This is a genomic window from Pseudomonas hamedanensis, from assembly GCF_014268595.2.
In the GTDB taxonomy this organism is placed as follows: Bacteria; Pseudomonadota; Gammaproteobacteria; order Pseudomonadales; family Pseudomonadaceae; genus Aquipseudomonas; species Aquipseudomonas hamedanensis.
The window spans coordinates 3,364,084-3,479,426 of sequence record NZ_CP077091.1 but is presented as its reverse complement, the minus strand read 5'-3'; the positions used below and the strand labels follow the sequence as shown (position 1 = coordinate 3,479,426).

The window sequence follows — 115,343 nt, the reverse complement described above, 5'->3', positions numbered from 1 at the left end:
AATCAAAATCTTCCTCCCCCCCGGCATTTTGCGCAGCCTCCAGCGAACGATAAGCAAACTGATTGAAACTGTGCGTACTCGCCACCCGCCGATCCAGTCCGGCGCGGTGTTCTTCGCCTTGTGTGTTGATGACCACCTTGTTGCCCTCCTGAAACGGCAGGCGCGGCGCGAGCACCGTCGCCGGCACATCGATCGCGCTGATTTCCGGCAGCAATAAACCGCGCAAGTACTGACTGTGATCGTCCTTCGTACGCACCAGTTGCAGTCCACAGGGTTGGGCGTGTGGCGCAACCAGTTCAATGCCCATCTGCGTACCGCTGCCGCGCACCTGACGAATCCAGCGAATCACCGCAATGCTCCAGCCCTTGCTCTCGCTGTCCTGAATGCCGAGCATTTCCCCGGCCTGCAATTCGGCCGGCACCTCGCTTGGCCAGGCCAGGCAATAACCGCCGGGGCTGTGGTTGATTACGGGCAAGGCGTAGGTTGGATAGTTCGGGGCATGGCCTGGGCTTTCGTCTTCGGCCAATTGGTCGTATTGGATTTCCTCGTACGGCAGCAGCTCGTCGTTGCCTTGCGGTGCCGCGTCGAACGCTTGGCTCCAGCTGTCCTTTCCACCCTTGGCTACCACGCTGCTGAAATTCGCCGCACGGGCGCCGGGGTGTTTGAGCAGTTCGCTGAAGGTACGCTCGCCAGCGAGATAGAAATGCAACGCACTCATGCCGACGCACACTGTCAAGTCGCCTTGACCGGCAATGCGCTGAAAGCTGCGTTCGGTAGTCTGTCCCCAGGTGGCGTGCAGATGTTGCAGGGTGTCGACGCTCAGGCCGGCGGAGATGGGCAAGGGCGGCGAGGTCGGCTGGTGCAGCAAGTGCGTTTCGAGCTGCTGGACCAGCGGTTGCGGGTCGAAGCCCAGCAATGCGCTCTGTTGTTCGCTGCGAAACATCTTCCGGTAGCGCGGACCGACGTCGAGGTCCGGGCTGATCGCAAACAAACCGCCGTCGGCGCGGCCCGGATGCAGCTTGAGCAGGGCGCTCCATGGCTCGATTACCTCGGCAAGCCGGGCAATCTGGCTCTGACGCAGCTGGTTGCAGCGGGCGCTGCCCAGCAGCAGGGCGGCGACGTAGGTCTGTTCGACGCTCAGTTCGCTGGTCAGAAAGGCCAGGTCATCGCGCACCGGGCGCTGTTGCAACTGCAATTCAGTGGCGCTGCGATACAGCTGATGCAGTTCGAACCACACCTGTTCAGGCGGTGAGCTGTACAACTGCGTGGCGCGCACCAATTGTCCCTTGAGCGCATGAGCGGCGCGTTGCAGCGCGGTGCTGACCAGTGCCGCGCGGTCCTTGCTGTACTTGGGCGCGATGCGCAGGACGATCTGTTTGTAGCCGATCGCCAGATGGCCTTGCAGTGCCTGACACAGGTTGCTGACCTTGCGCGAGCGCTCATCGAGCATGATCGCCTGGTGCAGAAAGTGCCGTTCCAGATGCTGGCAGACGAAATACACCTCGGGCCGCAACAGCTCCAGCAGTTGCAGACGATTATCGCTGGGCGTTAGCAAAACGTTGAGTTCGCCCAGGCCTTGATAGAGCAGGCGGGCGGTTTCGCCGATGTTGGCCTTGGGCAGGCCGGCGATCCAGCGCTTGAGGTCGCGCGGGCTGGCGTCGCAAAACGACAGACGCGATTGGGTAGGAGTAGGAGCACGCAACTGGGGGGAGGATATGGTCTGGCTCATGCCAAAAACCATAGCAGCAAATACAGCACTTTGCGGAAGCAGCGCTGGCTGCTTCCGCAAAGGTTGTCACACTTTTGGCAGTGCCAGACCCTGGCCCATCTGCACCGGCGAACCAGCCACCAGCCCTTCAGCCCACTGCACCTGATCCGGGCCGAACAGTACGATCGCCGTCGAACCCAGCTTGAAGCGCCCCAGTTCAGCACCTTTTTCCAGATGAATCGGTGCGCGGGCGGCTTCGTCGTAGCGGAAGGTTTTCAGTTCGCGCTTGGGTGGCGTGACCAGACCGGCCCATACGGTTTCGATCGAAGCGACGATCATCGCGCCGACCAGCACCACAGCCATCGGCCCGCGCTCGGTGTCGAAGATGCACGCCACACGCTCGTTGCGGGCGAACAGTTCCGGGACGTTTTCGGCGGTGGTCTGGTTGACCGAGAAAATCCGCCCCGGGATGTAGACCATTTCGCGCAAGGTGCCGGCCAGCGGCATGTGCACGCGGTGGTAATCCTTCGGCGACAGGTAAATGGTGGCGAAGTCGCCGCCCATGAACGGCGCGGCGTTGGCCGCATCACCACCGAGCAGCTCCAGCACGCTGAAGCTGTGGCCCTTGGCCTGGAATACGCGACCGTGTTCGATCGGACCGAGCTGGCTGACCGCACCGTCGGCCGGGCTGAGAATCGCGCCTGGGGTTTCGTCCAGTGGACGCGCGCCGTCTTTCAACGCGCGGGTGAAGAAGGCGTTGAAGTGCTCGTAGGCGGTCAGGTCTTCGACCAGCGCCTGGGACATGTCCACCTGATAGCGCTTGGCGAACCATTGGGTGAAGGCATTTTTGAACCAGCGCACGCGGCACTCGGCAATGCAGCCGGCCAGACGCGACAGCAGGTGGTGCGGCAGCAGGTACTGGCTGAGGATAAACAGACGCTCTTTCATTAGTTGTCCTTGGAAGCTTGAATCTCGACAGGCGTGTCGGGGTGGTTGCCCCATTCGCCCCATGAACCGGCGTAGCCCTTGACCCGCGGATACCCGAGGGATTTGGCCACCAGATAAGTGAAGCCCGACCGGTGATGGGTCTGGCAGTGGGTAATGATTTCCTTGTCCTTGGTGATCCCGAGCTGTTCGAGGATCTGTGGCATGTCCTTGCGAATGCGTAGCTGATGGGTCTGGTCCATCCCAGCAGTCCATTCGAAATTGACCGCGCCGGGGATATGTCCGCCCTTGGCAGCGAGGACCTTCTCACCGGAATATTCCAGCGGCCCGCGCGCGTCCCAGATCGCCAGATCGGCGGCGCCGAGACGGCTTTGCAAGTATTCGCGGGTGGCGGTCGGCTCATCGTGCAGCGTCAGCGATACCGGGCCGCCAACGGCCGCCGGCACCTGGATCGACATCGGCATGCCTGCGGCCAGCCATGCCGGCAGGCCACCGTCCAGATAGTGGTAGTTGTCGTGACCGATCACGTCGAGCAGCCAGATAAAGCGTCCGGCCCAGCCGCCGCCCTCGTCGTCATACACCACGTAGACCGCGTCCTGGCGATGGCCCAGCTCGCCGAACAGCGCTTCCAGATCGGCTTTGGCCGGCAGCAGCCCCGGCGCCGGCGGCTGGCCGAGCTGGGTACGTTTCGGGTCGACAAAGCGTGCGCCGGGCAAATGACCTTCGCTATAGCGGGCTGCGCTGGTCAGGTCCACCAGAATCAGGTCGTCAGACTCGAGACGCGGGAGCAGGTCGCTCGGCTCGATGACGAGCGGCAAGCCAGAGAAGTCAGACATGTGAGGTCTCCAGAGCACAAAGGGGAGGATTGTAGCGCAGCCTCATCGGCCACGGCTGCTAAAGCTGTGCAGGGCTTTTTCGATGCACTGCGCGGTTTTGCCGAAGGCTTGCACGGTGATCTCGGCGAACGGCCCGCCATCCTGATCGGCGACAACGATCAGGATCACCCGACCGTTGTTGACCAGCGAACGCAGAAACAGATGCTCGCCACGAAACAGCGTGCGCAGGCTCGGCGGCAGCAGCGCGGAAAACTGCGCGTTGTTCTCAGGGGTGATCCGCACTTGCGCCTGCTGGGCGAGCAGGCGTTGCAGGACCTTGCTTTGGCTGACGATAAAACTCAGCGCCGCGGCTTCTTTTGGCAGGCCGGCGGCCTGCTGCACGCGCAGCGTCGAATGGGTGCGATCAGCCATCAGCACCATCACCCGGCGCATGCCGCTGGCCACCAGTGCGTCACGTGCGGCGACGGTCAGGCTCATGGCGTTGGTGAAACGGCTGGGTTCGGCCAGCAGTTCGGCGCATTGCCGACGCCACTGGCCCAAGTCTTCGGCGTTCGGCGCTGCCGCCGGTAACATTCCGGCGGGCAAGCGCCGGGTGCCCCACGGCCACAGCAGCGCTACCGCTGGATGCCAGAGATCGGGCATGGCGTGATGACGGGCACTGTTCGCGGCCTGCTGGTGCAGTTGTTGCTGCACCTCGTCCATCGGCATCTGCAAATAAAGGCTGGTCAGGTATTGCCAGCGCGCGCTGTGCGGACAGTCCCAGGCCTGTTGCGCCGACAGTGCCAGGCCGTTTGCCAGCAGCACGGTATTGGCCGGCTGATTGAGCCAGCGACGCAGGGTCGGGTCTTCGTCGAGGCGATTTTGCTGGCGCAGCGGATGCTCGCTGTCGCGGGCAATGCGCAGCACTTTGACCAGCTCGCGCTGCTCACCAAGCAGCAATTTGTAGCCTTGCTGAACCCAGATCGGCAGGTGCCAAGCTTCCACCAGCGCCGCCGCGATGCTCAGCAGGCGCACGCCGAACAGTTGCTTCTCGACGGCCTGTGCCGGTTCACCCTTGTGGATAACCCGCAGTTCCCATTCTTCGAGCAGCCGGGGAAAGGTCAGCGCCAGCGGCCACAACGGCGAAAGAAACAGCAGGCTGCCCCAATGGATGTCCTGCCACAGCCGCGCCAGGCGACTGGCGAAAAAACCGTTGGCCTGTTGCGTCGCGTGCTGGCTGATCATTTGCAGCTGGCGCAGGGCCTTGGGGATCTGCATGTGCGGTGCGGCGGGCAGGCGCGCCAGCAGTTCTTCGGTGCGGGCCAGGCCCAGGCGATTGATCGCGACCTCAAGGTTTTCCGCCGGCGCAGCCATGGCGCCGTGGGTGTGACGATTCGCCTCACGGATGATGCTCAAGGCCAGCGCGGGGCTGTCCTGCATCAGGTCGGCGATGTCGCGCAGCGAGCTGCGATTGTCACGGATCGCCCGGCAGACTTTGTCGTGTGCCTCTTGCGGCACGGGCAGGGGGACGCTGTCGAGCAGCTTGACCCAGCCGGCGATGGTGGTCGGAATTGCGGATGGGACGTTCGTTTCATTAGCCATGTCTGGACGAGATCTTCACTGACTGTAGACGCGCCCGGCATGGGCTAAATTGGCTTTTCGCCTGAACTGGCTATAGTCTGGCGCAGTTTTGCCGATAAGTAGAAGAAGAGATTTTTTAACTTCCGAATATGACCTTGAACCCGACTTAAGTAAGTACCTTCTACCTATGGCTAAAATTATCGGCATCATCGTCGTATTCGCGAGCGTGCTCGGCGGATACGTGCTCTCCCACGGCAAGATTGCCGCCCTGATCCAGCCCTTCGAGGTGTTGATCATCGGCGGTGCGGCCCTTGGCGCGTTCCTCCAGGCCAACCCTGGTTATATGACGATGCACGTGCTCAAGAAATCCCTGAGCATGTTCAGCTCGCGCTTCAGCCACACCTTCTACCTGGAAGTGCTCGGCCTGATCTACGAGATCCTCAACAAGAGCCGCCGCGAAGGCATGATGGCTATCGAAGGCGACATCGAAGATGCCGCCGCGAGCCCGATCTTCGCCAAGTACCCGGCGGTGCTCAAGGATGAACGCATGACCGCGTTCGTCTGCGATTACCTGCGCATCATGTCCTCCGGCAACATGGCTCCGCACGAACTCGAAGGCCTGTTCGACATGGAGTTGTACAGCCTGAAGGAAGACCTCGAACACCCATCGCACGCGGTCAACGGTATCGCTGACGGCATGCCCGGTTTCGGTATCGTCGCGGCGGTACTCGGTATCGTGGTGACCATGGCATCGCTGGGCGAAGGTGACCAAGCGTCGATTGGTCTGCACGTCGGTGCGGCACTGGTCGGTACGTTCTTCGGTATTCTCGCGGCGTACGGTTTCTTCGGCCCGCTGGCGCACTCCCTGGCCCACGATGCCAAGGAAGAACTCAACGTCTACGAAGCCATCAAGGCCTCGCTGGTGGCTTCGGCGTCCGGCATGCCGCCGTCGCTGGCGGTCGAGTTCGGGCGCAAGGTTCTGTATCCGGCCCACCGTCCGAGCTTCGCCGAGCTGGAACAAGCGGTTCGCGGTCGTTAAGACATGGAAAATAATCAGCCGATCATAGTCAAGCGCGTCAAGCGCATTGCCGGCGGGCACCACGGCGGAGCCTGGAAAATCGCCTTCGCCGACTTTGCGACGGCGATGATGGCGTTCTTTCTGGTGTTGTGGCTGCTCTCCACCGCGACGCCGGAGCAGAAGATCGCCATCGCCGGTTACTTCAAGGACCCGGTCGGTTTCTCCGAAAGCGGCACGCCGTATATCATCGACCTGGGCGGTACGCCAACCCTGGCCCCGGAAAACACCCTCAACCCGGAAGTGAAGTCGCAGCCGCAACCGGACAAGGTCACGGTCGATACCGAACAGGTTGAAGGCATGGCCGAGCAGGTTGAGAAGGAGCGGCTGGAGTTGTTGCTGCAAGAACTGCAGAACAAGGTCGACGAGAACCCGCAGTTGCAGAAGTTCAAGGATCAGATCCTCTTCGAAATCACGCCGAACGGCTTGCGCATCCAGATCATGGATGCCGAAAACCGGCCGATGTTCGACTCCGGCTCCGCACGCCTGAAACCGTACTTCGAAGACATTCTGCTGGCCATGGCCGACACCATCAAAGCGGTGCCGAACAAGATCAGCATCAGCGGCCACACCGACGCCAAGCCGTACATTGGCACGGGCGATTACGGCAACTGGGAACTGTCGGCCAACCGCGCCAACGCCGCTCGGCGTGCCTTGGTCGCCGGCAGTTATCCCGATGCGCAGGTGGCGCGAGTGGTCGGTTACGCCTCGTCGGCATTGTTCGACCGGGACAACCCGTTCAACCCGGTCAACCGCCGTATCGACATCGTCGTGCTGACCAAGAAAGCCCAGGCGGCCATCGAAGGTGCGCAAGGTGCTGACGCGGCGAAGCCTGCCGATCAGAGTCAGAACGGCGCTGCTCCGGCAGCTCCGGTCGACCCGAACGCGCTGCCGGCGGACAAGCAGCCAGTGCCGGCTCACGAGTTGCGTGAACGCTTGAATCTGTTCGATGACGCCGCGCCTAAACCTGCTGACCCGGGCGCGGCGGCGCCAGCGCCGAAGCAGTGATCAAAAAAAACCGACAGCGATGTCGGTTTTTTTTTGCCTGATCAGCGGGCACCCCTCACGGGGCTTTTCAAAAGTGAGGAGATTCTAGAACCCGCGGCGAATCCGGTTTTTCAGCTGTTCATGAAACATCTCCGCGTTGCGCTTGTAAGCTCCCTTCACCGACTCGCTGATTGAATCCAGGGCCATCGACCGCTTGTTCGACACCTCCTCGCGATACGCCTCGATAAAGAAATTCAGATCGCTGGCCGTGCTCAGCTTTGGCCACTTGTCCAGATAGATCGGCAGTTCAGCCGGCCCGGTTTTGAACGTACAGATCCGTCGGTTGCTAATGGTCGCCTCACCAATTTCAAACGGCACCCACCACGACAACGCCGTTTTCTCTGAAACCACTGCCAGCAAATGCGTGCATTCGGTGATGTTGCGGGTGATCACCCCGGTGATGTCGTCGGTGGTCTGCGATTCCGGATCCAGCACGTCGAGGTACGTCTTGATGTTGGCTTGGGTCAGGCGCGTATTGATGTTGATCGCATGGGCGCGATCCATGTGGCGGTAGCTGATAAATACGGGCATCAGAAGTGTCCTTTCAGAGCGAGTTCGCGGTAATAGGCGCCGAGGGCGGTGAGACGGCAGCCGGTGGCGTTGAGCGCGGCGTAGTACATGTGCTCGGCGTCGACCGGTTCGATCAGGCTGTGGCGGTTGCATTTCTGCAACTGAGCGAAAATTTCGCCGTGCGCCGGGTCGAAGGTCGCTTCGGTAGGTTCATAGCTTCGGTCCAGCGCGAAGACTGACTCGGCCTCGGCGAACCAGTCGGGCAGTTTGCGCAGGATTTCCTTGGGGATCAGCGGCGAGACTTCACGCAGGGAAATGAACTGCGAAACGTTGGTCTTGAACACCGGGCGCTGTTCCCAGGCGTCGAGGGCGTTATCGACGAAGGAGTACAGGCTGCCGGGAGTGATCTTGCCGAGGATGTTCGCGGCGCCGCCGTGCAACGCCTGCAAAAGCAGGCCGGTAAACACGCCGTGCTGCGCGCCCTCCAGCGCCGGCTGCTCTTTCTTGCAGGCGGTCAGAATCGTCATGCCTTCGCAGACCGTGCTGCTTTCACTGCGCAAGGCGCGCACCTCGCCGGCCGAGCCGCTTTGGCAGCAGTCGAGAATGATCACTTTGTTTTTGATGCGCGTGGCTTTGCTGGCCCAATTGAGGACGTCGCTGATACGGACGCCGTCCTTGGCGCTGCGGTAGTCCTGTGGGATCAGCATGCCTTCATCGGTGTCGGCATCGAAGCCGCCGTGTCCGGCGAAATACAGCAGTGCGACGTTGCAGTCGCCGGAAAACAGCTCGCGAATCTGGTCCTCCAGTTTCTCTCGACTCAGATAATCTTCAGCGGACGTCAGCACGATGTTCTTGAAGTTGGGGTCGCCATTGGCGTCGGTCTTCAGCACCGAGGCCATGGCCATGGCGTCGTTGCAGCAGCCGCTCAGCGCAGAAATGTTCGAGTAATCGTTGATGCCGATAAACAGTCCCTTGCGCATGGTTACACCGCCGTGTGCAGGCGGATCGCGCTGACGATACTGTTGGTGTTCCACGCGCACTCGGCATGAGCCGCATTGCGCACGACCGTGGAAATACGTTCGGCACCAAAGGGCTTGATCGCGATGATCACCTTGCCCATGCGTTTGGCGATCTCGATTTCCTTGTTGATCCATTTGCTGTAGGTCGAATACATGCCGGCCATGATCAGCACTGCCGAGCAGGGGCGAATCTTGTTTTCGATGGCTTCTTCAAGTTGCTTGTCCGTGCGCGCGCCGACGATAGGGTTGTGCGGCGGCACGGAAAAATTCTTGTAGGTGAACGTCGGATGGGCGTTGAGCAGACGGACCAGATTGTCGTGGCTGTCTGAGTAGTTCCACGAATGGCTGATGAACAAATGGTAGGTTTGCATAGGGTCCTCGGAAGTCGCGAAAGTGCGAAGGAGGACCCGAATGTAGGCTTCTGGAGCGCGCTCACAAGATCCGCGCGGCGAAACAGAAAAGCCCTGCAAGCGAACGAGTGCAGGTCTTTCGGAAAGATCTGACGTTTAAGTTTGGCAGGGTTTTGTCAGGTGTGATCCGACAACCGGCAGCCCGTTGGAAGGGGCCGCCGGTGCGCCTGTTTAATGGTTGTTTTCGGGCAGGCTGGCGATGATCGAGCGGTAGCTGTTCATTCGCTGCTGTTGCACGCGGCCGTCTTCCAGCGCCTTGAGCAGCGCGCAACCCGGCTCGCGGTCGTGCTTGCAGTCGCGGAAACGGCAGGTGCCGAGCAGGTCGTCAAACTCGATGAAGCCGGCTTCGACGTCGGCGCGGCTGACGTGGCCCAGGCCGAATTCGCGGATGCCCGGGGAGTCGATCAGCTCACCGCCGCCGGGGAAGTGAAACAGGCGTGCGGTGGTCGTGGTGTGCGTGCCCTGACCGGACAGTTCGGACAACGGTCCGACGCGGGTCTCAACGTCCGGCAGCAGGCTGTTGACCAGCGACGACTTGCCGACGCCGGACTGGCCGACGAATACGCTGATGCGTCCGTCGAGCTGCTGTTGCAGCTGTTCCATGCCATTGCCGTGATGCGCCGAGACTTCCAACACCGGATAACCCAGTGTGCGATACACCGCCAGCAGCGCGTTGAGGGCCGGGGCGTTGTGTTCGTCGATCAGATCGAATTTGTTCAGCAGCAGCAACGGACGAATGCCGGCGTGTTCGGCAGCGACCAGGTAGCGATCGATCAGATTGGCGTGGGGCTCGGGCAGCGGCGCAAAAACGATGACGATCATGTCAACGTTGGCCGCGACCGGCTTGAGCTGGCCCCGGCTGTCCGGGCGGCAGAGTTCGGTACTGCGCGGCAGTTGTGCGACGATCACACCGATGCCCTGGTTGCCGGCACGCCAGACGACTTTGTCGCCCGTCACCAGCGCCGGCAGGTTGGCGCGCAAATGGCAGCGGAACACTTGTCCGGCGAGTTCGCCGTCGGTGGCCTCGACCTCAACCTGCACGCCGAAGTGGGCGATCACCAGACCGTGCTGTTCCGGGCCCAGGTCGCCGCCCTCGAGGGCTTCGACCGCCGAGGACTCGCGTTTGGCAGCGCGTGCGGCGCGCTCGCCTTGAATCTTTTCGATGCGCCAGTTTTGGCGACGATTGAGTTGGCGTTTGGCCATGGGTGTTCCGTCTGAAGAATGCAGCGATTAGGTAAAACGGCCGCGAGTTTAGCACGCCCGGCCACCGGCCTAGGCTAAACTGCGCAGCATTGCCTAGGAGCCCGAATATGCAAAACCCGCAGAACCTGATCTGGATCGACCTGGAAATGACCGGTCTGGACCCGGACAACGACGTGATCATCGAAATGGCCACCATCGTTACCGATAGCGACCTCAACACGTTGGCCGAAGGTCCGGTGATCGCCATTCACCACAGCGACGAAGTGCTCGCGCGCATGGATGAATGGAACACTCGCACCCATGGCAACTCCGGCCTGACCCAGCGTGTACGTGACAGCCGTATCAGCATGGCCGAAGCCGAAGCCCAGACCATCGCCTTTCTGGAACAGTGGGTGCCGAAGGGCAAGTCACCGATCTGCGGCAACAGCATCTGCCAGGATCGGCGCTTCCTTTATACCCACATGAAAGCGCTTGAAAGCTATTTCCATTACCGCAACCTCGATGTCTCGACGCTCAAGGAACTGGCCGCGCGCTGGGCACCTGACGTGCGCGACAGCTTCAAGAAGGGCAGCACGCACCTGGCGCTCGACGACATTCGCGAATCGATCGCCGAGTTGCAGCACTATCGCAAGCATTTCATCAAGTTCTGATGCGCTTGATGGTTTTTTGTGGCGAGGGAGCTTGCTCCCGCCCGGCTGCGTAGCAGTCGTAAATCTGCACATCCGTCATGGCTGAAAAATGTAGGGGAGTGCTTCGCCCTCCAGCGGGAGCAAGCTCCCTCGCCACAAAAGGGCAATGCGCCTCTGCCCTCTTCTGGTGCGGTGATGAAATGGCTAGACTGCGCGCCTTCCTGTCTGGACCGCCATCATGCTGCTGATGCTCTATCTGATCGCCATTACCGCCGAAGCCATGACTGGCGCGTTGTCTGCCGGCCGCCGCGGCATGGACTGGTTTGGCGTGGTGCTGATCGCCTGTATTACGGCGCTGGGCGGCGGTTCGGTGCGTGACGTGTTGCTGGGGCATTACCCGCTGACCTGGGTCAAACACCCGGAGTACCTGGTGCTGACGTCGGTCGCGGCGATGTTTACCGTATTCACTGCGCGCTGGATGCGTCACCTGCGTTCGCTGTTTCTGGTACTCGATGCGGTCGGTCTGGTGGCGTTCACCCTGATCGGTTGCATGACCGCGCTGGAAATGGGCCACGGCATGCTGGTGGCGTCGGTCAGCGGCGTGATCACCGGGGTATTCGGGGGCATCCTGCGTGACATCTTCTGCAATGACATTCCTCTTATCTTTCGACGTGAGCTTTATGCGAGCGTTTCCTTCGCCGCAGCGTGGTGCTACATGCTGTGTCTGTACTTGAATGTGCCAGGCGAGCAAGCGATTCTGATCACTCTGTTTGGCGGATTTCTGTTACGTCTTTTGGCCATTCGTTTTCATTGGGAAATGCCTAAGTTCGTTTATAACGACGAACACTGATTCCGATTGGGGCAAGCAGGTTTTTTTCCTGTAATCGTGCCTGCGTAAATGCATGTTTCTTACAGTTTTGCTTTTCGCTTTCTTTGCGCTGAATGTTATTAATTCAGGGGCGTCAACTCTGATGCCGATTTTCTGAAATCATACGAAAGCAAAGGAAGTGCAAACATGGGTGAAGTCACGGAAGAAACACAGGTTCAGCCAGCCATGGTCGGGGCTTTTGAAAGCCTTACATTGCTGAAAGTTAAATTCGATGCGGCAGAAAGCACGCGCAGCAAAGAACTCTTCGGCAATGGCCGCATGCAAGTCAAAGTGCAAGTACTTGTAGCGGGTGCCGATGCCGATGGCAATGCGGTTCATGTGCCGGCCGAAGTGATGGACACCATCAGCCTCATTCATTACAGCAACGGCCAACCGCTGAGCAATGGCTGGAAGGCCAGCGATGAGCAAGGTAGATTCACCCTGGAGTCGCACTACAGCGCCAATACTGTGCCCGATGAGGATGACTCCGTGCATCCGCAGGTACGGACCTTCTGGGTCTCTTCGGCCGGTGCCGGAGAAACCCAGGTTGCCGCACGGGTGACGGTGAACCAGCAGGTCATTCGCAGTAACGGCACGACGCTTTCCAGTGTCCACGACAGCAGCGTGAGCCTGATTGCGAAGGAACCCGTTGCCTATTCCATCGACAGTTTCCGCTGGTACTCGGTCCGGCGCGGGAACGAAGAACCGGGCAATCGCATCTGGAACTATTATCTGGGGCTGTATCCGCAAGGCGGGCAGCAAATCAAACTGGTGGACTGGCTTTCGGAAGGCGGCCGGGGCAGCCGTTTGTTTGCCAAAGGTAACAAGCTGCGCGAGCCATCAACCAATCATCTTCAAGGCATCTTTGTTCTGCCTGAACAGAAAACGCAGGAAGTATGGTTGCCGTTCGACGGCCACCCGCTCTCCGACATACTCAGTTTCGGCGCGCAGGGCTGGTTATATGTATCAACCAAGAAGAAACGCTATTCGGTCAAGGTCAGTGACAGAGAGGGGGAGTTGACCGTGGTGCAGGCGCTCTCCGGGTATTCCACTATTGAGCCAGCAAGCAGCGACGCTGAAGTATTTCACTTTCAGGCCATCGATCAGTATGGTACTGAGCATAAACTTGCCCTTCGTACGGATTTTGCAGCGCGCCAATTTTATTTGGAACGCGGATAACTTCAGCGCGACGAACTTGAGCTGTTACAAGCGGTAGATATATATGCCGCTGCAGAGGGTGCAAGTCTGTAAGCTGGAACTTCGACAATCCCATGATTGATTGCAGTTTCGATACTTTACAGACAAACGTTTGTTGGCTCCGCGGTGCTGCGGAGCCAGCACATCACCACTCAAGGATGAGCATTAATGGTTGGCAAACCACCCCGTAACCCTGCAACCGGCCTTTCGAAAAAACCGGATCTCGACGCTGACGGCTCGCGCCGGCCGCTGAACAGCGAAACAGTCCTTTCACCACTGCCGCACCTTACCGAGCCTCGACTTGCGGAGATCAGGCCGAAACCTGCGATTGTGGATTCGGTTAATCCCGAGCAGGCGATCAGCGTCAGTCTGATGAATCCCGTCGCAGATGAATTGATTCATGCCACAGCGGGGGAGGCGCTGGCGGGTTTCCGGGTGCTGGCGCCCACGAATTTGATGAAGGTCGGCTCTCGGGGCGTCTGGATATTCAAGGGGCGCGAATATGTCGCGATTGCCGATGGCCAGTTTGTTCAGGTCGTCACCGATCCAGGCAGCGGCCTGTTCAGGGCAACAAACTCCCGCGAACTCGAACCCTCCGGTCCATGGCTGATACCGGGCGATGAGGGGCAGTTGTGGCGCCCGCTCAATAGCGAGAGCGTCATTTTTATCGATTCGATATCAGCGCAAACCGCACAGCTTTTTCGCCAGATGGACCGTTCCGTAGCGCAGTTCAGCGACGCGACGGTCGGACGCATGTTAGCCGTGAGCGGGGTCACTGAATCGTTACTGCGCGATGTGCTCGTCAATGAACGTCCCGCACCTTTTTTGCTGAAGGACACCATCAGGCGATTCGAACTTGATCACCTGATTCAGGCAGAGGGGCACCCGATACCCTCTGAGCGGTTCGGCCGGTTCAAAAACCTGGAAGAAGCGTTCGAGGCCGACTGTGATGAAAACACTCTTCGCATGCGCCGGGTATTTCCGGGTCTGCCGAAAACCGCCGCACAAGCGATATGGCGCACCACCAGCGCCAGCGAGCGTTTGCATATGCACAATCAACCGGGAATGCCACAGCGAGTTGCGCAAGAGATCCTGGTAGCCCTGCGGGAAATTCGTCTGGCCAGGGCCGGGGAAGGCCTTTATTTAGAGGCAGTATCGAACCCGGACAGTGATCGATTGATGCTGCATATGCTCGGCAACCTTGCCAATTGGCCGCAGCAAATGCGTATCGAGATTCGCCGGGGGACGACGGAGTCAGACGTTCTGAGCGCTATAGGCGATGCCCGTTCGCCGTTTCGTCACGTACTGATTCGCCAGAATGATGGTTATGCCATTCACCGTGGCGATGGCTCTTCACCTCAGGGATCGAAAGATCTGTGTTCGGTACTCTTTTTGCTGTTGCTGCCCGAACAACGCCAGCTACTCGGTGTGACAAAAGACGGTGGTGCAGCGCTGCGACAATTGATCCGTGCCCAGCCGCTGCCGACGCGCGCAGCCGTGAGCAAATTGCTCGGGCTCGCACCGCTACCCCACGTCGACCTTGGCACCGTGCAATTCGGGCAAAGGGGTCAGTTGCATGGGGGGGGAGACAGCCAACCGGCATCGACAAAGTCCGTCGTGGAGCGGGTACATGATCTTTATCCGCAGCTTTCGCACGAGGAGGCGGCAAAGTTCATCAACGAACGTTTGAAGAATGATCCGGCCGGTGTATTGATTCGTCTGGAAAAAGAGTTTGCGACGTTGTGCGATGAACTGGCGATATGGAATGCCGATGGGCCGCCACCTCATACCCTGGTATCGGAACCAGAGGGCGCTACCACACAGGCGGAGCGACGCCAGGCTCGCGAGCGATTCAGCGCAAAGCTGCGAGATATCTGGCAGCGCAAGTCGGTGTCAAAATGGGGGGAGGGAGACTATCATTTTTCTTACTATGTCGATTTTTCGGGTGAGTTACCAAGGCTTTCCACCAGATTTGAATATGTAACAGAGTTGATCCTGACCGTAGAAAAACCGGGCGCACGGATGGGTGCGTTTCTTGACAGCTTTCCCAATGTTCAATCATTAGGGATTTTTGGCATTGAAATCGAGGAATTTCCATCAGGAATATTTCAAATGCGCCAGTTAAGCGAGCTAACACTGGACGGGTGCTCGCTAACACTATCCGAGGTCACAGTTGAGGGATTGTCCAGAATCGAAACGCTTACCCGATTGAATCTGGCGAACAACCCTCTGACAGTTGCTCCGCAGGTAGGCTACATGGCAGGTTTAACCGGATTGATGCTGAGCAACGCAAATCTTTCCAACGTACCTTCAGGCATAGATGCGCCAAGGAAACTGGGTGTCGTGGCGTTGCATGATAATAATATTTCCGACGTGGGACATGAGTTGTTTGAGATACCGGATACTCAGGACCTATTCGTTGGTTTGGCGAATAACCCGCTGAGTGAAGCGTCAAGGCAACGGATTAGTCAGTATTTAGAAAACTCCAGTATGGATCGGAAGGTGGAAATCCAGGTGGAGGATGTAGTTTCAGAATCTGACTCCGATAGTGAATCTTCAGAAAGCGGTATTTCGACAGGGTCGGACAGTGACTGAAATGTTTTTGAAAGTGACGGGTTCTTTATTTTCATAACATATACTGACAAGGGTGGCTGTTCGGTGACTTCCCCTTCTGATTCTGTGTAGCTTAAGTCGGAAGGGGAGAAAAGTCCCAGCGTGCTGGAATCAGAGGTTCAGGAACGAGGTTGTTAAAGTTTGCGTCGTGATATTTGCAACTTTTGAGTATATGAGCATTTGTGTAAGTTGATGATGGAGGTGTTAAATTATTACCTTCTCATGATTTGTCGAATGTCTCGGCTGTTTTAATTGAAGTTGAGCCTCAATACTTTGCTGAGTCCTCAAAGGGCGAAATCTATCAACCAGCAAGGTATCGTAAAATGACTGATGAACAAGTTGGTATCTCCCGTATCGAGGTGAAACTCGACGCCGCAATTTCTGGCCAGCACAAAGTGCTCTATGCCAACGGCCGCATGCAGGTACGTGTCTTGGTGCTTCTGCACGGCATCGATAACAATGGCGACGGCGCATCACTGTATGGACATCCGGCGTTGCAGTCGCTGCGATTGATCGCCTATAACGGCTCTCGGCCTCTGGAGGGGGACTGGAGCGTATCGCTTCAGGAAAACCGTTATGCTCACGAAATGACGGGTGGTGCAACTCGGCTGACTGAAGTCCCGCGCGTCGCGCATAACCGGATAAGCGACGACTCTGACCCGGTACAGATTTTTCAGTTCTGGGTTTCGGCTTCCAGGCCTGGAATCATGGAAGTGGCTGCCGAAGTTCTGCTGGATGGTGTGTTATTGCGAAGTAACGGAGTTGACTTTGACAGCAGTGTTACGCTGGAGGCAGTTCCGCCGAAAGAGTATTCGCTGAGGACCTTGATGTTCAACAAATATGGTGAGAAACAGCAGAAGGCGCAATATGACTCGGTGCAAATTCATCACGTCGGACTGCAAGCGGAGGGCAGGCAGATTCACCTGCTTGACTGGTACAGCAGTGAAGTGAAACTTCATCCTTATGATTCCGAAGACGCAGTTCAGGTCTATGCCTCTGGAAACATTCGGGGTGCCAATGACGGACGCAGAAACTTTTACGGTTACATGGCGCCCATCTATGGGCGCATAGCAACTTTTAGTAGTCCGCTCGGCACTATGACCGTGCCGATCAACAACGTGCCCGGACAGCTGACGTTCATTCAATATACTTCCGCTGACCTGCAAGTGGGGCGGGAGCGCGACGGTTCATTCGAGTTTGCAGTGATTGATGAGTTTGGTTCGGAACATAGACTTTGTATCGAAGGTGATAAAGATCAGCGTGCTTTTATTCTGGGAGATTCCAAGCGGCCAATGAGACAGTCTGTCTGATTTCATGATGTGGCCAGCGAATTTTTGCTGGCCGACTTGGCCGTTTTGTAACTATCTGGAACAAGGATTTTTTCTATGGAGAGTAATTTGTCCTCCGCTGTTCATTCAAACGCTTTCAACTTCGGTGAATTTGTTTCCGGCGGTGTTGATCCCCGCACGGGTATGTACACCTGCGCTTTTTCGTTGGGAAAGCTGCGCTCGGCGGATCTCAATGGCCCTGAACTTGCGTTTTCAGTGGCTTTCAATCCGCTCAACCAGACAGATGTCGGTTTCGGCATTGGCTGGTCTTTGACCCTTACAAATTACGACTTGCGCAGCAAAGTCATGACATTGTCCAACGGTGAGCGCTACAAGGCTGTCGAGACGTCTGCCGGTCTGAAGTTCAAGGAAATGAAACTGCAGACGGCAAAGGTGTTGGTGACCGGGGCAGGGCGCTATGAAGTTCGATACAAGGATGGTCGGCGTGAGTTGCTGAAAGTCCTGGTGGGCAGTCATTTCGCCGTAGCAGAAAAAATAATTGCGGCGAACGGCGTCAGCGTTGCGCTGAAGCATGAGTTGTTCAACGGGTTTCCCAGGTTGGCTGAAATTAACGATACCAAGCGCTGCCTGTTGAGGGTCACACGCAAGGCAGGCCAAGTGGTATTGACGCGGCATCCCGACACTGCTTCCAGTTCCGACTACAAAATGACATTGAAAAACGCTCGGATCACGGCGATCGAGCTACCGGTCGGTAGAGGTTGGGATCTGGAATATGAAGTCATAGATGGGGCCAGCTATTTACACCGCGTCGTCAATCCATTGCGCGGCGTAGAAATCATTCGCTACAAGCGCCAAGGTCATCATTTCGTAAATGGCGTTGACCGGACACTGCCGTTTGTCATCGCTCACGATATTTACCCAGGGCGCGGCCAACCCAAGCTCTGCAAGACGTACGAGTACTCTGACCATAACTTTCTTGGCCAGGGGCTGTCGCCGGCCAGAGACAGCGACGGCGATCCTCTCTATCAGGCACCCGGCTACTACGTATATACCTCGGATGAGAAGTGGGTGGTAAAAGGAAAAGTTCACACCCGCATCAAACGCACCTACAACAAGTTTCATCTCCTGATCGCAGAGACGACCACCTGTGGCGACGCGCAGATCGAAACCGCCACCCAATATCACTGCTCCGTCACCAAGCCATTCAATGATCAAGTGGCTCAGTTCCGCATGCCGAAGGTGCATACGGTGACGTACCTTGATCGACGCACCCAGCAAAAGCGTGTCGAAACCACCGTCACCGAGTTCGATCAGGAAGGCAACTTGCTCAGGCAGGTTGAGCCAAGCGGGGTCACGACTTCGACGGAATTTTATCCGGCAAGTGGTGGCGATAATTGCCCAGAGGATCCGCTGGGTTTCTCCAGGTTCCCGAGAAAGAGGACGGTCACTGCTGCCTCGTTGGAGGGTGCTTCGACTGTCACGTGCTATGACTATGCGCTGCATGCTGCGCTGGACGATGCGGAACTGGCATCCGTGTTGCCGATCAAGGAGCGTTTTTTCGAAGTTGTGGAAGGTGTTGAGATATTGCGTTCGAAAACCGCACGCAGTTATCTGAACTTGCCCGAGGATCCACTCAAGCACGGGGCTACGAAAGAGCAAACGTTCACCCTGAATGATAAAGAAACCGCTACCGAATTTTCCTATGAACTTGAGGATGACAGGCTGCGGATCAAGTCCAGCACACGCGGATTTGACGGCGCGTTGCAGACCAGTGAGAAAGTACTTTCGACGCTAACCGGATTACTGGTGTCGGAAACAGGTGTCGATGGCGAGCACATCGAACATCAATATGACGCCATCGGACGGGCAGTGTGCAAAACGGTCGCCTCTGGCACCGATTACGCGGCCGCAACTCGGTGGGCCTATCTGGCCGCCAGCAAGGAGCAGCCCGCGACAGTAGTAACCACGGACCCCGCCGGGGGCCAGCAAAGAGTGGCCTACGATGGCCTGGAGCGGGTGACCACCGTTGAGGAAAAGGACTGCGACCACCCCGACAAGGACGGTCTCATCCAGGTTCGCACGCTGTATTCTGCCCTGCATGATCCGGTCGGTCACAAGGTGGAAGTGACGCTGACCGATTGGCGTGATGGCAAGCCTTATCCGATTAGCACCCGCTACGAATTCGATTCCTGGGGCCAGGTCAGCAAGACGCTGCATGCCGATGGGCGTATCGAACACAGCGAGGCGGATCCGGTGCTTCGCCAGCAGGCCGATTGGCTCCAGGGGATGGGCAAGACAATTACCCTCGTCAATGACTTCGGTAAGCCGCTGAGTGTCGAGCGCTTCAATCTGAAGAACAAGAGTCTCGGCAAAACCGTTTACACCTATGACGGGTACGGACGAACAACCAGTCAGACAGACCCTGTCGGCAATACAACTCGATATGAGTACGACGTTTTTGACCGGATAATCCGCAGTGTTCTGCCCGACGCCAGTGCGGTCGTGACCGACTATGCCGAGCATAGCGACGAGGGGCTACCGACCGGCATCAAGGTCGATGACATAGTGTTGGGGCAGCAAACTTATGACGGTTTGAGTCGATTAATACAAAGTACCGTGGGCGGACGAAAGTCCGAGGCTGGCTATGAAGCGGGCTTCACTCAGCCACAGTGGTACAAGAGTGCTGATGGCAAAAAAACCGAATTCACCTATTTGCGCGATCTGGGCGGTTTACTGACGGAGCGCAAGGCAGGGAATCTGGTCACGAAACTGACTTACGACCCCGTCAGTGGCAATCCCTCGACCTGTACCGAAAGCGGCAGGATACGCAGCTTTACCTATTACCCTTCCGGACGCCTCAAATCCGAAACGACGACCTTGGGCGCTATCAGTAAAACAACGTCGAGTACCTATACCCTGCAGGGGCGACCGATCACCCACGTCGATGTACTCGGAACCGAAAGCAGATCCGAATACGATGAGTTCGGCCGCCTTCTATCCGCCTCGCAGGGCGCGCTGAAAACCGAGTTTCACTACAACAGCGGGACGGGGATGCTGGACTGGACGAAAACCGAAGAGACGTCAATCAAGCGTCAAATGATCACCCGGTTCGCTTATGACGATATCGGTCGCGAAACCCGGCGTACATTCGAGATTCAGGGCCAGCCTGAGCAGACGCTGGAATCGACTTATACGCTTGCTGGCAAACTGGCGCAAAAAGTCTCCAGGCGTGGCACGCAGATTTTGCGTGATGAGCAATTCACCTACGATGCGCGCGGGCGTCTGATCCAGTACGACTGTGCTGGCACCCAAAAGCCCCGCGATCCATATGGCAAGGAAATTGTCCGGCAGACGTTCACCTTCGATGCGCTGGACAACATTCTTACCGTGCGGACGAAGTTCCCGCTGGGCGTCAATCTGACCACCTTCAGTTATGACAACCCTGATCCTGCACAGCTCAGCGCAGTCAAACTTTCCCATGCCGATAATTCATCAACGGTGACGCTGGAATACGACGCCAACGGCAGGATGATCAAGGACGACCAAGCGCGAACCCTGGCCTATGACGCTTTTGGACGTCTCGAACAATTGTCCGGCGCAGGCGGTTCAGTCATTCGTGGCTACCATTACGACGGTTTCGATGATCTGGTTGAGCTGTCGCAACCCGACCACGTTACTACGCAGCGTTACTACTACGCAGGCCGGGTCGCCAATGAGGTGAGTGGGGAAAATTCATCCAGTATTGTGCGTCACGGTGGCGCGCTTGTGGGGCAACGGCAACTCGGTTTGAACGCCGGCGCGCAGCTGTTTGGCACCGATCAGCAGCAAAGCGTGCTGGCAACGCTGGGCAAGGAACAGCTCACCGATTGCGCCTACAGCCCTTACGGTCACCGTCCTGCCGAAGGCGGATTGTTCAGCCTGGCGGGGTTCAACGGCGAGCAGCTGGATCCGGTTACCGGGTTGTATCTGTTGGGCAATGGTTATAGGGCCTATAGCCCGACACTGATGCGTTTTCTTGCCCCCGATAGCATGAGCCCGTTCGGCGCGGGCGGATTGAATGCCTACAGTTATTGCCTGGGCGACCCTGTCAATCGGGTTGACCCTACCGGGCATATCTCCTGGCAGTCAGTCCTGGGTATCGGGCTCAGTATTCTCGGAATTGTTGCCAGCGTGGTGACGATGGGCGCGGCGACACCATGGGCAGCGGCGGCATTGGGACTGGCGGTCGCTTCAGGCTTGGCGGGTATTGCCAGCGAGGTGGTCAATGGGCTGGACCCGGGTTCTCAAGCAGGCGAGATATTGGGCTGGGTCAGCTTTGGTCTGGGGCTGGCTTCGCTCGGTGCAGGTATGGCGGCGGGTGCAAAAGCTGCTGTGAATGCTGGCAGGAAGATGGCTTCAGCCTTTAGCAAAGGTCTCAGTCCTAAAAGGGAGGACGCAGCCAGAGCGGCACGACGTCTTAAGGGGAATGCGAAAAAAGCCAAGGCGCCCGTGGAGGACGTGGCAGATCAGCCTTGGCAATTAGTCAGACCCGAGGCAGAAGACTACCTCTTTGCCGCTCATAAGACGATGGCCGACGAATTCTTCGTGCTCGTGGAAAGCGATATGTCCCCCCTCCTGGCGGCCAGGAGGTCCAGGATGTATTACGAGGAATTCGGCGCTGCCGGTGATGGTAGAAAAGTAACGCATGTTTTTTTCGCGGCCTCGAAAGGACGGGGAGAGCGTATTTATCTTCTGGAGGACAGTAAACAGAGAGTTTGCAAAGTCCTGCAGGCGGGCGGCCATTGGTCCGACGGGGAGACCAACGCAATAATGAGATCGGCCAGAAATCTGGTTACAAAGCGCATATGAGCAATCTGAATACTGTGCTTGCCCTTTTATGGGGGGTAAGGTCTGGAGTGCTGTTCAAGTGCCCACTCCACATGTTCTTTAACCAACTCTGACGGATAATCACGTCGCGCCTTCAACGCTTCCAGCACCGGAATCGTTGAAGGCGCATTGCCCAGCCCCACCGCCAGATTGCGTAACCAGCGCTCATAGCCCGCCCGCCGCAACGGCGAACCTTCAGTGCTGCTCAAGAACTTCTCTTCATCCCACATGAACAGCTCAGCCAACTCAACGTTATCCAGATTGTGCCGTGGCTTGAAATCGCTTTCTCCAGTAGGCCGGGCGAAACGGTTCCATGGGCAGACGATCTGGCAATCATCACAGCCAAACACGCGATTGCCGATCAGTGGGCGCAGCTCTTCGGGGATGGCGGTTTTCAGCTCGATGGTCAGGTAGGAAATGCAACGCCGGGCGTCCAGCACATACGGACCGACGAAGGCGTTGGTCGGGCAGATATCGAGGCACGCGGTGCAGCGCCCACAATGTTCGGTGCTGTGCGGCTCATCTACCGGCAACGGTAGATCGACGAACAATTCGCTGAGAAAGAAATAACTGCCGGCCTTGCGGTTGAGCACCAGAGTGTTTTTGCCGATCCAACCCAGCCCGGCCTGCTCGGCGATGGCTTTTTCCAGCACCGGAGCACTGTCAACAAAGGCGCGAAAACCGAACGGGCCGATCTGCGCCTGAATCCTGTCGGCCAGTTGTTGAACGCGTTTACGGATCAATTTGTGGTAATCGCGGCCCAAGGCATAACGCGACACGTAGGCTTTTTCCGGTTGCGCCAGCATTTGCGCCATTTGCGTATCGCCGGGCAGGTAGTCCATGCGCAGCGAGATCACGCGCAAAGTGCCCGGCACCAGTTCCTCGGGGTGCGAGCGTTTGCTGCCATGGGCGCCCATGTAATCCATGTCGCCGTGATAGCCGGCCTCGAGCCACCGTTGCAGATGCTGCTCGTGCTCGGCCAGGTCCAGGCCACTGATGCCGACTTGCTGGAAGCCCAGCTCACGGCCCCAGTCCTTGATCGATTGGGCGAGGGCGGGCAGGTCTGTGGTGATGGCGGACATGAGGCGAGAGAAACCGGAGCTGAGGTGCGTATAATTCTGCCAGACATCGGAGCCCGAAGACGCATGCCGCAGACGAAAGATGAATTACCCGACGCGCTGTACCGCGCCGCACAGGTGCGCGAACTCGACGCACGGCTGATTGCCGCCGGCACGCCGGGTTTCGAACTGATGCAGCGTGCCGCCCGGGCAACGTGGCGCGCGCTGGTGCGCCAGTGGCCGGCAGCGAACGCGCTGACGGTGCTCGCCGGCCACGGCAACAATGCCGGCGACGGTTATCTGGTGGCCCTGCTTGCGCAACGTGCCGGGTGGTCGGTGCAGGTGTTGGCGGTCGGCGATCCGCAGCGTTTGCAGGGCGACGCGGCCTCGGCCCATGCCGAGGCACTTGCCGAAGGCGTTGCGGTGCAACGCTGGCAGGTGCAAAGCCAATTGCGCGGCGTTGTCCTCGATGCGTTGCTTGGCACCGGGTTGAGTGGCGAGGTACGTGAACCCTATGCGGCTGCCATTGCTGCGATCAACGCCAGCGGTTTGCCGGTGGCGGCCGTCGATATCCCTTCGGGACTGTGCGCCGACACCGGTCGGGAACTGGGCGTTGCGGTGCGCGCCGAGCTTACAGTGACGTTCATTGGCCTGAAGATCGGGTTGTTGACCGGCGACGCAGCCGATCACGTCGGCGAGTTGGTATTTAATGACTTGCATGCCACTGCCGAAACCTTCCGTGACATTCCCGTCAGCGCGCGACGGCTGAACGCCGCTAACCTTCCAACACTTGCCGCGCGCGCGCCGACTTCACACAAGGGGCGTTTCGGCCATGTGCTGCTGATTGGCGGCGATCACGGTTTTGGCGGTGCGATTCTGCTCAGCACGCAAATGGCCTTGCGCAGCGGCGCGGGCATGGTGTCGCTGGCGACTCGTCCCGAGCATGTGCCGGCAGCGCTGACCCGTGTACCAGAAGCCATGGCGCTTGGCGCCTCGTCAGCCAATCAACTGATGGGCCTGCTGGAAAAGGTCTCGGTGCTGGTCGTCGGGCCGGGCCTTGGTCAGGCGAGTTGGGGCCGCGCCTTGTTATCAGCAGCCGCCAACGCCGCGTTGCCGCAGGTGTGGGATGCCGATGCGCTGAACCTGCTGGCCAGGGAGTTTGTCCAGCTGCCCAAGGATTGCGTGATTACTCCGCATCCGGGCGAGGCGGCGCGTCTGCTGCAAATCGGTACCGCCGAGGTCCAGGCTGATCGCCCGGCGGCGGCGCTGGCCTTGAGCAAACAATATTCGGCGGTTGTCGTGCTCAAAGGCTCCGGCAGTCTGATTGCTCACCCGGACGGCCGTCTGGCACTGTGTCATCAAGGGCATCCGGCCATGGCCACGGCCGGGCTCGGTGATGTGCTGGCCGGTCTGATCGGCGCGTTGCTGGCGCAAGGCATGGACGCATTCGATGCCGCATGTCTCGCGGTTTGGCTGCACGCCAATGCCGGTCTGCAGCAAGGGAAATTCGGCCGTGGGCTGGCGGCCAGTGATCTGATTCCAGCCATTCGTCAGTTGTTGGAGGAGCAAGCACCGTGTCTGAAGTAACCCTGTACCTGGCCGATGAACAGGCCATGAGCGACTTTGGCGCACGGATCGCCCGCGTGACCCAGGGCCATGGTCTGATTTTTCTCGAGGGCAACCTGGGCATGGGCAAAACCACGCTGTCGCGGGGCATCATCCGAGGGCTGGGGCATGTCGGGGCAGTCAAGAGCCCGACCTTCACGTTGGTCGAGCCCTACGAGATTGGCGACATTCGCGCCTTTCACTTCGACCTGTATCGCCTGGTCGATCCGGAAGAACTGGAGTTTCTCGGCATCCGCGACTACTTCGAAGACGATGCCCTGTGCCTGATCGAGTGGCCCGATAAAGGTGCAGGCTTTTTGCCAAAGCCTGACCTGACCATTACCATTAGCCCGCAAGACAGCGGGCGTTCGCTGAAAATTTTAGCCCAGGGCTCGCGTGGCGAGGCCTGGTGTGCCGCTTTGGCATCGGAATTCAATTAAATGATGGGGTTTGGTATGCGCTTTCGCGCGTTGGTGGCTGCCGCTGGACTGATATTGATGGCAGTAACCGTCAACGCTGTGGCCGATTCAAAGGTCAACAGCGTGCGCCTGTGGCGGGCGCCGGACAACACGCGACTGGTATTTGACCTGAGCGGCCCGGTGCAACACAGCGTTTTCACCCTCACCGCACCGGATCGACTGGTGATCGACATCAACGGCGCCACCCTCGGCGCGCCGTTGAATGTACAGACGGCGAATACGCCGATCACTGCGATGCGCTCGGCCCAGCGCACGCCGACTGACCTGCGGGTGGTCATCGACCTGAAAAAAGCTGTCACGCCGAAAAGCTTCTCGCTGGCGCCCAACGCGCAGTACGGCAACCGGCTGGTGGTCGATCTGTTCGACAACCCGGCCGACGCCGCACCGCCGCCGGCCCCGACGCCATCGGTAGCGACTGTGCCGGCAGTGCCGGTGACCCCGACCGAACCGGCAATCAAGTTGCCGCCCGCCCCGGCCGGCAAGCGTGACATTATTGTGGTGATCGATGCCGGCCACGGTGGCGAAGACCCGGGCGCGTCCGGATCGCGCGGCCAGCGTGAAAAAGACGTGGTGCTGCAGATCGCCCGCGAGCTTCAGCGTCAGGTCAACGGCATGAAAGGCTTCCGCGCCGAACTGACCCGTACTGGTGATTACTTCATTCCGTTGCGCGGGCGTACCGAAATTGCCCGCAAGAAGGGCGCCGACCTGTTCGTCTCGATTCACGCCGACGCCGCACCGTCAGCGGCCGCGTTCGGTGCGTCGGTGTTCGCTCTGTCTGATCGTGGCGCTACCTCCGAGACCGCCCGTTGGCTGGCCGACAGTGAAAACCGCTCCGACCTGATCGGTGGTGCCGGCAACGTCAGCCTCGACGACAAGGACCGCATGCTCGCCGGCGTGCTGCTCGACTTGTCGATGACCGCATCGCTGACCTCCAGTCTCAATGTCGGCCAGAAAGTCCTGACCAACATCGGCCGGGTCACGCCGCTGCACAAACAGCGCGTGGAACAGGCCGGCTTCATGGTGCTGAAGTCCCCGGATATCCCGTCGATCCTGGTCGAAACCGGCTTCATCTCCAATGCCAACGAAGCGAACAAGCTTTCGGCGGCGAGCCACCAGCAGGCGCTGGCACGCTCGATCAGCAGCGGCGTGCGCCAGTTCTTCCAGCAGAATCCGCCACCGGGCACTTACATCGCCTGGCTGCGTGACTCCGGCAAGATCGCCCAGGGCCCGCGCGACCACCGCGTCGGTCCGGGTGAAACGCTGGCGATGATCGGCGTGCGCTATCAAGTCTCGCCAGCCACTTTGCGCGCCGCCAATAATCTGAAAAGCGACGAGCTGAAAGTCGGTCAGCACTTGACCATTCCCGGCACCGAACTGGCATCCAAAGAATGAACCAGGTCCTGAATACTGCGCGCATCGAGCTGCTCAGCCCACGGCTGGCGAACCAGATCGCCGCCGGTGAGGTGGTCGAGCGTCCAGCCTCGGTGATCAAGGAGCTGCTGGAAAACAGCCTTGACTCAGGCGCCAGGCGCATTGATGTCGACGTCGAGCAGGGTGGCGTCAAGCTGCTGCGCGTGCGCGACGACGGCAGTGGTATTTCTGCCGATGACCTGCCACTGGCCCTGGCCCGTCACGCCACCAGCAAAATCCGCAATCTCGAAGACCTGGAGCAGGTAATGAGCCTGGGCTTCCGTGGCGAAGCGCTGGCGTCGATCAGCTCGGTGGCGCGCCTGACCCTGACCTCACGCACCCGCGATGCCGATCAGGCCTGGCAGGTGGAAACCGAGGGTCGCGATATGGCGCCCCGGGTGCAACCGGCGGCACATCCGGTCGGCACCTCGGTGGAAGTGCGTGACCTGTTCTTCAACACCCCGGCGCGGCGCAAGTTCCTCAAGACCGAAAAAACCGAATTCGATCACCTGCAAGAAGTGATCAAACGCCTGGCGCTGGCGCGTTTCGATGTGGCTTTCCATCTGCGCCACAACGGCAAGACCATCCTCAGTCTGCACGAGGCCCATGACGACGCGGCCCGCGCCCGGCGTGTCGCGGCAATCTGCGGCTCGGGCTTTCTCGAGCAGGCATTGCCGATCGAGATCGAGCGCAACGGCCTGCACTTGTGGGGCTGGGTGGGCTTACCGACGTTCAACCGTAGCCAGGCGGACTTGCAGTATTTCTTCGTGAATGGCCGGGCGGTGCGCGACAAGCTAGTGGCTCATGCCGTGCGCCAAGCGTATCGCGATGTGCTGTTCAATGGCCGGCATCCGACGTTTGCGCTGTTTTTCGAGGTCGATCCGGCAGCGGTCGACGTCAACGTGCACCCAACCAAGCACGAAGTGCGCTTCCGTGACGGGCGCATGGTCCATGATTTCCTCTACGGCACACTGCACCGCGCGTTGGGCGATGTGCGCCCGGAAGATCAACTGGCCGGCTCCGTCACCACGACGATCGTTCGACCGAGCGGAATCGAGGCGGGCGAATTCGGCCCACAGGGCGAGATGCGTCTGGCCGCGAATGCGTTGCTTGAACAACCGCAGGCGCAACCGGCGTTCAACACGTCCTCCGGCGCCAGCGCTGGCGGCGCTTATCAGTATCAATACACGCCGCGTCCGCAATCGGCCGTGCCCGCGGCCGAGGCTCAGGCCGCTTACAAAGAGTTTTTCGCACCGTTGCCGCAAGCCAACGCCGACGCATTGCCCACCGGTCAGGAAGACATCCCGCCGCTCGGTTACGCACTGGCGCAGCTCAAGGGCATCTACATTCTTTCCGAAAACGCTCATGGGCTGGTGCTGGTGGACATGCACGCCGCTCACGAGCGAATCATGTACGAACGGCTGAAAATCGCCATGGCCAGCGAAGGCCTCAGTGGTCAGCCGCTGCTTGTGCCAGAGTCATTGGCGGTCAGTCAGCGCGAAGCTGATTGCGCTGAAGAACATGCGGCGTGGTTTCAGCGTCTGGGCTTTGAATTGCAACGCCTTGGCCCGGAAACCCTGGCGATCCGGCAGATTCCGGCGTTACTCAAGCAGGCCGAAGCCAACCGGCTGGTCGGCGACGTGCTGTCGGACCTGATGGAGTACGGCACCAGCGACCGGATCCAGGCGCATCTGAACGAACTGCTCGGCACCATGGCCTGCCACGGCGCGATCCGCGCCAACCGGCGCCTGGCCCTGGCGGAAATGAACGGTCTGCTGCGCGACATGGAAAACACCGAGCGCAGCGGTCAATGCAACCATGGCCGACCGACCTGGACCCAACTGGGCCTGGACGATCTGGACAAACTGTTCCTGCGCGGTCGTTGATGAGCCAGCTTCCTCCAGCGATTTTCCTGATGGGCCCGACCGCTGCGGGCAAGACCGATCTGGCCATCGAGTTGACCAAGGTGCTGCCCTGCGAGTTGATCAGCGTCGATTCGGCGCTGGTCTATCGCGACATGGACATCGGCACGGCCAAGCCGTCGAAGGCGTTACTGGCCGAATACCCGCATCGTTTGATAGATATACTCGATCCGGCCGAGACTTATTCGGCTGCCGATTTTCGCCGCGATGCGCTGCTGGCTATGGCTGATATCACCGCGCGCGGAAAAATTCCGCTGCTGGTGGGCGGCACGATGCTTTATTACAAGGCTTTGGTCGAAGGTCTGGCAGACATGCCGGCAGCCGATCCCGAGGTCCGTGCGCAGATTGAAGAAGAGGCCGCGCGCCTTGGCTGGCAAGCCCTGCACGATCAGTTGGCGGTCATCGATCCGGTATCGGCGGCGCGGATTCACCCGAACGATCCGCAACGCTTGAGTCGCGCCCTGGAAGTTTATCGGGTCAGTGGCCAGAGCATGACCGCCCTGCGCGAGCAACAATCTGCGCAAAGTACTGAAGCAGCCGCTTCGGGACTGCAACAATTGCCCTATACTGTCGCGAACCTGGCCATTGCTCCGGCAAATCGCCAGGTACTGCATGAGCGCATTGAACAAAGATTCACAAATATGTTGGAACAGGGGTTTATCGATGAGGTCGTAGCCCTGCGTAAAAGAAGTGACCTGCATTCGGGGTTGCCGTCTATACGTGCGGTAGGCTACCGCCAAGTCTGGGATTACCTGGATGGCAAGCTGACGTTGGCTGAAATGCAGGAGCGCGGCATCATTGCCACGCGGCAATTGGCCAAACGCCAGTTCACCTGGCTGCGCAGCTGGGAAGATATACACTGGCTGGACAGTCTTGATTGCGACAATCTGCCACGCGCCTTGAAATACCTTGGGACCATCTCCATATTGAGCTGAGTCCTTGCAATTGCCGTCTATCCTTGGGGGTGTGACGGCCAAAGCCATCTGAATTACCTATTTTTTATTATTGAATCCTTAAAGGAGTGCGGCACATGTCAAAAGGGCATTCGCTACAAGACCCTTACCTGAATACTTTACGTAAAGAGAAAGTTGGGGTTTCCATCTACCTGGTCAACGGTATCAAACTGCAAGGCACGATCGAGTCGTTCGACCAGTTCGTCATCCTGCTGAAAAACACCGTCAGCCAGATGGTTTACAAACACGCTATCTCGACAGTAGTGCCGGTGCGTCCGATTCGTCTGCCTAGTGCAACCGAAAGCGAACAGGGTGATGCAGACCCAGCGCCGGGTAACGCCTGATAGGAGTCTCCTTTGTTCTTTGAGCGCCACGGTGGTGGTGAACGAGTCATCCTCGTTCACTTGGATGGACAGGACCCTGAGGCGCGCGAAGATCCGCAGGAGTTTCAGGAATTGGCTAATTCGGCTGGCGCCGAGACCGTTGCGTTTTTTAACGTGCCGCGTCATCGGCCAACCGCCAAATACCTGATCGGCAGCGGCAAGGTCGAAGAACTGCGCGACCTGGTCAAGGCTGAAGAAGCCGATCTGGTGATTTTCAATCACATCCTCACGCCCAGTCAGGAACGTAACCTCGAACGGGTTTTCGAGTGTCGCGTGATCGACCGCACGGGTCTGATTCTCGATATTTTCGCCCAGCGCGCCCGTACGCATGAAGGCAAGCTCCAGGTCGAACTGGCCCAGCTTGATCACATGAGCACCCGGCTGGTTCGCGGCTGGACTCACCTTGAACGTCAGGGTGGCGGTATCGGCATGCGCGGCCCGGGTGAAACCCAGCTGGAAACCGACCGCCGTCTGCTGCGGGTGCGCCTGCGCCAGATCAAGGGCCGGCTGGAAAAAGTGCGTAGCCAGCGCGAGCAGTCGCGTCGCGGCCGATCACGTGCGGATATTCCTACCGTGTCTCTGGTGGGCTATACCAACGCCGGCAAATCCACACTCTTCAACAACGTGACGAAGTCCGACGTGTACGCGGCTGACCAGTTGTTCGCCACGCTGGACCCGACGCTGCGCCGTCTGGATCTGGACGACCTCGGTCCGATTGTCCTCGCCGACACGGTGGGCTTCATTCGTCACCTGCCGCACAAGCTGGTCGAAGCATTTCGGTCTACGCTCGAAGAGTCGAGCAACTCCGATTTGCTGTTGCACGTGATCGATGCGGCCGAACCGGATCGCATGTTGCAGATCGAGCAGGTGATGGTGGTGCTGGGCGAGATTGGCGCCCAGGACTTGCCGATCCTCGAGGTCTATAACAAACTCGATTTGCTTGAAGGCGTGGAGCCACAAATCCAGCGCGATGCCGATGGCAAGCCGCAACGGGTCTGGCTCTCGGCGCGTGATGGCAGCGGTCTGGAATTGCTTGAGCAAGCCATTGCCGAGTTGCTGGGCAGTGATTTGTTTGTTGGCACATTGCGCTTGCCGCAACGATTCGCTCGACTGCGTGCGCAGTTCTTCGAACTCGGTGCGGTGCAAAAAGAAGAACACGATGAAGAAGGCGTCAGCCTGCTGACCGTTCGTTTGCCCCGGGTCGAGTTGAATCGACTGGTAAGCCGCGAAGGATTGCAGCCGATGGAATTCATCGAGCAACACACTTTGCAATAAAAGCCTGACAAAGCGGTTGTGCCGCAACGGCAGGCATTCTGTAGCATTGGTCGGCGCGCCGTGGGTGCGTCTTTGCTTTATCAGATGGAGAGCGCTATGGCTTGGAATGAGCCGGGTGGCAACTCGAACAATCAGGATCCCTGGGGTGGCAAGCGCCGCAATAACGGCGACCGCAAGGGGCCACCGGATCTCGACGAGGCCTTCCGAAAGCTGCAGGAAAGCCTGAACGGGTTGTTCGGTGGTGGCAAGAAACGTGGTGATGACGGCGGTGGTTCGGGCAAACGCAGTGGCGGCTTCGGCGGCCTGCTCGGCATCGGCCTGGTCGTGCTGGCGGCTGTCTGGCTGTACAGCGCAGTCTACGTGGTGGACGAGCAGGAGCAGGCCGTAGTGCTGCGCTTCGGCAAGTACTACGAGACCGTCGGCCCGGGCCTGAACATCTATTTCCCGCCGATCGACAAGAAGTACATGGAAAACGTCACGCGTGAACGTGCGTATACCAAGCAGGGCCAGATGCTCACCGAGGACGAGAACATCGTCGAAGTGCCGCTGACCGTGCAGTACAAGATCAGCAACCTGCAGGACTTCGTGCTGAACGTCGATCAGCCGGAAATCAGCCTGCAGCACGCGACTGACAGCGCCTTGCGCCACGTGGTGGGTTCCACCGCCATGGACCAGGTGCTGACCGAAGGTCGTGAGTTGATGGCCAGCGAAATCAAGGAGCGTCTGCAACGCTTCCTGGATACCTATCGCACCGGTATCACGGTCACCCAGGTCAACGTACAGAGCGCAGCGGCACCGCGTGAAGTTCAGGAAGCCTTCGATGACGTGATCCGCGCCCGTGAAGACGAGCAGCGTTCGCGCAACCAGGCTGAAACCTACGCCAACGGCGTCGTGCCGGAAGCCCGTGGTCAGGCCCAGCGCATCATCGAAGATGCCAACGGCTACCGTGACGAAACCGTCTCGCGCGCCAAGGGTGAGGCCGATCGCTTCACCAAGCTGGTCGCCGAGTATCGCAAGGCTCCTGAAGTGACCCGCCAGCGTCTTTACCTGGACACCATGCAGGAAGTCTTCAGCAACACCAGCAAGGTGCTCGTGACCGGCAACAAGAACGGCCAGAGCAACCTGCTTTACCTGCCGTTGGACAAAATGATCCAGAACAGTTCGGGCAGCGCACCGGTCACCGGTTCGGCCGCCGCCAGCAACAACACGGATACCGTGCCGCATGTCACTGACCTGCCGCAGACGCGCACAAGGGAGACCCGCTGATGAGCAATAAATCGCTGATCGCCCTTATTGTTGGCGTCGTCGTGGTACTGGTGGGCTGGAACTGCTTCTACATCGTCGCTCAGACCGAGCGTGCGGTGCTGCTGCAATTCGGTCGTGTGGTTCAGGCTGATGTTCAGCCGGGCCTGCACGTGAAAGTGCCTTACGTCAATCAGGTGCGTAAGTTCGATGCACGCCTGATGACGCTGGACGCACCGACGCAGCGCTTCCTGACCCTGGAAAAGAAAGCGGTGATGGTCGACGCCTACGCCAAGTGGCGCGTGAAAGATGCCGAGCGCTTCTACACCGCGACCTCCGGCCTCAAGCAGATCGCCGACGAGCGTTTGTCCCGTCGTCTGGAATCCGGTCTGCGTGACCAGTTCGGCAAGCGCACCCTGCACGAAGTCGTGTCGGGTGAGCGTGATGCATTGATGGCTGACATCACTGCGTCGCTGAACAAGATGGCGGAAAAAGAGCTGGGTATCGAAGTGGTCGATGTCCGGGTCAAGACCATCGATCTGCCGAAGGAAGTGAACCGCAGCGTGTTCGAGCGTATGAGCACCGAGCGTGAGCGTGAAGCTCGCGAGCACCGCGCCAAGGGTAACGAGCTGGCCGAAGGCATCCGTGCGGACGCCGACCGCCAACGCCGCGTGCTGCTGGCGGAAGCCTATCGTGAATCCGAAGAGGTTCGCGGTGATGGTGATGCCCAGGCCGCTGCGATCTACTCCAAGGCCTACGGTCAGGATCAGGAGTTCTACGCGTTCTACCGTAGCCTGCGTGCCTACCGTGAAAGCTTCGCGAACAAATCCGACGTACTGGTCCTCGACCCAAGCAGCGACTTTTTCCATTACCTGGAAAAGGCCAAGCCTTGATACGACGTTGACCTGAATCGCTCCGCCCGGCGGCTAAAACCTCGGGCGGGGTGATCCTTTGGGAAAACGTGTGTATGATGCGGCAGCCGGGAAATTCCCGGCTTTTTTGCGTCTGCACGTTTGATTGCTGTTTTTGCTGCAGAGCATCGGGTTGAAAGGCTCGAGCGTTTTTCGAGGGAAGTGATTGGCGAAGCCGGTAACAGGCTTTTCGCTGCGTTGTTCATGCGCGGAACAATCGTTTTCTGCTTCAATCAAGGCTCAGCCCTCGGGCTGGCCGCCCGGATCAAAGGGGAATGGCGTAATGGCAACGGTAGACCGCTGGCTGCTGCCAGATGGCATCGAAGAAGTACTGCCACCGGAAGCGGCGCGCATCGAAGTGGCGCGTCGCCAGGTGTTGGATCTGTTCCAGAGCTGGGGTTACGAATTTGTCGTGACTCCCCATATCGAGTACCTGGAATCCCTGCTGACCGGCGCGGGCCAGGACCTGGATCTGCGTACCTTCAAGGTCATCGACCCGCAATCGGGCCGGCAGATGGGTTTCCGCGCCGACATCACGCCGCAAGTCGCGCGCATCGATGCGCATACCCTGCGCCGCGAAGGCCCGAGCCGTCTGTGCTACGCCGGCAGCGTGCTGCACGCCCAGCCGCGTGCGCTGTCGTCCTCGCGCAGCCCGATCCAGCTGGGCGCCGAGTTGTACGGCGACGCCAGCCCGAGCAGTGACGTTGAAGTGATCAGCCTGATGCTGGCCATGCTGCAACTGGCCGACGTACCGGACGTGCACATGGACCTCGGCCATGTCGGCATTTATCGTGGTCTGGCGCGCGCTGCCGGATTGTCCGGTGAAGTCGAGCAGCAGTTGTTCGATGCCCTGCAGCGCAAGGCCATCGATGAAGTCATCATCCTGACCGAAGGCCTGCCGGCCGATCTGTCCGGCATGCTGCGTGCGCTGGTCGATCTGTGCGGCGGCCGTGAAGTATTGGCCGCTGCTCGCGAGCGACTGGCGAATGCGCCGGCGCCAGTGTTGGCGGCGCTGGAAGACCTGCTGGCCATCGCCGAGCGTCTCTCGGTGCGCTTCCCGCAGCTGCCGCTGTATTTCGACCTGGGCGAGTTGCGCGGCTATCACTACCACACCGGTGTGGTATTTGCGGTGTTCGTGCCCGGCGTGGGTCAGTCCATCGCGCAAGGCGGTCGTTATGACGACATCGGCGCCGACTTCGGTCGGGCCCGTCCGGCGACCGGCTTCTCTACCGATTTGAAAACCCTGGTGACCCTGGGGCGTGCTGAGATCGAGTTACCGTCTGGCGGTATCTGGATGCCTGACAGTACGGATGCGGCACTCTGGCAGCAGGTTTGCCAGTTGCGCAGTGAGGGTCAGCGTGTCGTTCAGGCGTTGCCTGGGCAACCTTTGGCCGCCGCCCGTGATGCGGACTGCGACCGGCAATTGATTCAGCAGAACGGGCTTTGGCAAGTATCGCCACTGGCTTCTTGAGTTTTCCTGCCGGCCTTCGCCGGCACCAAGTTTGCGCGAATGAGGACAAGTGTTATGGGTAAGAATGTCGTAGTCCTGGGCACCCAGTGGGGTGATGAGGGCAAAGGCAAGATCGTTGATCTGCTGACCGAACATGCTGCCGCCGTAGTGCGCTACCAGGGTGGCCACAACGCTGGCCACACCCTGGTGATCGACGGCGAAAAAACCGTCTTGCACCTGATCCCCTCGGGCGTGCTGCGCGAAGGCGTGCAGTGCCTGATCGGCAACGGCGTGGTGGTTGCACCTGACGCCCTGCTGCGCGAGATCACCAAGCTGGAAGAGAAAGGCGTACCGGTGCGCGAGCGCCTGCGTATCAGCCCGTCCTGCCCGCTGATCCTGTCCTTCCACGTGGCGCTGGACCAGGCCCGTGAAAAGGCGCGTGGCGAGCTGAAGATCGGCACCACCGGTCGCGGCATCGGCCCGGCCTATGAAGACAAGGTGGCCCGTCGCGGCCTGCGTGTTGGCGATCTGCTCAACATGCCGCGCTTTGAAGACAAGCTGCGTGAGCTGGTGGATTACCACAACTTCATGCTGGTCGGTTACTACAAGGAGCCGGCCATCGAGTTCGAAAAAACTCTGGCCGAGTGCAAGGAATACGCTGAGCTGCTCAAGCCGCTGATGCTCGACGTAACCGCTGAGCTGCATGAGCTGCGTCGTGCCGGCAAAGACATCATGTTCGAAGGTGCTCAGGGTTCGTTGCTCGACATCGACCACGGTACCTACCCGTACGTGACCAGCTCCAACACCACCGCCGGCGGCGTGGCGACCGGTTCGGGCGTTGGCCCGATGTTCCTCGACTACATTCTGGGCATCACCAAGGCTTACACCACTCGCGTCGGTTCGGGTCCGTTCCCGACTGAGCTGTTCGATGACGTGGGTGCGCACCTGGCCAAGCAAGGTCATGAGTTCGGCGCGACCACCGGTCGTGCTCGTCGTTGCGGCTGGTTCGACGCCGTTATCCTGCGTCGCGCTATCGATGTGAACAGCATCTCGGGCATCTGCCTGACCAAGCTGGACGTACTCGACGGTCTGGAAACCATCAACATCTGCATCGGCTACAAAGATGCGCAGGGCAATGCCGTTGCTCCGACCGACGCTGACAGCTACGTAGGCCTGCAACCTGTGTATGAAGAAGTGCCGGGCTGGACCGAATCGACCGTGGGTGCCAAGACCCTGGAAGAGCTGCCGGCCAACGCTCGTGCCTACATCAAACGCGTTGAAGAGTTGATCGGCGCGCCGATCGACATTATTTCGACGGGCCCGGACCGCAACGAAACCATCGTTCTGCGTCATCCGTTTGCTTGATAAGTCGTTGATGTAAAAAACAAAGGCCTCTTAATCGGGGCCTTTGTCGTTTATGCCTGTTGGACGGCATGACCTTTGCTGTGAATCTGTCTACAAGAGTGCCATCAAATTAATGGCGTCAGAAGTAGAGGGATTTAAAGTGTCAGCTGTTCTCTCACTGTTACAAAGCCGTTTGTTGCGGCCGGTGTTCGTTACCTTGGGTATCGCCCTTTTGGTGCAGGTGTTGGTGGCGGTTGCCCTGACGCGGAGCACGGTCACGGCGCTCGAAGCTGATCTGGCTGTGCGCCTTGGGGCCGACAGCCAGAAACTCTCCGGGGAGCTTGAGCAGGCCGGGCGTGAAGTGACGTCGAGCCTCGATGCGCTATCAGCCAGCACGCGTCAGCGGCTGACCGCCGGCCTGTCATCGCGCCTCAAGGAAGAGCAGGCGCAACTGCGGGCAACCCTGGAAAAGGATCTCAAGGATTCGGCCAATGACATGGCGCAGTTGCTGGCGTCCGTCGCGCCTCGCGCCATGTGGGACAGCGATGTGCCGACGTTGTCGGAGTTCGCCCGTCGTGCCCAGCGCAATCCCAACGTGCTGTTCGTGGTCTACGACGATGCCACTGGTCAACACCTGACCCGCTATCTCAATCGCGAAAACCCGATTAACAAGGCCTTGCTGGAAAAAGGCCAGGGCGAGCGCGCGCTGGACAAAGTGTTGGATGCGGCGAAGAACGATCCATCGGTGTATTACCTCGAAGCCTCGATCAACCCTAATGGCGTGGAAATCGGCAAGGTGCTGATGGGCGTGTCCACGGCCTCGGTGGAAACTGATCTGGCTGCACTCGACTCGCGTTTCTTAGCGCTGATTGCCAGCAGCGATCAGTTGGTCGGCGACAGTCTCAAAGGGGCTGCGGCGGACAGCGCCAAGGCCATGCAGGCGCGCCTGCAATCGGCGCAGGCCACGGCTACCGAGATGAAAACCAACACGGCCAATACTGTCCAGGAAGCGGCTGCGACCCTGCGCTGGCGAATAGGCATGGGGCTGGCACTGGTCGGTTGCGGCGTGCTGCTGTTGCTGGCAGTGGTGCTTGGTCATCGCGTGGTCAATCGCCTGAAGATGCTCAACGCGGCGATGGATGACCTGGCCGCGGGCGAGGGCGATCTGACCAAGCGCGTGCAAATCAACAGCAAGGATGAAATCGGCGACATGGCGTCGGCGGTCAATCGCTTTGTGGATAAGTTGCAGCCGATCGTGCGCGAGGCAGGTGATGTCGCTCAGCGCACTGGCGTTGAAATTGGCGCGATGACCTTGCGCAACGCTGGCGCCGATGCGGCTGCCGGGATGCAGCGTGACGAGGTCGCGGAAAGCTTGCGTGCGCTGTCGCAAATGGCTGACGAGGCGCAGTCGGAAAGCCAGGCGATGCAGGCGGCGCTAAAGCAGGTTGTCGATATTCGTCAGGCCACCGATGAAAACACTCGGACTTCGGCCAAGGTCGGTAGCCTGATTGAAGCGCTGGCCGGGCAGGTCGATACCGGGGCGAAGGTCATCGAACGCCTGGCGCAGCAGAGCGAGCAAATCGAAGTGGTGCTGACGGTGATTCACGGCATCGCTGAGCAGACCAACTTGCTGGCGTTGAACGCGGCCATCGAGGCCGCGCGGGCGGGTGAGACCGGTCGCGGTTTCGCGGTGGTCGCCGACGAGGTGCGTGCGTTGGCGAGCAAGACGCAAAGCTCCACAGGCGATATTCAGGCGCACATCGTCGCGCTGCAGCAAGGTGCACGTGAAGCGGTCGAAGCAATCGGTCAGGCCGGGCGTCAGGCCAGCGAAGGCCTGCTGGTGCTGCGAGACAGCGCACGGCTGCAACAGTCGGTGCAGGCCTCGGTGGAACAAGTGCACGCGGCGATCGGTCTGGCGACGCAAGCGGCAGCGCATCAGGCGCAAGGGGCGCAGGCTGTTCGTGGGCGCGTCGAGACCATTCATGCGCAGGCCGAGAAAGCGGCTCAGGCAGTGGTGGAGACCACGGCCAGTGGCAAGGTGCTGGATGGCCTGGCGGCGCAGTTGAAGGCGAGCCTGGGGCAGTTCAGGGCTTGATGCTGGCTGGACTGGCCTATCGCGAGCAGGCTCACTCCTACATTTGGAATGCGTTCCCCTGTAGGAGTGAGCCTGCTCGCGAAAGCGGTATCAGCGACTCAGATACATCCGCGTCGTCAGCAGATAAACCGGCAACCCCGACACCACAATCAACAACGCCGCATAGGGCGCCGCCGCTGCGAACTCAACATTCGCGGTATGCGCCCACACTTCGGTCGCCAGCGTATTAAGCCCGGTCGGGCTTAGCAGCAGCGTCGCCGTCAGTTCCTTCATTGCATCAAGAAATACCAGTGCAAACGCCGCGCCCAATGCCGGGAAGATAATCGGCAACGTCACTCGACAAAAAGCCGTGAACGACGAAGCCCCCAGCGTGCGCGCCGCCTCCTCCAACTGCGGCGCTGCCTTGTTCAGGGCGGTACGAATCGGCGCCTGAGCCAGCGGCAAAAACAGCAGCGCATAGGCGATCAGCAGCAACCCCGAGGTCTGGTACAGCACTGGCACGTAGTGCAGGGCGAAATACACCAGCGTCAATGCAATCACCAAGCCTGGCAGCGCATGCAGCAGATACGGCAGGCGCTCGGCCCAGATCGCCAGTCGGCCTTTGTGACGTACCACCAGCAGCCCGACTGGGACTGCCAGCAGCAGACATAACGCTGCGCCGCCCAACGACAATGCAAGCGACGACAACAGCGCCTCGCCAATCGACGCCGCCGGAAAGGCAGCCGATGAACCGACCGCCAACCAGTACGCCAACATCCCCAGCGGAATCCCGCTGCCGACGATCGCCAGCAACAGGCAATAGAGCTGACCGAGCGCTGCCCACGGGCCGAGGCGAACCTGTTCGGCCTGACGCGCCGCGCCCTGTCCGGTGCGCACATGTCGGCCCTTGCCGCGTACCCGCAGTTCTAGCCATAACAGCAGCAGACACAGCGCCAGCAACACGGCCGACAGCATCGCTGCATTGGCGTTGCTGAATTCCAGCTCGAATTGCTGGTAGATCGCCGTGGTGAAAGTTTGCAGGCCGATGATCGACAGCGCGCCAAACTCCACCAGCATGTGCAAGGCAATCAGCAGCGAACCGGCCAACAGCGATGGCCACAGCAGCGGCAAGGTGACGCGGAAAAATACGCCCCAGCGATTCTGCCCAAGGGTGCGGGCCGATTCTTCAAGGGAGGGATCAAGATTGCGCAGGGTCGCCGCCACCGGCAAAAAGATCAGCGGATACTTCGACAGGCTCATCACCAGGATTGCCCCGCCCAGGCCTTCGAATTGGGCGCTCAGAGAAACCCAGGTGAAACTGCTGACGAACGCCGGTACGGCAAACGGCAGGCACAGAATCACGCCCCACAGGCGCCGCCCCGGCAGATTGCTGCGCTCCAGCAACCACGCCAGCGACAGGCCGACCACGGCGCAAGTGATCGTCACCCCAACCATCAATGCGAGGGTATTGCGCAGTAGCCCGAACACGTACGGGCGCCATAACAAATGCAGCGCTTCGGCCCAGCCGGCCTGCCAGGCTTTAAGCCCGACATATGCCAGCGGCAACAGGCTCAGCACCACTAGCAGCAAGACCGGCAGCACCAGCCAGATCGACGGTCGTTTGCGTCTTGGTACATAACCCCCGCGCGCGGCGGGGGCGGATAACGATGCGGCCATCAGTTCAAGCCAACTTCGCGTTCCAGCTCCAGCGCTTCTTCAGCATTGCCCAGATCGGCGGGGGTGACGTTCGGCGCTTGCAGTTCACTGAACGGCTTGAGTCCGCGGTCCGATTCCATGCCTTTGTGCAGCGGATATTCGGCGGTGGTCTGGGTGATCACGCGCTGGCCTTCTTCGCTGGCCATGTAGGCCAGAAATTGCTGGGCTTCTTTTGGATGTTTGCTGGATTTCAAAACCGCAGCGCTGGACACGGTGATCAAGCCGCCGACATCGCCACCTGTGAAGTAGTGCAGTTTGGAGTCGAGCTGGCCTTTTTCGCGCTGCAGGGCGAACCAGTAGTAGTTGTTCACCAGGACCGTGGCGACTTCGCCGTTTTCCACGGCTTTGAGCGCGACCATGTTATTGCTGTAGGTCTTGCCGAACGCGCGCAGACCGGTCAGCCATTCTTCGGCGGCGTCGCGGCCGTGCAGCTTGATGATCGCGACAGCCTGCTCCTGGAAGGCGCCGCTGGTCGGGACAAAGCCGACCTTGCCTTGCCACTTCGGATCGGAAAACTCCATGACCGATTTCGGCAGGTCTTTTTCATCGATCAGTTTCGGGTTGAAGGCAACCACGCGCACCCGCGCAGTCACGCCGATCCAGGTGCCGTTGCTGGCGACGTACTCTTTTGGCAGAACGGCCAGTGTCGCGTCATCGGTCTTGGCCAGCAGGCCTTGTTCGCCCAGGTTGTTCAGGGGTGGCGACTCTTCCGTGTAGATCAAGTCGGCAGGCGAGCGGTCGCCTTCTTCGATGACCTGACTGGCGAGCTGATTGCTGCTGCCTTTGCGTACGTTGACGTGAATACCGGTCTTGGCTTCGAACGCCTTGGCAATCGCGTCGCCGACTTCCTTGTGCTGGCCGTTGTAAAGAGTCAGGGACACCGCATCGGCTGCCTGGGTGAGGGGAGTGGCGAGTGCCAGGCCGAGGAGGGTGAAGGTCAGGCCTCGGCGCAGGGTATTTCGAAACATCATTCGCAGGGTTCCTCACTGTCGCATTGCAAAAACTTGCAACAATGATAAACGATATTGTTTCTCAAGTGCGCCTTGTAGCGGTCGCACGAATTCAATGGTGGCTGAAAAACATTGTGGCGAGGGAGCTTGCTCCCGCTGGGGTGCGCAGCAGCCCTCTTGTTTGTCTGGTTGCACCGTGCGATTGCGACTGCTGCGCAGCCGGGCGGGAGCAAGCTCCCTCGCCACAGGGTTTTTGCGTTTCTGAAAGCCAGAAACGCAAAAACCCGCTTTCGCGGGTTTTTGTGAAATCCAAGGCCTGAACCTTGAATTTGAATTGGTGCCCAGAAGAAGACTCGAACTTCCACGACCGTAAGGTCACCAGCACCTGAAGCTGGCGTGTCTACCAATTTCACCATCTGGGCATTCATCGCAAGCGTTGCCGCTGTTGATGTGGCGCACTATACGGAGCGCTTTTTGATCTGTAAACCCCTGATTTAATTTTAATAAACCGGTTTTAACAAATCCGTTCCCTGAAATGCAAAAAACCCGCTTTCGCGGGTTTTGTGTGAGTCTTGAAACTGATCTAGTCTCAAACTCGAAATTGGTGCCCAGGAGAAGACTCGAACTTCCACGACCGTAAGGTCACCAGCACCTGAAGCTGGCGTGTCTACCAATTTCACCACCTGGGCATCATCGAAAGCGCTTGTGCGTCGTCGATGGCGCGCACTATACGGAGCAGCTTTTTAACTGTAAACCCCTGCCGCAGAAAAAACTGAATTTTTTTACCAGCGGCGTTCAAATCGGTATCAGAGCGTCGATACAGGGCCCTGTACGGCTCTTATAGAGTCGGAAATTTCCCGTTTCACGGCGCCTATGCCAAACTAACCCGCATATAGACAAGGTGAAAACTCTCTAATGGCCGATTGGCAGTCCCTCGATCCCGAGGCCGCTCGTGAAGCGGAAAAATACGAAAACCCTATTCCCAGCCGCGAACTGATCCTGGCGCACCTCGCCGATCGGGGTTCGCCTGCTGCCCGCGAGCAACTGGTCGAAGAGTTTGGTCTGACCACGGAAGACCAGATCGAAGCCCTGCGCCGCCGCTTGCGCGCCATGGAGCGCGATGCGCAACTGATCTATACCCGCCGCGGCACCTACGCGCCGGTAGACAAGCTCGATCTGATCCTCGGTCGCATCAGCGGTCACCGTGACGGTTTTGGCTTCCTGGTGCCGGACGATGGCAGCGACGATCTGTTCATGAGCCCGGCGCAAATGCGTCTGGTGTTCGACGGCGACCGTGCGCTGGCCCGTGTTTCCGGTCTCGACCGTCGCGGTCGCCGCGAAGGCGTGATCGTCGAAGTGGTATCCCGCGCGCACGAAACCATCGTGGGTCGCTACTTCGAAGAGGGCGGCATCGGCTTCGTCGTTGCGGATAATCCGAAAATCCAACAGGAAGTGCTGGTCACCCCAGGCCGTAACGCCAACGCGCAGATCGGTCAGTTCGTCGAGGTGAAAATCACCCACTGGCCGACGCCGCGCTTTCAGCCGCAAGGCGATGTGGTCGAAGTGGTCGGCAACTACATGGCGCCGGGCATGGAAATCGATGTCGCGCTGCGTACCTACGACATTCCGCACGTCTGGCCTGAAGCGGTTCTGAAAGAAGCGGCGAAGCTCAAGCCGGAAGTTGAAGAAAAAGACAAAGAGAAGCGCATCGACCTGCGCCATCTGCCGTTCGTCACCATCGACGGCGAAGATGCTCGCGACTTCGACGATGCGGTCTATTGCGAAGCCAAACCGGGCAAGCTGCGCCTGTTCTCCGGCGGCTGGAAGTTGTACGTGGCGATTGCCGACGTTTCCAGCTACGTGAAGATCGGCTCGGCGCTGGACAACGAAGCCCAGGTGCGCGGCAACTCGGTGTATTTCCCCGAGCGCGTGATCCCGATGCTGCCCGAGCAGCTGTCCAACGGCCTGTGCTCGCTGAACCCGCAAGTCGATCGTCTGGCCATGGTTTGCGAGATGACCATCTCCAAGTCTGGCGAAATGACCGACTACTGCTTCTACGAAGCGGTGATCCATTCCCACGCCCGTCTGACCTACAACAAGGTCAGTGCGATGCTGGAAACGCCGAAGGCTACCGAGGCGCGCAAATTGCGCGGCGAGTACACCGACGTCGTACCGCACCTCAAGCAGCTCTATGCCCTGTACAAAGTGTTGCTGGCCGCTCGTCACGTGCGTGGCGCGATCGATTTCGAGACGCAGGAAACCCGGATCATCTTCGGTTCCGAGCGCAAGATCGCCGAAATCCGTCCGACCGTCCGCAACGATGCGCACAAGTTGATCGAGGAGTGCATGCTGGCCGCCAACGTGGCCACCGCCGAATTCCTCAAGAAACACGAGATTCCTGCGCTGTACCGCGTTCACGCTGGTCCGCCGCCAGAGCGTCTGGAAAAGCTGCGCGCCTTCCTCGGTGAGCTCGGTTTGTCCCTGCACAAAGGCAAGGACGGTCCGTCGCCGAAGGATTATCAGGCCCTGCTCGCGAGCATCAAGGATCGTCCGGATTTCCACCTGATCCAGACGGTTATGCTGCGTTCGTTGAGTCAGGCGGTGTACAGCGCTGAAAACGATGGTCACTTTGGCCTGAATTACGAAGCCTATACCCACTTCACCTCGCCGATCCGTCGTTATCCGGATCTGCTCACGCACCGCGCGATCCGCAGCGTGATCCATTCGAAACAAGACACCCCGCACGTTCGCCGTGCCGGTGCGATGACCATTCCGAAGGCGCGCATCTATCCGTACGACGAGCCGGCGCTGGAGCAGCTCGGCGAGCAGTGCTCGATGAGCGAGCGCCGCGCCGACGAAGCGACCCGTGACGTAACGAACTGGCTCAAGTGCGAGTTCATGAAGGATCGCGTTGGCGAGTCGTTCCCGGGCGTAATCACCGCCGTGACCGGTTTTGGTCTGTTCGTCGAACTGACCGATATCTACGTCGAAGGCCTGGTGCACGTCACCGCGTTGCCTGGCGATTACTACCACTTCGATCCTGTGCATCACCGCCTGGCGGGCGAGCGCACCGGTCGCAGCTTCCGTCTTGGCGACACCGTTGAAGTACGCGTCATGCGCGTCGACCTCGACGAGCGCAAGATCGACTTCGAGATGGCGGAAAAAACCATCAGCGCGCCGATCGGTCGCAAAAAACGTGGCGCCGAAACCGCCGCGCCTGCTGCCAAGTCTGCGGAGGAAAAGGCTCCAGCGAAAACCGCCAGCCGTCGTCCGGCCAAGGAAAAGGTTGCCGAAGCCTATCGCCCAAGCGATGCCGTGGCGAAAAACGCGGAACTGCGTAAAAGCCGTGAATTGAAAAAGGCCTTGCTGGCCGATGCGAAAAACGGTGGTAAAGCGGCGTCCGGGGGAAAGACCGGGCGGTCGGCGCCTGAGGCGACCGGCGGCAAGCCAGCCAAACCGAGCAAACACCGTAAAGGCCCGCCGAAAGCGGGTTCTGCTCCAGCCAAAAGTGGCGGGGCGCGTAAACCGAAGGCGAAGTCATGAGTCAGTTGGAAAAAATCTACGGCGTTCACGCGGTAGAGGCGTTGCTGCGTCACCACCCTAAACGCGTCAAGCAGATCTGGCTGGCGGAAAGCCGCAACGATCCGCGCGTGCAGACGCTGGTGGAACTGGCCAATCAAAACCGGGTTCAGGTCGGCCAGGCCGAACGCCGTGAAATGGACGCCTGGGTTGAAGGCGTTCATCAGGGCGTGGTGGCGGAAGTCAGCCCGAGTCAGGTCTGGGGCGAGGCGATGCTCGACGAGCTGCTGGATCGCACCGAGGGCGCGCCGCTGTTGCTGGTACTCGATGGCGTAACCGATCCGCACAACCTCGGTGCCTGCCTGCGTTCGGCCGATGCGGCCGGCGCGCTGGCGGTGATCGTGCCGAAAGACAAGTCGGCTACTTTGACGCCGGTGGTTCGTAAGGTGGCCTGCGGCGCGGCGGAAGTGATTCCGCTGGTTGCGGTGACCAATCTGGCGCGTACCCTGGAAAAGCTCCAGCAACGTGGCCTGTGGGTAGTGGGCACGGCCGGTGAAGCTGAAGTCAGCATTTATGACCAGGACCTGACCGGCCCGACCATCCTGATCATGGGCGCTGAAGGCAAAGGTATGCGGCGCCTGACTCGCGAACATTGCGACTACCTCGTCAACCTGCCGATGGCCGGTAGCGTCAGCAGCCTCAATGTCTCGGTCGCAACCGGCGTATGCCTGTTCGAAGCCCAGCGCCAGCGTGGCGCGAAGGCCAAGGCTGCCGCGAAAAAAGCCTGACCTGCTGCAAATCCCTTGTAGGAGTGAGCCTGCTCGCGATAGCGGAGTTACATTCAGCATATTAAGTTGAATGTTGCACCTTCATCGCGAGCACGCTCACTCCTACATTGTTTTGTGGTGTGGCAAGAATTGGTGGTTGTTCAAATAATCACCAATTGCCTTGCGCCCCCGCAGTCCCTTCTCTACAATTGCGCCCCTTGCTGTGACGGCAGGCACGCATGTGCCCCGCGCCAGCAAGTCCATAAGTGTCATTCACTCCTTGTCTGACCGTTTTTGAGCGGCAGGCTACAACCCGTAAGGAGCATTCATGCGTCATTACGAAATCATCTTTCTGGTCCACCCGGATCAGAGCGAGCAAGTCGGCGGCATGGTTGAGCGTTACACCAAGCTGATCGAAGAAGACGGCGGCAAAATCCACCGTCTGGAAGACTGGGGCCGTCGTCAACTGGCCTACGCAATCAACAATGTTCACAAGGCTCACTACGTGATGCTGAACGTTGAGTGCACTGGCAAGGCCCTGGCCGAGCTGGAAGACAACTTCCGCTACAACGATGCAGTGATCCGTAACCTGGTCATCCGTCGCGACGAAGCCGTTACCGGCCAGTCCGAGATGCTCAAGGCTGAAGAAAACCGCAGTGAGCGCCGTGAGCGTCGCGACCGTCCTGAGCACGAAGGCGCCGAAGGCACCGACATTGATGACAGCGACAACAGCGATAACGCTGACGAGTAATCCACGGACCTTATTAAGGAGCCTATCAAATGGCACGTTTCTTCCGTCGTCGTAAATTCTGCCGCTTCACCGCTGAAGACGTGAAAGAGATCGATTACAAAGATCTCAACACTCTGAAAGCTTACGTATCCGAGACCGGCAAAATCGTTCCAAGCCGCATCACCGGTACCAAAGCTCGTTATCAGCGTCAGCTGGCCACCGCTATCAAGCGCGCCCGCTTCCTGGCCCTGCTGGCCTACACCGACAGCCACGGCCGCTGAGACCGGGCAGTCGACAAGTAGCAAAGGATTGAATGCATGCGTGCCTTAGCTGAGTTCATCATGCGCGGCCGCCTGCAGGCCACTCTCGTAGTGGCCGGGTGTGCAACATTGCCGTTGTTGTATTGGTTGGGTGCCGCCGCCGGGAGCCTTGTGCTGCTGCGGCGCGGATTGACGGACGCCCTCGGCGTTCTGTCCCTGGGACTGCTGCCGGCATTGATCTGGTGGCTGTATGCCGATGACCCACGGGCACTTCTGGTGCTGCTGGGTTCTTCGGGGCTTGCGTTGGTTTTGCGCGCAAGCGAATCCTGGGTCCGTACGCTGCTGGTCAGCGTGGCGATCGGGGTGGTGTTTTCAGTGGTGCTCGGCGTCGCGTTTGCGGCCCAGATCGAGATGCTCGCGCAGGCCCTTATAAAGGTCATGCCAGCGCTTCTCGGTGAGACCTACAAGCAATTGTCGGTCGATGAGCAAGCGCGTTTCGCGTCCCTGATTGCACCGGTCCTGACCGGACTGATTGCGGCTTTGTTGCAGATCGTCAGCGTGCTGAGCCTGATTGTCGGGCGGCATTGGCAGGCGTTGTTGTACAACCCGGGTGGTTTTGGTCGCGAATTTCGCGCCATCCGGATCCCGCTGGGGCCGGCGATGTTGCTGCTGGCGTTGATGCTTCTGGGCCCGAATCTCGGTGCACAGATGGCCATGTTGACGCCGTTGTGCAGTGTACCGCTGGTGTTCGCCGGACTCGCCCTGATTCACGGGCTGGTCGGGCAGAAGCGACTGGCCGGTTTCTGGCTGGTGGGGTTGTACGTCACGCTGCTGTTGTTCATGCAGCTGATCTATCCGTTGCTCGTGGTTCTGGCCATTGTCGACAGCCTGATTGATTTTCGCGGTCGTCACGTGTCGAAAGACACCGACAGCGCGAACGGTGAAGGTTAAAAGTTAGAGGATTTTCACATGCAACTGATCCTTCTGGAAAAAATCGCCAACCTGGGCAACCTGGGCGACAAAGTAAACGTTAAGGCCGGTTACGGCCGTAACTACCTGCTGCCTTTCGGCAAGGCTACCGCTGCGACCGCTGCCAACCTGGCTGCGTTCGAAGAGCGTCGCGCCGAGCTGGAAAAAGCTGCCGCAGACCGTAAAGCATCGGCTGAAAGCCGTGCTGCCCAACTGGCCGAGCTGGAAGTGACTATCACTGCCACCGCTGGCGACGAAGGCAAGCTGTTCGGTTCGATCGGTACTCACGACATCGCTGACGCACTGACCGCCTCCGGCGTTGAAGTTGCGAAGAGCGAAGTTCGTCTGCCGAACGGCACCATCCGCAACGTGGGTGAATTCGACGTGGCCGTGCACCTGCACGCCGAAGTTGAAGCCACCGTACGCGTTGTCGTGGTAGCAGCTTAAGCAACACGGATCGGCTGGCGGCTTGCCCGTCAGACGGTTAACATCGGGCACGATCCTGTTTACAGGTCGTGCCCTTTGTCTTTCTGAAACTCCTGCTTTTCACCTAATTCTCAAGTGGCCATGAACGATATCTCCGCTCCCGAGCAATACGATCTGCAAACCGCTGCCCTGAAGGTGCCGCCACATTCCATCGAGGCCGAACAGGCCGTACTCGGTGGTCTGATGCTGGACAACAACGCCTGGGAACGTGTGCTCGATCAAGTCTCCGACGGCGACTTCTACCGGCATGACCACCGTCTGATCTTCCGTGCGATCGCCAAACTGGCCGATCAGAACTCGCCGATCGACGTTGTGACCCTCGCCGAACAACTGGACAAGGAAGGCCAGACCTCGCAAGTCGGCGGTCTCGGTTACCTGGGCGAACTGGCGAAAAACACGCCGTCCGTCGCCAACATCAAGGCCTATGCGCAGATCGTTCGTCAGCGGGCGACCTTGCGTCAGTTGATCGGTATCAGCACCGAGATCGCCGACAGCGCGTTCAACCCTGAAGGCCGCACCGCCGAAGAGATCCTCGACGAAGCCGAACGGCAGATCTTCCAGATCGCCGAAGCGCGACCGAAGACTGGCGGTCCGGTCGGCGTCAACGAGCTGTTGACCAAGGCCATCGATCGCATCGACACCCTGTTCAACACCGACAACGCCATTACCGGCCTGTCCACCGGTTACACCGACCTCGACGAGAAAACCAGCGGCCTGCAACCCTCCGACCTGATCATCGTCGCCGGCCGTCCATCGATGGGCAAAACCACGTTCGCGATGAACCTGGTGGAAAACGCCGTGTTGCGCAGCGAAAAAGCCGTCCTCGTGTACTCCCTCGAGATGCCTGGCGAATCGCTGATCATGCGTATGCTGTCTTCGCTCGGCCGTATCGACCAGACCAAAGTGCGTTCCGGCCAACTGGAAGATGACGATTGGCCACGCCTGACTTCCGCAGTCAATCTGCTCAACGATCGCAAACTGTTCATCGACGACACCGCCGGCATCAGTCCTTCGGAAATGCGTGCGCGTACCCGACGTCTGGTGCGTGAACACGGCGATGTCGGCCTGATCATGATCGACTACCTGCAACTGATGCAGATCCCCGGTTCGAGCGGTGACAACCGGACCAACGAAATTTCCGAGATTTCGCGATCCCTGAAAGCCCTGGCCAAGGAATTCAACTGCCCGGTGGTTGCCCTGTCGCAGCTCAACCGTTCCCTCGAACAGCGCCCGAACAAGCGCCCGGTGAACTCCGACTTGCGTGAATCCGGAGCGATCGAGCAGGACGCCGACGTGATCATGTTCGTCTACCGCGACGAGGTGTATCACCCGGAAACCGAACACAAGGGCATCGCCGAAATCATCATCGGCAAACAGCGGAACGGCCCGATCGGTTTTATTCGCCTGGCATTCATCGGCAAATACACGCGCTTCGAAAACCTCGCCCCGGGCAGCTACAACTTCGACGACGACGAGTGACGGCTGGCCGAAGACATTCGGCCAGCCGTCTCGTTGCCTGATACCGCCGGCTCAGGCAGGCGTCTGAGCCGCCGATTCATCGGCAGGCGATGTCTCGACGGTGGTACGAGGTTGCAGCTCTTGCCGGGTCAGTTCCTGGATCAGCGCCGCTTCGGCAATCGCCAGTTGTGCCTGCCCATCGTTGGTCTGTGCAATGTACTGGGCTTCGGTCAGTTGCTCCTGAGCATACTGGCTGTCCAGTGCGGCTTGCCGGTCCTGAAAGGGCTGCCGACTGGCTTCGAATTGCGTCTGGTATTTGTAAATGACGAAATCCTGCCAGAAGTCCATGGACACCAACGCCTGAAATTCCTCAGGTGAATCATTCAGAACTATCACCTTGTTATAGGCGACCTCAAGCATGCCCGGTGTCACCTCGGCCATCAGGATAAAAGTCAGTGCCTGTGGCTGAAACGGTAATTGCAGCCGGTCCTTCAGGCCGAAGCGATACGCCATGGTCACTTCATGCTGATCGCGTATGCGGCGACGATGAACGTTGCGCTGTGCCTCGGATGTTGCCGGATCGTTGATAATCAACCGGCTGGAGGCGACGTGCGCGGCGGCGATGTCATCCACCTGTTTCAGGCGGAACAACCCTCTGGACAATGTCACCAGTGGCGCTCCGTTCTTATCCTGGCGGGCCTGCATACGTGCCTTGTGGGTTACCGCGAGGATTTGCAAATCGGTAAAGGTCGCTGCCGCGAGGTCGGTACAACCCGCTTCGCAAGCTCGATCAAACAGCTCTCTGCGCAGCGCCCGTGATTGCGCATCGTTGTCGGTCATGACATCGATCACTTCCCAGACCTGACGTCGAAAGTCAGCATGCCCGGAACGGCTTTCGATAATGTTGAAAAAACCGTCAGACCCTTCCAGCTCGCGCAACATCCGCCATTGCGCTCGCCGTGCGGTGACCTCGTCGGCGGAGAGTCCGCTAATCCATTGCTCACGCAGCTCCAGAGGATTGCGATCGGGTTGGCGTGCCACGAGCTGTGAGGACGTGACCAGGTTGGGGCCACGGTTCAATGCCAGCCCTGCGTCTCTGAGCCGTTGAACATAGCCTGCCAGTTGGGCGGCAGTGGTGTCGACGAGCGGGTTATTGGTCACCCGCGTGCTGTTGTTGGCCCGCACCGATTGCGCCAGGCGATCGGCAGGCGGCGCGGTGACGAAGTCCGGAATGGTGGTGATCCGGTTGTGGCTCAGGTTGATGGAGTCCAGCAGTGGCTGGTCGAACAGCCCCCTGGGCCAGCTGGAAATGCCCGTGGTCGACAGATCGATCGAACGCATGTCCGTTATCTGGCTGAAATCCGGCAAGACGCCCAATTGCGGGTTGTTGTTGAGCCAAAGCGCCCTGAGCGTAACCCGCCCGGCGAGGATCGCGGCCGTCTCATCGGTCAGCTGGAGCTGGTTGCCGTGGAGAAACAGGCGCGTCATTGCATGCATTTCCCCAACGGCCGGCGGCAGTTCCCTGAGCCGGTTGTTCGACATGTCCAGCCAGCGCAGATGCCGAAAGCGCGTCAGAAAACCTTCCGGGGATTCAGCCAGGTTCATTCGGGCCAGATTGAGTGAGCCGACGTGGCTGAAGTCGATGCTCAGGTCCGGCAGGGTCGGCAGTATCAGACCGCTGAGGTCCAGCTCCAGGCCAATCGGCGTGCCATCGACGGCGTGCTTTTGCGCGGTTTCCCGGCGCCAGCAGGCGATGATGCGATCCCGTGCCGCTGTACGGTCGTTGCGGGTCTGAGCGTTGATCTGTAACTGATTGGCGCGAACGTAGCGCTGGCGATTGCCGCCTCCGGAAAATACCCAATCATCGAGCTGACTTTTCAACTGGCCGAACTCCTGTTCCAGAGCCTCCAGCCGCCCGTTGACGCTATCCGCTTCCAGATTCCAGAGGAACTCCCGGCAGGCCTTGATGCTTTTAGCCGGGAACAGTTTTTTATAGCGCTGCGCCAGCGAGTTTTCACTGTCGAAGGCATCAGGACGTAGAGGGTCCATCAGCTCCGGATAGGCGTCGCTCAGTTGGCGCCAGTAGGCGTCGAAGTGGCGCCAGTAGTCGGACGGGAAATCGTTGCCCAGCAGCAGTGTCGCGCCGTTTATCCGGGCGATGCCTGGCATTTTTTCAAGCGTCGGCTCAAGCAGATGGCCTGGCACCTCCCGCAAGCGGTTATTGCGCAGGTCCAGGCCCGTCAGGGCAGATTTGTCCTCCAGCCCGGTCGGCCAATGACGGATGCCGGTGTTGTTCATGTTCACCGAAATCAAGCCAGCCATCGCGCTGAAATCCGGACACAGATCGAGTGACGGGTTATGGGACAGATCGATGATCGTCAGACGGCTCAGCGCGCTGAGTGTGGCCGCGCCTGGCTCATCCAGTTCAATGCGGTTGGCGCTCAGGTCCAGGCGGCGCAGAGAGTGCATTCCACCCACCACGGCGGGTAACGTCTTCAGCCCGCACTGGTTGATGGACAGCTGCTCCAGATTGGCAAAGTTGCCGAGAAAAGTGTCGGCGTCATCCGACCAGGTGATGGACAAGAGGTCGAGTCGCTTTACATGGCTGAAGTCCAGCGTCAACGCTGGGAGCGGACCGCTGCCTGCGGTGATCCTCAACGTTTGCACGGAATCGTCGAGCCAGCATGCCTTGATGATCCGGGCGACGCGTCGTGCCGATGTTTCGCCCGGGCTGCCGCTGGCCGTGCCGGTCTCTTGGGCCGCGACATAACCTTGCAACTGAGATTCGAGCAAATCCAGTTGTTCGATCCGTTGCGCCAGGAGCGTATCTGCATCGTCGCCCAAGGCGATTAAGTAGGCTCTGGCCTCTTGCGGGGTTTTATCCGGATACAGCCGTTGCACAATCGCCACTTCGGGAATGTCACTGTCGAGTCTGAACGCGCCCGGCAGGGGGTCGATGCCCGGATGCGACGGGGCGGCTGCCACGCGTTGCCAGAATGCTTCCAGCGTTTTCCAGTAACCGGCAGGAAAATCGTTGCGTTCGATCAGCGTGACGGCGTTGATCCGGTAGATCCGTTCAAACTGATCAGCAGCCGGCGCGACGAGTGCCTCAGGCACCTCGCGCAGAAGATTGTCGCGCAGGTCGAGCCGCTCGAGGCCGCTGTGCTGCGTCAGGCCGATGGGCCATTGCTCCAATTGCGTGCTACGCAGATTCAGTGTCTTGAGTCGCGACATGGCGCTGAAGTCAGGGTGTCTGCCCAACGGGTTAGCGGACAGGTCGATGTGCTCCAGAGTCACCATCGTGCCCAGGGCGGCGGCGGATTGTTCGTCGAGCTCCAGGCGATTGGCATGCAGATCCAGCGTCTGCAGATCGGGCATTCCGGTCATGGCAGCGGGCAGCTTATCCAGTCCGCAATCGGTGATGGACAGGCGTTGCAGGCCGGAAAAACCGTTAAGAAACGTTTCGCCAGTGCCTGACCAAAGGATCCCGTTCAGCTCCAGCGTGCGCACGTGGCTGAAATCTGCTGTCAGTGCCGGCAGCGTCGCGCTGGCGCCAGTCAGCTTCAGGATTGCGCCGGTCTCATGGCGCCAGCAGCGTTTGATCTCCAGCGCAACCCGTTGCGCCCACGCCTTGATGGCCGGCGATTGCGCGTTGGTCCCGGTCCAGTCCTGCAGAGCGTTTTTCAGGGTTTTGTAATCGGCTTCACGCCGCGTCAGTGCACCTGCGACATCGTCCCCCAGCGAACGCACATAGGCAGCGATCTGCTGCTCGTCAAACGTCGGAAACAGCTTTCGCACGCGCGACTCCGGGCTGTGCAGGCGGTTGGCAAGCGTGGCAAACCGGTCCGCCAGTCGTTGCGACAGCGTTCGTTGCGGTTCGCCACGGCGCATGCCGCCAACCCCTGCCACGTTGACGCCGACCCAGCCGTCGCGAGGGTCGCGAACGATCGCTTGCGAGCGACCCGGGCGGGAGGCCACGTACCGGTTGCCTTCGTCATGGGCAACCGGATCTTCAGTGCGCACGATCCGCAGCACCGGTACTGACGGTGATGACGAGTCAGCATCGTGCAGAACCTGATAGGCGTGCTCACCGATGACCACATAGAGCTTGTTATCGTGGTGAAACGTACCGTCGCCGCCAGGTTCGACGCCGGTAAAATCCAGTGCAGTCCGGAACGCTTCCAGCCGACTTGCGGACAGCGGGAAGAGGATCGGCTCCAGGTCGCTGCGCACTTCCCAGCGTCCGCTGATGGCATCGCGCACCAGCTCCGGGCCGGAGGGTAGTCGTTCGTTGGCCAAGGTGGCGCGTACCAGACCCGTTTGCGCGTCCGTCGCGACCTGTACGACCAAGCCGTCGGGCAAGTCGACATAGTGGCGTCCCTTGAATGTCCGCAGGCCTCGTTCGTCGGGAGCTGGAAGCCGTGCGGTGGCAGGTACCCGGTAGTGTTCAAGGGGTTGTGGTGCAGGCGTGGCAGGCGGTTGTGCGGGCGGATCGAATTCGTTGACGGTCACTCGCGGCGCGGGAAGGATGGCATCCAGCTCGGCCTCGTTAGCGGTCCTTGTCGATGTCGGCAGATTCTCGCGTGAAATGGCAAGTGAACCCGTGTCTGTCCGCGCGTGGGGGTCGAATTCCCGCGAATGGGGGATGGGCCGTGTCGTCACCGACGGGCTGACTTCGACTGTGGTGGTCTCTCTGACGGGTGGTTTGTTTTTCACTTTCATGTCCTTGAAAAGATGGTCCCGTCAGTTGCGCGAGTGGCGCACTGAAGGGACATTCGGCGTCATTGCCTGATGTTCGACGTCAGCACTGCAGGGCTGAATCGGCTGGTTACATGCCTGGCGACTTCATGTCGCCAGATCGAATATTTTGCGGGCCGTGCGACCGTCGATCGTTTCGCGCCAGATCGCCACATGGGGCAGACCGGCCTGCTCATCCCGGCGCTGGGAGGATGCGCCCCGTCCGGCCTGTTCAAGCGTTTTGAGGTGCCCGCCCTTGACCGTGAAGTTGAGGGCCAGGCTGTCGTGTTTGTCATAGTGGAAATGCGCTTCCCACAGTGGCGCGTCATCGGCGCGGTCGCTGATGGAATAAACGTCCAGGAACGACTTGTCGCGGCCTTTGCCGATTTGTTTGCGCTCTACGGTGCAGGTCACGCTGAGTGCTGCATGATCGAGTAGATAGTTCAGGCGCATGATGTCCAGCACGTCCCGGTTTTTGTACATGCGCACCAGAACCCGTTGGCCTTCGGCGCTCAGCGAATCGCCTGCGCTGCGCAGACGATCGGTGAGGCTCGTGAGCTCAGCGTCAGCGGCGGCCTCCGGGTGATGGGCTAACTGATGAGCATGCTCACTGAGCCGGTCGGCGGCCTTGCCCAGGTATTCGAGAATGTCCGTGGGATTGTCATGTCGCGATTCCCGAGTCTTGGCCTCGGCAAGGTGGCCGGCGACGTCGCTGAGCAAACGGTGCGCCTGCGCAACAAGCAGGGGCTTGGGCGTTTCGGCAGTCTGCGGACGCACCGGCAGCCATTCGCCCTGACGTTTTTCGTAGCGCTGCGGCTGGCCATCGGGGCGGAACGGATCCGCCACTTTGACGGTGATGTTGCCATCCGCAGCGACTTCCTTTTCACCCACCAGCACTTTGTAAAGACCGTGCTGGCGCGTGCGAAAGACTTTGCGCGCAGGGGCGGGCGTCGCCGTTTCGGTGCTGAGCGTCTGCCTGGGAACAAAGTCGAAGTCGATATCCTGATCGAGGCTGAGTGGCTCGCCACGGCGGCGGAACGTGGCGAAGATATCGCTCAGTTTGCTGTCGATGCGCTGCTCGAAAGGCTCGATAAGACTGATGATCTCTTTGATATACCCCGCGTTCTCAGGGCTGGCGGAGGACAGCAGTGACGCAAAGTGCTGTTTTTCCGCCCTGATCTGACTGTCGGCCAGCATCAGTGCCATTGGCTGTTGCGGTTCGGCAATGTTGTTCAGATCGTTGGCGAACAGGTCAATCGCCAGCAAGGTTTGCATGCCTTTTGCCGGCGGGTTCTCGGGATTGTCCGAGAGTAGACAAAGATAGGCGGTCAGCTTGTTACGGTTGACCAGGTCGAAGCCCGGAACAGCGTTGAAATCTTCGTCGAACTGAAAACTGGTGCGCGGGGCGGCTTTGCTCAACTGATCGATGACCCCTTGGCGGTCTTCGAGCAGCTTCAGCTTCTTGTTCATGTGTGTGATGATTTTCTTGAAGTTGTCAGCGGTCAGTGCCGTGACCGTGGGCCTGATCCTCAAATCCATCACCGCCATCAACCGGTTGAGGTACTCGACTCGCTCCAGCTGGAAGGTGTGCAATTCTTCGTTGTAGAGGGCTCTGGTTTTAACGCGGATCAGGCCGTCCTTGTTGTCGATAAACGACTGTACGAAGGTGGTCTGGAGTTTGACGTGCTTGATCAGCTGTATCTCGACGGCGACCAGCGCGGCGGTCTTCGCGTCACTACCCTCGGCCTGTTGCCGTGACTCGGCGAAAAGCGTGTTGTACCGGGCCGCCGAGTGCTTCAAGTCACCGTGGGCCGCGGCCATGGCCGTGTACATGATTTGCAGCTCGGCGACGCTCACTTGCGGTTGTGGATTACGCCGCATGCCACCGTTGAGTCCGGGGTGGGCAGCGACCCAGATGTGGGCCGGATTGCGCGTAATGGCCAGCGTTTGGCCAATTCGACTGGCGTGATAGACGTTGCTACTGTCGGCCGCGACCGGATCTGGGGACCGGGCGATACGCCAGACTTTTTGCGCCGGCGTGGACGCATCGAGATCCTGCAAGACCTGATAACCGCGGTTGTCGATAACCACGTAAAGCTTGCCGTCATGGTGGAACACGCCGTCGCTGTCGGCAGTGGCAGTGCTGAAGTCCAGGTCCGTGACGAAGGCCTGCAGACGTGTGCCGGTCAATGGTGCGATGGCATCGTTGTCATTCATCGATCTCCAGCGCCTGCTGTCACGATCGCGAATCAGCGTCGGTCCCGAAGGCGTGAGTTCGCTCGGCAGTCTGGCCCGGTACAGCCCCGTGTCCGGGTCTTGTGCTACTTGTACGACACGGCCGTCGTTCAGGTCGACGTAGCGGCGTCCCTTGAAAGTCCTGAAGCCCTCGACATCGGCGCTCGGCAATGCAGCGTTTGCACTGAGTGTGTATTGCTCCAGCGGCGCCGTCGGGGATGTCGGAGGCGTAACGGTCAGGGGCTGCTCGCTGACCGTTACTGCCGGTGCGGGCAGGATGGCATCCAGGTCAGCGGTTCCGGTCGGGCTGTCCGTGCGTGGCGGATTGCGTGTCGTCGTGGTCAGGCCAGGGCCGGTGCGGACCGGCGTGTCGGACAGATGCCCGTCGACCGGGTTCTTCGGTGGCGCGTGGACATCGACCGAGACATTGACTCGGGTGGAGGGCTTTACTGCCATGTGTTGTTCATCCTTGAAACAATGATTGCATCAGCGCCGTTCAATCGGCGACTGGACCGCGTGGGTTGTGTGTCGTTTGCGAAGAAGTGGAGGCTTCACCGGCTCGGGGAGGCACCGCCAGATCGAAAATTCTTTGCGCGGTGCGTCCGTCGAGTTGTTCGCGCCAGATGGGGGTGTGTTTGCGGCCTTCCATTTCTTCTTTGCGTTGTGATAAACGCCCTTTCTGACTCTGCTCAAGGATTTTCAGGTGAGCGCCGCGCACGTTGAAGTCCGACTTTGGGGCATGCTGGGTCGCGTAGTGAAAATGCGCTTGCCAGAGCGCTTTGCCATCGGTGACATCGTGGATTGAGTAGATGTCGAGAAACTCTTTGCTCTGGCCCTTGCCTCGTGGTGACCGGTGGTGGTTTTCAACTACACGAACCTGTCCCTTGTCGATCAGATAAATCAGCCGTTCGGCGCTCAAAAAGTTTTTGTCCTTGTAGATCCGCAGGCGAATGTTTTCGCCTTCCTGGCGCAGGCGCTTACCGTCTCCCTTCAAGCTTCGTATCAGGTCGCCGGCATTAGGGTCGGTCTGCTCAAAAAGCTGAAGCTCCAGGACCAGGTCATCCAGCACATTAGCTTTGCTCTCGAGCATTTCGACGATGTTGTCCGGATTGTTTTTCCGGCGCTCTTCGTTCAGGGCCGCCTGTACATGCGCGTCCGACTGCGCCAGATGCTGGCGGGCTTCCTGGATCAGCGTTGACAGCTCCTTTTGCGTGGGCGTGCGCACCGGTTGCCATTCGCCGGCCCTTCGTTCATAGGTCTGTAAAGGCTGATCGGGGTTAAGAGGATTGCGGACCTCAATAATCTCTTCGCCCTGCGCAGTGTGTCGTGATTCGCCGACATTGATCTTGTAGACGCCGTGCTTTTTGGCTCGAAAAATACGCCTGGGCCGGGGGGCGGTGCCGCTTCTGTCTTGTGGCGGGATGAAGTCGAAATCAATTGGTTGTTCGTGGAAGGGCAGCGCTGGACGCTCAGTCTGTTTCTCGTGATAGCGTTTCAGGCGATGCGCGAGCGTTTCTTCGAACAGCTCCAGTTGCGTGATAATTTCATCGCGTGAGGCGAGTTGTTGCGGGCCAGGTGCCAGGTCCAGTCGTTCGTACCAGTCGCGGATGGCGGCGCATTGCCCCGACAGCTCGCTCAGAACGGCAGGGCGCGAGCCGTCTGGAATCCTGTCGAGTGCGCCATATATAAACGTTGCCTGACCAAACTGCGCCGCCAGCTCAGAAGCCTGCGGGGCGGTACCGGTCGATTGGGGGTTGTCCAGCGTCAGGCTTTTGGCCAGGACCCACGAAGCGACGACGTTATGAGTATCCATGGGTGAAAGGATGTCGCCACTCAAGTCGTCAGGCGAGAGCCGCCATTTTTTAATCAGATTATCGGCAATCCTTTGTCGCGCCTTCATCCGGCTGATTATCCGGGTCAGGAAGTCTATGGTCCCCTGGAGCCTGTCTGGGTGGACGTCGAGCAAAGGGCCCTCGAGTGCCCGGCGCGTCAGGCTGCATTCGACCAGTTGTTGATAGGCGAGCATTTGCCTTTTTTGCAGCGCAATGACGCTCTGGTTGTAGACGGCTTCTGTAATGAGAGCCTTTATGACGGACTTGTTGTCTGTGTAGTAGTTATAGGCCTCATCAAGCCTCGCCAGCTCTTGCTTATTGTGTGATTTGCGCTCACGCAGTGCCTGTTTTTCGTTTTTGACGATGTCGGCTCGATTGCCTTGTGAATCCCTTGCGGTCATCCATGCAGCTATCAGTCGCTGATTTTCATCGTGATCTTTATTGATGGTCTCGGTGAATTGTTCAAGCTTGCTCGCCGCTTCCAGGCGCTGAACTATTAATTGTTCGGGCGCTGCACTGCGCCGCATTCCGGCGGCACCTGGCACAACAATGCCCTGCCAACCGTGGCGAGAGTCGAAAACGACCGGCTCCGAGCTGCCGTCACGTGTTGCGACATACACATTGTGCTCGTGCGTGGCGATCGGGTCTTCCGGGCGGACGATGCGCATCACTGTCGTGTGCGGCGACGACGCGTCAAGATCGTGCAGCATCTGATAGGTGTGGTTCTCGATAACCGCGTAAAGTTTCCCGTTGGTGGAATACAGGCCATGACTGTCCGGTTCCAGGTCGCTGACATCGAGGTCGCTGCGAAATCGTTGCAAGCGTGCCGCAGATAACGGGTAGGTCGCGGGCGACAATTGTTCGACCGGTCGCCAGACTCTGCTTTCGGGATCGGATTGCAGCTTCGGCCCGGAAGGGTTCAGCTCGTTGGGCAGCTTCGCCTGGTAGAGGCCGGAGACAGGGTCCAGAGCCACCTGTACGGCGCCATTTTCTGGCACGTTCACGTAGTGGCGTCCCCTGTAAACCGAAATACCGTCGGCATTCGGGGCCGGCAGCACGATCGAGGGGTGTATCCAGTAATCCTTCAACGGACGTGCAACCATCGCAGGTGCAGGCCCGGGTTCGGTTGTGGCGTTGACCGTGACCCGCGCAGGCGCAGGCGTGATGGCGTCAAGGTCGGTACCCGCGGTTGTCCGGCCGCCTGTCGACGTCCGTGTGGGAATCCAGTGCACCGACCCGCCGCCGTGAGGCGACGGATAATCGGGCCGGATTGTCGGGCTGTCGGGACCGGGCCTGGGCTGGACGTGCACCTCGACAGTGGTTTTGCCCCGAGCGGGCGGTTTCAGTGGCATTGCCTGTCATCCTTTAACGTTCACGCCGTGATATCCGCACAAACGGATATCGACGGGTGGTCGGCTTCCTTGCCGTTCTGTGTGTCGTGCGTTCCGGTAAAACGTGTCATCTTCCGGGCAGTTTGACGTGGCGGGCGGCTTCATCGAGAAACCGACCATTGCCGTCGGAATTGGTCAAAATTTGTGCTATATTCCGCGCCCGCGATTTTTCACTTCAACACCGGTCGTCGACATGCAAGCAGCCAAGCCGTTATTTGACTATCCAAAATATTGGGCCGAATGTTTCGGGCCAGCGCCATTCCTGCCGATGAGCAGGGAGGAGATGGATCAGCTTGGCTGGGATTCGTGTGACATCATCATTGTTACCGGAGATGCCTACGTCGATCATCCGTCGTTCGGCATGGCAATCATCGGCCGGCTGCTGGAGTCGCAAGGCTTCCGCGTCGGGATCATTGCCCAGCCCAACTGGCAGTCCAAAGACGATTTCATGAAGCTCGGCGAGCCGAACCTGTTCTTCGGCGTCGCGGCCGGCAACATGGACTCGATGATCAACCGCTACACCGCGGACAAGAAAATCCGCTCCGACGATGCCTACACCCCGGGTGGCATGGCCGGCAAGCGTCCGGACCGCGCGAGCCTGGTCTACAGCCAGCGCTGCAAAGAAGCGTACAAGCACGTGCCGATCGTGCTTGGCGGCATCGAAGCTTCGCTGCGCCGCATCGCTCACTATGACTATTGGCAGGATCGCGTGCGTAACTCGATCCTGATCGACGCCAGCGCCGACATTCTGCTGTACGGCAACGCCGAGCGGGCCATTGTCGAGGTCGCCCAGCGTCTGTCGTGGGGCCACAAGATCGAAGACATCACCGATGTGCGCGGCACCGCGTTCATCCGTCGTGACACGCCGCAGGGCTGGTACGAAGTCGACTCCACGCGCATCGACCGTCCGGGCAGGGTCGACAAGATCATCAACCCGTACGTCAATACTCAGGACACTCAGGCCTGCGCCATCGAGCAGGAAAAGGGTCCGGTCGAGGATCCGCAGGAAGCCAAGGTCGTGCAGATTCTGGCCAGCCCGCGCATGACTCGCGACAAGACGGTGATCCGCCTGCCGTCGATGGAAAAGGTGCGCAACGACCCGGTTCTTTACGCCCACGCCAACCGCGTGCTGCACCTGGAAACCAACCCGGGCAACGCCCGCGCGCTGGTGCAGAAGCATGGCGAGGTCGATGTCTGGTTCAACCCGCCGCCCATTCCGATGACCACCGAAGAAATGGACTACGTGTTCGGCATGCCTTACGCCCGTGTTCCGCACCCGGCGTACGGCAAGGAGAAGATTCCGGCCTACGACATGATCCGTTTCTCGGTGAACATCATGCGCGGCTGCTTCGGCGGCTGCACTTTCTGCTCGATCACCGAGCATGAGGGCCGGATCATCCAGAACCGTTCCGAAGAGTCGATCATTCGCGAAATCGAAGAGATCCGCGACAAGGTCCCGGGCTTCACCGGTGTGATTTCCGATCTCGGCGGCCCGACCGCGAACATGTACCGCATCGCCTGCAAAAGCCCGGAAATCGAATCCGCGTGCCGCAAGCCGTCCTGCGTGTTCCCGGGGATCTGTCCGAACCTGAACACCGACCACTCGTCGCTGATTCAGCTGTATCGCAGTGCCCGTGCGTTGCCAGGCGTGAAGAAAATCCTCATTGCTTCCGGCCTGCGTTACGACCTCGCGGTCGAGTCGCCGGAATACGTCAAGGAGCTGGTGACCCACCACGTCGGCGGTTACCTGAAGATTGCCCCGGAACACACCGAGGAAGGTCCGCTCAACCAGATGATGAAACCGGGCATCGGCAGCTATGACAAGTTCAAGCGCATGTTCGAGAAGTACACCAAGGAAGCGGGCAAGGAGCAGTACCTGATTCCGTACTTCATCGCCGCTCACCCGGGCACCACCGACGAAGACATGATGAACCTGGCCCTGTGGCTCAAGGGCAACGGCTTTCGTGCCGATCAGGTGCAGGCGTTCTATCCCTCGCCGATGGCCACCGCTACCGCGATGTACCACTCGGGCAAGAACCCGCTGCGCAAGGTGACTTACAAAAGCGACGGCGTGACCATCGTCAAGAGCGAAGAGCAGCGTCGTCTGCACAAGGCGTTCTTGCGGTATCACGATCCGAAAGGCTGGCCGATGCTGCGTGAAGCGCTGGTGCGCATGGGCCGGGCCGATCTGATCGGTTCGGGCAAGGATCAGCTGATCCCGGCGCATCAGCCGGCGACTGACAGCTACCAGAGCGCCCGTCGCAAGAACTCGACCCCGGCCGGCAGCCACAAGGTCGCGAAAGAGAAAACCACCAAGATCCTCACCCAGCACACCGGCCTGCCGCCGCGTGCCAGTGATGGCGGTAACCCCTGGGACAAGCGTGAACAGGCCAAGGCCGCCGCGTTCGCCCGCAATCAGCAGGCGGCCAAGGAGCGCAAGGATGCGGCCAAAGGCAAAGGGCCGAAGCCGACGCGCAAGCCGGTAGTGCCACGCTAAACAGAACGCCAACCTTCGGGTTGGCGTTTTGCTGATCGTCCCCACGCTCTGCGTGGAATGCCTCTTGGGACGCTCCGCGTCCCAGCCTTCACCCGGTGTCAGTTCGAGCGAAGCTATGACGCAGAGCGTCAAGGGCTGCATTCCCGCGCAGAGCGAGGGAACGAGAAGAAAAAGAGGGTTGAAGCCACTGGCCTCTACGCGAGCAGGCTCGCTCCCACAGGGGCTGCATTGCGAATGTGGGAGCGAGCCTGCTCGCGAAGAGGCCTGCTCAGGCAGCCTGCATCCCATGCCTGCCACAAATAGAAGCAAACTCACCAAAGCATTTCCCCGCATCGCCCGGTTTTGGTGCTGTACTGCCTTGAGCATTTCGCGAAATCGCCCGGACCTGTGCATGGCATAAGTCTTGCGCGCTTTCCCATACGCCCAGGCTCGCAGGAGGCACGCCGTGTCGATTCATGTCGCATTGCATCACGTCACGCATTACCGCTACGACCGCGCTGTCGAACTCGGCCCGCAGATCGTACGCCTGCGCCCGGCTGCTCACAGCCGCACGCGGATTCTGTCCTATGCGCTGAAAGTTTCGCCCGAGCAGCACTTCATCAACTGGCAGCAGGACCCTCAGGGCAACTACCTCGCGCGTCTGGTATTCCCCGAGAAAACCAGTGAGCTGCGCATTGAAGTCGACCTGCTGGCCGAGATGGCGGTGTTCAACCCCTTCGACTTTTTCCTCGAACCCTACGCCGAGTACATTCCTTTTACATATGCCACCGACGAGCGCAAGGAACTGGCGCCGTACCTCGAAACCCTGCCGCTGACGCCGGCGTTCAAGGCCTATCTGGACGGTATCGACCGCACGCCGCTGCCGGCAGTGGATTTTCTGGTCGCGCTCAATCAGCGGCTGAGCGAAGACATCGGTTATCTGATTCGCATGGAGCCGGGTGTACAAACCCCGGAGCACACCCTCGAACAGGCCTCTGGCTCTTGCCGCGACTCCGCGTGGCTATTGGTGCAGCTGTTGCGCAATCTTGGGCTGGCCGCACGGTTTGTCTCCGGCTACCTGATTCAACTGACCGCCGATGTGAAGAGCCTCGACGGCCCGTCCGGCACCGACGTCGACTTCACCGACCTGCACGCCTGGTGCGAGGTGTACCTGCCGGGTGCGGGCTGGATCGGCCTTGACGCCACCTCCGGGCTGTTCGCCGGCGAAGGACATATTCCGTTGGCCTGCAGTCCCGATCCGTCCTCGGCGGCGCCGATCAGTGGTCTGGTCGAACCGTGTGAGTGTCAGTTCAGCCACGACATGTCAGTCGAGCGAATCTGGGAGGCGCCCCGCGTCACCAGGCCCTACACCGATGAGCAATGGCTGGCGATCCAGGCATTGGGCAAGCAGATCGACGCCGATCTGCTCGAAGGCGATGTGCGCCTGACCATGGGCGGCGAGCCGACCTTTGTGTCCATCGACGATCCCGACGGCGCCGAGTGGAACACCGCCGCGCTGGGGCCGGACAAGCGCCGGCTATCGGCCGAATTGTTCCAGCGTCTGCGCAGTCACTACGCGCCTGAGGGCTTGGTGCATTTCGGCCAGGGCAAGTGGTATCCCGGTGAGCAATTGCCGCGCTGGTCGCTCAATTGTTATTGGCGCCGCGATGGCGTGCCGATCTGGCAAAACACTGCGCTGATCGCTGACGAGCAGGAGGATTATGGTGCCGATGGCGCTTTGGCCGGACGCTTTCTGGCGAGCGTCGCCGAGCGGCTGAAATTACCCGCACGTTTTGTCTTCCCGGCCTACGAGGACAATTTCTATTACCTCTGGCGCGAAGGCACCTTGCCCGGCAATGTCAGTGCCGAAGATTCGCGTCTGGAGGAGCCGCTGGAGCGCGCCCGGCTGCGCAAAGTCTTCAGTCAGGGCCTGAACAAGGTGATCGGTCAGGTGTTGCCATTGGCGCGCATGGCCAAGGGCGATCAATGGCAGAGCGGGCGTTGGTATCTGCGCGATGAACATTGCCGTCTGGTGCCCGGCGATTCGCCGCTGGGGTATCGCCTGCCGCTGGCGTCGCAGCCTTGGGTGAAAGCGGCGGAATATCCGTTCATCCATCCCAACGATCCGAATCAGGACTTTGCTGAACTGCCGGATCCCGCGCAGCTTGGTGTTCATGGCGAACCTGCTGCGGTGGATGAACGCGTGCCGAAAATCGATGAGTCCGCCGACTGGCTGACCCGCACCGCATTTTGTGCCGAGGCCCGCGAGGGACGGCTCTATCTGTTCATGCCGCCGCTGGAGCGCGTCGAGGATTATCTGGAACTGGTCGCGGCCATCGAAGCTACCGCTGCGGAGCTACGCTGCCCGGTGCTGTTGGAGGGCTACGAGCCGCCGAGCGATCCACGTCTGAACAATTTCCGCATCACTCCGGACCCTGGCGTGATCGAGGTCAATGTGCAGCCGTCGGCGACTTGGGACGAGTTGGTCGAGCGCACTGAATTCCTCTATGAACAAGCGCGACAAACCCGCCTGACCACCGAGAAATTCATGATCGATGGACGCCACACCGGCACCGGTGGCGGCAACCATTTCGTTCTTGGCGGCGCAACACCAGCGGATTCACCCTTTCTGCGTCGGCCGGATCTGCTGCGCAGCCTGATCAGTTACTGGCACAACCATCCATCGCTGTCGTACCTGTTTTCCGGGCTGTTCATCGGCCCGACCTCCCAGGCGCCACGGGTCGATGAGGCGCGTAATGACGCGTTGTACGAACTGGAAATTGCCTTCGCACAAATGCCCGAACCGGGCGCAGAGTGCGCGCCGTGGCTGGTCGATCGACTGTTGCGCCATTTGCTGATCGATGTCACCGGCAATACCCATCGTGCCGAATTCTGCATCGATAAACTTTATTCGCCAGACGGCGCCACCGGGCGTCTCGGCTTGCTGGAACTGCGCGCCTTTGAAATGCCGCCGCATGCGCGCATGAGTCTGGCTCAGCAGTTGTTGCTGCGAGCCTTGGTCGCACGCTTCTGGCGCGAGCCTTACGCACCGCCGAAACTGGCGCGCTGGGGCACCGAGCTGCACGATCGCTTCCTGCTGCCGCACTTTATCGAGCAGGATTTCGCCGACGTCATTGTCGACCTCAACAACGCCGGTTATCCGTTGCGCGCGGAGTGGTTCGCCGCGCATCTGGAATTTCGTTTTCCCAAGGTCGGCGATTACGCCGTCAACGGCATCGAGCTGGAATTGCGGCAAGCTCTTGAACCTTGGCACGTGCTGGGCGAGGAGGGTACGGCGGGCGGCACGGTGCGCTATGTCGATTCGTCGCTGGAGCGTTTGCAGGTCAAACTCAACGGCCTGACGCCGCAGCGGTATCTGCTGACCTGTAATGGTGTCGCGGTACCGTTGCACCCGACCGGTCGTGTCGGCGAGTTCGTCGCCGGGGTGCGTTATCGCGCCTGGCAACCGGCCAACTGCCTGCACCCGACCATCCCGGTGCACGCACCGCTGGTGTTCGACCTGCTCGACACCTGGATGGGCCGTTCGCTGGGCGGTTGCCAATATCATGTTGCCCACCCCGGTGGGCGCAATTACGAGACGTTGCCAGTCAATGCCAATGAAGCAGAGAGTCGGCGCATGGCGCGGTTTTTCCGTCTCGGCCACACGCCAGGGAAACTTCCGATACCGAAAGTGGAAATCAGTGACGAGCTGCCGATGACAATCGATCTGCGCCGTTTCTGAGTCATACATTTCATGCGGATTTTTCAACTATCCGCACGTCATGTGCCTGCGTTAGTCTGACCGTTCCCTGCTGTCTGCCGAGCTTTCCATGCCTGACCTGCTAGACCGCTACCCGCTGAGCGCGGGTACTTATCACGAACTGCTCGACGGCAGCGGCGCGGTGCGCCCGCATTGGCAGCGGCTGTTCGATCAGTTACAGCGCAGCAGTCCCGCGCAACTGGTGCAGCGGCAGGCCTTGCTGACGCGGCAGATTCAGGAAAACGGCGTCACGTACAACGTCTATGCCGATCCGAAAGGGGCTGATCGGCCGTGGGAACTGGATCTGTTGCCCCATGTGATCGCTGCCGATGAATGGCAGCACCTGGCGGCCGGCATCGCGCAACGCGCCCGGCTGCTCAATGCCGTGCTGGCGGATCTGTACGGCCCGCAACGGCTGATCAGCGAAGGCCTGCTGCCGGCAGAACTGGTGTTCGGCCACAACAATTTTCTCTGGCCCTGTCAGGGCATCGCTCCACCGGAGTCGGCCTTCCTGCACCTGTACGCCGTGGATCTGGCGCGCACGCCGGACGGTCGCTGGTGGGTCACCGCCGATCGCACCCAGGCGCCGTCCGGCGCGGGTTATGCGCTGGAAAACCGCACCATCGTTTCACGTGCCTTCCCCGAGCTGTACCGCGATCTGAAGGTTCAGCACCTGGCCGGGTTCTTCCGCACGTTGCAGGAAACCCTGGCGCGACAGGCGCCCGGCGAGGACGACACGCCGCTGGTGGTCCTGCTGACGCCGGGGCGTTTCAACGAAAGCTACTTCGAGCATCTGTACCTCGCCCGCCAGCTTGGTTATCCACTGGTCGAAGGCGGTGATCTGACCGTGCGCAATGCCACGGTGTACCTGAAAACCCTCAGCGGTCTGCGCCGGGTGCACGCGATCATGCGCCGCCTCGACGACGATTTCTGCGATCCGCTGGAACTGCGTACCGATTCGGCGCTGGGCGTCCCCGGTCTGCTCGAGGCGGTGCGTCAGGGGCGGGTGCTGGTCGCCAACGCGCTGGGCAGCGGAGTCCTGGAATCCCCGGGGCTGCTGGGGTTTCTACCGAAGATCAATCAGTACCTGTTCGGCGAGGAACTGATCCTGCCGTCCATTGCGACCTGGTGGTGCGGTGAAGCGCCGGTGCTGGCGCAGGCACTGGAAAAACTCCCGGAGCTGTTGATCAAACCCGCGTTCCCTTCGCAAAGCTTCGCTCCGGTTTTTGGCCGGGACCTTAATGAAACACAGCGCCACGCACTGGCGGAGCGCATGCAGGCGCGGCCCTATGCCTATGTCGCCCAGGAACTGGCGCAGCTCTCGCAGGCGCCGGTCTGGCAAGCTGAAGAAGGCCATGTGCAACCCCGGGCAATCGGCATGCGCATGTACGCAGTGGCCAGTCACGACGGCTACCGCGTGCTGCCCGGCGGGCTGACACGCGTGGCGGCCGACGCCGATGCCGAAGTGGTGTCGATGCAGCGCGGCGGTGCGAGCAAGGACACCTGGGTGCTGGGCGACCGTGCGCCGAGTGGCGAGCAGTGGAAGGCGCAGCGCAATATTGGTGTGCACGATCTGGTGCGGCGCGATCCTTACCTGCCCTCGCGGGTGGTGGAGAACCTGTTCTGGTTCGGCCGTTATTGTGAACGCTGCGATGACAGCGCGCGGCTGCTGCGCATCATGCTGGCGCGCTACGTCGATGGCGATGATCCGCAGGCGTTGCAGGCGGCGGTCGATCTTGGCGAACGGCTGGCGTTGCTGCCGGACGAGGGTGAGCTGCCGGAACGCCTGCTCGCTGCGCTGTTGGGCGAGGACTGGTCGTTCAGCCTGCGCGCCAACCTGCAACGCTTGCAGTGGGCTGCCTCGCAGGTGCGCGGCAAGCTCTCCCGGGAGAACTGGCAAGCGCTGGTTGAATTGCAGCGTGAAGCCATGGAGCTGGACACCGACCAGCCGGATTTTGGCGAACTGCTGGATTTCCTCAACCGTCTGGTGATGTCGCTGGCGGCGCTGTCGGGGTTTGCGCTGGATGACATGACCCGCGACGAAGGCTGGCGCTTTCTGATGATCGGCCGGCGCATCGAGCGCCTGCAGTTTCTCAGCGCCAGTCTGGCCGCGTTTCTGCGCGGCGCGGGTGCGTTCGATCAAGCGGGGCTGGAATGGCTGCTCGAACTGGGTAACAGCAGCATCACCTACCGCTCGCGATATCTGGCGGTGGCGCAATTGATTCCGGTCCTCGATCTGTTGCTGCTGGATGATCAGAACCCGCACGCGGTGTTGTTTCAGTTGAAACTGGTCACCCGCACGTTGAAACGCTTGAACGACGATTTCGGCGCTCCCCGCGAAACCGGTTTGCCGCAGCTGGTCGAGCGCCTGTCGCGGTTTGAGCTGGGTTGCCTGGAAAACCCGTTGTTCGGCAAGTCCAGCGTGCGTGCCGCGCTCGACGGCCTGGCGGATCTGCTGCAAGACATTGCCGAGGCCAGCGGACAAGTCTCGGACCGGTTGGCCCTGCGCCATTTCGCACATGTCGATGATGTCAGCCAGCGCACGGTGTCCGTCTGATGAGCGCCCATTACCAGATCTTTCACGACACCAGCTATCACTACGACAGCCCGGTATCCCTCGCGCAGCAACTGGCGCATCTGTGGCCACGTGAGTGCGACTGGCAGCGCTGCACCGAACAGCAACTGCTGATCAGTCCGGAGCCGACGGTGCGGCGTGATGAGCTGGACGTGTTTGGCAATCCGCTGACCCGGCTGGCGTTCGAGCGACCGCATGATCAGTTGCAGGTCAACGCGCGGCTCACCGTTGAAGTGCTGGCGCGTCCTGCGCTGGATTTCAATCAATCGCCGGCGTGGGAGCAGACCCGTGATGCGCTCACCTACAGTAGCCAGCCGTTATCTGCCGACTTGCTTGAAGCCTGTCGCTACCGGTTCCAGTCGCCCTATGTGCACTTGAAGCGCAGCTTCGTCGAGTTTTCACAAAGCTGTTTCCCGGCTGGACGTCCGCTGCTGCTGGGTGTGCAGGACTTGATGCAGAAGATTTTCAGCGAATTCACCTTCGATGCCGAAGCCACCCAGGTGGCGACGCCGCTGGTAGAAGTGCTGGAGCGTCGGCGTGGTGTGTGCCAAGACTTCGCGCACTTGATGCTGGCTTGCGTGCGCTCGCGCGGGCTGGCGGCGCGTTATGTCAGCGGCTACCTGCTGACCCAGCCACCACCGGGGCAGCCACGCCTGATCGGCGCCGATGCGTCCCATGCCTGGGTTTCGGTGTTTTGCCCGGTGCTCGGGTGGGTGGATTTTGATCCGACCAACAACGTGCAGCCGGCGCTGGAACACATCACCTTGGCCTGGGGCCGTGACTTTTCTGATGTGTCGCCGTTGCGCGGGGTGATTCTTGGTGGGGGTAATCACGACCCGGAAGTGCGGGTTACGGTGATGCCTCAGGAATAACGCAGATCAAACTGTAGGAGTGAGCCTGCTCGCGATAGCGGTGTGTCAGCAGCGAATGTTTTACCTGACACACCGCTATCGCGAGCAGGCTCACTCCTACAAGGGAAATGGGGTGTTTTGAGGAGGGCTGTGAGGGCCGGCAGCAAAACCGCCAGCCCTGTCACAAATCCGCAGGGTCTGATTCGATCATCAAACCCGGTGGGGCTCAGGCGTCGGGCGCCTGCTCTTTCGGTGCATCGGGTGCATCAACATCATCATCCGTCGCCACTTCACCGTCGGGGTTCAGTGCCGCTTCCTCAGCGGTTTGTTTCTTGCGCTGAAGCTTTTCCTCTTTCTTCTGTTCCTTTGCCAGGTCTCGTTGACGTTTGGCGAAGGAGTAATTGGGTTTGGCCATGGGCGATCCTCTAGGTCGAAGGTGAGGTTGAGCGGCGCGTATTCTGCCCTGTATCGGCGTCCGGGGGTTAACCGGGTTTTTGATCGACCCACTTTGGCGTGACGGTCGGCTGCCATTGATCGAGCGCATCAAGCAGGGTATCTGGCGATTCGCTCACTTGCAGCATGTCACGGTGTGGCGCACGAACGAAGCCTTCGCCGACGATATGGTCGAGAAAAGCCGTGAGTTTGCTGTAGAAACCGTTTACTTCCAGCAGACCCAGCGGCTTGCCATGATAGCCGAGCTGACCCCACGTCCAGACTTCGAACAGCTCTTCCAGTGTGCCGAGACCGCCGGGCAGGGCGATAAACGCATCGCTGAGTTCGGCCATCCGCGCCTTGCGCGCGTGCATGCCATCGACCACTTCCAGGCGCGTCAGGCTTTTGTGGCCGATTTCCTTGTCCATCAGGCTCTGCGGGATGATGCCGATCACTTCGCCGCCGGCGGCCAGTGCGGCGTCAGCGACAACGCCCATCAAACCCACGGCGCCACCGCCGTAAACCAGCGTCAACTGACGTTCGGCTAGCACCCGGCCGAGGGCGACAGCCGCTTCGGTGTAAGCCGCAACGCTGCCGGCGTTGGCACCACAAAAAACACACACGGACTTCAAAGACATGCCTTACTCCTGAGTCAATCCGTCACAGGGTAATGGCTGGCGAGCTTCGATCCAAGGGCTAAACTTCGCGTTCGGGCGATTCAAAGCTGCCGCTGGCGCCACAGGCGTAAGCGGCGAGCAAGCTGCACAACAGACCGTTAAAAAACATGACAGGCACTCCGTCTCAATGGATGGGCCGATCATAAGTCTGGCCAAGTCATCTGGCCGTTAGATTGTGTCGATGAGTGTCATAGCCTGAAAGTTGTATACAATCTTTGACACAAGTCATAGGAACTTGCGAAGATTTCAGGCAGTCTTTCCACCACTCGTGTTTTGTTAACCCTGCCTTGGAGATTCACCATGTTTTCCAAAGTTGTTGCGGTATCCCTGCTGGCGCTGGCCAGCAGCCAATTGATGGCTGCCGAATGCAAAACCACCGTTGACTCCACCGATCAGATGTCCTTCAACACCAAGGAAATCGTGATCGACAAGAGCTGCAAGACCTTCACCGTCGAACTGACCCACTCCGGTAGCCTGCCGAAGAATGTCATGGGCCATAACCTGGTGATCAGCAAAGAAGCGGACATGCAGCCGATCGCTACGGACGGCCTGGCAGCCGGTATCGACAAGAATTATCTGAAGGATGGCGACGCGCGCATCATCGCCCACACCAAGATCATCGGTGCCAAGGAAACCGATTCGGTGACCTTCGATGTGTCGAAGCTGAATGCCGCTGAAAAATACGGTTTCTTCTGCTCGTTCCCGGGCCACATTTCGATGATGAAAGGCACTGTCACCCTGAAGTAATTTTGGGGCCAGCGCTTACACCAGACACGCCGCTGCGCGATGACCGCCAGCGGCGTTTTTGCGTCTGGCGTGGTGTGTACGAATCTTTACCGTTCGTCTAAATGGCGCCCATACCTGTTATTTCTAACAGTAGACCGCTCTTTCAAGGGCGCGGTTAGATGAATCCTCGTTCTTGGCGATTACGAAGAGGATTCACCACATGGATGGCAACAGCAGGAAATCGACCTTTGCGGATCTGAAAATCACTAAGGTGATTGCGGGTGGGAAGGAAGTTTTCGATGGCAGCGTGATTTTTTACCCAAGAGCCAACTTCACCATCACCGGGCCGGGGAACGCTATCCTGCAGCTCCTTATCGATGGTGTCGCCAAACATAACAGCCAGACAAACGCGGCTGGCGACGGATTTTTTCTGGTAGATAACCTTCCTGAAGGACTGCACGAGTATCGGCTGGCCCATGAGGAGGATGAGCCCTCCGATCCCTTTGCGTTGACTTCGGTTGTAACGAAACCCTTCATCCAAACGCTGGAAGATTCCAGCGGGCCGGTAGAAAACGGAGGCCAGACTGAAGAGACGGATCTGCTGATCAAAGGCTTCGCGAAGGAAGGGCAGATAAAGATCCTCAATGGTGCTGACGTTGAACCGATCGCTACATTTGAGGTGGAGCGTGACCGCAGTTGGGGCGGCAATCTCAATCTGACAACGGGGCAAGTCTACTCACTCAAAGCAAGGGCGGATGACAGGAAGGACTCCGACATCTACACCGTTACAGTAGGAAAGGTGTCCGAAAACGAGGTCAAGATTACTTCGCTGGAGGATTCGACAGGGGCCATAGCAGACGGTGGAACTACCGCAGACACCAAACTGAAGATCAGCGGTTCGGCAGAGGACGGCGAGATCAAGCTGCTGGAGGGTGCCAACACGGAGCCGGTTGCCACGTTTACGGCGGCGGATGGCGTCTGGGGTGGCGATTTTGAGCTCGCCGCTGGCGAAACTTACGTGCTGAAAGCCCAGGCGGAGGGTGGCGAAGAGTCTGGCACCTACACCGTGACTGTCAGTAAAACGCCCGGAGGCGAAGTCAAGATTATCCGGATTGAAGATTCCGAAGGGACGCTGGTACCGGACAAGGGAACTACCGCAGACACCAAGCTGAAGATTATGGGATCGGCAGAGGACGGCTATATCACGTTGCTGACAGATGGCGACTTGGAACCGATTGACACGTATATGGTGATGGATGGCAGCTGGAGCGGCGAGCTCGAGCTAGCAGATGGCCAGACCTATGCGCTCAAAGCCCAAGCGGATGACGGCCAAGAGTCTGAGGTCTACACCGTGATTATCAGCGAGGCGCCTGGGGATAGGGTTTCTATTACTGCTCTGACAGGCGAATCTGGAAGGGTATTTCACCTGACGGTTACGACGGACACCGAGCTTACGATTACCGGTACAGCTAGCTCAAGCAAGGTAGAGGTGATGGATATAGGTGGAGTGATCAAGACCATTGACGTGCTCAATGGTAACTGGGAAGGCGAGCTCGCTTTCTCAAGTGACACAAGACATATATTGGCTGCCAAGTCACCGACGGGCGTTCCGGGGCAGCACATAGAGTTCTATGTCGGCGAAGCGAAACAGCCTGAAATCACGCGAATTCAGGAAATCGGCGGAGACGGCAAAGATCTGCAGGATGGCGACGAGACTACGGTGACGACTCTTTCGTTCACGGGTAAGGCTGCGGGACATTTCGTAGGAACGTTACGCAATGGTGAGACAACTGTGATGCCATTTTACGTTGACTTGGATAGTAGCTGGCAAGCAACAGCTTCGTTGCTGGAGCCCGGTGTATACGTGTTCAAGGCAGTGGCACGTTTCGGGAGCGAATCTGCACCGATCACGATTACGGTCAAAGCCCCCGAAAATCTTGAAGCACGGCAGGAGCGCTGATCGAAAATCTCCGCGTACCGCGGCCGAAGCTGTCGCAGACAGCGATAATTCGACTTTCATACTCGAAAGCCGGATCGCCGCCTGCGGCAGCTTTTGCCGTTATTTACCTCCTCAAGGAGCAAACGGCATGACCCGCTTGTGGTGGGTCTTGTTGTACGTATCGACAATGATCTTCGCCGCCTCGTCACGCACCGTTTCACCGTGCAGAAACGCATCAATCTCGGTATACGTCACGCCATGCGCCGCTTCGTCCGGTTTGCCCGGTGACAGATCTTCAAGGTCGGCAGTCGGCACTTTCTCGACCAACGACTCCGGCGCACCGAAGCTGCGGGCAATCGCGCGAACCTGATTTTTTACCAGGCCGCTGAGCGGGGCGAGGTCACAGGCGCCGTCGCCGAACTTGGTGAAGAAGCCCATCACCGCTTCCGCCGCATGGTCAGTGCCAATCACCAAGCCGCCAGCCGCGCCGGCAATCGTGTACTGCGCAACCATGCGCATCCGCGCCTTGGTATTGCCGAGCACAAAATCCACCGACGCCGCCGGTTTGCCTTCGAAAGCAGAGACCTGAGCAGCCAGCGCTTTGACCGCCGGGCCGATATTGACTGTGTGGATCTCGTCAGGGCCGATGCAATCGAGCGAAGCCTTGGCGTCGTGCTCGTCGAACTGGGTTTCGTACGGCAGGCGCACGGCGATGAATTTGTAACGGTCATCGCCGGTTTTCTCGCGCAGCTCACGCATTGCGCGTTGGGCCAAAAGGCCTGCGGTCAGCGAATCGACGCCGCCGCTGATGCCCAGCACCAAGGCCTTGAGTCCGGAATTGACCAGGCAATCCTGGATGAAGGTGATGCGCCGGGCCACTTCCGCCTGTAGGGCCTGGTCGTCGGCGAATGGCGCTTGCACCTTGAGCTGCTCAGCAATCTCACGCTGTACGGCTTGCATGAATTCACTCCTTGCTAGATAGACTGGATTCGGCAGGAACCTGGAACACGTGTCGCAAATAGGCGACGAAATTCGGATCTTTGCAGTGGGTCTTGCCTGGCTCGTCGGAGATCTTCGCCACCGGCTGGCCGTTGCAGGCGGTCATTTTAAGCACGATGCTCATCGGTTCGACACCCGGAATGTCGCAGGTCAGGTTGGTACCGATGCCGAAGCTCACATTGATGCGACCGTGCAGCGCGCGGAAAATCTCCAACGATTTCGGCAGGGTCAGACTGTCGGAGAACACCAGGGTCTTGCTCATCGGGTCGATGCCGAGCTTGTGATAGTGCGCGATGCACTTCTCGCCCCAGGCCACCGGGTCCCCGGAGTCATGGCGCAGGCCGTCGAAGAGCTTGGCGAAGAACAAATCGAAATCGCCGAGGAAGGCATCGGTGGTGATGCAGTCGGTGAGGGCGATGCCGAGCAGGCCACGGTACTCGCGAACCCAGCAATCAAGCGCTGCAATCTGGCTGTCGATCAGCCGCGGGCCGAGTTGCTGATGGGCCATGATCCACTCGTGAGCCATGGTGCCCAGCGGTTTCATGTCCAGCTCGCGGGACAGATGTACGTTGCTGGTGCCGACGAAACGCCCCGGGAAATCGTGCTTTAGCACGTTGACCACTTCCGCCTGCACACCAAAGGAAAAGCGCCGACGCGTGCCGAAATCGGCAACTTGCAGTTGCGCCAGTTCATCGGCCGAGGCGTTAGCGGTCAGCCAGTCGAACTTGCGATAAAGCTGTTCGCGTGCCTGCTCCAGAGACGTGTCGCGGTAGCGATAGCGGTTGCGCACTTCGCTGACGATGGCCAGTAGCGGCACTTCGTAGAGAATCACATGCAGCCACGGACCGCGCAGACGGATGAACAGCTCGCCGTTCTCGATACCGGTGTGCAGGTAGCGCAGGTTGAAGCGGAACAGACCGAGAAAACGCAGGAAATCCGGTTTCAGGAAAGTGATGCGCTCGAGAAAACTCAACTGATCGGCACTCAGGCTCAGCTCGGCCAGGCGCTCGATCTGGAAACGGATCTCGGCCAGATACGGGCGCAGGTCCTCGGCGTTGCGGCAGCGAAACTCCCATTCGACTTCGACGTTGGGGTAGTTGTGCAGCACCGCCTGCATCATCGTCAGCTTGTAGAAGTCGGTGTCGAGCAGGTTCTGCACGATGCGATCGGCAAACACACTCTCGCTCATAAACGGGGTCTCCAGTTGCGCCGCGCCTTGCGCGGTCTATATCGATGGCGCTAGTGGCGCATATCAGCGGTGGGGATTGCCAGCATTTTTTCAGAACACCGCCGATCCACTGTGGGAGCGGGCTTGCTCGCGAATGCGGTAAACCAGCCACTCTTGCATCGACTGATACACCGCTTTCGCGAGCAAGCCCGCTCCCACAAAAAGGGCCAGGTCAGTTTCAAGCCGGGCTATCGATTTGCGCCAGCATCCATTTGACGAAGTCGCGCACCTTCGGCACTTCCGCCGCGTGTTCCGGATAGGCCAGGTAATAGGCGTCGCTGCTGGGCATGGCGTGTTGCCAGGGTATGACCAGTTTGCCCTCGGCCAATTCCTCCTCCACCAGAAACCGCGGCAGCAGCGCCACACCACAGCCGACTTGTGCGGCCCGAATGCACATATAAAAGGTCTCGAAACGCGGCCCGTGGTAGCTGTGTTCGGTGTGGTAGCCCTGACTGTCGAACCAGTCGTGCCAAGCCTGAGGGCGCGAAGCATTTTGCAGCAACACCAGATCGGTGAGTTGCGTCGGGTCAGTGAATGGCGTGTCGGGCAGGCTACCGGGTGCACAGACCGGCACCAGTTCTTCGCCGAACAGTTTCAGGCATTCCGTGCCCGGTCGCGATGCCTGGCCGAAATAGAACGCCAGATCGCTACGCCCCTGTAACAGATCATCCGCCTCTTGCTCGTTGCACAAATCCAGATGAATCGACGGGTGGCGCAGGCGCCAGCCTTTCAGGCGCGGCACCAGCCAGCGCGCGCCGAAGGTCGATGGCGTGGAGACACGCAGGACTTCGGTCTCGCCGCCGTAGGAACGCAGGTAATGGGTCGACATTTCCACCTGAGAAAGGATTTTCCTGACTTCCACCAAGTACAAATCCCCGGCCGGCGTCATTTGCAAGCGGCGACGCACGCGGCGGAACAGCAAGTGCTGCAACAATTCTTCAAGCTGAGCGACCTGCTTGCTCACCGCACTCTGGGTCAGGTTCAGCTCTTCGGCGGCGCGGGTGAAACTCAGGTGCCGGGTCACCGCTTCGAAGCACTGCAACGCAGTGATTGAGGGCAAGTGGCGTTTGTTCAGCATGGCCAGTCCTTTTTATTGTCTTTCTACACGCAGCATGAATAAACGGAATGATATCTGGCGTAAAGGTCGTTTGTTGCATTGCCCTGGTGACGCTACAACTAAAGGCCTGCCCGGCCATGGAAAGAATGGCCGCACACCTACTGTTTTTGTGTAAGGAGAGACCCATGGTTGCCGCATTGCTTGATCGTCTGGGGGTAAACCCGGCCCTGTACCAGAACGGCAAAGTGCCGGTGCATTCGCCTGTCGACGGCAGCTGCATTGCCTCGGTGAACTGGGAAGGCGCCGCCGAAGTCGAGCAGCACATCAGTCGCGCCGATCATGCATTCGAGCAGTGGCGCAAGGTACCGGCACCGCGTCGCGGCGAGCTGGTGCGTCAATTCGGTGAAGTGCTGCGCGAATACAAGAACGATCTGGGCGAGCTGGTTTCCTGGGAAGCCGGCAAGATCACCCAGGAAGGTCTGGGTGAAGTGCAGGAGATGATCGACATCTGCGACTTCGCCGTCGGCCTGTCGCGCCAGTTGTACGGTCTGACCATCGCCTCCGAGCGACCGGGCCACCACATGCGTGAGACCTGGCATCCGCTCGGCGTGGTCGGGGTGATCAGCGCGTTCAACTTTCCGGTCGCGGTGTGGGCGTGGAACACCACGCTGGCGCTGGTCTGCGGCAACCCGGTGGTGTGGAAACCCTCAGAGAAAACTCCGCTGACGGCGCTGGCCTGTCAGGCGCTGTTTGATCGCGTAGTGAAGAATTTCAGCGATGCACCGGCGAGCCTTTGCCAAGTAGTGATCGGCGGTCGCGATGCCGGCGAAGCGCTGGTCGATGATCCGCGTGTCGCCCTGATCAGCGCCACCGGCAGCACGCGCATGGGCCGCGAAGTAGCGCCGAAAGTCGCCGCGCGCTTCGCCCGCAGCATTCTCGAACTGGGCGGTAACAACGCGATGATCCTCGCCCCGAGTGCCGATCTGGACATGGCCGTGCGCGCGATTCTGTTCAGCGCCGTCGGCACCGCCGGGCAACGCTGCACGACCTTGCGTCGACTGATCGCTCACGAATCGGTCAAGGAAGAAATCGTCACGCGCCTCAAGGCTGCCTACTCGAAAGTGCGCATCGGCCATCCGCTGGAAGGCAATCTGGTCGGCCCGCTGATCGACAAGCACAGCTTCGAAAACATGCAGGATGCGTTGGAGCAGGCACTGAGCGAAGGCGGGCGTGTGTTCGGCGGCAAGCGTCAACTGCAAGAGCAGTTTCCCAACGCCTATTACGTTTCGCCGGCCATCGTCGAAATGCCCGAGCAGAGCGACGTGGTCTGCAGTGAAACCTTCGCGCCGATTCTTTACGTGGTCGGCTACAGCGATTTTGAAGAAGCGCTGCGCCTGAACAATGCCGTGCCGCAAGGCCTGTCATCGTGCATCTTCACCACCGACGTGCGCGAGGCCGAGCAGTTCATGTCGGCGGTCGGCAGCGACTGTGGGATTGCCAACGTCAACATTGGCCCGAGCGGCGCCGAAATTGGCGGCGCGTTTGGTGGCGAGAAAGAGACTGGCGGCGGTCGCGAATCCGGCTCCGATGCCTGGCGCGCGTACATGCGCCGGCAGACCAACACCGTCAACTATTCGCTGGAATTGCCGTTGGCGCAGGGCATTACCTTCGATTGACAAGGGAAGATCCCCTGTAGGAGTGAGCCTGCTCGCGATAGCAATCTGTCAGTCAGCATTGATGTTGAATGTGCCGACGTCATCGCGAGCAGGCTCACTCCTACATTGATTTGTGTGTTTGTTGGGTTTCTGTTGGAGTCTGGCAATGCCGTTACGCGAAGAATGTCTGTGGGAAAAGCTCACGCCACAACGGCCGGATAATTCGGCGCTCAGGGGCGAGGTCAAGGTCGATGTCTGCGTGATCGGCGCCGGGTTCACCGGGTTGTCGGCGGCGCTGCATCTGTTGGAAAAAGGTAAAAGCGTCTGCGTGCTGGAGGCTCATCGCGCAGGGAACGGCGGCTCCGGGCGCAACGTCGGGCTGGTCAATGCCGGCATGTGGATTCCACCGGACGAGATCGAAGCCGGTTTTGGCGAGGCGATCGGCAGTCAGCTCAACCGCATGCTCGGCGCGGCGCCGGCGCTGGTGTTCAGCCTTGTGGACAAGTACGGCATCGATTGCCAGTTGCGCCGCGAAGGCACCTTGCACATGGCGCACAACGCCAAGGGCGAGGCGGACTTGCGCAGTCGCGAGCAGCAATGGAAACGCCGTGGCGCGCCGGTTGAATTACTCACCGGCAAGGCCTGCGAACAAGCCACCGGCACGCAGAAGATCGCCGCCGCGCTGCTGGATCGCCGCGCCGGCACGCTCAATCCGATGGCGTATGTCACCGGCCTGGCGAACGCGGTCATCGGTCTCGGCGGGCAGATGTTCGACCATTCTGCTGTGACTCGACTCGAACGCGTCGGCCAGCAATGGTCGGTGCAGACCGGGCAGGGTTCGGTGCTCGCCGAACAAGTGGTCATCGCCTCCAATGCCTACACCGAAGGCGACTGGACCGAGCTCAAGCGCAATTTTTTCCCCGGTTATTATTATCAGGTCGCCTCGGTGCCGCTCACCGAGGACGCCGCGCAGGCAATTCTTCCCGGCGGGCAGGGCTCGTGGGATACCCGTCAGGTGCTGAGCAGCATTCGTCGCGACAAGGACGGCCGTCTGTTACTCGGCAGTCTGGGCAATGGCAACCAGAAACCGACCTGGTTTCTCAAGGCCTGGGCCGACCGGGTGCAGCAACATTACTTCCCCAATCTGAAGCCGGTCGAGTGGGAATGCACCTGGACCGGGCGCATCGCATTTACCCCTGATCATCTGATGCGCCTGTTCGAACCGGCGCCTGGGCTGGTGGCCGTTACCGGTTATAACGGTCGTGGCGTGACGACCGGCACCGTGGTTGGCAAGGCCTTCGCCGATTACCTGTGCAATGGCGATCCACAAGCACTGCCGATTCCCTTTGCACCGATGCAGCCCTTGGCGGGCGCTGGCCTGCGCAGTTGCCTGTACGAGGCCGGATTTTCGCTGTACCACGCGGGCCAGTGCCTGCGCATTGTCATTTGAGTGTTGAAATTTGTTGCTGCGAGCGGCGCTTTTGCATCGAGCGACTAGCCTGTAATGGTGCGGGTTGTAGCAGTCTCGCACCAGCAGTGTGCAGTTCGGTGACGCGGGCTGTTACAGGCTGGTTGCACGTCGTTTGCCGCTGCGGTTGCAATGATGGCGTGTGCGGGTTGCGCCTGAAAAAATAAATGGTTTCACCTTCCGCGGTTTAGACGGTTGCACGCCCAATGAAAATGGGAACGAAACAGTCGAAATAACAACAACACAGCGACTTTTTGCCGAATAAAAAACCGATGGCACGGGCCTTGCTCTGAGCTTTGAGTGAAGTGAAGTCGCAGTGCCAACTAAAAAAAACCTTGGAGCACCACCTCATGTCCCAGACGTTTTACAAGAAAGGCTTTCTGGCCCTCGCAGTGGCTACTGCGCTGGGTGTTTCTGCGTTTGCTCAAGCTGATATCAAGATCGGTGTAGCGGGTCCGATGACCGGTGCCAACGCGGCATTTGGCGAGCAGTACATGAAGGGTGCACAGGCGGCGGCCGACGCGGTCAACGCGGCAGGTGGTGTCAACGGGGAAAAAATCGTCCTGGTCAAGGGCGATGACGCCTGCGAACCGAAGCAGGCGGTGACGGTCGCCAAAGACCTCACCAACCAGAAAGTCGCCGGCGTGGTCGGTCACTTCTGCTCCTCCTCGACCATTCCCGCGTCGGAAATCTACGACGAAGCCGGGATCATCGCGATCACCCCGGGCTCGACCAACCCGCAAGTCACCGAGCGTGGCTTGAGTGCCATGTTCCGTATGTGCGGGCGTGACGACCAGCAAGGCATCGTTGCCGGCGACTACATCGTCGACATGCTCAAAGGCAAAAAGGTTGTCGTGCTGCACGACAAGGACACCTACGGCCAAGGCCTGGCGGACGCCACCAAGGCACAGCTGGAAAAACGCGGCGTCAAGCCGGTGCTGTACGAAGGCCTGACCCGTGGCGAGAAAGACTTCAGCACCATCGTCACCAAGATCCGTGGCGCTGGCGCCGATGTCGTCTACTTCGGTGGCCTGCACCCGGAAGCCGGTCCACTGGTTCGTCAACTGCGTGAGCAAGGCCTCAAAGACGTCAAGTTCATGTCCGATGACGGCATCGTTACCGACGAACTCGTCACCACCGCTGGCGGCCCGCAATTCACCGATGGCGTGCTGATGACCTTCGGCGCCGACCCGCGCCTGCTGCCAGACAGCAAAACCGTAGTGGACGCGTTCCGCAAGGCCGGTACCGAGCCTGAGGGCTACACCCTGTATGCCTACGCTTCGGTGCAAACCCTGGCGGCAGCGTTCAACGGTGCCAAGAAGAACGACGGCGAAGCGGCTGCCAAGTGGCTCAAGGCCAACCCGGTGAAAACCGTGATGGGCGAGAAGACCTGGGATGCCAAGGGCGACCTGAAAGTCTCCGACTACGTGGTTTACCAGTGGGACAAGGATGGCAAATATCACCAGCTGGAAAAGCAGAAGTAAGGGCTGAGGCGATCATCTGATCACCACGGTTCCTTTGTAGGAGTGAGCCTGCTCGCGATAGCGGTTGAGCATTCAACACCTGTGTTGCCTGTCAGTCCGCAATCGCGAGCAGGCTCACTCCTACAGGGGACGGTGGCGGCTGATGATCGCTCTCCGACATTGCTCCGACGTACATCTGTATTTTTCCTAGAAGAACCGCGCGCCCCGGTGCGCAGGTTCTCACTGCGTGAGATTGCGTTATGGATGGTATTTTCCTGCAGCAACTGGTCAATGGCCTGACCCTCGGGTCGGTCTATGGCCTGATCGCCATCGGCTACACAATGGTCTACGGCATCATCGGCATGATCAACTTCGCCCACGGCGAGGTTTACATGATTTCCGCTTACCTGGCGGCAATCAGTCTGGCTCTGCTGGCGTACTTCGGTATCGAATCCTTCCCGCTGCTGATGCTCGGCACGTTGATCTTCACCATCGTCGTCACGGCGGTGTATGGCTGGGTCATCGAGCGAGTCGCCTACAAACCCCTGCGCAACTCCACCCGGCTGGCGCCGCTGATCAGCGCCATCGGTATTTCGCTGATTCTGCAGAACTACGCGCAGATCGCCCAAGGCGCCAAACAACAGGGCGTGCCTACGCTGCTGACCGGTGCCTGGCGTGTTGAAGTCGGAACCGGCTTCGTGCAACTGACCTACACCAAAGTCTTCATCCTGATCGCCGCGTTCGTCGGCATGGGTCTGCTGACCTACATCATCAAATACACCAAGCTCGGCCGCATGTGCCGCGCGACCCAGCAAGACCGCAAGATGGCCTCGATCCTGGGGATCAACACCGACCGGGTAATTTCCTATGTGTTCATCATCGGTGCAGCCATGGCGGCACTGGCCGGCGTACTGATCACCATGAACTACGGCACGTTCGACTTCTATGCCGGCTTCATCATCGGCATCAAGGCGTTCACCGCGGCGGTCCTCGGTGGTATCGGTTCACTGCCCGGCGCGATGCTCGGCGGGATCATTCTCGGCATCTCCGAGTCGCTGTTCTCCGGTCTGGTCAACTCCGACTACAAAGACGTGTTCAGCTTCTCGCTGCTCGTCCTCGTACTGGTCTTCCGGCCGCAGGGCCTGTTGGGCCGTCCTCTTGTGTCGAAGGTGTAAGCGATGTCTGCAACCACTGAAAAATCCATCGATATCAAAAAAAGTCTGGTCGAGGCGATTCTGGCTGGCCTGATTGCGCTGATCGTGTTCGGGCCGATTGTCGGTGTCGTACTTGACGGTTACAGCTTCAACCTCGAAGCGACCCGCGTGGCGTGGATCATAGCCATCGTCATGGCCGGTCGCTTTGCCCTCAGCCTGTTCCTGCAAACGCCCAAGGGCCTGAAGATCCTCGACGGATTCGAGAGCAGCGGCTCCGGTGTGCACGTGCTGCCGGCGGATTACAAATCGCGGCTGCGCTGGATCATCCCGCTGATCATTGTGCTGGCGATCATCGTGCCGTTTGTTTCCAACTCCTACCTGCTCGGCGTGGTCATCCTCGGTTTGATCTACGTGCTGCTGGGGCTGGGGCTGAACATTGTGGTCGGTCTGGCCGGCCTGCTCGATCTGGGTTACGTGGCGTTTTACGCCATCGGCGCCTACGGTCTGGCGCTGGGTTACCAGTATCTGGGCCTGGGATTCTGGACGGTGCTGCCATTGGCAGCGATCACGGCGGGCCTGGCCGGTTGCATTCTGGGTTTCCCGGTGTTGCGCCTGCACGGTGACTATCTGGCAATCGTGACCCTGGGCTTCGGTGAAATCATTCGTCTGGTGCTCAACAACTGGCTGTCGCTGACGGGCGGACCGAACGGCATGCCGGCGCCACTGCCGACCTTCTTCGGTCTGGAGTTCGGCAAGCGCGCGAAGGATGGCGGGGTGCCGTTTCACGAGTTCTTCGGCATCGCCTACAACCCCGACGTGAAGTATTACTTCATCTACGCGGTGTTGTTCCTGGTGGTGCTGGCGGTGCTGTACGTCAAGCATCGCCTGGTGAAAATGCCGGTCGGCCGCGCCTGGGAAGCCCTGCGTGAGGACGAGATCGCCTGTCGCTCGATGGGCCTCAACCACGTACTGGTCAAACTCTCGGCGTTTACCATCGGTGCGTCGACGGCGGGTCTGGCCGGGGTGTTCTTCGCCACCTACCAAGGTTTCGTCAACCCGACCTCGTTTACCTTCTTCGAATCGGCGCTGATTCTCGCCATCGTCGTGCTCGGCGGCATGGGCTCGACCATCGGTGTGGTCATCGCCGCATTCGTGCTCACCGTCGCTCCGGAACTGCTGCGCGGCTTCGCTGAATACCGCGTGCTGCTGTTCGGCATTCTGATGGTGTTGATGATGATCTGGCGACCACGCGGGCTGATCCGCATCAGCCGCACCGGGGTCAAACCACGCAAAGGTGCCATTCACTACGAGAGGACTGCGCCATGAGTGAAGTCGTACTCTCTGTTGAAAAACTGATGATGCATTTCGGCGGCATCAAGGCCTTGAGTGATGTCAGCCTGAAGGTCAAACGCAACTCGATCTTCGCCCTGATCGGCCCCAACGGCGCCGGCAAGACCACGGTGTTCAACTGCCTGACCGGATTTTATAAGGCCACGGGCGGCAAGATCGAACTCAACGTGCGCGGGCAGTAGACTAACGTCATCCAGTTGCTGGGCGAGTCGTTCAAACCGACCGACTTCGTCTCGCCGAAATCCTTCCTCAGCCGGCTGTATTACAAAATGTTCGGCGGCACCCATCTGGTCAACCGCGCCGGTCTGGCTCGCACGTTCCAGAACATTCGCCTGTTCAAGGAAATGTCGGTGCTGGAAAACCTGCTGGTGGCGCAGCACATGTGGGTCAACCGCAATATGCTCGCCGGCATCCTCAACACCAAGGGCTACCGCAAGGCCGAAAGCGACGCGCTGGATTGCGCGTTCTACTGGCTGGAAGTGGTCGACCTGGTGGACTGTGCCAACCGCCTGGCCGGTGAGCTGTCCTACGGCCAGCAGCGCCGCCTGGAAATCGCCCGGGCCATGTGCACACGGCCGCAGATCATCTGTCTCGACGAACCGGCCGCCGGCCTCAACCCTCAGGAAACCGAAGCGCTGAGCGCGATGATCCGGCTGCTGCGCGACGAGCACGATCTGACCGTGGTGCTGATCGAACACGACATGGGCATGGTCATGAGCATTTCCGATCACATCGTGGTGCTCGACCACGGCATCGTCATCGCCGAGGGCGGGCCGGAAGCGATCCGCAACGACCCGAAAGTGATTGCGGCCTATCTGGGCGCCGACGAAGAGGAACTGGTATGAGCCAAGCGATCCTCGAACTGAAAAACCTCGATGTGTTCTACGGCCCGATCCAGGCGCTCAAAGGCGTTTCGCTGCAGATCAACGAAGGCGAAACCGTCAGCCTGATCGGCTCCAACGGCGCGGGCAAATCGACGTTGTTGATGTCGATCTTCGGCCAGCCACGGGCGGCGGGCGGGCAGATCCTTTATCAAGGCGTCGACATTACCCACAAGTCCTCGCACTACATCGCTTCCAACGGCATCGCGCAATCGCCGGAAGGGCGGCGGGTGTTCCCTGACATGACCGTCGAGGAAAACCTGTTGATGGGCACCATCCCGATTGGCGACAAGTACGCCAAAGAGGACATGCAGCGCATGTTCGAGCTGTTTCCACGGCTCGAAGAACGGCGTACGCAACGGGCGATGACCATGTCCGGTGGCGAGCAGCAAATGCTCGCCATCGCCCGTGCGTTGATGAGCCGGCCGAAGCTGTTGCTGCTCGATGAGCCGAGCCTGGGGCTGGCACCGATCGTGGTGAAGCAGATCTTTGCGACACTGCGTGAGCTGGCGAAAACCGGCATGACGATCTTTCTGGTCGAGCAGAACGCCAACCATGCGCTGAAGTTGTCGGATCGGGCGTACGTGATGGTCAACGGCGAGATTCGCCTGACGGGTACGGGTAAAGAACTGCTGGTGAACGAGGAAGTGCGTAACGCCTATCTGGGCGGACACTGAATTTTCCCGCTGTATACACAGCCCCGGCGACGAAAAGTCCCGGGGCTTTTTTATCCCCAAGCTCGCCACTACCCCCTGTAGGAGTGAGCCTGCTCGCGATAGCGGTGGGTCAGTCACTTCAGATGTTGGCCAATTTACCGCTATCGCGAGCAGGCTCACTCCTACAGGGGAATTGCGCGAGTTCGGAATTGTGGAAAACAAATTCCCCAAGCTGCCAAAGCGCGACATATAGACGCTGCAAACGGCTGTTTTTCCACAGTTTTGACTTGTCCCCGTTTGCTGTGGAGCTGGCTGTGAATAACGTGGGTGTATGTGGTCGCAGGCCTTATGGCGCAAGGCTTTCAGGGTTGTGGTTGTTTTTTGATCAGGCGATTTCAAGCAAGCGTTAGGCGCTATTGTCAACCTTTTTATAGGGCGGCTGACCGGCCTGCTCACGGGTAGTCGAGCCTGTGGATAAGTCTGTGATTAAACTCTGGAAAGACTGCGCTGAGGGCCGTAATTGCTGGCCTCGCGCGATCACGATGTTGAGCCATCGGTCGTGCAAAATGCCATGTCCCGCACATCCATTGCCTCAGGGTCAAGCAAAAAACTTTGCATTTCGCCCGCAAAGCCTTGTGGGGCGCGGCTTGGCGCCGTTGCACTTGCCCCCGAAAACTGTGGAGCAGACTGTGGATAACATGCGTGCACATGGCTACAGGCCACGGTCGCTATGGCGTTGGCGCGGTTGGTCGTTTTTTGTACAGATTGTAGGTGTTGCCCGTGAATGCGAGGGCGGGCATGCTGCCTGCTGATTTTCTATTCCAAGGGCCGCCGCGGTGGCCGAAGCAAGGAGAACACGATGTCCAACACCCTGTTTATCACCGGTGCGACCTCCGGTTTTGGTGAAGCCTGTGCCCGTCGTTTTGCCGAGGCCGGCTGGAAACTGGTGCTGACCGGTCGTCGTGAGGAACGCCTCAATGCCCTGTGTGCCGAACTGTCGAAGCAGACTGAAGTGCACGGTCTGGTTCTCGACGTACGTGACCGCAAGGCGATGGAGGAGGCGATTGCCAACCTGCCGCCATCGTTCGCCAAACTGCGCGGCCTGATCAACAACGCCGGCCTGGCGCTGGGCGTGGACCCGGCGCCGAAGTGCGATCTGGACGATTGGGACACCATGGTCGATACCAACGTCAAAGGTCTGATGTACGCCACCCGCCTGCTGCTGCCGCGCTTGATTGCTCATGGGCGTGGCGCCGGTATCGTCAACCTCGGCTCCATCGCTGGCAACTATCCGTATCCGGGCAGCCACGTGTATGGCGCGACCAAAGCGTTCGTCAAACAGTTCTCGCTGAACCTGCGTTGCGACCTGCAAGGCACCGGCGTGCGGGTCAGCAACATCGAACCCGGCCTGTGCGAAAGCGAGTTCTCGCTGGTACGGTTTGCCGGTGACCAGGAGCGCTATAACGCGACCTATGCCGGTGCCGAGCCGATCCAGCCGCAGGACATCGCCGAGACGATTTTCTGGGTGATGAACACCCCGGCGCACATCAACATCAACAGCCTGGAGCTGATGCCGGTGAGCCAGACCTGGGCCGGGTTTGCCATCGAACGTAACAAAGCCTGATACCTGATCCTGTGGCCAGAGATTGCTCCCGCTGGGGTGCGAAGCGCCTCTGCTCTTCAACTCAGCAAGAAGCAGGGCCTGCTGCGCAGTCCAGCGGGAGCAAGCTCCCTCGCCACATAATCGGGCGAAAACCGCTGATAAGGTAAACTCCCCTCGCAACAACCCCACCGCACCCTGCGGTGTTTCAGGTTTTTCGAGGAGTCAAAGTGAGTAACCGAGGTGAGCAGGCACTGCTCAAACAATCGACACTGCTGATGTTTGCCGTGGCGATCGCCGGGATCGTCACCGGTTTTGTTTCAGGTTCGCAATCCATCCTGTTCGATGGTTTTTTTTCGCTGATCGCAACCTTCATCAAAGTCCTGATGCTGATCACCGCCAGGTTGATCGCCAAACAAAGCAATCAGCGCTTCCAGTTCGGTTTCTGGCACCTGGAACCGATGGTGCTGCTGATCGAAGGCAGTTTCCTGCTGTTGATCGCCATCTACGCGTTTCTCAACGGCGTGTTCGGCATCATCAACGGAGGGCGTGAGATCGAGTTGGGTCTGGTGATCGTTTATGCCGCGGTGTTTACGGTGGTCGAGTTCGCCTATTTCTTCTACGTGCGCCACCGTAATCGCCAACTCAAATCCAGCCTGATCCAGTTCGACAACATCAGTTGGCTGGTCGACGCGATGCTTTCGGTGGGGTTGTTGATCAGTTTCCTTGCGGCGCTGTTGCTCAGGTCCCAGGGGTACGGCGAGTGGGCGGTGTATGTCGACCCGCTGATCCTGATCGTATTGGCGCTGACCATGTTGCCACCGGCGTTCAAGATCCTCGGCCCGGCGTTACGCGATGTGCTGGGGATTGCCCCGGACGTCCTCGATGATCAGGTGCGTCAGGTCATGGACGCAGCGAAGGTCACGCATGGTTTCGACGATTATGTGTCCTACGTGCAAAAGCACGGACGGGCGCGGTTTATCGAGATTCACGTGGTGTTGCCGGCGGATTATTCGCTGAGCAATGTCGGGCAACTGGATGCGTTGCGCGAGGAGATTTCGGCGCAGTTGGGCAAGCCGGATGCGGCGCGGTGGCTGACCATCAGCTTCACAGGCGACAAGAAGTGGATTGCCTGATCTGACCCGGATTTCGGCTGAGAACACAGTTGTGGCGAGGGGATTTATCCCCGCTGGGGCGCGCAGCGGCCCTGAAGAGAGCGGGGCCGCTGCGCAGCCCAGCGGGGATAAATCCCCTCGCCACAGTAAATCCCTTTTGCCATCAGGTCAGCGCAGATATTCAGCCAGTCCGCTATAGCAAGTCGCCAAGTGATATGGCGTGGTCGAGGGCATGTCCTTGCGACTGACCTCGCCGTTTTCATCCCGGCATTCATGCCACCCGCCAGCATGCAGAAACCGCTGCCGCAACGCCTGCAACTGGCGCAACACCACCGCTTCGCTGCCAGCGCGCAACGTCAGCGCGCGCAGGTATTCGGCTTGGGCCCAGATCCGCTGCGTCGAGTCCCTTGGCCGTCCATCACCTTCCAGATCGAGCATCGCCCGCACCGCGCCGCACGATTGCAGCACGCCGTACTGCTCGGTAAAGGCAAACGCTCGATCCAGCGCGCCATGCAGTTTCGAGCCACGCAACAGCGCCGACGATTGCAGCAGGAAATACCACTCGAACTGATGCCCCGGCTCGTACCAGTTATCCACAGCGCCCAGCGGCTTCTCCATCAGCACGCCATATTGCGGATCGACAAAATGCTTGTGCATGGCTGTGCATAACTCAAGCAGCGCCTTTTGCGTCTGCGGGTCTTCACGCACGGCGAGGGTCGCCAGAAAGGCTTCGGCCAGGTGCATCAACGGGTTTTGCAGCGGGCCGGTCTGCAGGGTGATCCAGTCGCGCTCAAGGCATGCTTCGTACAGGCCATCGCCAGTAGCGAAGCGTCGACCGATGATTTCAAGGGCGGCGTTCAACGTCGACTCGACCAGCGGATCGCCGGACTTCTGCCAGAAGTGCGCGCAGGCAAACAGGATGAAAGCGTGGGTATAGAGATCCTTGCGCACGTCCAGCGGTTTGCCCTGGGCATCGATGCTGTAAAACCAGCCACCGTGCTCGGCATCGTGGAAGTGCCGTTGCAAGGACCGGAACAACGCCGCCGCACGGACGTCTGCGTTATCCACAACCCCGATCAGACTGGAAAACAGATACAACTGCCGCGCACAGGCCATCGCCCGGTAGCGTTGCGCTGGCAATGGCTGGTGCGTGGCGTCCAGTGCCTCGTACGGTAGCGCCATGTCGGCGTTCCAGCCCGGGCCTTGCCACAGCGGCACGATCACGTTGAGGAAGTGCTGTTGCACATCGCCGAACAGGGCGGTCAATTCGGGCTGGGTGGTGGAGCGGCAAGCGTGGGGCATGGGCGGGCGTCGTCACGGGCTGGGGCGATTGCGCGACATGGTAGCAGAGCGGCAGCCTGATGAGACGCGGTGTCTGTCAGACCGCCTTCGCGAGCAGGCTCGCTCCCACATTGGATCTGTGGTGCGCACAAAACCTGTGGGAGCGAGCCTGCTCGCGAAGAGGCCAGTTCAGACAAAAAAATTAGCCTGCGAGCAACCACACCCCAGTCGCCGCCGACGCAGCCCCGGCCAGGCGCACCAGCGGCGCCGCTGCCTGCGGCAACACGCGAACCACGCCATAACCGACCGCATGCAACACCGCCGTCGCCACAACAAACCCGGCCGCATACGCCCACGGATTGCTCATCTGCGGCAACTCCAGCCCGTGCGCCACGCCATGGAACAGTGCAAACAGCGCCGTCGCTGCCACTGCCATCACCAGCGGCGGACGCACCGCCAGTGCCACGGCCAGGCCCAGCGCCAATACCGAAGCGGCGATCCCGCTCTCCAGCGCCGGCAACTCAAGCCCTTCAAAACCGAGCAAACCGCCCAGCAGCATGGTGCCGACAAAAGTGCACGGCAGCGCCCAGCGCGCCGCGCCTTGTTGCTGCGCCGCCCATAAACCGACGGCCAGCATTGCCAGCAAATGGTCGAGCCCGCCGATCGGGTGGCCGATGCCCGCGAGGAGGCCGCTGTCGCCATGCCCCGGATGAGCAAAGGCCAGCGCCGGTGTCAGCAGCAGCGCCGCAGCGCCAAGAAGGTGTTTGAGTGTCATGGCTAAGCTTCCTTGTGATAACTGAAATCAGGCCGCAGTCAGCAGACCCTGGCGTTCGATGAAGGCAATGATCTCGTCCAGGCCCTGACCGGTTTTCTGGTTGCTGAACACGAACGGCTTGCCGTTGCGCATGCGCCGGGTGTCGCTGTCCATCATTTCCAGCGAGGCGCCCACCAGTGGCGCGAGGTCGATCTTGTTGATCACCAGCAAGTCGGATTTGCAGATGCCCGGCCCGCCCTTGCGCGGCAGCTTGTCGCCGGCGGAAACGTCGATCACATAAATGGTCAGGTCGGACAACTCCGGGCTGAAGGTCGCCGAGAGATTGTCACCGCCCGACTCCACCAAAATCAGATCCAGCCCCGGAAAACGCCGGTTCAGTTGATCGACCGCTTCGAGGTTGATCGACGCGTCTTCGCGGATCGCCGTGTGCGGGCAGCCGCCGGTTTCCACGCCGATGATGCGCTCGGGCGCGAGGGCTTCGTTGCGCACCAGAAAGTCGGCGTCCTCGCGGGTGTAGATGTCGTTGGTGACCACGGCAAGGTTGTAGCGCTCGCGCAGTGCCAGGCACAAAGCCAGGGTTAATGCGGTCTTGCCGGAACCGACCGGGCCGCCGATGCCGACGCGCAGAGGTTGGGTGTGCATTTTATTCTCCAAAACAAAGGGCCTAAGAGCGGAAGAGCCGGCTGTACTGGCGCTCATGGGCCATGCACGCCAGCGACAGGCCGAAAGCGGCGCTGCCGATGTGTTCGGGGTCGATTCGGGTGGCGCCCTGCTGTGCCTGTTGCAACAGCGGCAGCAGTTCGCTGGTCAGGCGCTGAGCGGCTTGCTGGCCCAGTGGCAGGGTTTTCATCAGCACGGCGAGCTGGTTTTCCAGCCAGCTCCACAGCCATGCGGCGAGAGCGTCCTGTGGGCTGATACCCCAGGCGCGCGCGGCCAAGGCCCAGCACAGGGCCAGATGCGGTTCGATGATCTGTTCGAGAAAGTCGCGAGCGGGCGCGTCGAGTTCCGGTAGACCGTTGAGTAACTGCTGCAACGAATAGCCCATCTGGCGGCTCTCCAGATGCAATTCGCGAGTTTCGCGGCTGGCACGGTGGCTCTCGCAGAGTTGCCGCAGTTCGGCCCAGTCTTCGTCCGCCGCCGCCTGACAATGCGCCAGCAATAACGGTGCTTCGAAGCGCGCGAGATTCAGCAGCAGTTGGTCGCTGATCCAGCGTCGCGCGCTGTCCGGGTTGTTCACCCGGCCGTTATCCACCGCCATTTCCAGGCCTTGGGAATAGCTGTAGCCGCCAATCGGCAGCTGTGGACTGGCCAGACGCAGCAGCGCCCAGGCCGGATTCACAGGCGCACGCCGAACTGGTGGAGTTTCGGCGCGTAATTGAAATCTTCGTCGCCGTGGCGTGAATGATGATGGCCGCCCCCATAGGCGCCGTGCTCCGGCTGGAAGGGCGCCTCGATGGCTTCGGCCTGTGCGCCGAGTTGTTCGAGCATCGCCTTGAGCACGTAATCGTCGAGCAGCCGCAGCCAGCCGTCACCGACTTGCAGGGCAACGTGACGGTTGCCCAGGTGGTACGCCGCGCGAGTCAGTTCAAACGCGTTGGCGCAGGTCACATGCAGCAGTTGTTCAGGGCGCGCGCAGACGCGGACGATGCGGCCGTCCTCGGCCTGTAGGCACTCGCCGTCATACAGCGGCGGCTGACCGCGCTCCAAAAACAACCCGACGTCTTCGCCCTCGGCACTGAAACAGCGCAAACGGCTTTTGCTGCGCGCGTCGAAGGTCAGGTGCAATTCGGCGGCCCAGACGGGTTGAGGGTCGATTCTGCGGTGAATCACCAGCATCGGGAAGCTTCCGGCAATGGACAATGCTCAGGCTAGAGCAAGGGCCGCGCCAATCCGACGGGACGTAGGAAATGGCTGTCGGCGTGCGCTTGATCTTTCAACAGGCGGGAGAATTCTGGAAGGTTTTGGTGCATGAAGAATATGTCATGCACCAAATCGAGGCCATGCCGCTGCACCCTTGTAGGAGTGAGCCTGCTCGCGATAGCGGTTTATCAGTCAAGTATTCGTGGACTGACCGACCGCTATCGCGAGCAGGCTCACTCCTACAGGGGGGATTTGCGGTGTGTGGTAGAGAAGGGGGTTACTCGGTACTGCCCAGCCCTTGCCAGTGCTTGAGGCCGATAAAGATGAAGCGCAGTTGTTGGGTGATCTTTGCCTGGGGCGTCAGGTGCTCCGGCAGGGCGGCGGCGGGTGGGTCGATGATGTCCGGCAGGGTGGCGAACACCGATTTGACGATCAGGTCGGCCACCACGCTCAGACCGGCGGGGTCCAGGTGCTGGAGCTTGGGCATCAGGGTCAGGTCGGCGGCCAGGTCGGCACTGATGTTTTCGCGCAAGCGCCCGATGGCCTGGCGCACCGGCAGCGAGCCGCCGTACTGCTCACGCGCCAGAAACAGAAATTGCGAGCGGTTGGCGCTGACCACATCAAGAAAAATCCGCACCGAGGCATCGATGATGCCGCCCATGACGAATTCGTTGTGGCGCACCAGGCGGATGGTTTCGCGGAAGGTCTGGCCGACTTCGCTGACCAGCACCAGGCCAAGTTCGTCCATGTCGGTGAAATGGCGGTAAAAACCGGTGGGCACGATCCCGGCGGTTTTGCTCACTTCGCGCAGGCTCAGGCTGCCGAATCCTCGGCCGCTTTCCATCAGGTGGCGGGCAGCGTCCATCAGGGCGTTGCGGGTCTGTTGTTTCTGTTCGGCGCGGGGCAGCATCGCAGGGTGTTCTTCGACAGGACAAGCGCCGCACTCTAGCAAATCGGCTTTATCGGCGTCGAACGGGAGAAGGTGGCGCGCAGGATTTTACGGGGTTTGAAAAGTCAAAAGCCCAATCCGGTGATTGGGCTTTTTTGCCAGGCCGCCATGGGCTTAGCTCAATTGGCTGTTGCGTTCGATCACACGGTCACCACCGCCTTCGGCGAGTGCTTGACCCAGTGGGGTTTTATCGAAGCCGTCATCCGCCAGGGTCTGGCCTTGAGGAGTACGGTCGCTGCCATCAGATGCGAGCGTCTGACCTTGTGGGGTGCGGTCGCTACCGTCGGATGCCAGAATCTGGCCTTGTGGCGTGCGATCGGAACCGTCTTGAACCAGGCCTTTTTCTTCCAGGCGATCACGACCGCCTTCAGCCAGGGTCTGACCTTGTGGGGTACGGTCAGAGCCGTCCGCAGCAACGGTCTGGCTGAATACCGAGTGGCTGGTTTTCACTTGTGGGGTTGCCTGATCGGCAGCCGGCAGGGCAAAAGCGGTACTGGCTAACATCGACAGGGTAAGGCTGAGCAGTAATTGGCGTTTCATGATGGGTTGCTCCTTGGGAGGGCGATAAAGTGGGTACGGAGGCAATGCTACTCTCGATAAGTCGATATAAAAGTTCATAAACGCAATGGTAATAATCAACAGAATTGATTGTTCTGCGGGGAGGCTCTAGATCGGGCCTTTGCGGGCGACGGTTGTGCACCGTCGTGGGTATTTTCGACTCACTCGCGCCTCGCAAATGTGCGGGTTGCGGTAACACACCTAGACCGATCGGTCAGATTTGCCGCGCTGTTTATGGCTTAAACTGCCTTTGGATAAAACCTGCGGGCCTTTCGCCAGTCACAGACTGCATAAGGGCCGCTTCGGTCTGCCGTTTTAGCTGTGCGTCGGGGTTGGCGTGCGGTCGTGATCAGGAGCTTTGTGCATGACGCGCACTGGAAAAATCTTCAGCTGGACCTTCGCCATTTTCGCGCTGCTGCTGGCAGCGCTGATTCTGATTATCGTGTTTTTCGACTGGAACCGGATCAAGCCGACCATCAACGCCAAAGTGTCGGAAGAACTGCATCGGGCGTTCGCCATCAACGGCAATCTCGCGGTGATCTGGCAGCGCGAGCCGGAGGAGGGCGGCTGGCGCGCCTGGGTACCGTGGCCGCATGTGGTCGCCGAGGACTTGAGCCTGGGCAATCCGGACTGGTCGAAACAGCCGCAAATGGTCACGCTGAAACGGGTCGAGCTGCGCATCTCGCCGCTGGCCTTGCTGGCGCAGCGCGTGGTGATTCCGCGGATCGACCTGACCGAGCCGAATGCCCAGCTGCAACGCCTGGCCGATGGCCGGGCCAACTGGACGTTCACGTTCGACCCCAAGGACCCGAATGCCGAGCCGTCAAACTGGGTGGTGGACATTGGCGCGATCGGATTCGACAAGGGCCACGTGACCCTCGACGATCAGACGCTCAAGACCGATCTCGATGTGTTGATTGATCCGCTCGGCAAACCGATTCCGTTCAGCGAGATTGTCGGCGACAAAGCGGCAAAAACCGCTCAGGACAAGGGCGGCGCACCACAGGATTACGCCTTTGCGCTCAAGGTCAAAGGTCGATACCACGGGCAGAATCTGACCGGGCAGGGCAAGATCGGCGGCTTGCTGGCGTTGCAGGACGCGAGCAAGCCGTTCCCGTTGCAGGCGCAGGCGAAAATCGGCGACACGCGTATCGAACTGGCCGGCACCTTGACCGATCCGCTCAACCTCGGCGCCCTCGACCTGCGCCTGAAACTGGCTGGCGACAGCCTCGGCAATCTCTACCCGCTGACCGGCGTGACTCTGCCGGACACACCGCCGTACTCCACCGACGGTCATCTGATCGCCAAACTGCATGAACCGGGCGGTGCGACATTCACCTATGAAAAATTCAACGGCAAAATCGGCGACAGTGACATTCATGGCGATCTGACTTATGTCGCCAGTCAGCCACGGCCAAAGCTCAGTGGTGCGCTGCTGTCCAATCAACTGCTGTTCGCCGACCTCGCACCGCTGATTGGTGCCGACTCCAACGCCGAGCAAAAAGCCCGTGGCGGTGCGAGCAAGCAACCGGCGGACAAGGTGCTGCCGGTCGAAGAGTTCAAGACCGACCGCTGGCGCGCCATGGACGCCGATGTCGAATTCACCGGCAAGCGCATCGTTCACAGCGAAAAGCTGCCGTTCAACGACCTCTATACCCACCTGAAACTCAACGATGGCGAGCTCAGCCTCGAACCGCTGCGCTTCGGCGTGGCCGGCGGCACGCTGGATGCGCAGATCCGCCTCAATGGCCGCACCGAGCCGCTGGAAGGCCGGGCGCGATTGACCGCACGCAAATTCAAGCTCAAGGAGCTGTTCCCGACGTTCGAGCCGATGCAGACCAGTTTCGGTGAACTGCACGGCGATGCCGATATCAGCGGTCGCGGCAACTCCGTGGCCAGGTTGCTCGGCAGTGCCAACGGTAGCCTGAAGATGCTGATCAATGACGGCGCGATCAGTCGTGAACTGATGGAGTTGGCCGGGCTCAACGTCGGTAACTATGTGGTCGGCAAAATCTTTGGCGACAAGGAAGTGAAGATCAACTGCGCGGCGGCCGACTTCGACATCAAGACCGGCCTGGCGACGACGCGCCTGTTTGTGTTCGACACCGAGAACGCGATCATCTACGTCGACGGCACGGCGAACATGGCCACCGAGCAACTTGACCTGACGGTGACGCCGGAGTCCAAGGGCTGGCGCCTGATCTCGCTGCGGTCGCCGTTGTATGTGCGCGGCAAGTTCATCAAGCCGGATGCGGGCGTCAAAGCCGTGCCGTTGATGCTGCGCGGGGCGGGGATGGTCGCGCTGGGCGTGATCGCGGCACCGGCGGCGGGCTTGTTGGCGCTGGTCGCGCCGAGCGGCGGCGAGCCGAATCAGTGTGCGCCGTTGCTCGAGCAGATGAAGCAGGGCAAGGCGCCTGTGACTGTTAAACCCAGCAAGTAATGGGGCGCCTGTAGAGGCCCCTTCGCGAGCAAGCCCGCTCCCACATTCGAATGCATTCCTTCAGTTGAAAGGTGATCAAATGTGGGAGCGAGCCTGCTCGCGAATGCGGCCTGACTGGCGTTACAAATCTTTCAGAATGTCCGCCATGTCATCGGCATGCTCTTCTTCCTCGGCCAAAATGTCTTCGAAGATGCGCCGGGTGGTCGGGTCCTTGTCGCCCAGGTACTGGATGATCTCGCGGTAGCTGTCGATGGCGATGCGCTCGGCGACCAGGTCCTCGTAGACCATCTCTTTCAAGGTATTGCCGGCCACGTATTGCGCGTGGGACAGCTGGCTCAACAGGTCGGGGTTGAATTCGGGCTCGCCGCCCAGTTGCACAATGCGTTCGGCCAGGCGATCGGCGTGCTCGGCTTCCTGATTGGCATGCTCGAGAAACTCATCGGCAGCGACGTTGGCTTTCAGGCCGTTGGCCATGAAATAGTGGCGCTTGTAGCGCAAGGTGCAGACCAGTTCGGTGGCCAGCGATTCATTGAGCAGGCGCAGCACCTCTTCCCGGTTGGCACTGTAACTCTCGGTGACCGCGCCGTTTTCCACGTGTTGTCGGGCGCGCTCACGCAGGGTTTGAACATCAGACAAATGCAGGTCACTCATTTCATTCTCCTGGAGGCTAATCCGTCAGGCGCCACGTTCTGCTGACGCGGTCGCTACCCAGGTTGTGATTCCTGCGCGCCGGGAAAAGTTTTATCGGTTTTATGCCGGGTTCCCTGCGGTAGCGGCCGAAGGCTGCGCTCTTGGCGTCAGCCCAGACAACCGCGCCTCGTCCTGCAGCCAGCGAAAAAATGCGCGTACCGGCGGATGCCGTTCCCGCCCCGGCACGCAGAGCGCGCTGTAACCGGCGCCGTCGACCTGTACTTCACCGCGGTAGGGCATCAGCAAACCGCTGGCGACGCTTTCCGACACCAGAACATTGCTCGCCAGCACCAGGCCCTGGCCGGCGATGGCCGCTTGCAGTGCGTAATGTTCCTCATCGTATTCGCGGTTGACCGGCTGCTGATCGAGCCAGCGCTCGCCGGCCTTGGCGCACCACGCTTGCCAGCCGTGCGCATAAAGTCTGGAGTTGTGCCAGCGCACGCTGATCAGCGTCGGCGTGCGTCGCGCGGCCAGCGCCACTTGCTCGGGCGAGCCGTACACCGCGAACGACTCATCGAACAGGCACAGGCCATAGAGGTTCGGGTAATCATCGAGGCTGTAGCGCAGGACCAGATCGACACTGGCGTCCTGATGCAGGTCGATGACTTCGCAATGGGTGTCGATGCGCACATTGATGTGCGGATGTTGCGCATAAAACCGGCCGAGGCGTGGCACCAGCCACAGCGCCGCAAACGCCGCCGTGGTCGACAGCGTCAGGCTGCTGCCGCTGCGGTGGGGGCGCAGGGTGTCGACGCTCTGCGCCACTTCCAGCAGGGCGCCGTGCAGGCTGCGAAACAGCCGCTCGCCGCCCTCGGTCAGGCGCACCTGACGGGGCAAGCGTTCGAATAGGGCGACGCCGAGCCAGTCTTCCAGCGAGCGAATCTGGTGGGAAATGGCCGTCGGCGTCACCGACAACTCCTCGGCGGCGGCTTTGAAACTGGATAACCGCGAAGCCGACTCGAAGGCGCGCAGGGCGGTCAGGGGCAGCGAGGCAAACATTCAACACTCCATGGATGAAATGAACTCATCCCGACTGACTTTTGCTCATTTGAATAGGGGCAGCTATGAGCTTCAAGCTTCAAGCCACAAGTGGTTTGATTCTAGTCGGAGGAATTATAGATGAGCAGGATTCTTGTGGTTCACGGCAGCCCGCGAGGCGACCGGTCGACTTCGCGGCGTTTGGCGGAGGGTTTTTTGAGCGCTTGGCAGGCGCGCCATCCAGAGGGGCAGATCACCCGTCGGGAGGTCGGCCGAGTGCTGGTGCCGCCGGTCAATGAGGCGTTCGTGGCGGCGGCGTTTTATCCCGAGCCTGACGCGCGTCCGTTGTCGATGCAGGCTGATCTGGCGTTGAGCGATCAACTGGTCGGCGAATTGTTCGAGCATGATCTGCTGCTGATTTCCACGCCGATGTACAACTTCAGTGTGCCCAGCGGCCTCAAGGCCTGGGTGGATCAGATCGTGCGCCTGGGGCTGACTTTCGATCACACGCTGGACAACGGTGTCGCTCAGTACACCCCGTTGCTGCAAGGCAAAAAGGCCTTGATCGTCACCAGTCGCGGTGGCTTCGGCTTTGGCCCGGGCGGCGCGCTTGAGGCGTTGAATCATGCCGATCCGTGGTTGCGCACGGCGCTGGGGTTCGTCGGCATCAACGACGTCAGTGTGGTGGCCGCAGAAGGCGAAGAATCTGCCGAACGCACTTTTGCCGTGTCGGTGGCCGAGGCCGAGCAACGCCTGCTCGACCTGGCCAGGGTGTTCTAGATGGCCTGGCTGTTCTTGCTGATCGCCGCCGGGTTTGAAGTCACTTTTGCCATGGGCATGAAATACGCCGAAGGCTTCACCCGGCCCTGGCCGTCGCTGATCACGGTGGTTGCGGCGGTCGGCGGGATTTACTTTCTGACCCTGGCGATGCGCGACCTGCCGGTGAGCATTGCCTATCCGATCTGGACCGCGATTGGCTCGCTCGGCACGGTGTTCCTCGGATATGCCTTGCTGGGCGAGAGCCTGACCCTGGTCAAACTGCTCTCGGTGGGGCTGATTGTGGCGGGGGTGGTGGGGCTGAAGTAGGCTGCAGGTGAGTTGTCATCATCGGGGTGGATGCTTGGCGGGCGTCTTGCACGTCTTGCAGCCACTCACCGACCACAAGGACGTTTACCCATGTCGACACGTTATCCACTGGTGCTGGTGCCGGGCATGCTCGGATTTGTCCGGCTGCTGCTTTACCCCTACTGGTACGGGATCATCAAGGCGCTGCGCCGTGGTGGTGCGACGGTGATCGCCGTGCAGGTCTCGCCGCTCCATTCGACCGAGGTGCGCGGCGAGCAGTTGCTGGCGCGGATCGACGAAATCCTGCGTGAAACCGGCGCGCTGAAGGTCAACCTGTTCGGCCATAGCCAGGGCGCGTTGACGGCTCGTTACGCTGCTGCAAAACGGCCGGATCTGGTTGCTTCGGTAACCTCCGTGGCTGGCCCCAATCACGGCTCGGAACTGGCCGATTATCTGGAACAACACTACCCCGCCGACAGTGCCAAGGGCCGTCTGCTCGAAGCGCTGCTGCGCTGGGTCGGCTGGCTGATGGCGCTGATGGAAACCGGCTACCACGGGCCGAAACTGCCGGTGGATATCCACGCCTCGCACCAGTCGCTGACCCGCGCGGGCGTGGCGCTGTTCAATCAGCGTTATCCACAGGGCTTGCCGCCAATCTGGGGCGGGCACGGGCCTGAGGAGGTCAATGGCGTGCGCTATTACTCATGGTCGGGGACGTTGCAGCCGGGCAAGACTGATCGTGGCGGCAATCTCTTTGACGGGACGAATCGCAGTTGCCGCTTGTTCGCCAGAACCTTTGTCCGCGAACCGGGGCAGTGCGACGGCATGGTCGGGCGCTACAGCTCGCACCTGGGCACGGTGATCGGCGATGACTATCCGCTGGATCATTTCGACATCGTCAACCAGTCGCTGGGACTGGTCGGCAAGGGCGCGGATCCGGTGCGCTTGTTTGTCGAGCATGCGGCGCGGCTGGAGGCGGCCGGGCTTTGATTCGCTGCTGTGGCGAGGGAGCTTGCTCCCGCTGGACTGCGCAGCAGGCCCCTGCTTTGGATTTTCAAGAGCGGGGCCGCTTCGCGCCCCAGCGGGAGCAAGCTCCCTCGCCACAGGTATGCATCAGGCGATACTGATCTTGCGGCCCAACACCGTGGTCCAGCGCTCAGACAAAACCACCCCGCCCAATGTCAACAAACCGCCCACCAGGTGATACAGCGCCAACTGCTCTTTCAACACCACCGCCGCAATCAACGCCGTAATCAACGGCAGCAGATTGAAAAACAACGTCGTGCGGCTCGGGCCCAGGCGCTGCACAGCCTGCATCCATGCCAGCGGCGCGACCATCGAGGCGAGCAGGCAGGCATACAGCACCAGCGGAATGTTCTGCAGGGTCAGACCGGTTTTCGGCGAAACGGCAAACAACGGAAACAACACCACAATCGCCACCAGCACCTGCAAGTACAGCAGGACCAAGGGCGGCAAACGCAGCTGCCATTTTTTCAGCAAGGTGCTGTAAACCGCGTAGGCGAGGGTGGCGATCAGCATCATCGCGTCACCCAGATTGACCCCGTGCTGCAACAACGCGCCGAGGCTGCCGGACGACACGACCACCAGCACGCCGGCAAACGACAGCACCGCACCGACCAGTGCCCCGGCGGTGAGGCGCTGGCCGAGGCTGATGATCGCCATGGCCAGTGACATCAGCGGCATCAGCGACAGAATGATGCCCATGTTGGTCGCAGTGGTCAGGGTGGCAGCGAAATACGCCAGGCTCTGGTACACGGCCATGCCGAGCACGCCGAGGACGAAAATCCGCCCCAGGTTGGGACGAATCTGCGGCCAGTGCGCAATCACCTGTTTAAGCATGAAAGGGGTAAACAGCAACCCGGCCAGCAGCCAGCGGTAGAAACCGATCTCGGCGGGAAAAATCGCCCCGACGGCCAGTTTGTTGATTACGGTATTACCGGCCCAGATAAAAATCGCCAGCAGGGGAAACGCGTATTGCATGAGTTGAAACCAGTACGTTGATGAAGCGCAATTATCCTCTGTCTGGATGCAGCCCTATACTGCGAACCGGACAACCTGCCTTTGCAACCGGACAGCATGAACAGCAAACACATCGATCTGCTGGATTTCAGCGAACTGCCGTCAGCGGTGTATTTCCGCTATGCCGATTTCAACGCTCACGAGTTCGCCGCGCCGCACCGGCACCCTTGGGGAACGCTGGAGTACGCCGCCCACGGCGTGCTGCACATGGACGTCGGCGGCAGCCGCTTCATGTCGCCCCCGCAGTACGCCGTGTGGGTGCCGCCGCAGGTCGAGCACAGTTTCTACAGCCATCAGCCGGTCAACTATCGCGCGGTGTGTCTGGATCGGCAGGTCTGCGCCGGACTGCCGGCACAGGCCTGCACACTGGCGATCAGTGACATTCTCAAGGCGATTCTCAAGGACTTCGCCGCCCGCGACGTGAAGATACCCGAGCAGGAATCCGACCGGCGTCTGGCCCAGGTGCTGGTCGATCAGTTGCAACAGGCGCCAGTGCATGAGTGTTATCTGCCCTACGCCAGCAGCCCCGGTTTGCTGGCGATTCTCGACGCCTTGCAGGCCGAACCGGGCAGCAATCAGCCGCTGGCGCATTGGGCGGCGCAAGTGCATGTCAGCGAGCGCACGCTGGCGCGGCAGTTTGTCCGTGAACTGGGGATGAGTTTTGGCGAATGGCGTCAACGCTTGCGCTATCTGGCGGCGATCGAGCTCCTTGAGACGGCGCGCAGCGTGCAGGAAATCGCCTTTGATCTGGGCTACAGCAGCGGCTCGGCGTTTATCGCCATGTTCGCCCGGCAGGCCGGCTGTACGCCGGAGCAGTATCGGCGCAGTCACCTGGAAGGCAGGAAGGTGTAACAGGATTTGGCTACACTCCTGCAGAGGCTGCATCCATCGGTGCGGCGACAAGGAGAAAACTCCATGAAGATGTTGCGTGTCCCGTTGTTGATGATTGGTTTGCTCCTGTGTTCCCAGGGTTTCGCCGCCACGGCGCAACAAAACAAGATGACCACCTGCAATGCCGATGCGACCGCCAAGAGCCTCAAGGGCGACGAGCGCAAAGCCTTCATGAGCACCTGCCTGAAAGCGGCGCCTGCGGCCAACGATGGCAAGGTGCTGACGCCGCAGCAGCAGAAAATGAGCACCTGCAATGCCGATGCGAAAACCCAGGCGCTGACGGGGGATGCGCGCAAGGCGTTCATGAGTGATTGCCTGAAAAAGAAATAAGCATTTGAGCCTTGTGGTGAGCGGGCTGGCCTCTTCGCGAGCAGGCTCGCTCCCACATTTGAAATGCATTCCCCTGTGGGAGCAAGCCTGCTCGCGAAAGCGTCGGTGAGCGCACCGCCAATCTCTCACCCGCATATCCCTAGTGCTAACCCCGGATCGCTGGCAGACTGCCCATCCTTTCACGCCGTTCGTTTTGAGGCTGTATGCCAACGTTTTCTGAGCGTCATGTTGTGTTCTGGGTCAGCTGCATCATCATATTTGGCGGTTTGCTGCTGGTGCTGCCACTGCGCTTGCTGCCGAGCCTGTTGGCCGGCTTGTTGGTGTTCGAGCTGGTCAACATGCTCACCCCGCAACTGCAACGGCTGATCGAAGGGCGGCGTGCGCGCTGGCTGGCGGTGGCGTTGCTGGGCACGTTGGTGGTCAGTGTGCTGGCTTTGCTCTTCGCCGGGGCCATCAGTTTTCTTTTGCACGAAGCGGAAAACCCGGGCGCCTCGCTCGATAAATTCATGGGCGTGGTCGACCGCGCGCGCGGGCAGTTGCCGCCGTTCATCGACGCTTATCTGCCGGCCAGCGCGGCGGAGTTTCGCGTGGCGATCGGCGAATGGATGAGCAAACACCTGTCTGACCTGCAACTGGTCGGCAAGGACGCCGCGCACATGTTCGTCACGTTGCTGATCGGCATGGTGCTCGGCGCGATCATCGCCCTGCAGCGCATTCCCGACGTGACCAAGCGCAAGCCCCTGGCCGCCGCACTGTTCGACCGTTTGCATTTGCTGGTGCAGGCGTTTCGCAACATCGTTTTTGCGCAGATCAAGATTTCCCTGCTCAACACCTTCTTCACCGGCATCTTCCTCGCGGTGGTCCTGCCGATGCTGGGCATCAAGCTGCCGCTGACCAAGACCCTGATCGTGCTGACCTTCCTGCTCGGCCTGCTACCGGTGATCGGTAACCTGATATCGAACACGCTGATTACCATCGTCGGCCTGTCGCTGTCGATCTGGGTGGCGATGGCTGCGCTGGGTTATCTGATCTTTATCCACAAGCTCGAATACTTCCTCAATGCGCGCATCGTCGGCGGGCAGATCAGTGCCAAGTCGTGGGAGTTGCTGCTGGCGATGCTGGTGTTCGAAGCCGCGTTCGGCCTGCCAGGGGTGGTGGCGGGGCCGATTTATTATGCGTACCTGAAGAGCGAATTGAAGCTCGGAGGAATGGTGTAAGGCAAAGAATGCAGAGTGAGTGATGACTGTGGCGAGGGGATTTATCCTGTGGCGAGGGGATTTATCCCCGCTGGGCCGCGAAGCGGCCCCGCTCCTGAGCTTGAAAGCAGGGGCCTGCTGCGCAGGCCAACGGGGATAAATCCCCTCGCCACAGGATAAATCCCCTGCCATAAAGCCCCCCCGATATCTGGGGGCGGGATCAGGCCATCGAACCGTAGCGTTTCATGGCATCAATCGCCAAGCCGCTGCCAATGCTGCCAAAGATATTCCCTTCAACATGCCGCGCGTTCGGCAGCATTGCCGAGACGCTGTTGCGCAGCGCCGGAATGCCGCTGGAACCGCCAGTGAAGAACACCGTGTCGACCTGATCGACCGCCACGCCGGCGTCATTCAACAGTTGCGTGACACTGCCGCGCACCCGCTCCAACAGCGCTTCGATCGCCGATTCGAACAGCGCACGCGTCAGCTCGACGCTCAGCCCGGCCTCGATGCGGTCCAGCGGCACGTGGCGGCTGTCGGCGCGGGTCAGTTGAATCTTGGTTTCTTCCACTTCCATCGCCAGCCAGTGGCCGGCACGCTGTTCGATCAATTTGAACAGACGATCGATACCGCCGGTGTCCTCAATGTCGTAACGCATGCTGGCCAGCGCCAGGCTGGTTTTCTGTGAGTACACCGAGTTGATGGTGTGCCAGGTCGCCAGGTTCATGTGGTGGCTGGTCGGCATGTAGGCGCCGCTCTTCATGCGGCTGCCATAACCGAACAGCGGCATCAGGCCTTGCAGGCTCAGTTGCTTGTCGAAGTCGGTTCCACCGATGTGCACGCCGCCGGTGGCGAGGATGTCGTCGTGACGGTTCTCGACACCGCGCCGCTCGGGCGACAGGCGCACCAGCGAGAAGTCGGACGTACCGCCGCCGATGTCGACGATCAGCACCAGCTCTTCCTTTTCGATGGTCGACTCATAGTCGAATGCCGCCGCGATCGGCTCATACTGAAACGACACGTCCTTGAAACCGATTTTGCGCGCCACTTCGACCAGAGTGTCTTCGGCTTCCTGGTCGGCCAGCGGATCGTCATCGACGAAAAACACCGGACGGCCCAGCACCACTTGCTCGAATTCCCGCCCGGCGGTGGTCTCGGCGCGGGCCTTGAGCTGGCCGATGAACAGCCCGAGCAAGTCCTTGAACGGCATGGCCGTGCCGAGAACGCTGGTGTCATGCTTGATCAGCTTGGAGCCGAGCAGGCTTTTCAGCGAGCGCATCAGCCGGCCTTCGTAGCCTTCCAGGTATTCGTGCAGCGCCAGACGACCGTACACCGGGCGGCGCTCCTCGATATTGAAGAAGACCACCGACGGCAGGGTGATCTTGTCGTCTTCCAGCGCAATCATGGTGTCCATGCCGGGGCGCAGCCAGCCGACGGTGGAGTTGGACGTGCCGAAGTCGATGCCACAGGCACGGGCTGGAGAGGCGTCTTTCATGTCTTTCGGTTCCGGTCAAAAAACGGCCGCGCAGTGTATGTCAGTGCGCGCCAGATTCGAAGGCCGGTCATCTGCTATTTCGCGACTGAACCGGTTGAAAATCGCCGGTTCGCCCCAAACTTGCTGGCATGGGCCGGCAGACACACCGGCGGTCGCAAGAACCGCCGTCCACTGCCGATAAACTTCTGCGGCGCCACCCGGTCACAACCTTGAGATCGGTCAACCCGGCACGCGCCAATTGGCGCACGCTGGGACAGGCGCGAAATCGATAACGGATGGTGATCCTTCAATGGACTTCAAAGACTATTACAAGATACTCGGCGTGGAGCCGACAGCCGACGACAAGGCCATCAAGGCGGCCTATCGCAAGCTGGCGCGCAAATACCACCCCGATGTCAGCAAGGAAAAGGACGCCGAGGCCAAGTTCAAGGACGCCTCGGAAGCCTATGAAGCGCTGAAAAGCGCCGACAAGCGCGCCGAATACGACGAACTGCGTCGTTATGGCCAGCACGGTCAGCCGTTCCAGGGGCCACCGGGCTGGCAGAGCCGCGGCGGTTTTGGCGGTGGCGGTGGCGATACCGGCGACTTCTCGGACTTTTTCAGTTCGATCTTCGGCAACCGCGGCCCCGGTTTCGGTGGCGCGCAGGGCGGCCAATCACGCGGACGGCGAGGGCAAGACGTGGAAATGGAACTGCCGGTCTTCCTCGAAGAAACCCTGGCCAACGAGTCGAAGAAAGTCACCTTTCAGGTGCCGCAATACAACGCCAACGGCCAGCACGTCAGCAACACCAGCAAGAGCCTGAACGTGAAGATTCCGGCCGGCGTGGCCGACGGCGAGCGCATCCGCCTCAAAGGCCAGGGCGCACCGGGCGTTGGCGGCGGGGCGAATGGCGACCTGTACCTGACCATTCGTTTTGCGCCGCACCCGAAGTTCGATGTCGAAGGCGACAACCTGATCATCACCTTGCCGCTGGCCCCGTGGGAGCTGGCGCTGGGTACCGAAGTGGCCGTGCCGACCCTGACCGGCAAGATCAACCTCAAGGTGCCCGCCGGCAGCCAGAACGGCCAGCGCATGCGTGCCAAAGGCCATGGTCTGAAGAACAAGGCCGGCGAGCGCGGTTATCTGTTTGTGCAACTCAAAGCGGTCATGCCGAAAACCTCTGACGATGAGGTCAAGGCGCTGTGGCAGGAACTGGCAAAAAAAGCTGCGTTCAATCCGCGAGAGAACTTCTGAACCCGACGACGGAGTAGCCCATCATGAGCAGCCCCCTGAGCGTTCAACTGGACCTGGCAGAATTCTGTGAGGCGGCCGATTTACCGGACGTCTACGTGATCGAAATCGTCGAACACGGCATCCTCGAACCTCAGGGCGCACAGCCCCGGGAATGGCGCTTCACCGATTACGAACTGGCCCTGGCCAAGCGCGCCGCCAAGCTGCGCCGCGATTTGGAGCTGGAGTGGGAAGGAGTGGCGCTGGCGCTGGATCTGCTGGAGGAAGTGCGTGAGTTGCGCGCCGAGAACCGGATGCTGCGTCAGCGGTTGGGGCGGTTGGTGGTTGAGTAGTCAGTCTGATGTATATCGGTCGCTGGCCCGGCCTCTTCGCGAGCAAGCCCGCTCCCACAGGAGTGCGTATGCCAATGTAGGAGCGGGCTTGCTCGCGAAGAACGATGACGCAGGTCATTCTGATTCAACATTGAACACGCCCCGAAGGGCTTTTTTGTTGTCAGAACAAAAAGTACCGCTGCGCCATCGGCAGCGTTTCCGCCGGCTCACACCACAGCAACACCCCATCGGCCTTGACCTGATAAGTCTGCGGATCAACATCAATATCCGGCAGATAATCGTTATGAATCAGGTCGGTTTTCTGCACGTCGCGGCAGCCTTTCACCACGGCGATTTTTTTCTTCAGCCCAAGCGCTTCGGGTAGCCCGGCTTCGTGCGCGGCCTGGCTGATAAAGGTCAGGCTGGTCGCGTGCAACGAGCCGCCGTAACTGGCAAACATCGGTCGGTAGTGCACCGGTTGCGGCGTCGGAATAGAGGCGTTGGCATCGCCCATGAGGCTGGCGGCAATCGCGCCGCCCTTGAGGATCAGCGTTGGTTTCACGCCGAAAAACGCCGGGCGCCACAGCACCAGATCGGCCCACTTGCCGACTTCGATCGAACCGACCTCATGGCTGATGCCATGGGTGATCGCCGGGTTGATGGTGTATTTGGCGATGTAGCGTTTGGCGCGGAAGTTGTCGTTGCCTGCGCCGTCCTGCGGCAGCGGGCCGCGCTGTTTTTTCATTTTGTCGGCGGTCTGCCAGGTGCGCGTGATCACTTCGCCGACGCGGCCCATGGCCTGGCTGTCGGAGCTGATCATCGAGAACGCGCCGAGGTCATGCAAGATGTCTTCGGCGGCGATCGTTTCGCGGCGGATGCGGCTTTCAGCAAAGGCGACGTCTTCGGCAATGCTCGGGTCAAGGTGGTGGCAGACCATCAGCATGTCGAGGTGTTCGTCGATGGTGTTGCGGGTGAATGGCCGGGTCGGGTTGGTCGAACTCGGCAGCACGTTGGGGAAACCGCAGGCCTTGATGATGTCCGGCGCATGGCCGCCGCCGGCACCTTCGGTGTGATAGGTGTGGATGGTGCGACCCTTGAACGCGCCGAGGGTGGTTTCGACGAAGCCGGATTCGTTGAGGGTGTCGGTGTGGATTGCGACCTGGACGTCGAACTGATCGGCGACGTTGAGGCAGTTGTCGATGCTCGCCGGGGTGGTGCCCCAGTCTTCGTGCAGCTTGAGGCCGATGGCGCCGGCCCTGACCTGCTCGATCAACGGTTCCGGCAGGCTGGCGTTGCCCTTGCCGGTGAGACCGATGTTCATCGGGAACGCATCGGCGGCCTGGAGCATGCGCGCCAGATGCCATGGTCCCGACGTGCAGGTGGTGGCGTTGGTTCCGGTGGCAGGTCCCGTGCCGCCGCCGATCATGGTGGTGACGCCGCTCATCAAAGCTTCTTCGATCTGCTGCGGGCAAATGAAATGGATGTGCGTGTCGATGCCGCCCGCGGTGAGGATCATGCCTTCGCCGGCAATCACTTCGGTGCCGGCGCCGATGGCGATGGTCACGCCGGGCTGGACGTCGGGGTTGCCGGCCTTGCCGATGCCGGCGATGCGCCCGTCCTTGAGGCCGACGTCCGCCTTGACGATGCCCCAGTGGTCGATGATCAGCGCGTTGGTGATCAGCGTGTCGACCACCTCGGCGGCGAGCAACTGGCTCTGGCCCTGACCGTCGCGGATGACTTTGCCGCCGCCGAATTTCACTTCTTCGCCGTAGGTGGTGAAGTCCTGTTCGACTTCGATCCACAGTTCGGTATCGGCCAGGCGCACCTTGTCGCCGACGGTGGGGCCGAACATGTCGGCGTAGGCGCTTCTAGAAATCTTCATGTGCTTGCCTTGGGATTCAATTGGGTCTGAAATCGCTCGCATTACTCGCTTTCGCGAGCAGGCTCGCTCCTACATTTGATCGCGGTCTCATGTAGGAGTGAGCCTGCTCGCGATAGCTTTCTTGCAGTCACCTGATGGCTTAAAGATCACCCATGATGCGTCCGGCAAAGCCGAACACCCGGCGATGTCCGGCGTAATCGACCAGCTCGACCTCACGGCTCTGGCCAGGCTCAAAGCGCACGGCGGTGCCGGCGGGAATATTCAGGCGCATGCCGCGACTGGCTGCGCGGTCGAAGGTCAGCGCGTCGTTGGTTTCGAAAAAGTGATAGTGCGAGCCGACCTGGATCGGCCGGTCGCCGCTGTTGGCGACATTCAGGCTGAGGGTGCGACGGCCGGCGTTGAGTTCGATGTCGCCGGGCTGGATCTGGTATTCGCCGGGAATCATGGCTGGGCTCCTTGCAGAATCTTGTAATAGAGAGCGGTCGGGCGGTACGTGCCGTTGGGGTCACAGGCGTAATCGGGAATTTCGCCGGCGCGGATATAACCCAGGGCTTGATAGAACGCTTCAGCCGGCGAGCCCGCTTCCGTGTCGAGGTAGAGCAGGCCGCGCTTGAGATGGCGCGCCTCAAGCTCCAGCGCACTCATCAATTGCTGACCGAGGCCGCGGCGGCGGGCGTCTTCGCGCACCAGCAGTTTCTGCACTTCGGCGCGATTCAGGCCGTTGGCCTTCTGGCACAGCGCCAACTGCACGCTGGCCTGGACCTGTTCGTCCTTGACCACCACCCAGAGCAGCACATGGCCTTTGTTCACGTTGTCCTGGACGTCATCGAAATAGGCGTGCGCCTGCGCGGCATCGAGGTCGCCCATGAAGCCGACGCTGGCGCCGTATCCCACAGCGTCGAGCAGCAGGTCGATCAAGCCCTGACGGTAATGAGCAAAACTTTCAGCGTTGACGCGACGCAGTTGGGCAGCGTTCATCGGTGTCACTCCTTGTGGGCGTCAGGCGGCTCTGCGCCGGGATTGAGGGTCAATTGCATGAAGGTCAAGTCGAGCCAGCGACCGAACTTGGTACCGACTTGCGGCATCTGCCCGGTGACGATGAAACCGGCGCGTTGATGCAGACGAATCGAGGCGGCGTTGCCGCTTTCGATCGCGGCGACCATGACATGCTTGTTGCAGGTTTTTGCCCGTTCAATCAGCGCAGTCATCAGTTGCGGGCCGAGGCCGTTGCCGCGCTGGTCGCTGCGCACGTACACCGAATGTTCGACGGTGTGGCGGAACCCGTCGAACGGCCGCCAGTCGCCGAACGAAGCGTAGCCGAGAACGCTGTTGTCGCTGTCGACGATCACCAGAACCGGATAAGCCTGAGCCTGACGCGCGCTGAACCACGCCTGGCGGTTAGCGAGGTCGACGGCCTGTTCATTCCAGATTGCCGTGGTGTTGAGCACCGCGTCGTTATAGATGTCACGGATCGCCGGCAGGTCGGCCTGCGTCGCATCGCGGATGCTGTAAGTCATGGCGCGGCCTCAGACGATTGGCTGGTGAACGGTGACCAGTTTGGTGCCGTCGGGAAACGTCGCCTCGACCTGGATTTCCGGGATCATTTCCGGGATGCCTTCCATCACTTGCTCGCGGCTGAGCAGGGTGGTGCCGTAGTGCATCAGCTCGGCCACGGTCTGGCCGTCGCGGGCGCCTTCGAGCAGCGCGGCGGAGATGTAGGCCATGGCTTCCGGGTAGTTGAGCTTCACGCCGCGGGCCAGCCGCCGCTCGGCGACGAGGCCGGCGGTGAAGATCAGCAGCTTGTCTTTTTCGCGTGGGGTCAGGTCCATTGTTGGGGTTCCATCAGGGCAGATTGAAAGTTATTCAGGGTTGCAAACGCATCCCCCTGTAGGAGTGAGCCTGCTCGCGATAGCGGTGTGTCATTTCATTATTTTTTGGCTGACACACCGCTATCGCGAGCAGGCTCACTCCTACAGGTAGAATGCATTTCAGGTATTCCAGATTCGCGGTGGCTGCGCTTCGCGGCCGAGCAGTGCCGGTCTGAGCAAACGCCATAAATCGATCAGCCACGCCCGTGCCAGAAACGCCTCACCGGCCAGACACCGCGCCACCAGCAACCCCGGCAACTGGGTCAGATCCCCACGCACCGCATGCCCCAGCGAGCGGCAACGCTCCAGCAGCTCGGCATCGATCTCACCAGTCACCAACAGCGTCGCAAACACCGGTTGCCCATCCAGACCGATCGGCGAATCAAGCAAACCATCGTTGCCGACAATGCGCTGCCGTTCATGCCAGAGCAACCGGCCGTCGCGGCGGATATCCAGGTGCGCCTGAAAATGGCCCAGGTCAAAACGCTCGCCACTGGCCGGGCGACCCAGTGCCACCACGTCCCAGTAGAACAGCCGCGCGTCGCCTTCAAGCTCGATCGTTGTGGTGAGTTCAGCCTGCGCGGCGCTGTAGACGATGGTTTCCTGCGGCAGCCATTCCAGCGTCGCGCCAGCCGCGACCTGCAAATCGAGTTGCTGATAGGCCGGGCCTGCTGCGCGATACCACTTGGCGGCGCCGGGACTGGTGATCTGCGCCCAGGCGTTGTGTTCGACGCGGGCGCTGATGTTCAGCCGGTCGCCCCCGGCGATCCCGCCCGGTGGGTGGACAATGATGTGCTGGCAAACTTCAGGGCCTTCGGCATACAGGTGCTTTTGCACCCGCAGCGGGCCGAGGTGACGCCGCTGGATCGGGCGCGTGCAATCGCCAAAACGCGCATAAGCCAGTTCCAGCTCGGCGTGCCAGCTCGGGGTAAACAGGGCAGGTGCAACAATCGAATTCATGGTTTTGTGATTATCGTTAGGAAGCTACAGATTAGACCGCCGCGTTAGATCGTGACCAGACCGCGCACACCTTCGGCCTCCATATTTTCACCGCGGCCCTGCTGGACGATCTCACCGCGAGACATCACCAGGTATTGATCGGCCAGTTCGGCGGCGAAATCGTAGAACTGCTCGACCAGCAAAATCGCCATGTCGCCCCGTGCCGCGAGTTGCTTGATCACCGCGCCGATCTCCTTGATCACCGACGGTTGAATGCCTTCGGTGGGCTCATCAAGAATCAGCAAGCGCGGACGGCTGGCCAGCGCTCGGCCGATCGCCAGTTGCTGTTGCTGACCGCCGGACAGATCGCCGCCACGACGCTGCTTCATTTGTAGCAGCACCGGGAACAGTTCGTAGATGAACGCTGGAACTTCTTTGGCTTCGGAGCCGGGAAAACGCGACAGGCCCATCAACAAATTTTCTTCCACGGTCAGGCGGCCGAAAATTTCCCGACCCTGCGGCACGTAGGCGATGCCGGCGTGAACCCGCTGATGTGGCTTGAACGAGGTGATCGGTTTACCTTCCCAGCTCACCGCACCTTCCTTGGCCGGCAACAGGCCCATCAGGCATTTGAGCAGGGTGGTCTTGCCCACGCCGTTACGGCCGAGCAGGCAAGTGACTTCGCCGACCTTCACGTCAAAGCTCAGGCCGCGCAGGATGTGGCTACCGCCGTAGTATTGGTGCAGCTTGTCGACTTGCAGCATGTATGGATTCTCCCCGGGGATCGTTCCCACGCTCTGCGTGGGAATGCCGCCATGGACGCTCTGCGTCCGCCGTTGTGTGACGCAGAGCGTCACGGGATGCATTCCCACGCGGAGCGTGGGAACGATCTGAATTTCAGCGGCCGAGGTAGACCTCGATCACCCGCTCGTTTTCCTGCACTTGCTCCAGCGAGCCTTCAGCCAACACGCTGCCCTGATGCAGCACCGTGACGTGGTCGGCAATCGAGCCGACGAAGCCCATGTCATGCTCCACCACCATCAACGAATGTTTGCCCGCCAGCGACTTGAACAGCTCGGCAGTAAACTCGGTTTCGGCATCGGTCATGCCCGCTACCGGCTCGTCGAGCAACAGCAGTTGCGGGTCCTGCATCAGCAGCATGCCGATCTCCAGAAACTGCTTCTGCCCGTGGGACAACAGCCCGGCCTGGCGATTGACCGAGGTGGTCAGGCGAATCGTCTCCAGCACTTCGCTGATGCGGTCCTTCTGCTCGCCGCTTAAACGCGCGCGCAAACTGGCCCACACCGATTTGTCGGTCTTCTGCGCCAGTTCAAGGTTTTCAAACACGCTCAAGGCTTCGAACACGGTCGGCTTCTGAAACTTGCGGCCAATCCCGGACTGGGCGATCTGCACTTCGCTCATCTGTGTCAGGTCGAGGGTTTCGCCGAACCAGGCCTTGCCGTGGCTGGGCCGGGTCTTGCCGGTGATGACGTCCATCAAGGTGGTTTTTCCGGCACCGTTGGGGCCGATGATGCAGCGCAGCTCGCCGACACCGATGTACAGATTAAGATTGTTCAGTGCACGAAAGCCGTCGAAGCTGACGCTGATGTCTTCCAGTGTGAGGATCGTGCCGTGGCGGGTGTCGAGGCCCGGGCCGACGCGCTGGCCGAGGCCGATCGAGTCGCGGCTGGTGCCCTCGTCCTTGTTCGGCTCGACGGGAAAGAACGCCGGTTCCAGCATGAATTCAGCACTCGCTGTCACTCTCATGATTCACCTCGTTTTTTCAGCAGACCGATCACGCCTTTGGGCAGGTACAACGTCACGACGATGAACAACGCGCCGAGGAAGAACAGCCAGTACTCGGGGAAGGCCACGGTGAACCAGCTCTTCATGCCATTGACCACGCCGGCGCCGAGCAGCGGGCCGATCAGAGTGCCGCGCCCGCCGAGGGCGACCCACACCGCCGCTTCGATGGAGTTGGTCGGCGACATTTCGCTGGGGTTGATGATGCCCACTTGCGGCACGTACAACGCACCGGCGAGACCGCACAACACCGCACTCAACACCCAGACAAACAGCTTGAAACCGCGCGGGTCGTAGCCGCAGAACATCAGGCGGTTTTCCGCATCACGCAGCGCCGTCAGCACTCGCCCGAATTTGCTTTGCGCCAGTCGCCAGCCAATGAACAGGCTGGCCACCAGCAACAGCACAGTGGCCAGAAACAACACCGCACGGGTGCCCGGTTCAGTGATGCCGAAACCGAGAATCGTACGGAAATTGGTAAAGCCGTTATTGCCGCCAAACCCGGTCTCGTTGCGGAAAAACAGAAGCATGCCGGCGAACGTCAGGGCCTGGGTCATGATCGAGAAATACACGCCTTTGATCCGCGAACGGAAGGCGAAGAAACCGAACACCAGCGCCAGCAGACCCGGCGCCAGCACCACCAGGCACATCGCCCAGAGGAAACTGCTGGTGCCGGTCCAGTACCACGGCAGTTCGCTCCACGACAAAAAGGTCATGAACGCCGGCAAGCCATCCCCAGCAGCCTGGCGCATCAGGTACATGCCCATCGCGTAGCCGCCGAGGGCGAAGAACAGACCGTGGCCCAGCGACAGCAGACCGGCGTAACCCCAGACCAGATCCAGCGCCAGGGCGACGATGGCGTAGCAGAGAATCTTGCCCACGAGCGTCAGGGTATAAGCCGAAACGTGCAGGGCATGGTCCGGCGTGAGCAGCGACAGCAACGGCAAGACGATCAGCAACGCGAGGACTACGCCACCGATGGCAAACGTGACTTTCGGCCCGGCCTTTTGTGTGGCGGTGACAAGTAGAGGCTGGTTCATCAGTCGATCACCCGTCCTTTCAGTGCGAAGAGGCCTTGCGGACGTTTCTGGATAAACAGAATGATCAGCGCGAGGATCAGGATCTTGCCGAGCACCGCACCGATCTGCGGTTCGAGAATCTTGTTGGCGATCCCTAAGCCAAACGCGGCGAGCACGCTGCCCGCCAGTTGGCCGACGCCGCCGAGTACCACCACCAGGAACGAGTCGATGATGTAGCTCTGACCGAGGTCGGGGCCGACGTTGCCGATCTGGCTCAGTGCGACACCACCGAGGCCGGCGATGCCCGAACCGAGGCCGAAGGCGAGCATGTCGACCCGCCCCGTCGGCACGCCGCAGCAGGCGGCCATGTTGCGGTTCTGGGTGACGGCGCGCACGTTGAGACCCAGGCGGGTCTTGTTCAGCAGCAGCCAGGTCAGCACGACGACGAATAGCGCGAAAGCGATGATGACGATGCGGTTGTACGGCAGCACCAGGTTTGGCAGCACTTGAATGCCGCCGGACAGCCACGCCGGGTTGGCGACTTCAACGTTCTGCGCGCCGAACAGCAAACGCACCAGTTGAATCAGCATCAGGCTGATGCCCCAAGTGGCAAGCAGGGTTTCCAGCGGGCGACCGTAGAGGTGGCGAATCACCGTGCGTTCCAGTGCCATGCCGATCGCGGCGGTAACGAAAAACGCCACCGGCAGTGCGACCAGCGGATAGAACTCGATGGCTTGCGGGGCGTAACGCTGGAACATCAACTGCACCACGTAAGTCGAGTAGGCGCCGAGCATCAGCATTTCGCCGTGGGCCATGTTGATCACCCCGAGCAGGCCGAAGGTGATCGCCAGACCGAGGGCGGCGAGTAGCAGAATCGAACCGAGTGACATGCCGCTGAACGCTTGGCCGAGCACTTCGCCGATCAGCAATTTGCGCTTGACCTGGGCGAGGCTGGTTTCGGCGGCCGTGCGCACGCCGGCATCGCTTTCAACACCGGGTTGGAGCAGACCTTCCAGGCGCGTGCGCGCCAGCGGGTCGCCGGTTTCGCCGAGTAGACGCACGGCGGCGAGACGCACTGCCGGGTCGCTGTCGACCAATTGCAGATTGGCCAGCGCCAGACTCAGGGCGGCGTGAACGCTTGCGTCTTTCTCGGCGGCGAGTTGCTGGTCGAGAAATTTCAGCTGTGCCGGTTTTGCGCTTTTCTGCAATTGCTGCGCGGCGCTCAGACGGAGTTTGGCGTCGGCGGCGAGCAATTGGTGGCTGGCCATGGCGGTGTCGATCAGACCTCGCAGGCGATTGTTCAGGCGCAGGGTTTTGGTTTGGCCGTCGATGCTCAGCTCGCCTTGCTGCAGGGCGTTGAGCAATTCGATACGCGCCGGATCGGGCTGCGCAGCCCAGGCTTCCAGCAGCTTGGCCTGCTGCATGGGATTGGCCGCGACGAAGTCTTCGGCGTCGCCGGCGTGGGCCAACATCGGCAGCAAAAGTGCGAGGACGCAGATAAATCGGTAAAGGGCAGTGGGCATAGTCAGTCGCCTTGACGCGGACATTATGGGAGCGAGCCTTTGTGGCGAGGGGATTTATCCCCGTTCGGCTGCGAAGCAGTCGCGATATCGGTCGACGCGATCGAACTGATACACCGCCACTGATGGTGCTGGGGCTGCTTCGCAACCCATCGGGGATAAATCCCCTCACCACAAAAGCTCGCTCCCACTGGGAATTGCATCAGCCTCACGCCAGGCGCAAGACTGACACCCGGTGACTCAGTTGCTCTTCACCGCATAATCCGGCTTTTTGTCGTTGCCCTGAATGAACGGGCTCCACGGTTGGGCGCGAATCGGGCCTTCGGTCTGCCAGACCACGTTGAACTGACCGTCGCTCTGGATCTCGCCGATCATCACCGGCTTGTGCAAGTGGTGGTTGGTCTTGTCCATGGTCAGGGTGTAGCCCGACGGTGCGGCAAACGTCTGCCCGGCCAGCGCTTCACGAACCTTGTCGACGTCAGTGGACTTGGCTTTCTCGACCGCCTGCGCCCACATGTGGATACCGACGTAAGTGGCTTCCATCGGGTCGTTGGTCACCGCTTTGTCGGCGCCCGGCAGGTTGTGTTTCTTGGCGTAGGCTTTCCAGTCGGCGACGAATTTCTTGTTCGCTGGATTTTCCACCGACTCGAAGTAGTTCCACGCCGCGAGGTTGCCCACCAGTGGTTTGGTGTCGATGCCGCGCAGTTCTTCTTCGCCGACCGAGAACGCCACCACCGGTACGTCGGTGGCCTTCAGGCCCTGGTTGGCCAGCTCTTTATAGAACGGCACGTTGGAATCGCCGTTGACCGTAGAAATAACGGCGGTCTTGCCCCCGGCGGAGAACTTTTTGATGTTGGCAACGATGGTCTGGTAGTCGCTGTGACCGAACGGTGTGTAAACCTCTTCGATGTCTTTGTCGGCCACGCCTTTGGAATGCAGGAACGAGCGCAAAATCTTGTTGGTGGTACGCGGATAGACGTAGTCGGTGCCGAGCAGGAAGTAGCGCTTGGCGCTGCCGCCTTCTTCGCTCATCAGGTATTCAACCGCCGGGATCGCTTGCTGGTTTGGCGCGGCGCCGGTGTAAAAGACGTTCGGCGACATCTCTTCGCCTTCGTACTGCACCGGGTAGAACAGCAGGCCGTTGAGTTCTTCAAACACTGGCAGCACCGACTTGCGCGACACCGAGGTCCAGCAACCGAACACCACCGCCACCTTGTCCTGGGTCAGCA

At 60.1% G+C, this 115,343-nt stretch carries 91 protein-coding genes, 2 tRNA genes and 1 pseudogene (2 of these 94 only partly in view); 51 read left to right on the top strand and 43 right to left on the bottom strand.

All coding sequences use genetic code 11. The features are described 5' to 3' along the window. The 4 genes from HU739_RS15035 to HU739_RS15020 all read right to left on the bottom strand — a co-directional run. Positions 1-1,729, bottom strand: partial view of a molecular chaperone gene (locus HU739_RS15035; protein WP_186547700.1) — the 5' portion only. It extends 20 nt beyond the left edge of the window; only the first 1,729 of its 1,749 coding nucleotides appear in the window; the start codon lies at positions 1,727-1,729; its stop codon lies beyond the left edge, outside the window. A 66-nt stretch (positions 1,730-1,795) separates the two neighbouring features. Beyond that, positions 1,796-2,656, bottom strand: a complete 861-nt coding sequence (gene asd / locus HU739_RS15030) for an archaetidylserine decarboxylase (RefSeq protein WP_186547698.1) — start codon at positions 2,654-2,656, stop codon at positions 1,796-1,798. Next, positions 2,656-3,489 carry a thiosulfate sulfurtransferase gene (gene rhdA, locus HU739_RS15025; protein ID WP_186547696.1) on the bottom strand — a complete coding sequence of 278 codons (834 nt, stop codon included), beginning with the start codon at positions 3,487-3,489 and terminating at the stop codon, positions 2,656-2,658. The genes asd and rhdA overlap by 1 nt, the downstream gene beginning before the upstream one ends. A gap of 42 nt (positions 3,490-3,531) precedes the next feature. Beyond that, complete coding sequence (locus HU739_RS15020; RefSeq protein WP_186547694.1) at positions 3,532-5,070, bottom strand: HDOD domain-containing protein; 1,539 nt, start codon at positions 5,068-5,070, stop codon at positions 3,532-3,534. A gap of 166 nt (positions 5,071-5,236) precedes the next feature. Here HU739_RS15020 and motA point away from each other — a divergent pair, with 166 nt between their 5' ends. Beyond that, a complete protein-coding gene (motA, locus tag HU739_RS15015; protein ID WP_186547692.1) occupies positions 5,237-6,088 on the top strand; it encodes a flagellar motor stator protein MotA in 852 nt (283 codons plus the stop codon). Positions 6,089-6,091: 3 nt separating this feature from the next. Beyond that, on the top strand, positions 6,092-7,132 hold the full coding sequence (motB, locus tag HU739_RS15010) for a flagellar motor protein MotB (RefSeq protein ID WP_186547690.1): 1,041 nt from the start codon (positions 6,092-6,094) through the stop codon (positions 7,130-7,132). 84 nt (positions 7,133-7,216) lie between these two features. On the opposite strand, the gene HU739_RS15005 is transcribed toward motB, so the two are convergent. The 4 genes from HU739_RS15005 to rsgA all read right to left on the bottom strand — a co-directional run bounded on the left by HU739_RS15005 (position 7,217) and on the right by rsgA (position 10,313). Further along, positions 7,217-7,702, bottom strand: a complete 486-nt coding sequence (locus HU739_RS15005) for a toll/interleukin-1 receptor domain-containing protein (protein WP_186547688.1) — start codon at positions 7,700-7,702, stop codon at positions 7,217-7,219. Then, complete coding sequence (locus HU739_RS15000) at positions 7,702-8,661, bottom strand: caspase family protein (RefSeq protein WP_186547686.1); 960 nt, start codon at positions 8,659-8,661, stop codon at positions 7,702-7,704. The genes HU739_RS15005 and HU739_RS15000 overlap by 1 nt, the downstream gene beginning before the upstream one ends. Before the next feature lie 2 nt (positions 8,662-8,663). Beyond that, positions 8,664-9,071, bottom strand: coding sequence for a TIR domain-containing protein (locus tag HU739_RS14995; RefSeq protein ID WP_186547684.1), 408 nt, complete (start codon positions 9,069-9,071; stop codon positions 8,664-8,666). Between the two features lie 210 nt (positions 9,072-9,281). Further along, positions 9,282-10,313, bottom strand: a complete 1,032-nt coding sequence (gene rsgA, locus HU739_RS14990; protein WP_186547682.1) for a small ribosomal subunit biogenesis GTPase RsgA — start codon at positions 10,311-10,313, stop codon at positions 9,282-9,284. A gap of 107 nt (positions 10,314-10,420) precedes the next feature. Here rsgA and orn point away from each other — a divergent pair, with 107 nt between their 5' ends. The 6 genes from orn to HU739_RS14960 all read left to right on the top strand — a co-directional run bounded on the left by orn (position 10,421) and on the right by HU739_RS14960 (position 21,757). Then, a complete protein-coding gene (gene orn, locus HU739_RS14985) occupies positions 10,421-10,963 on the top strand; it encodes an oligoribonuclease (RefSeq protein ID WP_186547680.1) in 543 nt (180 codons plus the stop codon). Positions 10,964-11,177: 214 nt separating this feature from the next. Next, complete coding sequence (locus HU739_RS14980; protein ID WP_186547712.1) at positions 11,178-11,792, top strand: trimeric intracellular cation channel family protein; 615 nt, start codon at positions 11,178-11,180, stop codon at positions 11,790-11,792. A gap of 165 nt (positions 11,793-11,957) precedes the next feature. Beyond that, complete coding sequence (locus tag HU739_RS14975) at positions 11,958-12,989, top strand: hypothetical protein (RefSeq protein WP_186547678.1); 1,032 nt, start codon at positions 11,958-11,960, stop codon at positions 12,987-12,989. Positions 12,990-13,175: 186 nt separating this feature from the next. Further along, positions 13,176-15,602, top strand: a complete 2,427-nt coding sequence (locus HU739_RS14970; RefSeq protein WP_186547676.1) for a leucine-rich repeat domain-containing protein — start codon at positions 13,176-13,178, stop codon at positions 15,600-15,602. A gap of 341 nt (positions 15,603-15,943) precedes the next feature. Continuing rightward, positions 15,944-16,930, top strand: coding sequence for a hypothetical protein (locus tag HU739_RS14965; protein ID WP_186547673.1), 987 nt, complete (start codon positions 15,944-15,946; stop codon positions 16,928-16,930). 75 nt (positions 16,931-17,005) lie between these two features. Then, on the top strand, positions 17,006-21,757 hold the full coding sequence (locus HU739_RS14960) for an RHS repeat domain-containing protein (RefSeq protein ID WP_186547671.1): 4,752 nt from the start codon (positions 17,006-17,008) through the stop codon (positions 21,755-21,757). Between the two features lie 26 nt (positions 21,758-21,783). On the opposite strand, the gene queG is transcribed toward HU739_RS14960, so the two are convergent. Beyond that, entirely contained in the window at positions 21,784-22,857 is a 1,074-nt protein-coding gene (queG, locus tag HU739_RS14955; RefSeq protein WP_186547669.1) for a tRNA epoxyqueuosine(34) reductase QueG, read from the bottom strand. A gap of 63 nt (positions 22,858-22,920) precedes the next feature. Here queG and HU739_RS14950 point away from each other — a divergent pair, with 63 nt between their 5' ends. The 12 genes from HU739_RS14950 to HU739_RS14895 all read left to right on the top strand — a co-directional run bounded on the left by HU739_RS14950 (position 22,921) and on the right by HU739_RS14895 (position 37,902). Continuing rightward, complete coding sequence (locus tag HU739_RS14950) at positions 22,921-24,420, top strand: NAD(P)H-hydrate dehydratase (RefSeq protein WP_186547667.1); 1,500 nt, start codon at positions 22,921-22,923, stop codon at positions 24,418-24,420. Further along, on the top strand, positions 24,408-24,878 hold the full coding sequence (tsaE, locus tag HU739_RS14945; protein ID WP_186547665.1) for a tRNA (adenosine(37)-N6)-threonylcarbamoyltransferase complex ATPase subunit type 1 TsaE: 471 nt from the start codon (positions 24,408-24,410) through the stop codon (positions 24,876-24,878). Before HU739_RS14950 ends, tsaE begins: the two co-directional genes overlap by 13 nt. A 57-nt stretch (positions 24,879-24,935) precedes the next feature. Beyond that, entirely contained in the window at positions 24,936-26,309 is a 1,374-nt protein-coding gene (locus HU739_RS14940; protein WP_407681930.1) for an N-acetylmuramoyl-L-alanine amidase, read from the top strand. Continuing rightward, on the top strand, positions 26,306-28,213 hold the full coding sequence (gene mutL, locus HU739_RS14935; protein WP_186547661.1) for a DNA mismatch repair endonuclease MutL: 1,908 nt from the start codon (positions 26,306-26,308) through the stop codon (positions 28,211-28,213). The genes HU739_RS14940 and mutL overlap by 4 nt, the downstream gene beginning before the upstream one ends. Next, positions 28,213-29,184, top strand: coding sequence for a tRNA (adenosine(37)-N6)-dimethylallyltransferase MiaA (miaA, locus tag HU739_RS14930; RefSeq protein ID WP_186547659.1), 972 nt, complete (start codon positions 28,213-28,215; stop codon positions 29,182-29,184). Before mutL ends, miaA begins: the two co-directional genes overlap by 1 nt. 95 nt (positions 29,185-29,279) lie before the next feature. Next, positions 29,280-29,546 carry an RNA chaperone Hfq gene (gene hfq, locus HU739_RS14925; protein WP_108592145.1) on the top strand — a complete coding sequence of 89 codons (267 nt, stop codon included), beginning with the start codon at positions 29,280-29,282 and terminating at the stop codon, positions 29,544-29,546. 12 nt (positions 29,547-29,558) lie between these two features. Continuing rightward, positions 29,559-30,860 (top strand): ribosome rescue GTPase HflX, encoded by a 1,302-nt coding sequence (hflX, locus tag HU739_RS14920; RefSeq protein WP_186547657.1) that lies wholly within the window; start codon positions 29,559-29,561, stop codon positions 30,858-30,860. Positions 30,861-30,956: 96 nt separating this feature from the next. Further along, positions 30,957-32,126 carry an FtsH protease activity modulator HflK gene (gene hflK / locus HU739_RS14915; protein WP_186547655.1) on the top strand — a complete coding sequence of 390 codons (1,170 nt, stop codon included), beginning with the start codon at positions 30,957-30,959 and terminating at the stop codon, positions 32,124-32,126. Beyond that, positions 32,126-32,995 carry a protease modulator HflC gene (hflC, locus tag HU739_RS14910; RefSeq protein ID WP_186547653.1) on the top strand — a complete coding sequence of 290 codons (870 nt, stop codon included), beginning with the start codon at positions 32,126-32,128 and terminating at the stop codon, positions 32,993-32,995. Before hflK ends, hflC begins: the two co-directional genes overlap by 1 nt. Before the next feature lie 301 nt (positions 32,996-33,296). Beyond that, the gene (locus tag HU739_RS14905; protein WP_186547651.1) at positions 33,297-34,484 is read left to right on the top strand and encodes an ATP phosphoribosyltransferase regulatory subunit; all 1,188 of its coding nucleotides are present in this window, start codon (positions 33,297-33,299) and stop codon (positions 34,482-34,484) included. 54 nt (positions 34,485-34,538) lie between these two features. Then, positions 34,539-35,828 carry an adenylosuccinate synthase gene (locus tag HU739_RS14900; protein ID WP_186547649.1) on the top strand — a complete coding sequence of 430 codons (1,290 nt, stop codon included), beginning with the start codon at positions 34,539-34,541 and terminating at the stop codon, positions 35,826-35,828. 139 nt (positions 35,829-35,967) lie between these two features. Further along, positions 35,968-37,902 carry a methyl-accepting chemotaxis protein gene (locus HU739_RS14895; RefSeq protein WP_186547647.1) on the top strand — a complete coding sequence of 645 codons (1,935 nt, stop codon included), beginning with the start codon at positions 35,968-35,970 and terminating at the stop codon, positions 37,900-37,902. Positions 37,903-37,992: 90 nt separating this feature from the next. On the opposite strand, the gene HU739_RS14890 is transcribed toward HU739_RS14895, so the two are convergent. The 4 genes from HU739_RS14890 to HU739_RS14875 all read right to left on the bottom strand — a co-directional run bounded on the left by HU739_RS14890 (position 37,993) and on the right by HU739_RS14875 (position 41,236). Next, positions 37,993-39,558, bottom strand: a complete 1,566-nt coding sequence (locus tag HU739_RS14890; protein ID WP_186547645.1) for an ABC transporter permease — start codon at positions 39,556-39,558, stop codon at positions 37,993-37,995. Beyond that, positions 39,558-40,568, bottom strand: coding sequence for an extracellular solute-binding protein (locus tag HU739_RS14885; protein ID WP_186547643.1), 1,011 nt, complete (start codon positions 40,566-40,568; stop codon positions 39,558-39,560). The genes HU739_RS14890 and HU739_RS14885 overlap by 1 nt, the downstream gene beginning before the upstream one ends. 314 nt (positions 40,569-40,882) lie before the next feature. Next, a tRNA-Leu gene (locus tag HU739_RS14880) sits at positions 40,883-40,969 on the bottom strand. A gap of 180 nt (positions 40,970-41,149) precedes the next feature. Beyond that, positions 41,150-41,236, bottom strand: a tRNA-Leu gene (locus tag HU739_RS14875). A gap of 226 nt (positions 41,237-41,462) precedes the next feature. On the opposite strand from HU739_RS14875, the gene rnr reads away from it, so the two are divergent. The 7 genes from rnr to dnaB all read left to right on the top strand — a co-directional run bounded on the left by rnr (position 41,463) and on the right by dnaB (position 48,757). Continuing rightward, complete coding sequence (rnr, locus tag HU739_RS14870; RefSeq protein WP_186547641.1) at positions 41,463-44,090, top strand: ribonuclease R; 2,628 nt, start codon at positions 41,463-41,465, stop codon at positions 44,088-44,090. Next, positions 44,087-44,854 carry a 23S rRNA (guanosine(2251)-2'-O)-methyltransferase RlmB gene (gene rlmB, locus HU739_RS14865; RefSeq protein ID WP_186547639.1) on the top strand — a complete coding sequence of 256 codons (768 nt, stop codon included), beginning with the start codon at positions 44,087-44,089 and terminating at the stop codon, positions 44,852-44,854. The genes rnr and rlmB overlap by 4 nt, the downstream gene beginning before the upstream one ends. A gap of 307 nt (positions 44,855-45,161) precedes the next feature. Continuing rightward, positions 45,162-45,584: a 30S ribosomal protein S6 gene (gene rpsF / locus HU739_RS14860; protein ID WP_186547637.1), complete on the top strand. Its 423-nt coding sequence runs from the start codon at positions 45,162-45,164 to the stop codon at positions 45,582-45,584. 29 nt (positions 45,585-45,613) lie between these two features. Next, the gene (gene rpsR / locus HU739_RS14855) at positions 45,614-45,844 is read left to right on the top strand and encodes a 30S ribosomal protein S18 (RefSeq protein WP_002551829.1); all 231 of its coding nucleotides are present in this window, start codon (positions 45,614-45,616) and stop codon (positions 45,842-45,844) included. A gap of 36 nt (positions 45,845-45,880) precedes the next feature. After that, positions 45,881-46,774 carry a hypothetical protein gene (locus tag HU739_RS14850; RefSeq protein WP_186547635.1) on the top strand — a complete coding sequence of 298 codons (894 nt, stop codon included), beginning with the start codon at positions 45,881-45,883 and terminating at the stop codon, positions 46,772-46,774. A gap of 18 nt (positions 46,775-46,792) precedes the next feature. Continuing rightward, the gene (rplI, locus tag HU739_RS14845) at positions 46,793-47,239 is read left to right on the top strand and encodes a 50S ribosomal protein L9 (RefSeq protein ID WP_003186385.1); all 447 of its coding nucleotides are present in this window, start codon (positions 46,793-46,795) and stop codon (positions 47,237-47,239) included. A 120-nt stretch (positions 47,240-47,359) separates the two neighbouring features. Beyond that, positions 47,360-48,757 carry a replicative DNA helicase gene (dnaB, locus tag HU739_RS14840; RefSeq protein WP_186547633.1) on the top strand — a complete coding sequence of 466 codons (1,398 nt, stop codon included), beginning with the start codon at positions 47,360-47,362 and terminating at the stop codon, positions 48,755-48,757. A 51-nt stretch (positions 48,758-48,808) separates the two neighbouring features. Here dnaB and HU739_RS14835 read toward each other — a convergent pair whose 3' ends face one another. The 3 genes from HU739_RS14835 to HU739_RS14825 all read right to left on the bottom strand — a co-directional run bounded on the left by HU739_RS14835 (position 48,809) and on the right by HU739_RS14825 (position 58,892). Beyond that, on the bottom strand, positions 48,809-53,248 hold the full coding sequence (locus HU739_RS14835) for an NEL-type E3 ubiquitin ligase domain-containing protein (protein ID WP_225922738.1): 4,440 nt from the start codon (positions 53,246-53,248) through the stop codon (positions 48,809-48,811). A 333-nt stretch (positions 53,249-53,581) separates the two neighbouring features. Then, positions 53,582-56,164, bottom strand: a complete 2,583-nt coding sequence (locus HU739_RS14830; RefSeq protein ID WP_225922737.1) for a hypothetical protein — start codon at positions 56,162-56,164, stop codon at positions 53,582-53,584. Between the two features lie 40 nt (positions 56,165-56,204). After that, positions 56,205-58,892 carry a hypothetical protein gene (locus tag HU739_RS14825; RefSeq protein ID WP_186547628.1) on the bottom strand — a complete coding sequence of 896 codons (2,688 nt, stop codon included), beginning with the start codon at positions 58,890-58,892 and terminating at the stop codon, positions 56,205-56,207. Between the two features lie 232 nt (positions 58,893-59,124). On the opposite strand from HU739_RS14825, the gene HU739_RS14820 reads away from it, so the two are divergent. The 4 genes from HU739_RS14820 (at position 59,125) to HU739_RS14805 (ending at position 68,614) form a co-directional block, all read left to right on the top strand. Further along, positions 59,125-61,428 (top strand): YgiQ family radical SAM protein, encoded by a 2,304-nt coding sequence (locus tag HU739_RS14820; RefSeq protein WP_186547626.1) that lies wholly within the window; start codon positions 59,125-59,127, stop codon positions 61,426-61,428. A gap of 445 nt (positions 61,429-61,873) precedes the next feature. Then, positions 61,874-65,149 carry a transglutaminase family protein gene (locus HU739_RS14815; RefSeq protein ID WP_186547624.1) on the top strand — a complete coding sequence of 1,092 codons (3,276 nt, stop codon included), beginning with the start codon at positions 61,874-61,876 and terminating at the stop codon, positions 65,147-65,149. An 88-nt stretch (positions 65,150-65,237) separates the two neighbouring features. Next, on the top strand, positions 65,238-67,724 hold the full coding sequence (locus tag HU739_RS14810) for a circularly permuted type 2 ATP-grasp protein (RefSeq protein WP_186547622.1): 2,487 nt from the start codon (positions 65,238-65,240) through the stop codon (positions 67,722-67,724). Continuing rightward, positions 67,724-68,614 (top strand): transglutaminase family protein, encoded by an 891-nt coding sequence (locus HU739_RS14805; RefSeq protein ID WP_186547620.1) that lies wholly within the window; start codon positions 67,724-67,726, stop codon positions 68,612-68,614. Before HU739_RS14810 ends, HU739_RS14805 begins: the two co-directional genes overlap by 1 nt. Before the next feature lie 205 nt (positions 68,615-68,819). Here HU739_RS14805 and HU739_RS14800 read toward each other — a convergent pair whose 3' ends face one another. After that, entirely contained in the window at positions 68,820-69,008 is a 189-nt protein-coding gene (locus tag HU739_RS14800) for a hypothetical protein (RefSeq protein WP_186547618.1), read from the bottom strand. A gap of 67 nt (positions 69,009-69,075) precedes the next feature. Continuing rightward, positions 69,076-69,663 carry an LOG family protein gene (locus HU739_RS14795; RefSeq protein WP_186547616.1) on the bottom strand — a complete coding sequence of 196 codons (588 nt, stop codon included), beginning with the start codon at positions 69,661-69,663 and terminating at the stop codon, positions 69,076-69,078. Positions 69,664-70,002: 339 nt separating this feature from the next. On the opposite strand from HU739_RS14795, the gene azu reads away from it, so the two are divergent. Then, positions 70,003-70,449 (top strand): azurin, encoded by a 447-nt coding sequence (azu, locus tag HU739_RS14790; RefSeq protein WP_186547615.1) that lies wholly within the window; start codon positions 70,003-70,005, stop codon positions 70,447-70,449. Positions 70,450-70,648: 199 nt separating this feature from the next. Then, positions 70,649-72,388, top strand: coding sequence for a hypothetical protein (locus HU739_RS14785; RefSeq protein ID WP_186547613.1), 1,740 nt, complete (start codon positions 70,649-70,651; stop codon positions 72,386-72,388). A gap of 111 nt (positions 72,389-72,499) precedes the next feature. Here HU739_RS14785 and nadE read toward each other — a convergent pair whose 3' ends face one another. The 3 genes from nadE to HU739_RS14770 all read right to left on the bottom strand — a co-directional run bounded on the left by nadE (position 72,500) and on the right by HU739_RS14770 (position 75,672). Continuing rightward, the gene (gene nadE / locus HU739_RS14780) at positions 72,500-73,327 is read right to left on the bottom strand and encodes an ammonia-dependent NAD(+) synthetase (RefSeq protein ID WP_186547610.1); all 828 of its coding nucleotides are present in this window, start codon (positions 73,325-73,327) and stop codon (positions 72,500-72,502) included. A 4-nt stretch (positions 73,328-73,331) separates the two neighbouring features. Then, positions 73,332-74,555, bottom strand: coding sequence for a nicotinate phosphoribosyltransferase (gene pncB / locus HU739_RS14775; RefSeq protein WP_186547608.1), 1,224 nt, complete (start codon positions 74,553-74,555; stop codon positions 73,332-73,334). 217 nt (positions 74,556-74,772) lie between these two features. Next, positions 74,773-75,672 carry a LysR family transcriptional regulator gene (locus HU739_RS14770; RefSeq protein WP_186547606.1) on the bottom strand — a complete coding sequence of 300 codons (900 nt, stop codon included), beginning with the start codon at positions 75,670-75,672 and terminating at the stop codon, positions 74,773-74,775. Between the two features lie 164 nt (positions 75,673-75,836). Here HU739_RS14770 and amaB point away from each other — a divergent pair, with 164 nt between their 5' ends. From amaB to HU739_RS14725, 9 genes and pseudogenes are all read left to right on the top strand, one after another. Further along, complete coding sequence (gene amaB, locus HU739_RS14765; protein ID WP_186547604.1) at positions 75,837-77,327, top strand: L-piperidine-6-carboxylate dehydrogenase; 1,491 nt, start codon at positions 75,837-75,839, stop codon at positions 77,325-77,327. Between the two features lie 145 nt (positions 77,328-77,472). Continuing rightward, positions 77,473-78,756 carry an L-pipecolate oxidase gene (amaA, locus tag HU739_RS14760; RefSeq protein WP_186547603.1) on the top strand — a complete coding sequence of 428 codons (1,284 nt, stop codon included), beginning with the start codon at positions 77,473-77,475 and terminating at the stop codon, positions 78,754-78,756. 368 nt (positions 78,757-79,124) lie between these two features. After that, on the top strand, positions 79,125-80,258 hold the full coding sequence (locus HU739_RS14755) for an ABC transporter substrate-binding protein (RefSeq protein ID WP_186547601.1): 1,134 nt from the start codon (positions 79,125-79,127) through the stop codon (positions 80,256-80,258). Positions 80,259-80,497: 239 nt separating this feature from the next. Further along, complete coding sequence (locus tag HU739_RS14750) at positions 80,498-81,412, top strand: ABC transporter permease subunit (protein ID WP_041480712.1); 915 nt, start codon at positions 80,498-80,500, stop codon at positions 81,410-81,412. Between the two features lie 3 nt (positions 81,413-81,415). Beyond that, complete coding sequence (gene livM, locus HU739_RS14745) at positions 81,416-82,717, top strand: high-affinity branched-chain amino acid ABC transporter permease LivM (protein WP_186547599.1); 1,302 nt, start codon at positions 81,416-81,418, stop codon at positions 82,715-82,717. Beyond that, positions 82,714-83,586: pseudogene (locus HU739_RS14740) on the top strand (ABC transporter ATP-binding protein). Before livM ends, HU739_RS14740 begins: the two are co-directional and overlap by 4 nt. Beyond that, complete coding sequence (locus tag HU739_RS14735; RefSeq protein WP_186547597.1) at positions 83,583-84,299, top strand: ABC transporter ATP-binding protein; 717 nt, start codon at positions 83,583-83,585, stop codon at positions 84,297-84,299. Before HU739_RS14740 ends, HU739_RS14735 begins: the two are co-directional and overlap by 4 nt. An 838-nt stretch (positions 84,300-85,137) precedes the next feature. Further along, positions 85,138-85,902, top strand: a complete 765-nt coding sequence (locus HU739_RS14730; RefSeq protein WP_186547595.1) for an SDR family oxidoreductase — start codon at positions 85,138-85,140, stop codon at positions 85,900-85,902. A 206-nt stretch (positions 85,903-86,108) separates the two neighbouring features. Beyond that, positions 86,109-87,014, top strand: coding sequence for a cation diffusion facilitator family transporter (locus tag HU739_RS14725; RefSeq protein WP_186547593.1), 906 nt, complete (start codon positions 86,109-86,111; stop codon positions 87,012-87,014). Positions 87,015-87,161: 147 nt separating this feature from the next. Here the strand turns inward: HU739_RS14725 and HU739_RS14720 are convergent, their stop codons facing one another. The 7 genes from HU739_RS14720 to HU739_RS14690 form a co-directional block, all read right to left on the bottom strand. Then, entirely contained in the window at positions 87,162-88,295 is a 1,134-nt protein-coding gene (locus tag HU739_RS14720; RefSeq protein WP_186547591.1) for an AGE family epimerase/isomerase, read from the bottom strand. A 181-nt stretch (positions 88,296-88,476) separates the two neighbouring features. Further along, positions 88,477-89,049, bottom strand: coding sequence for a HupE/UreJ family protein (locus HU739_RS14715; protein WP_186547589.1), 573 nt, complete (start codon positions 89,047-89,049; stop codon positions 88,477-88,479). 27 nt (positions 89,050-89,076) lie between these two features. Next, positions 89,077-89,691, bottom strand: coding sequence for an urease accessory protein UreG (gene ureG / locus HU739_RS14710; RefSeq protein ID WP_186547587.1), 615 nt, complete (start codon positions 89,689-89,691; stop codon positions 89,077-89,079). A gap of 22 nt (positions 89,692-89,713) precedes the next feature. Further along, positions 89,714-90,388, bottom strand: coding sequence for an urease accessory protein UreF (locus HU739_RS14705; RefSeq protein WP_186547585.1), 675 nt, complete (start codon positions 90,386-90,388; stop codon positions 89,714-89,716). Continuing rightward, positions 90,385-90,885 (bottom strand): urease accessory protein UreE, encoded by a 501-nt coding sequence (gene ureE, locus HU739_RS14700; RefSeq protein ID WP_186547583.1) that lies wholly within the window; start codon positions 90,883-90,885, stop codon positions 90,385-90,387. The genes HU739_RS14705 and ureE overlap by 4 nt, the downstream gene beginning before the upstream one ends. 301 nt (positions 90,886-91,186) lie before the next feature. After that, positions 91,187-91,819 carry a TetR family transcriptional regulator gene (locus HU739_RS14695; RefSeq protein ID WP_186547581.1) on the bottom strand — a complete coding sequence of 211 codons (633 nt, stop codon included), beginning with the start codon at positions 91,817-91,819 and terminating at the stop codon, positions 91,187-91,189. Between the two features lie 153 nt (positions 91,820-91,972). Continuing rightward, positions 91,973-92,398: a hypothetical protein gene (locus tag HU739_RS14690; RefSeq protein ID WP_186547579.1), complete on the bottom strand. Its 426-nt coding sequence runs from the start codon at positions 92,396-92,398 to the stop codon at positions 91,973-91,975. 382 nt (positions 92,399-92,780) lie between these two features. Here HU739_RS14690 and HU739_RS14685 point away from each other — a divergent pair, with 382 nt between their 5' ends. Next, the gene (locus HU739_RS14685) at positions 92,781-94,856 is read left to right on the top strand and encodes an AsmA family protein (protein ID WP_186547577.1); all 2,076 of its coding nucleotides are present in this window, start codon (positions 92,781-92,783) and stop codon (positions 94,854-94,856) included. A gap of 120 nt (positions 94,857-94,976) precedes the next feature. Here HU739_RS14685 and HU739_RS14680 read toward each other — a convergent pair whose 3' ends face one another. Both HU739_RS14680 and HU739_RS14675 read right to left on the bottom strand, forming a co-directional pair. Then, positions 94,977-95,507, bottom strand: coding sequence for a ferritin-like domain-containing protein (locus HU739_RS14680; RefSeq protein ID WP_186547575.1), 531 nt, complete (start codon positions 95,505-95,507; stop codon positions 94,977-94,979). A gap of 99 nt (positions 95,508-95,606) precedes the next feature. Then, positions 95,607-96,545: a LysR substrate-binding domain-containing protein gene (locus HU739_RS14675; RefSeq protein WP_186547573.1), complete on the bottom strand. Its 939-nt coding sequence runs from the start codon at positions 96,543-96,545 to the stop codon at positions 95,607-95,609. 120 nt (positions 96,546-96,665) lie between these two features. Between HU739_RS14675 and HU739_RS14670 the strand changes: the two genes are divergently transcribed. The 3 genes from HU739_RS14670 (at position 96,666) to HU739_RS14660 (ending at position 98,579) form a co-directional block, all read left to right on the top strand. Then, complete coding sequence (locus HU739_RS14670) at positions 96,666-97,304, top strand: FMN-dependent NADH-azoreductase (RefSeq protein WP_186547571.1); 639 nt, start codon at positions 96,666-96,668, stop codon at positions 97,302-97,304. After that, positions 97,305-97,610: a DMT family transporter gene (locus HU739_RS14665; protein WP_186547569.1), complete on the top strand. Its 306-nt coding sequence runs from the start codon at positions 97,305-97,307 to the stop codon at positions 97,608-97,610. 90 nt (positions 97,611-97,700) lie between these two features. Next, a complete protein-coding gene (locus HU739_RS14660) occupies positions 97,701-98,579 on the top strand; it encodes an esterase/lipase family protein (RefSeq protein WP_186547567.1) in 879 nt (292 codons plus the stop codon). Between the two features lie 123 nt (positions 98,580-98,702). On the opposite strand, the gene HU739_RS14655 is transcribed toward HU739_RS14660, so the two are convergent. Then, positions 98,703-99,590 carry a DMT family transporter gene (locus tag HU739_RS14655; protein ID WP_186547565.1) on the bottom strand — a complete coding sequence of 296 codons (888 nt, stop codon included), beginning with the start codon at positions 99,588-99,590 and terminating at the stop codon, positions 98,703-98,705. A gap of 96 nt (positions 99,591-99,686) precedes the next feature. On the opposite strand from HU739_RS14655, the gene HU739_RS14650 reads away from it, so the two are divergent. The 3 genes from HU739_RS14650 (at position 99,687) to HU739_RS14640 (ending at position 102,067) form a co-directional block, all read left to right on the top strand. Further along, the gene (locus HU739_RS14650) at positions 99,687-100,481 is read left to right on the top strand and encodes an AraC family transcriptional regulator (protein ID WP_186547563.1); all 795 of its coding nucleotides are present in this window, start codon (positions 99,687-99,689) and stop codon (positions 100,479-100,481) included. A gap of 63 nt (positions 100,482-100,544) precedes the next feature. After that, positions 100,545-100,850, top strand: a complete 306-nt coding sequence (locus tag HU739_RS14645; RefSeq protein WP_186547561.1) for a PsiF family protein — start codon at positions 100,545-100,547, stop codon at positions 100,848-100,850. A 203-nt stretch (positions 100,851-101,053) separates the two neighbouring features. Then, a complete protein-coding gene (locus tag HU739_RS14640; protein WP_186547559.1) occupies positions 101,054-102,067 on the top strand; it encodes an AI-2E family transporter in 1,014 nt (337 codons plus the stop codon). Positions 102,068-102,266: 199 nt separating this feature from the next. Here the strand turns inward: HU739_RS14640 and HU739_RS14635 are convergent, their stop codons facing one another. After that, positions 102,267-103,541 (bottom strand): Hsp70 family protein, encoded by a 1,275-nt coding sequence (locus HU739_RS14635; RefSeq protein ID WP_186547556.1) that lies wholly within the window; start codon positions 103,539-103,541, stop codon positions 102,267-102,269. Between the two features lie 289 nt (positions 103,542-103,830). Between HU739_RS14635 and HU739_RS14630 the strand changes: the two genes are divergently transcribed. Both HU739_RS14630 and HU739_RS14625 read left to right on the top strand, forming a co-directional pair. Beyond that, positions 103,831-104,775 carry a DnaJ C-terminal domain-containing protein gene (locus HU739_RS14630; RefSeq protein WP_186547554.1) on the top strand — a complete coding sequence of 315 codons (945 nt, stop codon included), beginning with the start codon at positions 103,831-103,833 and terminating at the stop codon, positions 104,773-104,775. 23 nt (positions 104,776-104,798) lie between these two features. Further along, positions 104,799-105,104, top strand: a complete 306-nt coding sequence (locus HU739_RS14625) for a chaperone modulator CbpM (RefSeq protein WP_186547552.1) — start codon at positions 104,799-104,801, stop codon at positions 105,102-105,104. Positions 105,105-105,264: 160 nt separating this feature from the next. On the opposite strand, the gene ureC is transcribed toward HU739_RS14625, so the two are convergent. The 11 genes from ureC to urtA form a co-directional block, all read right to left on the bottom strand. Next, a complete protein-coding gene (gene ureC / locus HU739_RS14620; RefSeq protein ID WP_186547550.1) occupies positions 105,265-106,965 on the bottom strand; it encodes an urease subunit alpha in 1,701 nt (566 codons plus the stop codon). Positions 106,966-107,104: 139 nt separating this feature from the next. Beyond that, positions 107,105-107,410: an urease subunit beta gene (locus HU739_RS14615; RefSeq protein WP_186547548.1), complete on the bottom strand. Its 306-nt coding sequence runs from the start codon at positions 107,408-107,410 to the stop codon at positions 107,105-107,107. Then, on the bottom strand, positions 107,407-107,943 hold the full coding sequence (locus HU739_RS14610) for a GNAT family N-acetyltransferase (protein ID WP_186547546.1): 537 nt from the start codon (positions 107,941-107,943) through the stop codon (positions 107,407-107,409). Before HU739_RS14610 ends, HU739_RS14615 begins: the two co-directional genes overlap by 4 nt. A 5-nt stretch (positions 107,944-107,948) precedes the next feature. Then, positions 107,949-108,482 (bottom strand): GNAT family N-acetyltransferase, encoded by a 534-nt coding sequence (locus HU739_RS14605; protein ID WP_186547544.1) that lies wholly within the window; start codon positions 108,480-108,482, stop codon positions 107,949-107,951. A 9-nt stretch (positions 108,483-108,491) separates the two neighbouring features. After that, a complete protein-coding gene (gene ureA / locus HU739_RS14600; protein WP_003221215.1) occupies positions 108,492-108,794 on the bottom strand; it encodes an urease subunit gamma in 303 nt (100 codons plus the stop codon). A gap of 159 nt (positions 108,795-108,953) precedes the next feature. Continuing rightward, positions 108,954-109,793 (bottom strand): urease accessory protein UreD, encoded by an 840-nt coding sequence (locus HU739_RS14595; protein ID WP_186547542.1) that lies wholly within the window; start codon positions 109,791-109,793, stop codon positions 108,954-108,956. Between the two features lie 44 nt (positions 109,794-109,837). Continuing rightward, positions 109,838-110,536, bottom strand: coding sequence for an urea ABC transporter ATP-binding subunit UrtE (gene urtE, locus HU739_RS14590; protein WP_186547540.1), 699 nt, complete (start codon positions 110,534-110,536; stop codon positions 109,838-109,840). Between the two features lie 133 nt (positions 110,537-110,669). Continuing rightward, positions 110,670-111,539, bottom strand: coding sequence for an urea ABC transporter ATP-binding protein UrtD (urtD, locus tag HU739_RS14585; RefSeq protein ID WP_016771888.1), 870 nt, complete (start codon positions 111,537-111,539; stop codon positions 110,670-110,672). Beyond that, positions 111,536-112,615: an urea ABC transporter permease subunit UrtC gene (gene urtC / locus HU739_RS14580; RefSeq protein WP_186547538.1), complete on the bottom strand. Its 1,080-nt coding sequence runs from the start codon at positions 112,613-112,615 to the stop codon at positions 111,536-111,538. The genes urtD and urtC overlap by 4 nt, the downstream gene beginning before the upstream one ends. Then, a complete protein-coding gene (gene urtB, locus HU739_RS14575; RefSeq protein WP_186547536.1) occupies positions 112,615-114,117 on the bottom strand; it encodes an urea ABC transporter permease subunit UrtB in 1,503 nt (500 codons plus the stop codon). The genes urtC and urtB overlap by 1 nt, the downstream gene beginning before the upstream one ends. Before the next feature lie 237 nt (positions 114,118-114,354). Further along, on the bottom strand, positions 114,355-115,343 hold the 3' portion of the coding sequence (gene urtA, locus HU739_RS14570; RefSeq protein WP_186547534.1) for an urea ABC transporter substrate-binding protein. The gene runs 277 nt beyond the window's last position; 989 of the gene's 1,266 nt are visible here — the last part of the coding sequence; its start codon lies off the right edge, out of view; the stop codon is at positions 114,355-114,357.

Coding starts and splice junctions, on each gene's coding strand:
- rlmB (WP_186547639.1), top strand. CDS start 44,087: ATGAGTCAGTTGGAAAAAATCTACGGCGTTCACGCGGTAGAGGCGTTG.
- nadE (WP_186547610.1), bottom strand. CDS start 73,327: ATGCAAGCCGTACAGCGTGAGATTGCTGAGCAGCTCAAGGTGCAAGCG.
- orn (WP_186547680.1), top strand. CDS start 10,421: ATGCAAAACCCGCAGAACCTGATCTGGATCGACCTGGAAATGACCGGT.
- HU739_RS14810 (WP_186547622.1), top strand. CDS start 65,238: ATGCCTGACCTGCTAGACCGCTACCCGCTGAGCGCGGGTACTTATCAC.
- HU739_RS14650 (WP_186547563.1), top strand. CDS start 99,687: ATGAACAGCAAACACATCGATCTGCTGGATTTCAGCGAACTGCCGTCA.
- HU739_RS14770 (WP_186547606.1), bottom strand. CDS start 75,672: ATGCTGAACAAACGCCACTTGCCCTCAATCACTGCGTTGCAGTGCTTC.
- urtE (WP_186547540.1), bottom strand. CDS start 110,536: ATGCTGCAAGTCGACAAGCTGCACCAATACTACGGCGGTAGCCACATC.
- HU739_RS14645 (WP_186547561.1), top strand. CDS start 100,545: ATGAAGATGTTGCGTGTCCCGTTGTTGATGATTGGTTTGCTCCTGTGT.
- HU739_RS14805 (WP_186547620.1), top strand. CDS start 67,724: ATGAGCGCCCATTACCAGATCTTTCACGACACCAGCTATCACTACGAC.
- motA (WP_186547692.1), top strand. CDS start 5,237: ATGGCTAAAATTATCGGCATCATCGTCGTATTCGCGAGCGTGCTCGGC.
- rplI (WP_003186385.1), top strand. CDS start 46,793: ATGCAACTGATCCTTCTGGAAAAAATCGCCAACCTGGGCAACCTGGGC.
- HU739_RS14830 (WP_225922737.1), bottom strand. CDS start 56,164: ATGGCAGTAAAGCCCTCCACCCGAGTCAATGTCTCGGTCGATGTCCAC.
- HU739_RS14670 (WP_186547571.1), top strand. CDS start 96,666: ATGAGCAGGATTCTTGTGGTTCACGGCAGCCCGCGAGGCGACCGGTCG.
- HU739_RS14800 (WP_186547618.1), bottom strand. CDS start 69,008: ATGGCCAAACCCAATTACTCCTTCGCCAAACGTCAACGAGACCTGGCA.
- HU739_RS14690 (WP_186547579.1), bottom strand. CDS start 92,398: ATGAAACGCCAATTACTGCTCAGCCTTACCCTGTCGATGTTAGCCAGT.
- HU739_RS14975 (WP_186547678.1), top strand. CDS start 11,958: ATGGGTGAAGTCACGGAAGAAACACAGGTTCAGCCAGCCATGGTCGGG.
- azu (WP_186547615.1), top strand. CDS start 70,003: ATGTTTTCCAAAGTTGTTGCGGTATCCCTGCTGGCGCTGGCCAGCAGC.
- HU739_RS14970 (WP_186547676.1), top strand. CDS start 13,176: ATGGTTGGCAAACCACCCCGTAACCCTGCAACCGGCCTTTCGAAAAAA.
- queG (WP_186547669.1), bottom strand. CDS start 22,857: ATGTCCGCCATCACCACAGACCTGCCCGCCCTCGCCCAATCGATCAAG.
- ureA (WP_003221215.1), bottom strand. CDS start 108,794: ATGGACCTGACCCCACGCGAAAAAGACAAGCTGCTGATCTTCACCGCC.
- ureC (WP_186547550.1), bottom strand. CDS start 106,965: ATGAAGATTTCTAGAAGCGCCTACGCCGACATGTTCGGCCCCACCGTC.
- HU739_RS15020 (WP_186547694.1), bottom strand. CDS start 5,070: ATGGCTAATGAAACGAACGTCCCATCCGCAATTCCGACCACCATCGCC.
- HU739_RS14595 (WP_186547542.1), bottom strand. CDS start 109,793: ATGAATTCGATTGTTGCACCTGCCCTGTTTACCCCGAGCTGGCACGCC.
- motB (WP_186547690.1), top strand. CDS start 6,092: ATGGAAAATAATCAGCCGATCATAGTCAAGCGCGTCAAGCGCATTGCC.
- HU739_RS14795 (WP_186547616.1), bottom strand. CDS start 69,663: ATGTCTTTGAAGTCCGTGTGTGTTTTTTGTGGTGCCAACGCCGGCAGC.
- rhdA (WP_186547696.1), bottom strand. CDS start 3,489: ATGTCTGACTTCTCTGGCTTGCCGCTCGTCATCGAGCCGAGCGACCTG.
- rnr (WP_186547641.1), top strand. CDS start 41,463: ATGGCCGATTGGCAGTCCCTCGATCCCGAGGCCGCTCGTGAAGCGGAA.
- amaB (WP_186547604.1), top strand. CDS start 75,837: ATGGTTGCCGCATTGCTTGATCGTCTGGGGGTAAACCCGGCCCTGTAC.
- HU739_RS15005 (WP_186547688.1), bottom strand. CDS start 7,702: ATGCCCGTATTTATCAGCTACCGCCACATGGATCGCGCCCATGCGATC.
- HU739_RS14900 (WP_186547649.1), top strand. CDS start 34,539: ATGGGTAAGAATGTCGTAGTCCTGGGCACCCAGTGGGGTGATGAGGGC.
- rpsF (WP_186547637.1), top strand. CDS start 45,162: ATGCGTCATTACGAAATCATCTTTCTGGTCCACCCGGATCAGAGCGAG.
- HU739_RS14885 (WP_186547643.1), bottom strand. CDS start 40,568: ATGATGTTTCGAAATACCCTGCGCCGAGGCCTGACCTTCACCCTCCTC.
- HU739_RS14720 (WP_186547591.1), bottom strand. CDS start 88,295: ATGCCCCACGCTTGCCGCTCCACCACCCAGCCCGAATTGACCGCCCTG.
- pncB (WP_186547608.1), bottom strand. CDS start 74,555: ATGAGCGAGAGTGTGTTTGCCGATCGCATCGTGCAGAACCTGCTCGAC.
- urtD (WP_016771888.1), bottom strand. CDS start 111,539: ATGAGAGTGACAGCGAGTGCTGAATTCATGCTGGAACCGGCGTTCTTT.
- HU739_RS14630 (WP_186547554.1), top strand. CDS start 103,831: ATGGACTTCAAAGACTATTACAAGATACTCGGCGTGGAGCCGACAGCC.
- HU739_RS14965 (WP_186547673.1), top strand. CDS start 15,944: ATGACTGATGAACAAGTTGGTATCTCCCGTATCGAGGTGAAACTCGAC.
- ureG (WP_186547587.1), bottom strand. CDS start 89,691: ATGCACACCCAACCTCTGCGCGTCGGCATCGGCGGCCCGGTCGGTTCC.
- HU739_RS14825 (WP_186547628.1), bottom strand. CDS start 58,892: ATGCCACTGAAACCGCCCGCTCGGGGCAAAACCACTGTCGAGGTGCAC.
- HU739_RS14820 (WP_186547626.1), top strand. CDS start 59,125: ATGCAAGCAGCCAAGCCGTTATTTGACTATCCAAAATATTGGGCCGAA.
- dnaB (WP_186547633.1), top strand. CDS start 47,360: ATGAACGATATCTCCGCTCCCGAGCAATACGATCTGCAAACCGCTGCC.
- hflK (WP_186547655.1), top strand. CDS start 30,957: ATGGCTTGGAATGAGCCGGGTGGCAACTCGAACAATCAGGATCCCTGG.
- HU739_RS14905 (WP_186547651.1), top strand. CDS start 33,297: ATGGCAACGGTAGACCGCTGGCTGCTGCCAGATGGCATCGAAGAAGTA.
- HU739_RS14960 (WP_186547671.1), top strand. CDS start 17,006: ATGGAGAGTAATTTGTCCTCCGCTGTTCATTCAAACGCTTTCAACTTC.
- HU739_RS14995 (WP_186547684.1), bottom strand. CDS start 9,071: ATGCAAACCTACCATTTGTTCATCAGCCATTCGTGGAACTACTCAGAC.
- HU739_RS14615 (WP_186547548.1), bottom strand. CDS start 107,410: ATGATTCCCGGCGAATACCAGATCCAGCCCGGCGACATCGAACTCAAC.
- HU739_RS14950 (WP_186547667.1), top strand. CDS start 22,921: ATGCCGCAGACGAAAGATGAATTACCCGACGCGCTGTACCGCGCCGCA.
- livM (WP_186547599.1), top strand. CDS start 81,416: ATGTCTGCAACCACTGAAAAATCCATCGATATCAAAAAAAGTCTGGTC.
- rpsR (WP_002551829.1), top strand. CDS start 45,614: ATGGCACGTTTCTTCCGTCGTCGTAAATTCTGCCGCTTCACCGCTGAA.
- amaA (WP_186547603.1), top strand. CDS start 77,473: ATGCCGTTACGCGAAGAATGTCTGTGGGAAAAGCTCACGCCACAACGG.
- miaA (WP_186547659.1), top strand. CDS start 28,213: ATGAGCCAGCTTCCTCCAGCGATTTTCCTGATGGGCCCGACCGCTGCG.
- HU739_RS14850 (WP_186547635.1), top strand. CDS start 45,881: ATGCGTGCCTTAGCTGAGTTCATCATGCGCGGCCGCCTGCAGGCCACT.
- hflC (WP_186547653.1), top strand. CDS start 32,126: ATGAGCAATAAATCGCTGATCGCCCTTATTGTTGGCGTCGTCGTGGTA.
- urtB (WP_186547536.1), bottom strand. CDS start 114,117: ATGCCCACTGCCCTTTACCGATTTATCTGCGTCCTCGCACTTTTGCTG.
- HU739_RS14680 (WP_186547575.1), bottom strand. CDS start 95,507: ATGAGTGACCTGCATTTGTCTGATGTTCAAACCCTGCGTGAGCGCGCC.
- HU739_RS14675 (WP_186547573.1), bottom strand. CDS start 96,545: ATGTTTGCCTCGCTGCCCCTGACCGCCCTGCGCGCCTTCGAGTCGGCT.
- HU739_RS14940 (WP_407681930.1), top strand. CDS start 24,936: ATGGCAGTAACCGTCAACGCTGTGGCCGATTCAAAGGTCAACAGCGTG.
- HU739_RS14610 (WP_186547546.1), bottom strand. CDS start 107,943: ATGAACGCTGCCCAACTGCGTCGCGTCAACGCTGAAAGTTTTGCTCAT.
- HU739_RS14715 (WP_186547589.1), bottom strand. CDS start 89,049: ATGACACTCAAACACCTTCTTGGCGCTGCGGCGCTGCTGCTGACACCG.
- HU739_RS14660 (WP_186547567.1), top strand. CDS start 97,701: ATGTCGACACGTTATCCACTGGTGCTGGTGCCGGGCATGCTCGGATTT.
- hfq (WP_108592145.1), top strand. CDS start 29,280: ATGTCAAAAGGGCATTCGCTACAAGACCCTTACCTGAATACTTTACGT.
- HU739_RS14625 (WP_186547552.1), top strand. CDS start 104,799: ATGAGCAGCCCCCTGAGCGTTCAACTGGACCTGGCAGAATTCTGTGAG.
- HU739_RS14655 (WP_186547565.1), bottom strand. CDS start 99,590: ATGCAATACGCGTTTCCCCTGCTGGCGATTTTTATCTGGGCCGGTAAT.
- asd (WP_186547698.1), bottom strand. CDS start 2,656: ATGAAAGAGCGTCTGTTTATCCTCAGCCAGTACCTGCTGCCGCACCAC.
- HU739_RS14730 (WP_186547595.1), top strand. CDS start 85,138: ATGTCCAACACCCTGTTTATCACCGGTGCGACCTCCGGTTTTGGTGAA.
- urtC (WP_186547538.1), bottom strand. CDS start 112,615: ATGAACCAGCCTCTACTTGTCACCGCCACACAAAAGGCCGGGCCGAAA.
- HU739_RS14785 (WP_186547613.1), top strand. CDS start 70,649: ATGGATGGCAACAGCAGGAAATCGACCTTTGCGGATCTGAAAATCACT.
- HU739_RS15000 (WP_186547686.1), bottom strand. CDS start 8,661: ATGCGCAAGGGACTGTTTATCGGCATCAACGATTACTCGAACATTTCT.
- HU739_RS14665 (WP_186547569.1), top strand. CDS start 97,305: ATGGCCTGGCTGTTCTTGCTGATCGCCGCCGGGTTTGAAGTCACTTTT.
- HU739_RS14685 (WP_186547577.1), top strand. CDS start 92,781: ATGACGCGCACTGGAAAAATCTTCAGCTGGACCTTCGCCATTTTCGCG.
- HU739_RS14695 (WP_186547581.1), bottom strand. CDS start 91,819: ATGCTGCCCCGCGCCGAACAGAAACAACAGACCCGCAACGCCCTGATG.
- HU739_RS14755 (WP_186547601.1), top strand. CDS start 79,125: ATGTCCCAGACGTTTTACAAGAAAGGCTTTCTGGCCCTCGCAGTGGCT.
- mutL (WP_186547661.1), top strand. CDS start 26,306: ATGAACCAGGTCCTGAATACTGCGCGCATCGAGCTGCTCAGCCCACGG.
- HU739_RS14605 (WP_186547544.1), bottom strand. CDS start 108,482: ATGACTTACAGCATCCGCGATGCGACGCAGGCCGACCTGCCGGCGATC.
- ureE (WP_186547583.1), bottom strand. CDS start 90,885: ATGCTGGTGATTCACCGCAGAATCGACCCTCAACCCGTCTGGGCCGCC.
- HU739_RS14635 (WP_186547556.1), bottom strand. CDS start 103,541: ATGAAAGACGCCTCTCCAGCCCGTGCCTGTGGCATCGACTTCGGCACG.
- HU739_RS14890 (WP_186547645.1), bottom strand. CDS start 39,558: ATGGCCGCATCGTTATCCGCCCCCGCCGCGCGCGGGGGTTATGTACCA.
- HU739_RS14750 (WP_041480712.1), top strand. CDS start 80,498: ATGGATGGTATTTTCCTGCAGCAACTGGTCAATGGCCTGACCCTCGGG.
- rsgA (WP_186547682.1), bottom strand. CDS start 10,313: ATGGCCAAACGCCAACTCAATCGTCGCCAAAACTGGCGCATCGAAAAG.
- HU739_RS14640 (WP_186547559.1), top strand. CDS start 101,054: ATGCCAACGTTTTCTGAGCGTCATGTTGTGTTCTGGGTCAGCTGCATC.
- HU739_RS14735 (WP_186547597.1), top strand. CDS start 83,583: ATGAGCCAAGCGATCCTCGAACTGAAAAACCTCGATGTGTTCTACGGC.